The organism is Lentzea rhizosphaerae (assembly GCF_042649515.1).
Lineage (GTDB): Bacteria > Actinomycetota > Actinomycetes > Mycobacteriales > Pseudonocardiaceae > Lentzea > Lentzea aerocolonigenes.
Genome location: NZ_JBHRZI010000017.1, coordinates 114,336 through 227,544, shown reverse-complemented (window position 1 = coordinate 227,544; position 113,209 = coordinate 114,336). Strand labels below are relative to the sequence as shown.

The following is a 113,209-nucleotide window of genomic DNA, read 5'->3' as shown; positions in this document are numbered from 1 at the left end:
GCCGCGCTCGGGGTCGACGAGCGTCGCGAACTCGCCGAGCACCTCGCCGCCGCGCACCTTCACCGCGCCGATCTCGGTGATGGCGTCCTCCTCGTTGCTGCCACCCGTCGTCTCCAGGTCGAAGACGACGAAAGTGGTGTCGCGCAGAGGCGTCCCGAGCTCGTCGAAGGACAGTTGTCCGGTCACGCGGCTGACGTTAGCGACGGGGTCTGACAATTTTCGGTGGTGATCTCCGCGACCCTGCTGACCTGCGGTTGCTCCATTGGAGTGGTGGACGGGTGATCTTTTCCAGATCGTTGTTCCGGAGGGCGGAGATGTCCGTGCGCTGCTCAGGTGCGGGGGCTCTAGCCTGTGGGGGTGCCAGACCCGATGCCCGAGCCCGAGTTCGACCAGCCTGCCGAGGAGGCAGGCGAGTCCGCTGTGGACTGGTCGGCCCTGCCGGAGCCGTTGCGGGTGAGACTGGCCGAGCTGGGCGCGGACGCGCTGGGCGAGATGGCGAAGGTCGACGTGCCCCAGCACCTGCGCCCGGTGGCGAAGTTCGCGCCGACCAAACGCGCCCGGCTGGGCGGCCCCCAGGTCGTGGCTGGTCTGCGTGACTCGGCGAACTTCCGCACCGCCGTCGTCGAGTGGCTGCGCAAGAACCGGCCTTCCACGCTGGAGGTGACCTCGCCGGACCCGGTGACGGCGGCCGCCGCGGCGGTGCTGACCGGTGACGAGGTCGCCCCGCACTACGTGGAGCTGGTGTCGCGGCGGGTAGGTGACGCGACGCTGCGGGCCGAGCGGGACGCCGCGGTGGTGCGTGCGGAGCGGCTGGAGAGCGAGCTGGAGCGGCTGCGGTCCGAGCGCAGGCAGCTCGACGGTGCCGCCGAACGCGTCCGCGCGGACGCCGAGATCGAGCTGGAGCGCCTGCGCAAGCGGTTGCGCGAGCAGGGCGTGAAGCTGCGCGAGGCCAAGGACGCCGCGGAGGCCGCGGCCGCAGCGGCGGACAAGATCCAGGAACGCGCCGCGGACGAGGTCAAGCGCCTCACCGCCGAGCGCGACCGGGAGCGGGAACGGGCTGAGACCGAGCGGGGCAAGGCGCAGCGGGCGATCGCGGACGCCGAGGTGGCCCGGCAGTCGGCGCGGGAGGCCCGGCAGGCGGACGAGGTGCGGCTCGCGCTGCTCGTGGACACGCTCGACGGCGCCGTCACGGGCCTGCGCCGGGAGCTCGCCCTCGGCGGGACAGGGCCGCGTCCGGCAGACCTCGTGCGGGGCGCCAGCGCGTCGCAGGGGGCCGTGGGCCGCGTGGAGGACCCGGCGGCACTGGACCGGCTGCTGGCGTTGCCGGCGGTGCACCTGGTGGTGGACGGCTACAACGTCACGAAGACCGGCTATCCGGAACTGTCGTTGTCGGACCAGCGCGACCGGCTCGTGCATCAGCTGGCGGTGCTGGCCGCACGCACGGGTGCCGAGGTGACGTTGGTGTTCGACGGCGCGGGGGTGGTGGCTGTGCCCGCAGCGGCCCCTCGTGGCGTGCGTGTGCTTTTCAGCGACCCCGGTGTTCTGGCCGATGACGTGATTCGCGCGCTGGTCACCGCAGAGCCCGAGGGGCGTCCTGTGGTGGTGGTGACGTCAGACCGCGCCGTTGCGGACTCGGTGCGTCGTCGTGGTGCGCACCCGGTGCCGTCCGCCGTGTTGCTGGCCCGTCTCGGGCGCGTTTGATCACCCGGTAGCCTGACGCCGTCGATCTTGACGGTCTTGTTCTGGCGAAGGGGATCGGCGGCTCATGTCGCGCAAGCTCACCCGTGGTGTCGTCGTTGTCGTGCTGCTCTTCTCGGCCATGCCGGCCGTCTCTTTAGCCGCGCAACCGGCTGATCCGGCGCGCGCGTACGCCGAGCTGACGGCGCAGGCGACGAAGCTCAACGAGGAAGTCCTGCGCGCGCAGGAGGATCTGGTCCAGCGACGCGCCGAGCTCGAACGCGCGAACGTCACCGTCGGGGCCGCGCAGCAGATCGAACGGCAGGCCAAGGCCGACGAGTTCGAGTTCCGCGGCCAGGTCGACCTCATCACCCAGGCGTCGTTCGAGGGCGCGCGGTTCAACCAGCTGTCGGCGCTGCTCGTGGCGGACTCGCAGCAGGACTTCCTGATCCGCCTGGAGATGATGCGGATGCTGGCCGCCGACAGGGCCGAGTCGCTGGCCCGGCTCTCCGGTGCGGTGGAGAAGGCCCGTCAGGCGCACCAGGTGGCGGAGACCGCGCGCGCCCGTGCCGCCGAGGCCACCACGGCGGCCGAGAAGCTCAAGGCCGACCTGGACGGACGCAACCAGGCGTTGCAGGCGCAGATCGCCGACGTGCGGACGGCCTTGGCGCGCCTGCCCGCCCCCGTCGTGACGAAGCTGCGCGATCCGGGCGACCGCTCGCCGGTCAGCGTGCCCGCCGGTACCGCGGGGCTGGCACTGGCGTTCGCGCTGGCGCACCGCGGCGACGAGTACAAGTACGGCGCCACCGGCCCCGACCAGTGGGACTGCGCCGGCTTGACGATGAAGGCCTACGCGGCGGCCGGTGTCACGATTCCCCGCACGTCCGGCGGACAGGCCGGCGTCGGACGCGCGGTGTCGCGCGGCGAAGTCCGTGCAGGCGATCTGATCATCTACTACTCGAGCCGGTCACACGTCGCCATGGCGGTCGACAACGCGAGGGCGGTGCACGCCTCGACGGAGGGCCAACCGGTGAAGATCGCCCCGATCGACGCCATCGGGCCCATCGCGGTGATTCGGCGCATCGAGGGCTAGCGTTGCGCCGGTGAAGCACCTCCGGACGTTGCTGGCGGTCACGGTCGCCATGACGTTCCTGCTGGGTCTGACCGTTGCAATGCGACCTGTTGAGTTGCAGCCGACGGAAACTCGCCATTGCAAAGAGGCTGTTCAGACGGTTGCGGCGGGCACGGTGACCAGCAGCACCTGCGACGGCGAGCTCGCGGCGCGGGTGTCGCGACTGCTCGACGGATCGGTGCACGACGTCGCCGATATATTGGATATCAGCTGGGCGAAACGGGTCGACGTCGTCGTTCCGGCGTCGGACGCCGAGCTCGTGTCGCTCGTCGGACCGGCGTTCGCGGACATGGCCGGGATCGCGATCCGCGACGGTGCAGGGCAGCGCGTGGTCCTCAACCGGACGCGTGCGGCGCCGTTGTCGGAGATCGAGCTGCGGCTGCTGCTGCGGCACGAGATCACGCACGTCGCGACGCGGGACCTGACTTCGGACTCTGCCCCGCTGTGGCTCGTGGAGGGGTTCGCGGACTGGGTGGCGTTCCACGGGCTCGGGCTGTCGTTGCGCCAGGCCGCGCCGTTGCTCACCGCCGACGTCTCCGCGCTGCCCGCGGACTTCGGCGGTCCCGGCCGCGACCTGGCCTACCAGCAGGCGTACTCGATCATGGTCTACCTCGAGTCGGGGCTGGGGGAGCGCGGTGTCGTGGACTTCTTCCTCAAGCACGCGTCGATGTCCGTTGTGGAGCCCGGCACCGTCGACGTCACCGGCTGGCGCGAGTTCCTGCGATCGAGCATCGGATAGCGTTGGGTTCGTGCGCCGAACCTTGCTGGTGACCAACGACTTCCCGCCCCGCCCCGGCGGCATCCAGTCCTACCTGCACGCGTTGGCCACACGGCTGCCCGCGGAGTCCCTCGTCGTGTACGCGCCGAAGTGGAAGGGCGCCGAGGAGTTCGACGCCGCGCAGCCGTTCCCCGTCGTGCGGCATCCCACGTCGCTGATGCTGCCGACGCCCGACGTCCTCGCGCGCGCCCGCGACATCGCGCGGGCCGAGTCGTGTGAGGCCGCGTGGTTCGGGGCCGCGGCGCCCCTCGCGTTGCTGGCACCGTCGCTCGGGCTCAGCCGCGCGGTGGCGTGCACGCACGGGCACGAGGTCGGCTGGTCGATGCTGCCGGTCGCGCGGCAGGCGTTGCGGGCCATCGGGTCCGGTGTGGACGTTGTGACGTACGTGAGCCGCTACACCCGCTCGCGGTTCGCGGCGGCGTTCGGGCCGATGGCGGCGCTGGAGCACCTTCCGTCCGGTGTGGACACAGACCTGTACCGCCCGGATCCCGCCGCGCGTGCCGAGATCCGGCGGAGGTACGGGCTCGGCGACCGGCCGGTGGTCGTGTGCGTGTCACGGCTGGTGCCGCGCAAGGGCCAGGACGTCCTGATCCGCGCGTTGCCACTGATCCAGCGGTCGGTGCCGGACGCCGTGCTGCTGATCGTCGGCGGCGGGCCGTACCGGAAGACGCTGGAGAAGCTGGCCTCCGGCAACCGCGACGTCGTGCTGACCGGCTCGGTGCCGTGGGAGGAGCTGCCCGCGCACTACAACGCCGGCGACGTCTTCGCGATGCCGTGCCGCACCCGCGGTCGCGGTCTCGACGTCGAAGGCCTCGGCATCGTCTACCTGGAGGCCTCGGCGACGGGGCTGCCCGTGGTCGCGGGACGGTCCGGCGGCGCGCCGGAGACCGTGCTGACCGGCGTCACGGGCAACGTTGTCGACGGCCGTGAGGTCAGCGAGGTCGCAGACAGGGTCGCCGCCTTGCTCTCCGATCCCGAGATGGCCGCCAAGATGGGGCGCGCCGGCCGGGAGTGGGTGAGCGAGAACTGGCGGTGGGACCAGCTCGCGCACCGCCTCGAAGGCCTCATCGCCTGATTGATATCCGATACTGATTGATATCCGATATCCGATATATCAGTTGAGGTCGCGGGCCCGGTTCTCCAACGCGCGCAAGCCCAGCTCGGCGCTGCGCCGCACGGCCTCGTCCGCGGCGGCCCGGGCTTTGACTTCACAGGCGTCGGCGTCACGCGAGAGGTCACGCCACACCACTGCCAGACCGATCAACGCCCTGACCTCGCCGGAGCCGTAGCCGATCCGGCGTGCCGTCGTGAGCGCCTGGTCGAACAACGCGACGGCGTCGTCGAACTCCGACCGGGCGCACCGGATCTCGCCGAGCGTGATCCGCACCGACGTCGCCACCTGCTGGTCCCCGCCGTCGCCGACCAGCGACAGCGCCCGTGACGCCAGCGACACCGCCGCCTCGGTGTCCCCGGAAGCGAGCTCCAGCGCGGCGAGGTTCTCCAGGGCCTCGGCCTCGCCCGCGGGGACGTTGCCGATCTCCAGCGCACGGTCGAGGTGCGCCCGCGCCTCGTCCACCCGTCCCCGCAGGCGCAGCGCCATGCCGAGGTACGTGTGGCTGTCGGCGTTCGGCGCGAGAGCCAGCGCCTGGGCGAAGTGGTCGACGGCGGCGTCGATCTCGCCGAGCTCGACGGCGAGCTGGCCGAGGTTGTACAGGCCGGTGCTGATGCTGTCCGCCGACCGCAGCATCTCCAGACAGCGGACCAGCGCGTCCTTCGCGGCACCCAGCTCTCCGGACCGGCGGTGCACGAGGCTGAGGTTGTTCAGCACGCTCGCCTCGGCGTCCTTGTCACCCAGCTCCCGGTACAGCTCGATCGCGTGGTCGTGGTGCTCCACCGACCGCGCGTACTCGCCGAGCCGCAGGTAGAGGGTGCCGAGGTTCGCGTGCATCGCGGCCTCGGCCGGGCGGTGCGCGGACGCCTGGGCGGCCAGGAGCCCGTGGTGCGCCGTCGCGAGCCATTCACCGACGTGCTGGCCGATCCACAGGTACCCGCGCAACGCGTCGGCCAGCTGCCACGCCATCGGTGCCGGGCCGTGCTCGGCCGCGGCCCGGATGGCGGCGATGAGGTTCGGCCGTTCCGCGTCGAGCCACGCCAGGGCCTCGGCAGGCGTCGAGATCCGCGGCGCTGGGCCGGACGCGGACGTCGGCAGCCGCACGATCCCGGGGTACAGCAGTTCGGCGCAGCGTTCGACGCCGCGCAGGTAGTGGTTCAGCAGCGCCGTCCACGCCACCTCCTGCTCGGCCGGGCTGTCCCACTCCTCGCGCAACGCGGCGGCGTAGCGCACCAGTTCGTCGTGGAACCGGTAGCGCCCCGGCCCGGCGGCGACGACCAGCTTGGCGATCGCGAGCACGGTCAGCAGGCCCTCGGCGTCCACGTCCGCCAGCGCGGAGGCGGCCTCCGGCGTGAAGTCGGGCCCCGGCACCAGGGACAACAGCCGGAACAACCGCTGCGGCGCGGGCGGCAACGCGGCGTGGGCGAGCTCGATCGGCGACCCGGAGATCGTCACGTCCCCGCGTCCGGCCAGGTACGCCGCCGCCACCCGCAACGCGAGCGGCAGGTGCCCGCACCGCTGCGCGAGCTCCGCGTGGTCACCGGGTCCGAGCAGCTTCTCCAGCAACGCGGCCGACTCCGCGGGACCGAACACGTCCACCGGCACCGTGCGGGCGCCGTTCATCGCGATCAGGCCCCGCAGGTCGTCCCGCGACGTCACGATCACCCGGCACGACGCCGTGCCCGGCAGCAGCGGCCGCACCTGGTCCGGTGCGGAGGCGTTGTCGAGCACCAGCAGCATCCGCCGGCCCGACAGCAACGACCGCAGCATCGTGCTCTGCTCGTCCGCGTCCGGCGGGATCTCGTCCGGCGGCACCCCCAGCGCCCGCAGGAACCGCGACAGCACGTCGATCTCGTCGGCGGGCGGCCCCAGGGCGTACCCGCGCAGGTCGACGTAGAGCTGACCGTCCGGGAACCGGTCCTTCAACAGGTGCGCCGCATGCACCGCGAGCGTCGTCTTGCCCACTCCCGGCTGCCCCGCCAGCGTCACGATCGGCACCGCACCGCCGGTGATCAGGCCGGAGATCCGTTCCACGTGCCAGGCGCGCCCGGTGAAGTCCGCGATGTCGTCCGGCAGCCGCATCGGCGACACCTGCGCGCGTTCCGGCTCACGGGAGACCACCGGCGCGGCGAGCTCCGGCGCCCCCACGAGGATCGCCTGGTGCAGCGACCGCAGCTCCTCCGACGGATCGATGCCGAGCTGCTCGTCCAGCGTCCGGTCGAGCTGCCGGAACGCCTCCAGCGCCTCCGCCTGCCTGCTGCTGCGGTACAGCGCGAGCATCAGCTGCGCCCAGAACCGCTCGCGCAACGGGTGGTCCCGCGTCAGCGCGAACAGCTCCGGCACCAGGTCCGCGTGGTTGCCCAGCGCCAGTTCGACGTCGATCCGCTGCTCGTGCACGGTCATCAGCAGCTCGGTCAGCCGGGGCGCGTGCTCGGAGTGCAGCGTCTCCGACGGCACGTCCGACAGCACCGGGCCGCGCCACAGCTCCAACGCCTCGGCAAACGCTTTCCGCGCCGTGACCAGGTCGTCCGCGGTGGCGGCGAGACGTCCGCGAGCAGCCGCGTCGGCGAACCGGTGCGCGTCCACGCTCAGGGGGTCGACGCGCATGCGGTAGCCGTCGGCGGCGGTCTGGATCAGCGACGGATCACCCAGCGCCGCCCGCAGCCGCATCACGTACGTCTGCAACGTGCCACGTGTGCGGGCAGGCGGCGCGTGACCCCACACGTGCTCGACCAGTTCCGTCACGGGAACGACGCGGTTCGGCCTCAGCAGCAACGCCGCGAGCAGCGCCCGGTGCTTGCCGGCGCGCAGCACCACCGCCGAACCGTCCAAGCGCACTTCCATCGGGCCGAGCAGCCGGAACTGCGGACCCGAAGCCATTGCCGTCCCCTCGCGCGCACCTGATGATCCCCGTCTACCGGACAGCCTATTAGCGCGCTGTCGCCGAGTGACATCGGCGCGTCAGCGATACGTCAGCGACGTACGGCAATCTTCTTCATGTCCCGGTCGGGGGGCCGGGGCAACAAACTTCTCGGGTTCCGCGGAATCTCTGCGGATCACGATCGCTGGGGGTCGAAAGGCCCAGGAGCTCTCTCTCTCAGCTCCTGGGCCTTTCGCGCATTGGACCCTCTTACTTCGCGTAGATGGCGTCGATGTCCGTCGCGTACGTCGTCGCCACGACCGAACGCTTCAGCTTCAGCGACGGCGTCATCTCGCCACCGGCCTCGGTGAAGTCCACGGGCAGCACCCGGAACTTGCGGATCGCCTCCGCCTTCGACACCGACTTGTTCGCCTCGTCCACCACGGCCTGGATCTCGGCCAGCAGGTCGGCGTCCTCGATCAGGTCGGGCACCTCAGCCGACGCGGGCTTGCCGTGCGACTCCTTCCACGACGGGAAGAACTCCGGGTCGATCGTGATCAGCGCGCCGATGAACGGCTGCTTGTCGCCCACGACCATGCACTGCGAGATCAGCGGGTGCGCCCGGATGCGGTCCTCGAGCTGCGCGGGGGAGACGTTCTTGCCACCGGCGGTGACGATGATCTCCTTCTTGCGGCCCGTGATCTTCAGGAAGCCGTCGCCGTCGAGCTCGCCGATGTCACCGGTGTGGAACCAGCCGTCCTCGAGCGCCTCCTTGGTGGCGGCCTCGTTGTTCCAGTAGCCGGTGAACACGATGTCACCCTTGATGAGGATCTCGCCGTCCTCGGCGATCCGCACCGACGTGCCGGGCACCGGCAGGCCGACCGTGCCGACCTTCTCCTGGCCCTTGAACGTCACGCACGCCGCCGCGGAGGTCTCGGTGAGGCCGTAGCCCTCGTACACCGGGATGCCCGCGCCGCGGAAGAAGTGCGACAGCCGGTCGCCCAGCGGCGCGCCACCGGAGACCGCCGCGATCGCGCGACCGCCCAGTGCGCCGCGCAGCTTCGCGAACACCAGCTTGTCGAACACCGCGTGCTTGATCCGCAGGCCGAGGCCGGGACCGCCGTTGTCGAGCGCCGTGCTGTACGCGACCGACGTGGCCTCGGCGGCGTCGAAGATCTTGCCCTTGCCGCCGGCGTGCGCCTTCTGCTTGGCGCCGTTGTAGACCTTCTCGAACACGCGCGGCACCGCGACGACGAACGTCGGCCGGAACTGGCCGAGGTCCTCGACGAGGTTCTTCACGTCCGCCGTGTGGCCCAGCGTCGCCCGCGAGTACACACATGCGAGGTAAAGCGCGCGCGCCAGGATGTGCGCGAGCGGCAGGAACAGCAGCAGCGAGTTGCCCGCCGTCAGGATCTCGGGGAACCGCGACAGCGCCGACCGCACCTCGGACAGCAGGTTGCGGTGCGTCAGCGTGCAGCCCTTCGGGCGGCCCGTGGTGCCGGACGTGTAGACCAGCGTGGCCGTCTGGTCGGCCTTCACCTGCGCGCGGCGCTCGTGCACCTGCTCGTCGGTGATCTCGGCGCCCAGCGCGGTGAGCTCGTCGACCGCGGCCGCCGAACCCTCGATCTGCCACACGTGGCGCAGCTCCGGCAGCTTGCCGACGACCTCGTCGACCAGCGCCCGGTGCGACGACGCCTCGACGAAGACCGCCTTGGCGCCGGAGTCGGACAGGATCCACTCGATCTGGTCCGCCGACGACGTCTCGTAGATCGGCACCACGACGCCGCCCGCCGCCCAGATGGCGAAGTCGAGCAACGACCACTCGTAGCGCGTCTTGGAGACCAAACCGACCCGGTCGCCCAGCTCGAGACCAGCCGCGACCAGGCCCTTGGCGACAGCCATGACCTGCGCGGCGAAATCACGCGCCGTGATGTCCACCCAGGTGCCGTCCACCTGCCTGCGGAAGCTGACGGCGTTGCCGAAGCGTTCCGCGTTGGCCCACACCATGTCGGTGAGGTTCTCCTCCGGAGCCACTGCGGCGGTGGCGGGGACGCTGAACTCGCGCACGTCAACCTCCGTACGGTGATTTGTTACTGGTGGGGAAACTTAGCGTGTGATTCCGGCGATACAAAGGCTGGTACGCCCTTCCGTTACCTTTTGAGCCCATGGCCAGCGTGGACGTCGTAGACGAGACTTTTCTGGCGGTGCCGCCCAGCGTGGTCGCCGCAGCCTTCGCCGCGCCCTCGTCGTGGCGCGCGTTCTGGCCCGATCTGGAGCTCGACGTCTACGCCGACCGCGGTGAAGAGGGGCTGAGGTGGACCGTCGGCGGCGCGCTCGTCGGCACGATGGAGATCTGGCTCGAGCCGATGCTCGACGGCACTGTGCTGCACTACTTCCTCCGCGCTGATCCGCCCGCCGGCTCGCTCACGCCGCGCAACGCCCGCCGTGAGGTGCAACGCCGTCAGCTCGACGCGAAGTCCGTCGCCCTGGGTCTCAAGCTGACTCTGGAGGACGGTCGTCCGCCTGGCTGCCCGCCGCACGGGTGATCTTGCCGATTCGTGAACTAGGTTGGAAGCGTGCGGGTTCACGTGGTCTCGGATGTGCACGGCAACGCGGAGGCGCTCGCGCGTGCCGGCGACGGGGCGGACGCGCTCGTCGTGCTCGGCGACCTGATCGACTTCGTCGACTACCACGACCATTCCAAGGGGATCCTCGGGCGCGTCTTCGGGCCCGAGAAGGTCGGGATCTTCGCCGAGCTGCGACGCGGCACCAGGCGCGCGGACACGGCGAGCTTCATCCGGTCTCTGTGGGACGGTCTCGCGAACGCCCGTTCCGTCGTGGAAGAAGCGGTGCTGGAGCAGTACCACGCGTTGTTCGCCGCGATGTCCGCGCCGACGTACGCGACACCGGGCAATGTGGACAGTCCGCACCTGTGGCCGCAGTTCGCCGGCGACGGCGTGCACGTGCTCGACGGCGAGGCGACGGAGATCGGCGGGCTGAAGTTCGGGTTCGCGGGCGGCGGGCTGATGCTGCCCGGTCTCGTCCGCAACCCCAACGCGCCGTGGTTCCCGTACCTGCGCACGGAGGAGGACATGGCGGCCGCGCTGGACCGGATGGGGCAGGTCGACGTGCTGTGCACGCACATCCCGCCGATGGTCGCGGAACTGACGTACGACGTCGTGGCGCGCCGTCCCGAGTGGGGTTCCCGGTCGGCGCTGGACAAGATCGTGCGCGAACGCCCGCGCTGGTCGGTGTTCGGGCACGTGCACCAGCCGTTGGCCCGACGGGTGCGCGTCGGCTACACCGAGTGCGTCAACGTCGGGCACTTCCAGCGCAGCGGCAAGCCTCACGTCCTCAACTGGTAAAGACGCGAGTAACCTGCCCGTCATGGCCGACGAGTCCACTCAGTCCATCGTCATCGACGCTCCGCCTGAGAAGATCATGGCGATCATCGCGGACTTCCCGTCGTACCCGGACTGGGCGAACGGGATGAAAGAGGTCGAGGTCCTCGACACCCGCGACGACGGCCGTGCCGAGCAGGTGCGGTTCGCGATCGACCAGGGTCCCGTGAAGGACGAGTACACCCTGAAGTACGACTGGGCCCCCGACGGTCTGTCCGTGAAGTGGGAGCTCGTCAAGGGCACCATGCAGAAGGCGCAGCACGGCAGCTACGTGCTGGCGCCGTCCGGCACCGGCACCAAGGTCACCTACACGCTGTCGGTGCAGCTGGTGATCCCGATGATCGGCCTGTTCCGCCGCAAGGCCGAGAAGCTGATCCTCGACACCGCGCTCAAGGAGCTCAAGAAGCGCGCGGAGAAGGCGGCTTGAGCCGGGTCCTGCTCTTCACCGGCAAGGGCGGGGTCGGAAAGACGACGCTGTCGGCCGCCACGGCCGCCTCGCTGGCCGCGCACGGCCGCAAGGCGCTCGTGGTGTCCACCGATCCCGCGCACTCGCTGGGAGACGCGCTCGACGTGCGTCTGTCCGCCGAACCGTCCGAAGTGGATGGATCAGGCGGCTTGTTCGCGTGCCAGATCGATCCCCGGGGCCTCGTCGACGAGGCCTGGGGCGACCTGCGCGGCCACCTGCGGACCGTGCTGGCGGGCGCGGGCGTCGACGAGCTCGACGCCGAGGAGCTGACCGTGCTGCCGGGCGTCGAGGAGCTCCTCGCGCTCGCGGAGGTGCGGCGGCTCGCGTCGTCCGGACCGTGGGAGGTCGTGGTCGTCGACTGCGGGCCGACCGCGGAGACGTTGCGGCTGCTGTCGTTGCCGGAGGCGTTCGCGGGGTACCTCGAACGGCTCTTCCCGACGCACCGGCGCGTGGTGCGCGGGTTGCTGGCGGGGGTCGCGGGCACCGGGACCGTCGAGAAGTGGGACGCGACGGCGGACGCGTTGAGCAGGCTCGCCGAGCGGCTGGACGCGTTGCGCACGATGCTCGCCGACCCGTCCGGGTGCTCGGTGCGGCTCGTGCTGACGCCGGAACGCGTGGTCGCCGCCGAGACGCGGCGGACGCTGACCGCGTTGGCGTTGCAGGGAATCCGCGTCGACAGCGTGATCGCGAACCGGCTGGTGCCGTCGCCCGGTGCCGCGCGTGGTGCCGCCGCCACGTGGCTGCGCACCCGCCGGCAGGAGCAGGACGCGGTGCTGGCGGAGCTGACCGGGATCGGTGAGATCCGCACGGTCGACCACCGCGCGTCGGAGCCCGTGGGCGTGTCGGCGCTGCTGGAGGTCGCCGCGCAGCTGTACGGCGACGAGGACCCGTTGCCGGGTGCCGCGGTTCCTGCTGCTGAGGTTGCGGGGTCGTTGCTGGAGGTGTCGGGAAGCGGGCGCGGACTCGACGCCCGATACTCGCTGCGGATCGCGTTGCCGCTGGCAGACGACACGGAGCTGGACCTCGCACGCGTGGGCGACGACCTCGCGTTGACCGTCGACGGCAGGCGTCGGCTCGTGGCGCTGCCGTCGTTGTTGAGGCGCTGCATCGTGACCGGCGCCGAGATGGACTCGGGAGGCGTCACGGTGGGGTTCCGCCCGGACCCCTCGCTGTGGCGTTGATGCGGGGCGTTGATCAGGAGCTTGTGATGACCCAGGACAACACCGGCAAGCTCGCCGAGGAGCTGCGGCTGCTCATCGACACCGCCGCCGAGCGCATGCAGCCGTGGTTGCAGCGCGTCGCCGAGGCGGGCGACGGCTCGCACACGCCCGAGACGTGCGGCTGGTGCCCGTTGTGCAACGGCGTCGCGCTGCTGCGCGGTGACCGCTCGGAACTCGCCGCCAAGGCCGCCGAACACGCGGCGGGCCTGGTGGCGGTGCTGCGCGCGGCTCTGCGGGAGCCCGGTGCCCCGCCGCCACCGCCGTCGGCGGGCCCTGCTGAGTCCGGCGACGTTCCGGACGCGGGCCAGCGGGTGCAGCACATCAAGGTAGTCAGGAAGACCGACTAGTGCTCACCGTCGGAGTGGACATCGGTGGCACCAGCGTCCGCGCTGGTGTCGTGGACGCGCGCGGCTCGGTGCTCGACACCTCGCGCGCGCCGACCCCGGCGGGCGAGCGCGCGCTGGAAGACGCGATCGTGGCCGCGGTGGAGGAGGTTGCGACCCGGCACGCCGTGAACGCCGTCGGTCTCGCCGTGGCGGGCTTCATCGCCTCAGACCGACGCACGGTCCGTTTCGCACCCCACCTGGCGTGGCGGCAGGCCGACGTGGCCGACCGCATGAGCGACCGCCTGGGCATGCCCGTCGTCCTGGAGCACGACGCGAACGCCGCAGCCCTCGCCGAACACCGCTTCGGTGCCGCACGGGGCGCACGCACGGCCGTGCTGGTCGCCATCGGCACGGGCATCGGTGCGGCGCTTCTGCTGAACGGCGAGGTCTTCCGCGGGGCTCACGGCGTCGCTCCCGAGCTGGGTCACCTGCGCGTCGTGCCCGACGGCCGTCCCTGCCCGTGCGGCAAGAACGGCTGCTGGGAGCGCTACTGCAGCGGCACGGCCCTGTCGGCCACCGCGGTGGAACTGCTGGCCAAGCACCCCGGGGTGTCGACGGTCCTGGCCCGCGAGGCCGCCGGTGACTCCCGCGCGGTGACCGGACGCCGGGTGGCCGGCGCGGCCCGCGACGGAGATCCGCTGGCCAAGCGTGCGATGGCCGACCTGGCCCGGTGGCTGGGAGAGGGCCTGGCACTGGTCGCCGACGTCTACGACCCCGAGGTGATCGTCATCGGGGGAGGGGTGTCGGAGTCGGCGCCGTTGTTCCTCGACGACGCCCGCGAGCGCTACGCCTCCGTCGTGACCGGTGCCGGGCACCGGCCGTTGGCGAGGATCCGCACCGCGCAGCTCGGCGACGACGCCGGCATCGTGGGCGCGGCGACCCTGGCCCGCGAGATGGCCGCGTCCCTGACGAAGAACAACGCGCGCCGCTCCTGATCGCTCACGCCACCTCGCCGAGTTGACGCTTCTCAGCGGGGTATCCCGCGACCATGACGAAGCGTTCCTACAAACCCGGCGACGAGGTCGAGTGGTCCAGCCACGGCTCGCGCACGCACGGCGAGGTCGTCGAGGAGATCACCAGTGAGACGCACGCCGCCGGTCGCAAGGTGACGGCCTCGGAGGAGGAGCCGCAGTACCGCGTGCGCAGCGCGAAGAGCGGCCGGGCCGCCGTCCACAAGCCCGAGGCCCTGCGCCGTCACCGCCCTTCATCCACCGACTGACCCGCCGCGCTGCCCACCCCTTTGCAACGACTCTTTTGCGGACGAAGTCCAAAGTCCCATTGCTAAGGCGCAGGTCAGCGGTTGCCAGAAACTGATATATCGGTTCTGCGGGCAATCTGGGGAGCGTGGCTCAGGCTGCGGTTCGCAGCTTTCCGCGACTGCGGAACAGCGCGTTGAACGGCCAGCCGACGAACCAGACGACGGCGAGCCCGATCCAGCTGGCGGCCGTCGCGTCGTCCTTGGCGGCCATGCCCGCCGTGGCGAGAAGCGCGAACACGAACCAGCTGGTGAACAACGTCCAGGCGATCACGCGGGCCGTGGTCCTCAGCCAGCCGCGTCCCCGCCGCGGCTCGGCCGTCGGCGTCTCAGCCACTGTGTCCACGGCCTCGGCCGTCGCCTCTGGCAGTGGTGGCCGCCAGACCACCACCGATGCGGGCACGCCGGCGTCGATCACCGCGATCGCCCGCGGGTCGACTTCGAAGCGTCTGGTGTTGACGGGAACGACCCAGCCGTCGGCGCCGACCAGCCTGCGCGCGCCATGCGGCCACGCCTCCATCACGACGCACTCGTCGTATCGGACCGTGAACGCCCCGTCGGGGAAGATCAGGCTGACGCCGGCGTTGCCGATGACGAGGCCCAGTTCGGAGGGCTCGTAGGTGGAGTACCGGCGTCCAGCTACCACGACCGGCGAGTACATCGAGATGTGCGCGAACCCGGCCTCGTCCGCCTCGTACCCCGACGGCAGCTGCAGCAGTGCCGACCCCATCGCCTCGACCATGACCTCGTGGACGTCCGAGGGGGTCACGGCGTCAGCCTCGGCGAGCAGCTCCTCCACGGTCGAGCACCGCCCGCGGTTGAGGAGATCGGTGGCCGTGGCGACCATCGAGTCAGCCTCGAAGTCGGGATCGGAGAGAGTCGTCCTCAGCTGAGCCCTGGCCGCGTTGACGTCGGTCGCGGGAACGTCGCCCGCCTTCAACGCCATCAGCACCTCGATGAAGCCGTCGACCACCACGTCCTGCTTCTCCGGCAGGGTGTCGGCGAGTGCGGTGATGGTCGCGTGGTCGGCGTCGCGCGGCTGGTACGCGGCTGTGGCCAGGTACGACCCGCCGCGCTCCTGCCGCAGCGTCTGGAACAACCGGCGTTCGACGACGGTCGACAGGACGGTGGCCGCGGTGGATCTCGGCACGACGGCGTCCATCGACACCTGCCCGTCGTCGCTGTGGAAGTAGGCGGGCAGCAGTGGCGGTAGCGATGTTGCGCGCGGCGCGGGGCGGCGGACACCGCCGGGAAGGCGCAGGCGCAGTCCCCTGGGCACGTCGTCACCGGCGATCCACAGCACCGCGTTCTCGCGCGTGAACCAGTCCGCGGCCCACTCGACGACTTCCCGCGCCTGCAGCAAGCCGACTCCGAAGTCGTCGCCGTTCGCCAGCCCGTAGCCCTGCGCGCCGTAGCGCTTGACCACGTGCTCCCAGTTGGCGGCGTTGCCCCGGCGCGCGGCCTCGGTGCGCACGATCGTCTTCTCGGTCTCGAGCCGGTTGAGCGGGAGGGAGGTCAGCGCATCGCACGTGCCCGTCAGGAACGTGCTGACCTCGTCGGCCGACCCCTTCACGTAGAAGTGGGTGTTGACCATCTCGGTTCTGCCGTTGGCGTGGTAGTCCGGCAGCGCGAGCCCGCTGAGCGCCAGGTGTTCGACGAGATGGGTGATGCCCGAGGTGAAGAGAGTTTCGTCGGCCATGCCGACGCGGAAGACCAGGCCTGCCCTCATCGGGCCGCGGGCCGGTGCGATCACGGTGGGCACGCCGTCCACCTCGGTGTGTCGGATCATGGTCCCTGCCCCAGGTCAGCGCGGTTGATGCGTCCAACGTGACCGGCGTCGTGATAGACCGCCATCCCCGCGGGTCAGTAATGGCCGATCGGCCGACAACAACCTGTCTCGTCGGGGGACAAGGAGCCCTGAACGCACCGAAGCCCGCCGCACCTGGGGTGCGGCGGGCTTGCGTGGGGGTGAGGCGTCGCGGCGGGCGTGTCGGGGTCCGTTCGCCGGCCACGAACACCCGGCTCGAACGGCCGGGAACTAGCGGCCGAGCAGGCGCAGGATGCGCGGGCGGCGACGCTTGGCGCGCTCCGCGTCCTTCTTGCCCAGGGTCGCCATGGCGCGGGCCATCATCAGGTGCTGCATCTGGTCCATGCCGACACCGTAGGCATGACCGAATCGTTATCTGAAGGTTTGAGTGGCCGTTATCACGCCGTTACCAACCGGGACGTGACGTGTCACACCTGGGCGCCGTCGTCCCATCCGGAGTCCGGCGGAGGGGTGTTGCGCATGCGCAGGATCAGCCAGCCGACGCCCGCGCACAGCGCCACGAGGGACAGCGGGGTGCCGATGCGCGGCTGCAGTCCGAAGAGGCCCGGAGCGACCAGCAGGACGATGCCCAGCACGAACAGGCCGAGCGCGGCGAGGGTGGACGCGCGCAGCACCGGGAACGGCGGCGGCTCCGGCGGAACGTAGTGGTCCTCGTCGTCCCGATCTCGGCGTTCGGGCTCTTCGTCGAGTTCCTGGGCCGTGTCGTCGGGAATCTGGTCGCGTGCGTCGGAGTCGTCGTGCAGGCTGCTGTGCACACCTTGTGGGCCCGCCTCGTCGAGGTCGAGCCAGTCCTTGCCGACCCCGTCCCGTTCGAGACCCGCGACGATCTCGGCAAAGAGCTCGTCGACGTTCTCGGGGCCGTCGGTCGAGTCGCGCCGGGCGTTCATCCAGAGCCTCTCCATGTGCCGCAACCCTCTGACCCCTCATCGTTGCACGGGCCGGATGTGTTGCGGGTTACGGCAGTCGGCTCAGTCTGGCCGTGACGCACCAACCAGGGATTCGTTGTGTGAGATGCGGTCGGCTCCGTAGGCTGGTTGCCGGGATCAAGGTTCGGTGTCTAGGGAGGCGCTTCCCGCTGTGCTGTACTGGATCATGAAGCACGTCCTCCTGGGACCGATTCTCCGGCTGTTCTTCCAGCCGAAGATCATCGAGGGCGCCGAGAACATCCCCAAGGAGGGCGGCGCGATCCTGGCGAGCAACCACCTCGCCGTCTCCGACTCGTTCTTCCTGCCGCTGATGCTGTCGCGGCGGGTCACCTTCCCCGCCAAGATCGAGTACTTCACCGGCACGGGGCTCAAGGGCAGGCTGCAGAAGTGGTTCTTCTCCGGCGTCGGCCAGGTGCCGATCGACCGGTCCAGCGCGTCTGCCGCGCAGGGTGCGCTCGACACCGGCGTGCGGATCGTGCGCGAGGGCAAGCTGCTCGGCATCTACCCGGAGGGCACGCGTTCGCCTGACGGCCGCCTGTACAAGGGCAAGGTCGGTGTCGCGTGGATCGCGCTGGAGTCCGGCGCGCCCGTGATCCCGGTGGCGATGTTCGGCACGGACAAGGCGAACCCCATCGGCTCGAAGATGTGGAAGCCGTACCCGATCCGCATCAAGATCGGCAAGCCGCTCGACTTCTCCCGCTACGAGGGCCTGTCCGGCGACAGGTTCGTGCTCCGGTCGATCACCGACGAGATCATGTACGCGTTGATGGAGCTGTCAGACCAGGAGTACGTCGACGTCTACGCGGCCAAGGCGAAGGAACAGCCCACGAGCGTGCCCGAGCAGGGCAAGGCCGCCGACCGGGTGCCCGAGACGAAGGCGGGCTGACCGCACCCCCTAGGGTGTCGCGGTGCGGTTCTTCTACGACTGTGAGTTCATCGAGGACGGGGTGACGATCGACCTCGTGTCGATCGGTGTGGTCGACGAGGAAGGCCGCGAGTTCTACGCCGTGTCCACCGAGTTCGATCCCGAGCGCGCGGGACCGTGGGTGCGGCAGAACGTCCTCAACCAGCTGCCCTCGCCGTCCGACAAGGCGTGGCGCAGCCGGGCGCGCATCCGCGAGGACCTGCTCGACTTCCTCGGCGCCCGCAACGCCGCCCGCGACGAGGTGGAGCTGTGGGCGTGGTTCGCCGCCTACGACCACGTCGCGCTGGCGCAGCTGTGGGGCGCGATGCCCGCGTTGCCGCGCGCCCTGCCGCGGTTCACCCGGGACCTGCGCCAACGCTGGGACGACGTCGGCCGCCCCAAGCTCCCGGCCCCGCCGGTAGACGCGCACGACGCCCTCGCCGACGCGCGCCACAACCTCGCGCGGTGGAAGGTGATCGAGGAACACCGCCGGAAAACCGGTTTTCCCGTCCGGTGAGTGAGACCCGCGTTGCTGCACCGATACAGCTCGTGAAAGTCTGAGTGACACAGAACACGAGAGATTGGGCAAGCAGATGCGCATCGGTGTGCTCACTGGCGGTGGTGACTGCCCCGGTCTGAACGCCGTGATCCGGGCCGTGGTCCGCAAGGGCATCAAGGCACACGGCTGGGAGATCGTCGGGTTCCGCAACGGGTGGCAGGGACCGATCGAGAACCTCACCAAGTCGATCGATCTCGCGGACGTCGAGGAGATCCTCACCCGCGGTGGCACGATCCTGGGCTCGTCGCGCACGAACCCGTACAAGGTCGACGGCGGTGTCGACCGCATCCGCGAGACGATCGCGGAGAACCAGATCGACGCCATCATCGCGATCGGCGGCGAGGACACCCTCGGTGTCGCCAAGCGACTCACCGATGACGGCATCGGTGTCGTGGGTGTGCCGAAGACGATCGACAACGACCTCGGCGCCACGGACTACACGTTCGGCTTCGACACGGCCGTGCACATCGCGACCGAGGCCATCGACCGCCTGCGCACCACGGCCGAGTCGCACCACCGTGCGCTCGTCGTCGAGGTCATGGGCCGGCACGCGGGCTGGATCGCGCTGCACTCCGGTCTCGCCGGTGGCGCGAACGTCATCCTCGTGCCCGAGCGTCCCTTCAGTGTCGACAAGGTCGTCGAGTGGGTCGAGCGCCGCTTCGAGAGCGAGTTCGCGCCGATCATCGTCGTCGCCGAGGGCGCGATGCCCGAGGGCGGCGCCGAGGTGCTGCACTCCGGCGAGCGCGACGCCTTCGGGCACGTGCGCCTCGGTGGCGTCGGCCAGTGGCTCGCGGAGGAGATCGCTGACCGGACGGGCAAGGAGTCCCGTGCGGCGATCCTCGGTCACATCCAGCGCGGTGGTACGCCGACCGCGTACGACCGCGTGCTCGCGACCCGCTTCGGCCTCCACGCCGTCGACGCCGTCGCCGATGGCGACTTCGGTGTGATGGTCGCGCTGCGCGGCACCGAGATCGTGCGGGTGAAGCTGTCCGAGGCGACGGCCGAGCTCAAGACGGTTCCGACCGAGCGTTACGAAGAGGCCGAGGTCTTCTTCGGCGCCTGATACATCGGATACTGGATATCGCCGAATGCCGGGTGTCGCACGGTCGACACCCGGCATTTTGCTTGTGCGCAGATCTTGAGTCCGCTGGCCGCCAGCAGGCTCTCCACGGCCGCTGCGGCGTCGTCAACGTCGCCGCGCACGACCACCGAGCCGCCTCGATCGCGCCGTGCAACATGCACCGATATATCAGTTATGCAAAAGACGTTTGCGGACGTCCGCAAACGTCTTTTGCATAAGGGTTGATCAGTGCAGGTCAGAAGGCTTTGACGTCGAGGTACGCGCCGAACGTGCCGAGCCAGTGGTCGGCCATGTACCCGTGCCCGCCGAACACGTACGTCCACCCGGCCTCGCGATGCGCCGCGGAAGCCGTCCGCGCCAGTCCGGTGTACCGGTGCCCCGCTGGGAGCGAGTCCGCGATCGCCTCCCAGTTCCAGGCACGCGACAACGCGAGCCCCGCCAGGTGTGAGCCGTAGGGGTCGCTCGGGTCGTCGACCGGAAACGGCTCGCGCAGCACGCGCCACCGTTCCGACTCGAGGTCCGGCAGGTACGCGTCGAGCCAGTCACCGAACTCCGCGGTGCCCAGCGCGCGCCGCATCAGGTCGGCCGTCGTCAGCGCCGGGGAGAGGAAGTCCGCGGCGTCCGGTTCGAAGCCGCCGTACGCGGCCTCGTCCCGGTGCCACCGCAGTGCCGCGGCGGCACAGGCCTCGACCAGTTCGGTGTCCCCGTTCGCCTGGGCCGCGTCGAACACCAGTCCGGTCGCGAACGCCGTGTTGCTGTGCGTGCCCGTCCGGATCGGCAGCCGCGCCGCCGAGATCCACTCCAGCCACCGGTCGCGCAGCACGTCCGCGATCGGTGCCACCGACCACGGCAGGCCCGAGCTCCTCAGTTCCGCGTCGAGCAGCAGCAGCCACGCCCACCCGTACGGCCGTTCCCAGTACCGCCCGGCGGGTGAGGCGAAGAAGGCGGCTTCGGTGGCGCAGTTGTCGTGCGTGATGAGCTTGTCCAGCGCGTCACGGGCCGCGTCGGCTCCCGAGAGCGCAGGCCGCAGCCGCAGCAGCCGCACGGCCAGCCACGTCTGGTGCACGCACGAGTGCCAGTCGAACGACCCGGCGAACACCGGGTGCAGCACCCGCTGGGGCACGAGCCGGTGATCGCCGTCGATCACGTGCGTCCAGTGCACCGGGTGGTCGCGTTGGATGTTGTCGATCGCGATGGCCAGCAGCCGGGTCGCGGTGCTGTCATCCAATCGGGTGGCGTTCATGGCCCACATCATGCAGGGCCGCGTCTCAATAGGGCAGAGGCGGATAGTTGACAAGTAACAGACTTCACGCGTGCCGGACTAGGCGCAGGCCAACGCCCCGTTAACAGCTGACAGGCCCGGCCGGGTCTCTCAGTGTGGAACAACTAAGCTGAGCAGCGTGAACTGGACCGTGGACGTGCCCATCGACACGCTTCCCGAGCTTCCGCCGCTGCCTCCCGAGATGCGCAAGCGCCTGGACGACGCCCTGTCGCGCCCGGCTGCCCAGCAGCCCGAATGGCCCGACGCCGAACAGGTGCGTCGCGTGCGGACCGTGCTCGAGAGCGTGCCGCCGATCACCGTGCCCGCCGAGATCGACCGGCTGCACACGCAACTGGCGCAGGTCGCGAACGGGCAGGCGTTTCTTCTGCAGGGCGGTGACTGCGCCGAGACGTTCGCGGACAACACCGAGCCGCACATCCGCGCGAACATCCGGACCCTGCTGCAAATGGCCGTGGTGCTGACCTACGGCGCGAGCCTGCCGGTGGTGAAGGTCGGCCGCATCGCCGGCCAGTACGCCAAGCCGCGTTCGTCGAACATCGACGCCCTCGGCCTGCCGTCCTACCGCGGCGACATCATCAACTCCCTGGTCGCCACGCCCGAGGCCAGGATCCCCGACCCCGGCCGCATGATCCGCGCCTACGCCAACGCCGGCGCGGCCATGAACCTGCTGCGGGCGCTCACCGGCGCGGGTCTCGCCGACCTGCACCGCGTGCACGACTGGAACAGGGACTTCGTGCGCACCTCGCCCGCCGGCGAGCGCTACGAGGCCCTGGCCGGCGAGATCGACCGCGGCCTGCGGTTCATGTCGGCGTGCGGCGTCAACGACCAGTCGCTGCACGGCACGGAGATCTTCGCCTCGCACGAGGCGCTGCTGCTGGACTACGAGCGCGCGCTGCTCCGCCTGGACACCACCGGTGACCAGCCGAAGCTGTACGACCTGTCGTCGCACTTCGTGTGGATCGGTGAGCGCACCCGTCAGCTCGACGGCGCGCACATCGCGTTCGCGGAGATGCTCGCGAACCCGATCGGCCTCAAGATCGGCCCGACGACGTCGCCGGAGATGGCCGTCGAGTACGTCGAGCGCCTCGACCCGCGCAACGAGCCGGGCCGTCTGACGCTCATCTCGCGCATGGGCAACCAGAAGGTGCGCGACGTGCTCCCCGCGATCGTCGAGAAGGTCGAGGCGAGCGGTCACAAGGTCATCTGGCAGTGCGACCCGATGCACGGCAACACGCACGAGTCGAGCACCGGCTACAAGACCCGGCACTTCGACCGGATCGTCGACGAGGTCCAGGGCTTCTTCGAGGTGCACCGGCGCCTGGGCACGCACCCCGGCGGCATCCACATCGAGCTCACGGGTGAGGACGTCACCGAGTGCCTCGGCGGCGCCCAGGAGATCTCCGACGACGACCTCGCCGGCCGCTACGAGACGGCGTGCGACCCGCGCCTGAACACGCAGCAGTCGCTCGAGCTCGCGTTCCTCGTCGCCGAGATGCTGCGGTCCTGACGGTTTCCTGAAGACGAGCTGAAGAACGAAGGGCCCCGCGTCGAGAACGCGGGGCCCTTCGCTTCACCTGGTCAGAGACCGACGATCGTGATCTCGGTACCGCGCTTCACTCGAGTGCGCGGCGGGATCGACTGGTTCACGACGGTCGCGTTGTTGCTCTTGTTGAACTCGACCTTCACCCTCAGGCCGGCCCGTTCGAGCTCCTCCTTGGCCTCGCGCACCTTCTGCCGGGTCACGTCGGGAACCTCGACCTCGCGGTTGTTCTGGAAGAACACGGTGACGCGCTTGTTGCCCGCCCCCTCCAGCACCGTGCCCGCGGGCGGATCCGTCCGCGCCACACGCGACTGGTCGTTCTCGGCGGCGTCGTCACCGGTGGCCTCGACCGGCTCCAGGCCGGCGCGCTGCAGCTCCGCGAACGCCTCGTCCTTCGTCTTGCCCGCGACGTTCGGCACCGGCGTGCGCGGCGACGGCCCCTTGCTGAGCACGAGGATCACCGGGCTGTCGATGTTGAGTGCCGTACCGGCGCGCGGTTCCAGAGCCACGACCTTGCCGATCGGCACCGTGTCGTGGAACGCGTCCTTCGAGGGGTCCTTGGCCGCCTTCAGGCCCGCTGCCTCGATGTCCTTGGTGGCGACGTCCACCTCGGTGCCGACGTTGACGAACGGCACCACCGGCTTGCCTCGCGAGACGACGAGTTTCACGGGCTCGCCCTTGCGCAGCTCGGAACCCTCACCGGGTTCGGTGCGCAGGACCTGACCGTTCGGCACGTCGTTCGACGGCACCTTCTCGTACAGCGTCGTGAGACCGGCGTTGCGCACCAGCTGCGCCGCGTTCTGCTCGGTCTGCCCGACCACCGCGGGCACCGCCGTCCAGCGGCCCGCGCCGAGGTACCAGGAGAACAGGCCGACGATCAACGCCAGCACCGCGACGACGGAACCCCAGATGATGAAGAGCTTCTTGCGGCGCTTGCGCTCCGCCTCGACCGGGTCGACCTTCGGCTTCCTCTGCGCCGGACGGCGTCGGGGCTGCTCCGGCCGTTGCATCGCCCGCGTGCCGGCGATGCCCGGCGGCGGCGTCGGCGGGCCGGTCTGCACCGTGGTCATGGCTCCCGACATCGGTGAGGACATCGGCGGCGGCACGACGGGCCTGGTCGCCTCCGCGACCGACGGGGGCGTGGCGCCGACCGACACGGGAACCGGCCGCATGACGACCGTCCTGTCGTTCTCGGGCGCCGAACCGGGAACGGGCACCGGCTGCGGCGTCAGCCCCAGCTCCGAGCCCACGCGCTCCAGCTCGATGAGGAACGCCTCGGCGTTCGCCGGCCGCAGCGACGGGTCGCGCCGCGTCGCCTTGCGCACCAGCGTGTCGAGCGCCAGCGGGATCTCCGGGATCGACGGGACGTCCGAGTTCACGTGCTGGTACGCCACGGAGATGGGCGTCTCGCCGCGATAGGGCGCCTGACCCGCCAGCATCTCGTAGAGCACGATCCCGGCCGAATAGACGTCACTGCGCGCGTCCGCCGCCCCTGTCTCCACCTGTTCGGGTGACAAGTAGGCGACGGTGCCCAGGATCTCGCTGTCGCTCGTGACGCCGTTCTCGGCGATCGCACGGGCGAGTCCGAAGTCCGCGACCTTCACCTGGCCACCGGGCCCGATCAGCACGTTCTCCGGCTTCACGTCGCGGTGCACCAGCCCGGCCCGGTGCGCGGCGCCCAACGCCGACAGCACTGGGCCGAGGACGCTCAACGCGACGGCAGGAGGGAGCTTGCCGCGCTGGTTCAGCAGGTCACGGAGGTTGCCGCCGTCGATCAGCTCCATCACCAGGTACACCTGGTCACCGTCGACGCCCTGGTCGTGCACGGACACCACGGCCGGGTGATGCAACTGCGCGGCCGCGCGTGCTTCCCGTTCGAAGCGCGCGACGAAAGCGGGGTCGGCGGTCAGGTGCGGATCCATCACCTTGACGGCCACATCGCGATCGAGGCGAGTGTCGCGACCTCGATAGACGGTGGACATGCCACCGCGCGCGAGCACAGCGTCCACCCGGTACCGCTGCTCGAGCAGTCCACCCATCACGTTCGAAACCGACCTCTCCACAGTGCGAGATGGTAAAGCTCAGGATGACCCGGTTGGCGGAAGGGCGTTCCCAGTTCGGTTATGGCATCGTGACCCCCGTGAGTGCGATTCCTGCCGCTGCGGATGTACTGGCTGCCGACCTGGAGGTTCTTCCTCTCCCGGAGGTGGCGGCCCGAATGGGACTGCCGGTCACCCGGGTCCACCAACTGCTGCGCGACGGGCAACTGCTCGCCGAGCGGCGGGACGGCGTTCTCGTCGTTCCCGAAGCGTTTCTCGCCGCCGGAGGTGTGGTGAAGGGTCTGCCCGGCACCATCACGGTGCTGCGCGACCAGGGCTTCTCCACGGACGAGATTCTGCGCTGGCTCTTCACGGAGGACGAGAGCCTCCCTGGCACTCCGATCGAAGCATTGCGCGGAGACCGTGGGCGTGAGGTAAAGCGACGCGCGCAAGCCATGGGCTTCTAGTTCACCCGATACAGCGGTTCCAGGCGTCTCCGCAGGCGAGAGACGCCTGGAACCCCTGAACTGGTGGGCATGATCATCAAGACTCTGCTCGCCGGCGTCACCGCCGTCGGGCTGCTCCTCTCGCCGGTCGCCGCCACTGCCGCGCCGGCCGTGCACGCCAAGCCGACGACGCTGGAGCTCGACGCGGGCGGCGCCAAGGTCAAGGTCAAGAAGGGCAACCAGCTCCAGATCAAGGGCAAGCTCGGCGCCCAGGGCGGCGAGCGTCAGCTCACGCTGGGTCTCGACGTGTTCGCCCAGGTCCGGGTGGGTGTCTCGACGTGGACGAACATCTACACCAGGTCGTGCGCCCCGAACTCGACGTTCACCGCGAAGCTGACCATCGACGCGTCCGCTGACCTGCGCCTGTACTTCCCGGGCACGAGCGTCTACGCCTCCGCGACGTCCAACATCGTCGGAGTTGTCGTGATCTAAGGCGGGGCTCATCTCGCCATCGCACGCGCGAGCAGTGCCCGGCCCGCGCCGGGCACTGCCACCGCGAGACGTCGTGAACCCGGCACCGCCACCCGCCGCCACAGCACCTCCGGACCGATGAGCCCGAGGATGTCGCGATACAGGGTGAACGCGGTCTGTACACAAGCCCTCGACGACGGCGACAGCATCGCAATCCCCGGCTCGGCTGACTGATATATCGCATACGAGTGCGCGACGAGGTCGTCGAGCGCCCTTTGCAACCGCACGTTTGCGCGCCGATGGTGACGACACCATTGCAAAAGGTCGAGGTCGACGCCGTGTGCGCCGAGGACGTCCTGCGGCAGGTAGACCCGGCCGCGGTCGAGGTCCTCGCCGACGTCGCGCAGGAAGTTCGTCAGCTGGAACGCCACCCCGAGCCGTGCCGCGTACGGTTCGGCCTCGTCGCGGGGGACGACGGTGCCGAGCACCGGCAGCATCTGCAGGCCGATGACCTCCGCCGAGCCGTGCATGTAGACGCCGAGCGCGTCGAGGTCGGCGTACTCGGTGACGTCGAGGTCCATCCGCATCGACGCGAGGAAGTCCGTGAACAGCGACCGGTCGATGTCGTAGCGCCGCATCGTGTCCGCCAGCGCGTGCAGGACCGGGTTCGACGGGGCCTTCTCGAGGAGCCGCTCCAGCCGGTCGAGCTCGCCCGCCCTGTCGGCGACCCCGGCCGCGTCGACGATCTCGTCGGCCCAGCGGGCGAACGCGTACAGCGCGTGCACCGCCGGCCGCTGCTCGGGGCGCAGCAGCGTCGTCGCCAGGAAGAACGTCTTGCCGTACCGGGCGTTCACCCGGCGGCAGATGGCATAGGCCTCGCCCAGTTTCACGGGGTCGAGCCTCACTCGTAGCGGCTGGACAGGCCGAACGGGTCCGGCTTCACCAGCGACCGCGCCGCGAGCGCCGACACCACCAGCGCGAAGAACAGGTAGCCCCACGAGTACAGCGCCGTGTCGCCGTTCGGGAACGTGACCAGCAGCAGGAACACCGACGCGACCGTCATCGCGACGAGCGCTCCCGTGCTCCACGCGAACCCGGCGGCGAGCGCCAGCGGCCAGCTGAAGTACCACGGCAGCGTCGCCGGGGACAGCAGCGCCACGGCCAGCATCGTCAGCGCGCCGCGCTTGATGGTGTCGCGCACCTCACCGTCGCGGGCCGCCCACCACTGCGTGTACGCGATCCAGATCAGCACCACCGAGCCGAGCGCCCGCGCGACGCCGATGAAGATGCCGCCGTCGACGTAGACGAACCAGTTCACGACCATGCGCACGAAGTCGCCGACCGCGCTCGGGATCGACAGCCAGTTGATGATCATCGACGAGCTGCGCAGCGCGGGGATCCAGCCGAGGGTCACCCCGGCGATCAGCGTGCACACGACGAACGTCCCGAGGAACGCCGCCAGGCCGGGCAGCAGCGCCTTGCGGAACTGGGTGCGCTTGTCGCCCTCGAGCCGGGCCGCCCAGATCCAGACGAGGAACGGCACGATCACGACCGCCGTCGCCTTCACCGAGAACGCCAGGGCGAGCAGCACGAAGCCGAGCACGTGCCTGTGGTCGAGGACGAGCAGCACACCGGCAGCCATCAGCCCGATCATCAGCAGGTCGTTGTGCGCTCCGCCGACCAGGTGGATCAGCAGCAGCGGGTTCGCCGCCACGAGCCACAGCGCGACCGCGGACTTGCCGCCCAGGTGCCGGCTGAGACCTGGCAGCGCCCAGCACAGCAGCACCAGCCCGCCCGCGAGCGAGAGCCGCATGGCGACGACGCCGAGGATGACGCTCGCGTCCGTCGCCCACACGATCGCCTTGGCGATGAGGATGAAGAGCGGTCCGTACGGCGCGGGCGTGTGCTGCCAGACCCAGCTGACGTTCTCGCTGAGCGTGCTCTGCAGCACGGCGGGCCCGACCGTGTAGGGGTCGTAGCCGCTCAGTGCGAGCTGGCCCTGCGCCAGGTAGCTGTAGATGTCCTTGCTGAACAACGGCGGCGCGAAGAGCAGTGGCAACGTCCACACCGTCACCGCGACCAGCACCGCGAAGTCGCCGATCTCACCCCACCGCACGAGCCTGCCCAGGCGCACCCACGCCCAGATCACGAGGCCCAGGCCGAGGTACAGGACCATGCTCGCGAGGTCGCGGCCGTGGCCGTAGCGCAGCCAGCTCAGGCCGACCTGGATGAGCAACGGGTCGCGCTCGAGGATCGCGCCCGCCCCCATGCCGCCGAGCGCGACCAGTGCGACGCCGAGAAGGCCGAGCATGGTCGTGCGGATGGGGATGGCGTAGGTGTTCGTGCGCACGACTGGTTGAAGCTCCTGTGGAGTGACCTCGGAGCTCGTGCGGGGGAGGGACGGAGTTGCTGCCATCGCCCGAACATCGTTGCACAAGGCGCGGAAGCGTCAGCAGGCAACGGCCCCACTGGTCACGAGGAGTTAATCAACTCTCAGAAACTGTGCCGCCGGCCCTGGGACATCCCTGGGTCATGATCGACTTCAGAAGGTCCGCTTCGTGGAGGTGATCGCGAGGTCGGCCAGCTTGGTGGCGGCCGGCTCGGCCACTGGGGCCGCGTCGAGGGCGGCCAGCGCGCTCTTCGTCAGCTCCTCGATGCGCTCCTCGACGGCGTCGACGGCGCCGACCTTCACGAGCGTGCGGCGGACCTCCTCGACCGTGTCGAGGTCGAGGTCCGGCTTGCCGAGAGCGATATCCAATATATCGGCGCCGAACTGCATGCCGAGTGCCACGAGCAGCGTGCGCTTGCCCTCGGCGAGGTCGTCGCCCGCGGGCTTGCCGGTGACCTCGGGGTCGCCGAACACGCCGAGCAGGTCGTCGCGCAGCTGGAACGCGACGCCGATGTCGGCGCCGAACGCCCGCAGCCCGTCGATCAGCTCGGGCGAGCCGCCCGCCATCGCCGCACCCATGTGCAACGGCCGTTCGACTGTGTACGCGGCGGTCTTGAGCCGGTCGATCCGCAGCGCAGCGTCCGGGGAGGAGTCACCCCTCGCCTGCGTCAGCACGTCGAGGTACTGGCCCGCCAGCATCTCGGTGCGCATGTCCCGCCACGGCTCGCTCATCCGGCGCAGCACCTCGGACGGCAGCCCGGCGGCGAAGAGCATGTCGTCCGCCCACGCCAGCGCGATGTCGCCGATCAGGACGGCCGCCGACATGCCGAACCGCTCCGACGAACCGAGCCAGCCCTGCTCGCGGTGCCGCGCACCGAACGCGATGTGCACGGTCGGCTTGCCCCGGCGCACCGAGGAGGCGTCCATCAGGTCGTCGTGGATGAGCGCGCACGCCTGGATCAGCTCCAGCGAGCTGACTGCCGTGAGCACCTCGTCCGCGAGCTCGCCGTCGGGATCACCGCCCGCGGCGCGCCAGCCCCACCACGCGTAGGTCGGGCGGACGCGCTTGCCACCGCCCAGCACGAAACCGGAGAGCGCGTCCACCGCGCTCGCGAAGCTCGGGTCCATCGCCTCGCCGGACGCGCGCCGGGAGGCCAGGTACGTGGTCAACGCTTCTTCGACGTGCTGGGGCAGGGCAACATCGATGGGGTGGTGGGACACACCCCCATGGTCCGCTGTGTCCCGGACCACCCGCATGGCGGGGCCCGCGTACCACATCGTGAACGGAGGTCTCACCTACCGGAAATACCACTAGGGTTGGTCGCATGACGTCGGTGGTCGAGCGGCTCCAAGGGGAGTCACCCAAGTTCTCGGTGGAGTTCCTGCCACCGCGGGACGCCGAGGACGAGAAGATCCTCTGGAAGGCGGTCCGCGAACTGGAGGGCCTCGACCCGGCGTTCGTGTCGATCACCTACGGCGCCGGCGGGTCGCGGCGGGACCGCACGATCCGCGCCACCGGCCGCATCGCGCAGGAGACGACGCTGCTGCCGGTCGCGCACCTCACCGCCGTCGACCACTCGGTGGCCGAGCTGCGCAACGTGATCGGCTGGTACGCGGCGATCGGCGTGCGCAACGTCCTCGCGCTGCGCGGCGACCCTCCCGGCGACCCGATGGGCGAGTGGGTCGCGCACCCGGAAGGCCTCAACTACGCCGACGAGCTGGTGCGGCTGGTCCGCGAGCTCGGTGACTTCTGCGTGGGCGTGGCGGCGTTCCCGTACGGGCACCCGCGGTCGGGCGATCTCGACACCGACCTGAAGTTCCTGCTGCGCAAGCTCAACGCCGGTGCCGACTACGCGGTGGCGCAGCTGTTCCACGAGCCGGAGCCGTTCCTGCGGATGCGCGACCGGGTGGCGGCCGCGGGCTGCTCCGCGGCGATCCTGCCGGGGATCATGCCGATGCTGTCCCCGCGCGGCCTGTCCAAGATCGTGGAGTTGTCCGGCGCCGACCTGCCGGTGGAGATATCGCGCAGGCTGGAGCCGTACGCCGACGACGTCGCGGGGTTCCGCGCGACCGGCATCGACATCGCGACCGAGATGTGCCAGCGGTTGCTCGACGAGGGCGTGCCCGCGCTGCACTTCTACACGATGAACAGGGCGAAGGCGACGCGGGAAGTACTGGGGCGCCTGGGTTTGGTGGCTCGCGCCTAGACGTTCACGTTCCGCTTGTGGGCGATGAGCGCGAGGACGACCACGATCAGCGCGGCACCGCCGGTGAGCCCGGCGACGAGCAGCGCCCAGCCCAGGAACGAACTGGAGTTCTCGCCCGCGTACTGCACGGTGGCCTGGAGCATCGACGCCTGACCGGGTTTCGGAGACCACGCGATGGTGTTGTTCTCCTCCTCGCGGCCGTTGGTGTTCACGATCTTGCCGGGGAAGCTCACCTTCACCTGGATGTCCGCGCGTTCCACGGGCACCTGCGTCAGGTCGACCGACCCCGAGAGCGTGACAAGATCACCCGACCGGCGGAAGTTCATGCTGTACCGGCTGTTCGACGAGCTCGTCGCCATCGAGAGCGTGCGCATCTCGTCAAACGACAGACCGTTGAAGAACAACTGCGTGCCCGCGTACGACTCCACGCGGTACGGCTTGGTGGTGACACGGCTCGCGAGCTCCGCCGGAACCTTGAGCTGGGGGCCGGGATCGTTGTCCTGCGTGGGCGGCGTGGCCGCGACGATCTCACCCGAGATGCGGTCGTCGTCCGACACGGCCATGGCCGCGTACACGCGAACGCACCCGCTCAGCGAAAACAGGGTGAGCAGCAGGAAGACCGGCACCAGCAGTGCCCGGGATCGACGCACGGCGGACATCCTGCCAGCACGACCCAAACGACGCAGTTCCCCTCCGTTGGTCGTGAGCTTGACTAACTACCTTTTGGCGTCGAGGGGCGCGAGGTAGCGTCTCGGCACATGCCATCCGTGCACGACATCAGCAACAAGTTCGTCAGCGACTACGTGGCGCTGGACCCGATCACCGCCACCAGCCTGGGCTTCGCGGGGTCCGATGACCAGCTGACGGACCTCTCGCCGGAAGGGCACGCGGCGCGCGACGAACTCGCCGTCCGTGCGCTCGCCGACATCGCGGCGGCCCACCCGGCGGATGCCTCGGAAGAAGCGGCACGAGCCGTTTTCCTGGAACGAACGGGTCTCGAGCACGAGCTCTACGAGGCCGGCGTCACCGAGTCCTCGCTCAACGTCATCGCGAGCCCGATCCAGTCGGTGCGCGACATCTTCGACCAGATGCCGGCCGACACGCCTGAACAGTGGGCCACGATCGGACGTCGTCTCTCGGCCGTGCCCGCCGCTCTGGACGGACTGCGCGCCTCTCTCTCGCACGCCGCTTCCCGCGGACAGGTCTCGGCGCTGCGCCAGGTGACCAAGGTGGCCGAGCAGTGCGACGTGTGGGCGTCGACGTTCTTCACCTCGTTCGTCGCGTCGGCCGATGTCGACGGCTCGGTGCGGTCGACGCTCGACGCCGGTGCCGCCGCCGCTTCGTCCGCCTACGCCGACTTCGCTTCGTTCCTGCGCACGTCACTGGCCCCGAAGGCGCCGGAGAAGGACGCCGTCGGCGAGGAGCGGTACCGCCTGGGTTCGCGCTACTTCACCGGGTCGCGGCTCGACCTGGCCGAGGCCTACGCGTGGGGCTGGGAGGAGTTCCTCGGCATCGAGGCCGAGATGAAGGAGGTCGCGGCGCGGCTGAAGCCCGGCGCGTCCCTGGCGGAGACCGCGGCGTACCTCGACGAGCACCCGCGCTACCAGGTCCACGGCCAGGACGGCCTGCGGGCGTGGATGCAGGAACTGTCCGACAAGGCCCTGCTCGACCTGCGCGACGTGCACTTCGACCTGCCCGACGCGCTGATGAACCTCGAGTGCAGGATCGCACCGCCCGGCGGCGGTGTCGGCGCCTACTACACGCCGCCGACGGCCGACTTCTCCCGTCCCGGCCGCATGTGGTGGTCGATCGCCGAGGGCAAGACGGTGTTCCCGACGTGGCGCGAGACGTCGACCGTCTACCACGAGGGAGTGCCGGGCCATCACCTCCAGTGCGCGACGGCGGTGTATCAGTCGGCGACGCTGAACGACTTCCAGCGCCTCATGTGCTGGGTGTCGGGCCACGGCGAGGGCTGGGCGCTCTACTCGGAACGTCTCATGCGCGAACTCGGCTACCTCGACGACGACGGCGACCTGCTCGGCATGCTGGACGCGCACCTGTTCCGCGCGGCCCGAGTGATCATCGACATCGGCATGCACCTGGAGCTCGAGATCCCCGCCGGCACCGGTTTCCACCCCGGTGAGCGATGGACCCCCGAGCTGGGCCTGGAGTTCATGCTGACCCGGACGCTGTCGGAGCCCGCCCACGTCCGCGACGAGATCGACCGCTACCTCGGCTGGCCGGGCCAGGCACCGGCGTACAAGATCGGCGAGCGCCTGTGGCTGGCCGCCCGTGAGGACGCACGGGCCCGCAAGGGCGCCGACTTCGACCTCAAGCGGTTCCACAAGGACGCCCTCGAAATGGGCTCGATGGGTCTCGACACGCTGCGGGACCGTCTCGCCGCACTCTGACGCAACGCTCTGACCTGCGATAACCCGCCCTCATGCAAAAGACGTTTGCGGTCGTCCGCAAACGTCTTTTGCATAAGCGATATATCGGATATTGGTTAGAGGGTGCGGTGCCCAGAATCCCAGGTGGAGCGTTGCCCCAGGGCCAAGACGTCCGTCCACGTCGCGATGCCGAACAGCCAGGCCGGCAGCGCTACTACGAGGACCGGCCACTTGGTGTTCTCCGGCAGGAAGTAAGCGGAGAAGAGCATGCGACGGCCAGACCGAAGTAGATGACGGTGATCGCGCCCCACTTCAACGAAGACGTCACCCTCCACCGCACCGGCGACGACCCGTTACAGGTGAGGATCTTCGGACGACTGATATATCGGATATCAGCTCGGGTCGGCCCACCGCACGCGCACGCGGTTCGTGATCGGCTCCGGGTCGTCCGTCTGCACGAACTCGAGCCACGGTCCCGGCTCCGGCCGCACCGACGCGAACCCGTCGCCGCTGCGCACCACCGGGTGCCCGGTCGCCTGAGCCGACGCCAGCGGATCACGGGAGTCGACGACCACGGCGGCGATCGCGCCGGTGTACTCGGGCCGCGGTTCCAGGACGCAGAACTCGTTGCCCTGCGGATCGCGCAGCACCACCCACGGCACGTCTCGCTGCCCGACGTCGGCGTGCTCGGCGCCGAGCTTCAGCGCCCTCGCCACGATGTCCGCCTGGTGTTCCGGTGACGTCGACGCCAGGTCGATGTGCACCCGGTTCTTCTCGATCTTCGGGGCGTCGCTCCACACGAACGTCAGCTCGATCTCGTCACCGGCGAACTCGGACCAGAACGCGGCCAGGGCGGAGGGATCGGCTGCGTCGAACGTGATTTCCACGCGTGCGAGGGTACTGTCTCGCGGGTGGCGAAGCTGGTGCTCGGACCGCTCCTCAGACATGTCAACGACTCGTCGGCGACCGTGTGGGTCGAGACGGACGCCCCGTGCGACGTCACGATCGCCGGGCACACAGCGCGAACGTTCCAGGTCGGCGCCCAGCACTTCGCGCTCGTCCTGCTGGAGAACCTCGGTTCCCGCACCGAGTACGACGTCCGGCTGGACGGGGAGACCGTCTGGCCGCGACCAGGCAGCGACTTCCCCAAGCCGGTCATCCGCACCGGCGACGTGCGCCGGATCGCGTTCGGGTCCTGCCGCGCCGCACCTCACCAGCCCGTTGGCCCCGACGCTCTCGACGCGTTCGCCCAACGGCTCATGAGCACACCCGAACAGGAATGGCCGCAGGCGCTGATCCTGTTGGGAGACCAGGTCTACGCCGACGAACCCACCGAGGCCACCAAGCAGTGGCTGTCAGATCACCGGCACGGCACCGGGGAACCCGACGGCGAGGTCGTGCACTTCGCCGAGTACGCCCGCCTCTACCACGAGACCTGGGGGGACCCGGAGATCCGCTGGCTGCTGTCGGTCGTGCCCACGTCGATGATCTTCGACGACCACGACGTGCGCGATGACTGGAACACGTCCGCCGTGTGGCGCAAGGAGATGGCGGGCAAACCCTGGTGGCGCGACAGGATCCGCGGCGCCATCTCCTCGTACTGGGTGTACCAGCACCTCGGCAACCTCGGACCGGACGAGCTCGCCAAGGATCCCTTGTACGCCAAGGTGAAGACACATGGCGCGGACGTGCTGCCGCTGCTGGAGGAGTTCGCCGAGGAGGCGGACAAGGAGGCGGCGGGCCGCAAGTCGACGTGGTGGAGCTACCGCCGCGACTTCGGGCGCGCCCGGCTGCTGATGGTCGACACGCGCAGCGGCCGCATCCTCGAGGACGACAAGCGGCAGATGGTCAGCGACGAGGAGTTCGACTGGATCGAGCGCAACTCCGAAGGGGACTTCGACCACCTGCTGATCGGCTCGTCGCTGCCATGGCTGATGCCGCACGCGCTCAGCCACTTCCAGTCCCTCAACGAGATCGGCGCGCGCAAGCCCGGCTGGCAGGGCCGGGCCGCAGAGAAGATCAGGCAGGCGCTCGACCTCGAGCACTGGCCGGCGTTCCGCGAGTCGTTCGACCGGCTCTCCCGCATGATCGAGAAGGCCGCGAACAACGGCTCCGCCACGGTGTGCGTGCTCTCCGGCGACGTCCACCACAGTTACGTCGCCGAGGCCGAGTTCCCCAATCCCACCAAGGCCTTGGTGACGCAGCTGGTGTGCTCGCCCGTGCACAACGAGCCGCCCAAGGTGTTCGAGCCGGCGTTCCGGCTGTCGTGGTCCCGCGCCGCCGCGTGGGTCTTCCGCCGCCTCGCGACGCTGGCAGGGGTGCCGGACGACCTGATGCGCTGGCGCAAGACCAGCGGCCCGCACTTCGGGAACTCCGTGGCGTTGCTGGACCTCGACGGCCGCCGCGCCCGCTACCGCCTGTTGTCGGCGACAGGCGCGGAAACCGCCTCGGTGCTACTTGGTCGCGAGCCGCAGTAACGCCCACAGCTGCGCGATGGCGTCGTGATCGCCGACCACCTCGACCATCCGGTCGGGCAGCCGTCCCCACAACCAGCGGTACATGGTCATCGGACCGGCGGTCACCTGCGCGTCGGCGACGTGGGCGTCCTCCGGGTCGACGACGCGCCACGCCGACGCCCCGCGCGGGCCGCAACGCGTGAGCCACACGTGGTCCTCGACCTGGACGGCGACGAAGCTCTCGCGCGAACCCCGGACCCCGAGCACGTCCAGCTTGTGCCCCAGCCACAATGCGAGCACCTCGTCGACGCCGTCGATCGCGACCTCGTCGGCGACCGTGCCGACCTCGATGCCCGCCGCGCCCTGGACGTCCATGCGGTGCACCGTGGTCTCGTGCGCGAGCCGCCGCCGCCAGAACCCGTAGTTCTGCTGGTCGGGCCACCACGTCGCGCACGGTTCGTTCTCGTCGTGCGCGCTGAGCACCTCGAGTGCGGCCTCCGCGCCCGAGCGCATGAACTCCAGCGGGTCTTCTCCCTCTACCGGGTGGTCCTGCCATTCCCCGGCCTGGGGTTCGCGGCCGAGCCTGATCCACTCCAGCGCCCTGCGGTAGCCGCTGCCGACGTGCCGCACGGTCTCCCCGAGGTTGAGCCCCGGACAGGCGGGCACGCCCTTGTGCAGCGGCTGACCGAACGCGGACATGGCGAGCTTTTCCGCCTCACGACGCAGGATGTCGAGCGAGTTCACCGCCTCGCCTCATCCATCGTGCGGCCGACGAGCGTGACGAACTGATCGGTCTGACGCACCAGATCGTCTGCCGTGCGCGCGTTGACGTGTCTGGTGATGCCGGCGAGCACGGCGGCGCGCGTGGACGACCACGACGCGAAGAACGTGGCCCACTCGCTCATCTCCGGCGCGATCGAAGCGAGCAGCACCCAGGCGCTGGTCGGTTTCGAACGTCCGCGATGGGGCCGTCCGCGCAACGCGAGCACCGCGGCGGCAGCACGCAACGCGGCGAGGTAGGCGGTGGCGAACCGCTCCGGCGGCTCCGGCGTGCGTTCGGACTCGGCGAGCGAGTCGCGAGCCTGCTGCAGCAGCGCGAGCGCGGATGCGGGTGGCAACGGGATGGGGAAGTCGATGGCAGTCATCTCGGCCTCCTCGTGGCGTCGGTGAACGACGTCTCCGCCGAGGGGAAGCCGGCGGCTCTCGGAGGTGGGGTGCTTCCCCCACCCCACCTCCGAGGCATGGTGCGACTCGAACACATGTTCGAGTCACTCTCAGCGTAGCTCCCTGCCGATGGATTCCTCAACCCGCCCCACCACGTGGGCGCCAGTCGTGGTCTGATGGTGATGTGAGTGCGCTCGAACACCCCGGAATCCGCAAAGTCGCGGACGCCCTGCCACCCGCCACTGCCGAACGCATCGTCGTGCTGCCGGACGCCGTGCGGACCGCGGCGGCCGCTGCGGAAGCCGTGGGAGTGCAGGTCGGCGCGATCGCGAACAGCCTGCTCTTCGCGGCGGTGCGCGACGGTGTGGCGGCGCCGCTGCTGGTGCTGACCTCGGGTGCGCACCGGGCGGACACGTCACTGGTCGCCGAGCTCGTGGGCGCGGACGCGGTGAAGCGCGCCGACCCTGAGTTCGTCCGCGAGCACACGGGCCAGGTGATCGGCGGTGTGTCGCCGGTCGGGCACCCCGCGCCGATCGAGACCGTGGTGGACGAGGCGCTGTCCGGCTACCCGGAGATCTGGGCGGCCGCGGGACATCCGCACGCCGTGTACCCCACGACCTTCGCGGACCTGGTGGCACTGACGGGCGGACGCGTGGCGGTGGTGTCGTCGTGACCGCCTCGCCGCGCCTGGAGCGCATCGTCGAGATGTCCGCCGCGGAGCTCAACGTGCGACTGGGCGAGGCGCTCGCGCTGTACGTGACCGCGATGAACTACCCGCCCGGCACCGTCGAGCAGCGCGCCCCGATGTGGCTCGCGCACATGATGCGCGAGGACTGGCGTTGCGTGGTCGCACTGGGAGAGCAGGATGAGCTCGTCGGCATCGGCTACGGCTACCGCGGCGCCGCCGGTCAGTGGTGGCACGAGCAGGTGCGGCGCGGGCTGATGGCCGTCGCGCCGCCCACCGTCGTCGAGGACTGGCTCACCGACTACTTCGAGCTCACCGAACTGCACGTGTTGCCGCGAGCCCAAGGCCGCGGCCTCGGTGAGGACCTCTTGCGCCGGCTGATGGAAGGCGTGTCGTCGTCGCGCGTGCTGCTGTCCACGCCCGAAGGCCCCAGCAAGGCGTGGAAGCTGTACCGCCGCGTCGGCTTCGTCGACGTGCTGCGGCACTACCAGTTCACCGGCGATCCGCGGCCGTTCGCCGTGCTCGGCCGCACGCTCCCCGTCTGACGCCCAGAACCTCTAACACTCAGAACCCTCTTCGACTCCCAGGTCGCGACGCGGCCTGGGAGTCCTTGTTGCGCTCGTCGGAGTCCGGCCCTACCCTCGCCAATATGCAATATATTGGATATGGGTCACTGAAGGAGCGGGCGGCGGCCGAGATCCGATCGGCGATCGTGCGCGGCGACCTGGAGCCGGGCACCGCCATCAAGGACGTCGAACTGGCCGAGAAGCTCGGTCTGTCCCGCACCCCGGTGCGCGAGGCGCTCGCGACGCTGACCGACGAGGGCCTCGTCGAGACCAAGCCGCACGCCTACACCCGTGTCACCGCGCTGGAGTCGGAGCCCGTGCGCGACGCTCTCGTCGTCGTGCAGTCGATGCACTCCCTCGCCACCGGCACGGTCGTCCAGCGGAAGTCGTTGACGGCCGAGGACTTCGCCGCGATGCGCGCCGCGAACAAAGCCTTCAAGAAGGCGCTCGACGCCAACGACGCCGAAGCCGCGCTGGCCGCCGACGACGAGTTCCACGCGGTCGCCGTCCACCGCTGCGACAACTTCGCGATCACCGCCACCATCGACCGCTTCACCCCGCTGATCCGCAGGGCGGAGCACAGCCGCTTCTCCTCGCCCAATGCCCGCCACTCCGTCACCCAGCACCAGCAGATCATCGAGGCGTGCGAGCAGGGTGACCACGCTCTGGCCATGACGTTGGTCGACGAGAACTGGAGCACCCTGGAGGACGAACTGTGAACAGATTCCCGCTTCTCTTCGGCCCCTCGCCGGTCCACCGCCTGGACCGCCTGACGACCCACCTCGGCGGCGCCGCGGTCTGGGCGAAGCGCGAGGACTGCAACTCCGGTCTCGCCTACGGCGGCAACAAGACCCGCAAGCTCGAGTACCTCGTCGCCGACGCGCTGGCCACCGGCTGCGACACGCTGGTGTCGATCGGCGGCATCCAGTCCAACCACACCCGCCAGGTCGCGGCGGCCGCGGCACGTGCGGGCCTGAAAGCCGTGCTGGTGCAGGAGAGCTGGGTCGACTGGACCGACGTCGGCAGCGACCGGGTCGGCAACATCCTGCTCAGCCGCATGATGGGAGCCGACGTCCGCCTGGTGAACGCCGAGTTCGGCATCGGCGTCAAACCCGCCTGGGAACAGGCGATCGAGGAGGTCCGCGCCGGCGGCGGCAAGCCCTACCCGATCCCCGCCGGCGCTTCCGACCACCCGCTGGGCGGCATGGGCTTCGCGACGTGGGCCGACGAGGTCCGCCAGCAGGAGGCCCAGCTCGGCGTCTTCTTCGACACCATCATCGTCTGCTCGGTCACCGGCAGCACCCAGGCGGGCATGGTCGCCGGTTTCGCAGGCGACCCCAACCGCCGCGTGCTCGGCATCGACGCCTCGGCCAAGCCCGCCGAGACCCGCGACCAGATCACCCGCATCGCGCACAACACGGCGAAGCTGCGCGAGGTCACGGTGTCCGAAGAGGACATCCTCCTCGACGACCGCTTCCACGCCGGCACCTACGGCATCGCCGACGAGTCCACGGTGGACGCCATGCGTCTCGGCGCCAGTCTCGAAGGCATGATCACCGACCCGGTCTACGAGGGGAAGTCCCTCGCAGGCCTCATCCACCTGGTGTCGTCCGGCGAGATCGACCGCGACTCCACGGTCCTCTACGCCCACCTCGGTGGCCAGCCCGCGCTGAACGCCTACAGCTCCCTGTTTCCCGCCTAGCCTCGGCGACCCAGGCCGAGGCGGTCGACCTGCTGCCCGTCGAGTGACTGGAGTTCGGCGGCGGGCTGGTAGAGCGTGCGTGCTCAGGCCGGATACCCGGCACGGCACAGGGCCGTCGTTGCGGGGTGCGCTTCAGCGGTCGGCCAAGGCACTCGCGTCCGTGCAGGTGGCGGCGAGGCCGTGGACAGGTTCGGGGATCAGGCCCGCAGGCGCAGACCCTTTGGCGTGGCGCGGAATCCCGCTTCCTGGAGCACTGTCGCGAGGTGTGAGGTCAGCGCGACCTCGCCGTCGGCTCGCTGGACCGCGAGCTGGCCCAGCCAGCCGTCGCGGACTGCGCGGCTCAGGGCGTTCGCGGCGGTGCGCAGGGTCGGGTCGGCGTCGGTGAACGACAGCAGCGATTTGCCTCCTCTCTCCACGTAGAGCGCCGGGACGCCGTCGACCAGCACCGCCAGCGCGCCGGCTTTGCGGGCCGGGCGGTGTTTGCCCTCACCCAACGGGTCCGGCCACGCCAGCGCGGCTCCGTACGGCTGGGCGGGATCGGCGGCGGCGAGGACCACGGCGTCCTGGTCGGACTGCGAGGGCTGACCGGGTGGGCGCGACAACGCCCGCAGGCGGTCCACCGCACCCCGTGCCGCGAACTGGGCGGCACCCAGGCCCTCGACGACGTAGCCGCGGATGACCTGGCCCGACTCCTCCATCGCCCGCAACACCTTGTAGACGCCGCTGAACCCGCCGGTCACGCGTTCGGTGTCGAGAGCGCCTCGGGTCAGCACGCCGTGGCGTTCCAGGAAGGCTTCGGCGCGGGCGTGCGCGCGGCGGGTCGGGTCCTCCGCCGGGCGCACCGCCAGCGACCAGCGACCCGCCGCGGTCGGCGGGCCCGTGCGGGAAGGCATGTCCGGACGAGCCGCGCGCAGACGGGCGTAACGGCCCCGTGGCGCACTGCGGCGAGGTTTGTGCGCCGCACCGCCGCCGGACACCAGCGCGCGCAACGGCCCCAACGTGTCGTTCGTGATCAGACCCGCCCACACCAGATCCCACAGCGTGCCGACCACCTCGGCGTCCGTGCACTCCACGGACAGCGAGACCCGGTCGACCACCTGGCGGAAGAACAGCGCCCCGCCGGACAGGGCCTCCAGGACCGCGGTGTGCAGCGGTGACTCCGGGATCGACTCCGGCACCAGGTCGGGCAGCAGCAGATCGGCCACGTCGGTCGGGGCGAGCGCGATCCAGCCGTCGCCGCCGGCCAGCGCGCCGCATCCCGTCCAGGTCACCTCGCCGGACGCGGTCAGCTCGTCCAGCAGCGCCGGGTAGTACCCCGGCAGCCTCGACGGGAACAGCAGGGATTCGAGCGCACTGGCCGGAAGTGGTGCCCCCGCGAGCTGTTCCACCACCGAGAACACGTCGTCGACCGTGGGAGCCGACCGCAGCCGGCGGCCCAGCCCGTGCCATTGCGGCAGGAAACGACCCAGCGCCGCGGGTTCGACCGGCTCCACCTCGGACCGCAGCCGGGCCAGCGACGCCCGGCGCAGGCGGCGCAGCACGTCCGCGTCGCAGTACTCGGTGTGCGTGCCACCGGGACGGAGCTCGCCGCGTACCAGACGACCTGTGGCGGCCATGCGTTCCAGGACACCCGTCACCACGGCCACGCCCAGGCCGAAGCGGGCCGACGGCTCGGAAGCGGCGAACGGGCCGTGGGTGCGGGCGTAGCGGCTCAGCAGGTCACCCAGCGGATCCGCCACCGGTTCGGTGAAAGCCTCCGGCACGCCCACGGGGAGGGCGACACCGAGCGCGTCACGGACCCGGCCCGCGTCCTCGATCGCGATCGTGCGTTCCTCACCGGCGATCCGGACGCGGATCGCCCGGCGCTGAGCCACCAGCTCGTCCAGCCACTCGCGAGGCACGCCGCGTTCGAGCGCCTCCGCGTCGGAGAGATCTCCCAGGAACCGCAACAGGTCCGCGGTGTCCTCGGCGTGCCGCGGCCGGCGGTCCTCCGACAGGCGTTGCAGGCTGCGTTCGACCTCGGCCACGACCTCCGGGTCGAGCAGTTCGCGGATCGCCTCGGACCCGAGCAGCTCCGCGAGCAGCGTCGAGTCCAGCGACAGCGCGGCCGCACGGCGTTCCGCCAGGGGAGCGTCCAGCTCGTAGAGGAACATGCCCACGTACCCGAAGAGCAGGCTGCGGGCGAACGGCGACGGCGACGGCGTCTCCACCTCGACCACGCGGACCCGGCGCGCGCGGACGTCCGACATCAGCTCGCGCAGGCCCGGCACGTCGTAGACGTCCTGCAGGCACTCGCGCATCGCTTCCAGCACCACCGGGAAGCGCTCGTACTTCGAGGCCACCGACAGCAGCTGCGCCGAGCGTTGCCGCTGCTGCCACAACGGCGTGCGCCGTTTCGGATCACGGCGGGGGAGCAGCAGCGAACGGGCGGCGCACTCGCGGAACCGGGCCGCGAACAACGCCGAGCCACCCACCTCGGCCACCACGATCTGCTCGACCTCGTCGGGATCGAGCAGCACGTCCTCGGCGCCGGCCGTCACCTCCAGACCCTCGTGGTCCAGCGCGTCCGGCAGCCGCAGGACGATGCCGTCGTCGGAGTGCGCCGCCTGCACCTCCACGCCACGGCGTTCCCGCAGCCGTGCGGCGATCGCCAACGCCCACGGCGCGTTGACCTGGGCACCGAACGGGGAGTGCACGACGAGCCGCCAGTCGCCGAGCTCGTCGCGGAACCGTTCCACCAGAACGGTTCTGTCGTTCGGGACGTGCCGCGTCGCCTCCCGCTGCTCGCCCAGGTACGCGAGCAGGTTGTCCGTCGCCCACTCGTCCAGCCCCGCCGACGCCGCCCGTTCCCGAGCAGCGGAATCCTCCATAGTGGACACTTCGCGCAGGAACTTGCCCATCGCACGGCCGAGTTCGAGCGGACGGCCCGGCGCGTCGCCCTTCCAGAACGGCATCCGCGCGGGCTGACCCGGCGCCGGCACCACGATCACTCGATCGTGCGTGATGTCCTCGACCCGCCACGACGAGGTGCCCAGCAGGAACGTGTCGCCGACCCGCGACTCGTACACCATCTCCTCGTCGAGCTCGCCGACCCGGGAACCGGGGCCGTTCTCCGACGGCGGTGTCATCACGGCGAACAACCCCCGGTCGGGGATCGTGCCGCCGGACGTGACCGCCAGCCGTTGCGACCCCGGACGGCCGCGCAGCTCGGAGTTCACCCGGTCCCACGTGATCCGCGGCCGCAGCTCGCCGAACTCCTCCGACGGGTACCGGCCCGACAACATGTCCAGCACCGCGTGCAGCGCCGAGTCCGGCAGGCCCGCGAACGGCGCCGCCCGCCGCACCAGCGCCGTCAGCTCCTCGACCGTCCACGTCTCCATCGCCACCATCGCGACGACGTGCTGAGCCAGCACGTCCAGCGGGTTGCGCGGGAACCTCACGGCCTCGATCGCGCCGTTCTGCATCCGTTCCGCGACCACCGCGCACGACACCAGATCGCCGCGGAACTTCGGGAACATCACGCCCCGCGACACCGCGCCCACCTGGTGCCCGGCGCGGCCGACGCGCTGCAGGCCCGAGGCGACCGACGGCGGCGCCTCCACCTGCACCACCAGGTCGACCGAGCCCATGTCGATGCCGAGCTCCAACGACGATGTCGCCACCACGCACGGCAGCCGCCCGGACTTCAGGTCTTCCTCCACCGCCGTGCGTTGCTCCCGCGACATCGACCCGTGGTGCGCACGGGCCACGGAGGCGGACTTCTGAACCGTGAGACCCGACTGACCGATCGCCTCGGCCGGGAAGGACTCCAGTTCCACAGCTTCTTCCGCGAGCTCGTTCAGGCGCGCGGTCAGCCGTTCCGCGAGCCGCCGCGAGTTCGCGAAGACGATCGTCGACCGGTGCGCTCTCACGAGCTCCAGCACCCGTGCCTCGACCGACGGCCAGATCGAGGTGCGTTGCTCGGCTCCAGCAGCCGAACCCGACACCTCACCCGTCGGCTGGCCGAGCAGCGCCATGTCCTCGACCGGCACCTCCACCTCGACCTGGATGGTCTTGGGGGTCTTCGGCTGCACCACCGACACCGGGCGGCCGCCGGAGAGGAACGTGCTGATCTCCTCGACCGGCCGCACCGTCGCCGACAGCCCGATCCGCTGCGCCGGCCGTTCCAGCAGCGCGTCCAGCCGTTCGAGCGACAACGCCATGTGCGCGCCGCGCTTGGTGCCCGCCACCGCGTGCACCTCGTCGACGATCACCGTCTCCACGCCGCGCAACGACTCGCGCGCCGACGACGTGAGCAGCAGGAACAACGACTCCGGTGTCGTCACCAGCACGTCGGGAGGTGTGCGGCCGAACGCCCGCCGCTCCTCGGGAGAGGTGTCGCCGGTGCGCATGCCGACGGTGATCGACGGCTCGGTGAGACCCAGCCGGTGTGCCGCCTGCCGAATTCCTGCGAGCGGCGCGCGAAGATTTCGTTCGACGTCCACCGCCAGCGCTTTCAACGGCGAGACGTAAAGCACTCTGCACCGTCGTTTCGGCTCTGACGGCACCGGAGAAGAAGCCAGCCGGTCGAGCGCCCACAGGAACGCGGCCAGCGTCTTGCCCGAGCCCGTCGGGGCGATGACCAGCGCGTGTTCGCCCGCCGCCGCGGCCGCCCACGCACCTGTCTGCGCCTGGGTGGGCGCGGCGAAGGCCCCGGCGAACCACTGCTTGGTCGCCGGTGAGAATGCCTTCATCACGTCCATGGCGACCATCATGACAAGCGGGTCTGACAATTTCTGATTGCGCAGGTCCGAGCACCCGCCGAAGCCCGCTGTGGCACGATCACCCGAGTACGTCCTGCGAGGGGAGCACGGTGCGCGTCCTGTCCGTCGACCTGGGCACCGCCAACACGGTTGCGGTGCTGTCCGACCACGGTGTGGTGGATGTGGACGGAGGGCCGACCATGCCCTCCTCCGTCTACCTCGACGAGGACGGCACCCTGCGCGTCGGCAGGGAGGCGGAGCGGCGGTCGCGCCAGGACCCGTCGCGCTACGAGGCGAACCCCAAGCGCCACATCGACAAGGCGACGATCAAACTCGGCGAGCAGAACCTGCCGGTCAACGACGCCCTCGCGGCGATCTACGCGCGCGTGATGGAAGCCGTCACGCCGTTGTTGCAGGGTGCGCAGCTCGACGAGATCCGCCTGACGCACCCCGCGGAGTGGGGTCCGAGCAGGCGCAACAAGCTGCTGTCCTCGGCGAGGCTCGCGGGCATGACCGGTGACCTGGTGCCCGTGCCGGAGGCCATCGCGGTGGCCTCGCTCGGCGGCGGCCGCCCGCTCGCGGTCTACGACTTCGGCGCCGACACGTTCGACGTCTCCGTGCTCGACGCCGAGCACCGCATCCTCGCCGACGGCAGCCTCAGCGACGTCGGCGGACTCGACATCGACCAGGCGCTGCTGGAACACATCGGCCGCAGCGTCTCGCACAAGGACCCGGCCGGCTGGCAGCGGTTGCTGCGCCCGGCCACCATCGACGACCACCGCGCCCGCCTCGGCCTGCGCGAGGAGCTGCGGCTCGCGAAGGAGGACCTCTCCGAGCTGCCCCAGGTCGAGGTGCTGATGCCGGAGCCGTTCGAGAAGGTCGTCGTCACGCGCGGCGAGCTGGAGGCGTTGATCCGGCCGAGCCTGATCCGCAGCGCCGAGCTCCTCATCTCCACCGTTCGCAAGGCCGGCGTCACGCCCGAGCACGTCTACCTCGTCGGCGGCTCCTGCCGGATGCCGCTGGTCGCGCAGGTCATCGCGGAGAAGGTCGGCATCGTCCCGACCAACCCCGACCACCCGGAGACGATCGTCGCGTCCGGCGCGCAGGTCGTGGACCGGGCGACGATCACGCTCAAGGCCGAGGACGACAAGCCCAAGTTCGTCGAGCCGCCCACGGTCGTCACCGCGCCGGTCAGCCCCGCCGTGACCGGGCCGCACCCGGTGAACCCGAACGTCAGCGGTCCGAACCCCGTGATCAGCGGCCCGTACCCGAACCCGAACGTGAGCGGGTCGTACTCCGCGAGCGGCACCTACCCGGTGTCCGGGCCGTTCGCGGTGAACCCGAACGTCAGCGGCAGCTACCCGATGAACTTCCCGCAGCAGCAGGCGCCGAAGAAGGACAACAAGAAGGTCCTCCTCGGCATCGGCGGCGCGGTCGTGGCGGTGGCCGTGGTCGTCGGCGCGGTGTTCGCGCTGTCCGGACCCGATCTGCCCAGTGCGGACGAGTGCAAGAACGACACCTCGCAGGACGGTCAGGGCTTCACGAAGTGCCTGCGCCAGCTCGCGGGCCACGTGCCGGACGGCGGTGGCTGCGAGAAGGCCGACTCCGCGCAGATCACCGGCATGGAGGAGATCAAGGGCACGGTCGTGAGCTGCACGATCCGCGACGGCTACGCGGTCCAGTACATCCTCACCGACAGCGTCACCGGCGCCGAGAACAACGCCGAGGCCATCGCGAAGTCGTTCCAGACCGACCGCGTCGAAGCCGACTGGACCGGCAACGGCCTGGAGGGCAACTACCGCGCGGCCACGTCCAGCGGTACCGGCGTGCTGGTGTTCACGGCCAAGGGACGCCCCATGTTCGGCATCCTCACCAAGACCGCCGAGGAGAACGCCGACGAGCTCAAGCCGGACGAAATGGCCGATTTCTTCGAGAAGTCCGTTCAACCGGGTGAGTAACCACCCCTGATGGACCTGTCGGCGCGCCTTCGAAGCGTGCCACCATCGCGATCATGGTGACCGTCGCGCCGCAGGTCGAACGCGTGCAGCGCAAGGTCGTTCGCGTGCTGACCGGTACCCAGGTCCTGGGGGCCGCGTCGGTGACGATCGGCCTCGCGATCAGCACGTTGATCGCCGCGTCGCTGTCCGGCTCCGACGCCGTGGGAGGCCTCGCGCAGACCGCGGCCGTCGCCGGTGCCGCGCTGCTCGCCCTGCCCGGAGCCCGTCTCGCGCAACGGCGTGGGCGTCGTCCCGCGCTCATCCTCGGCTACGGCATGGGCGCGTTCGGCGCGTTAGTCGCCGCTGTCGCCGTGGGACTGGGTTCGTGGCAGTTGTTGTTGGTGGGGCTCCTTCTGTTCGGAGGGGCTTCCAGTGCGAACTATGCGGCTCGTTATGCCGCAACGGATCTGGCGGATCCACAACGCCGTGCGCGCGAACTCTCCCGTGTGGTGTGGGCGGCCATGATCGGCGCGATCATCGGTCCGAACCTCGCCGATCCCGCCGGACAGGTGGCCGCCTCGCTGGGCCTGCCGGTGGGCGTGGGGCCGTTCCTGCTGGCGGCCGCGGTGCTCGGGGTCGCCGTGCTGGTGATCCAGCTGGGACTGCGGCCGGACCCGCTGGTCGTCGTGAAAAGCACCCGACCGGTTGAATCTCCGCACTGTTCCGGTGGGGGTGCTCCCGGTGGTCTGCGGATCTGGGGGTCGCTCGGGCCGATGGCACGACTTGCACTCGTTGGAGTGATGTTGTGCCACACCGCGATGGTCGGGCTGATGTCGATGACACCGGTGCACATGAACCACGCGGGGTCGTCGTTGCGCGTGGTCGGCGTCGTGATCAGCCTGCACGTCGCCGCGATGTACGCCGCGAGCCCGTTGTTCGGGTGGATGGCGGACCGGCTGGGCCGCGTGCCGGTGCTCGCGATCGGCGCGTCGCTGGTGGTGGCGGCGGCCGGGGTCGCGGGGATGGCGCCGTCGCACGACGCCCCGCAGCTCGCCGCGGGACTGACGCTGCTCGGGTTCGGCTGGTCGGCGGGACTGGTGTCGGGGTCGGCGCTGCTGACGGAGTCCGTGCGGGTGGAGGACAGGCCGGCCGCGCAGGGACTGTCCGACCTGGTGATGAACGTCGGCGGCGCCGTGGGTGGCGCTGTGTCCGGGATCGTCGTGACGGCGTGGTCGTACGCGGCCCTCGGTCTGATCGTCGGGTTCACCGCGCTGCCGCTGCTGGTCGTGTGCCTCTTCGCGTCGCTGCGCAGGACCGTTGGTTAGGGTCTGCGGGTGCGCATCACCATGTTCCGCAAACTCATGGCAGGGGAGTTCGGCCAGGTCAGGGCCGAGATGATCGCCCACGACCACGTGCTGTCGTCGCTGGGAGGACGCACCGCCGACCAGGCGCTGGAGGCCGGAATCGGCGCCAAAGAAGTCTGGCTGGCGGTCTGCGACGCGTTCGAAGTTCCTGAAAATCGTCGCTGAGCTGGCCGTTCGGAGTGTCGCGTGTGCTCGAACACGTGTTCGGCTAGAGTGGCTCCGACCCCGGCTTCGCAAAATTGTCAGACCCCGCCAGTAGCGTCAGGTCCAACATGACGAAGCAACGGCAGACGACAAAAGGTGGACCCAAGATGGCACCCGCAGCACCCGACCGGGACAAGGCGCTCGAGCTGGCCCTGGCGCAGATCGACAAGCAGTTCGGCAAGGGCTCCGTGATGCGCCTCGGCGAAGAGGGCCGCGCCCCGATCGAGGTCATCCCGACCGGTGCGATCGCGCTGGACGTGGCTCTCGGCATCGGTGGTCTGCCCAAGGGTCGTGTCGTCGAGATCTACGGTCCGGAGTCGTCCGGTAAGACCACCGTCGCGCTGCACGCGGTCGCGAACGCGCAGCGCAACGGGGGCATCGCCGCGTTCATCGACGCGGAGCACGCGCTCGACCCCGAGTACGCGAAGAAGCTGGGCGTCGACACCGACGCGCTGCTGGTGTCGCAGCCCGACACCGGTGAGCAGGCGCTGGAGATCGCGGACATGCTGGTCCGCTCCGGCGCGCTCGACATCCTGGTCATCGACTCGGTCGCCGCCCTCGTGCCGCGCGCCGAGATCGAGGGCGAGATGGGCGACAACCACGTCGGTCTGCAGGCCCGCCTGATGAGCCAGGCGCTGCGCAAGATCACCGGTGCGCTCAACGCGTCCAACACCACCGCGATCTTCATCAACCAGCTGCGCGAGAAGATCGGCGTGATGTTCGGCTCCCCGGAGACCACGACCGGTGGTAAGGCGCTGAAGTTCTACGCCTCCGTGCGTCTGGACGTGCGCCGCATCGAGACCCTGAAGGACGGCGGCGAGCCCGTCGGCAACCGCACCAGGGTCAAGGTCGTGAAGAACAAGGTCGCGCCGCCGTTCAAGCAGGCCGAGTTCGACATCCTCTACGGCAAGGGCATCAGCCGCGAGGGCTCGCTCATCGACATGGGCGTCGACCAGGGCATCCTGCGCAAGTCCGGTGCCTGGTACACCTACGAGGGCGACCAGTTGGGTCAGGGCAAGGAGAACGCCCGCAAGTTCCTGCTGGACAACCCGGACATCGCGAACGAGGTCGAGAAGCGCATCAAGGACAAGCTCGGCATCGGCGCCACGCTCGACGCCGACGAGACGGCTCCCGCCGCGCCCGTCGAGTTCTAAGAGGTCGTGAGGTTTGGACGAGGCTGAGGAGCAGCGCAAAGCACGGGACATCTGTTACGCGCTGCTCACCGCCCGCGCCCGTTCCCGGCACGAGCTGAACGAGGCGTTGCTGCGCAAGGGAATCAGTCCCGGCGTGGCGGAGTCCGTGCTCGGCAAGTTCGACCGCGCCGGCCTGATCGACGACGCCCAGTTCGCCGAGATGTGGGTGCAGTCGCGGCACAACTACAACGGCCTGGGCCGCCGCGCCCTGGCCATGGAGCTGCGCCGCAAGGGCGTCGCGGACGAGCTGGTGGCCGAGGCGGTCGCCGCGGTCGACGGCGAGGCCGAGGAGGAGAAGGCGCGCGAGCTGGTCCGCAAACGGCTGCGCACGATGTCCGGTGTGGACGAGACGGCGAAGATCCGTCGTCTCGTGGGGGCGTTGGCGCGCAAGGGTTACGCGGAAGGGCTCGCGTACCGCGTGGTCCGCGACGAGTTGCGCGCGGCCGGTGACGAGGCTTCGGCTCTGGATGAGCCCTGGTCGTAGAGCCGGTGTCGGGCATGCGGTTCGGCCGGCTCTTGAGGGATGAACAGGTCGGCGTGTTGCGGTCAGCGCGTGGTCGCGAGGTCCTGTGCGTGGCTGGTGGTGGGGCTTGGGTTGTCGATGGGCTTCGGTCGTGAAACCGTTGTTGCCCATGTTGTTCGGCCGCCTCCCGCTGGACGAGCAGGCCGCAGCGTTCTGGGTGATCCTCGCGCGCGACGAGTTGCGCGCGGCCGGTGACGAGGCTTCGGCTCTGGATGAGCCCTGGTCGTGGAGCCGGTGTCGGGCATGCGGTTCGGCCGGCTCTTGAGGGGTGAACAGGTCGGCGTGTTGCGGGTGGCGCGTGGTCGCGGCGTACTGCGTGTGGCTGGTGGTGGGGCTTGGGTTGTCGATGGGCTTCGGTCGTGAAACCGTTGTTGCCCATGTTGTTCGGCCGCCTCCCGCTGGACGAGCAGATCGCCGCGTTCCGGGCGACCCTCGCGCGCAATGAGCTGCTGATGGAGGTCTTGGCGCGTGCTGTGAAGCTCGACCTTCCCGGCTGGTACCTGACCGCCGGGTGCGTGTTCCAGACCGTGTGGAACGTGGTGACCGGTCGACCTCCGACCGAGGGCATCAGGGACTACGACCTGTTCTACTTCGACGACTCCAACCTCGGCTGGGACGCGGAGAACGCGGTCATCCAGGCAGGCGAGCGCGCCTTCCACGGCCTGCCCGCGGCCGTCGAGATCCGCAACGAGGCCCGCGTTCACCTCTGGTACGAGGACCACTTCGGCGTTCCCTGCGCGCCGTACACCTCGACCGAAGCGGCCATCGACTCGTTCGCGGCCACCACCTGTTGTCTCGGCATCCGCGTCGACGACGACGACCGGTGGCGCATCTACGCACCGCACGGCCTGGCCGACGTGTTCAATCTCGTCGTCCGCCCCAATCCCGTGCTCGCTCCGCGCGGCGTCTACGAGGCGAAGACTCAACGATGGTGCGAACAGTGGCCCGGACTCACCGTGCTTCCGTGGCCCGGCGACGCCCCGTGACGGATCATCACCACTTGGGCGGTTCGCCCCGAGTAGCCTGAAAGTCGTGAGCACCACTCCCGACGCGCCGTCCGCCGGTACTCCCACGGTCGCCGACCTGCTGTGCTTCGACCTCTACACGACGTCGCGGGCGGTCACCGGCTTCTACCGCCCGATCCTGGACAAGGCGGGCATCACCTACCCGCAGTTCCTGGTGATGTTGCTGCTCTGGGAGCGGGACTCGAGGCCGATCCGGGAGCTCGTCCGCGAACTCGACCTCGAGTACAGCACCCTGTCGCCGTTGATCAAACGGCTGGAGAAGAGCGGGCTCCTGGTGCGCGTCACGCACCCCGACGACGAGCGTTCCGTGCTCGTCCAGCTCACCGACAAGGGCCGTGACCTGCAGTGGATCGGCGCCGAGATGACCAACCAGCTCGGCACGGCACTCGGCATGACCAACGACGAGATCGCCGTCCTGCGCAAGGCACTCCACCGCGTGAAGCACGGCGCCGAGCGCTAGTGGCCTGAAACACATCGCGTGCGAGGTATCTCGTCGGGTAACTTGCATCGTGCACGACCTAATCGAGCGCGATGCACCAGTCGGTGCCTGACGAGAGAGTGAGAGAGCAATGCGAGTTCGTAAGGTGTTCGCCCTTTTTGGAACCCTGCTGGCGCTGGCTGCTGTTGTTCCGTCTGGTGCCGGCGCCTCGGACGACAAGCACGGTGCGAAGAAGCCGACGATCGTGCTGGTGCACGGCGCGTTCGCGGACGCATCGAGCTGGAACGGTGTCGTAGAACGCCTACAGCGCAAGGGATTCCCGGTCGTCGCGGTGGCGAACCCGCTGCGGTCGCTCACAGGTGACGCGAGCTACCTGCGCAAGGTCCTCGCCTCGATCGACGGGCCGATCGTCCTCGCCGGGCACTCCTACGGCGGCATGGTCCAGTCCGAGGCCGCCCTCGGGAACCCGAACGTGAAGTCGCTCGTCTACGTTGCGGCGTTCGCGCCGGAGAAGGGCGAGAGCGCGCTCGACCTGTCGAACAAGTTCGCGGGCAGCACCCTCGGCGACACCCTGTCGACCATCGACATCGATGACGGCAGCAAGGACCTCGTGATCCAGCAGGACAAGTACTGGCAGCAGTTCGCGGCCGACGTCTCCCGCAAGGACGCGACGCTGGCGGCGGCCACCCAGCGGCCGGTCAACGACACCGCGCTGACCGAGAAGGCCGGCGACCCCGCGTGGCACGCCATCCCGTCGTACTTCGTGGTGGCGGGCAAGGACAAGAACATCCCGATCGCTGCGCAGAAGTGGATGGCCGAGCGCGCCAACGCCCGTGCGGTCGTCGAAGCGCCGGACGCCTCGCACTCGGTGGCGGTGTCCCAGCCGGAGATCGTGGCCGACCTGATCGTGCGCGCCGCGAGGTAGTGGAAGACGAGGAAGCCGGGACGCGGGCAGGGGCGTCCCGGCTTCCTTCACGTCGTCAGGGCTTCGCGACCTTGCAGCCCGGCAGCGACAGGTTCAGCGTCGTGCCGGAACCGAAGCAGGAGACGAAGTCGAACGTCTGCTGGCCGTAGTTGATGCCCTTGCGGACCGTGACGTTGCCGGCGGCGTCGACCTCGCACGGGTTGTTCATCGTGCAGCGGCCGCCGCTTTCGTTGCCGGTGTTGTTGACGCCGACGACCTTGCCGCTCACGCTGTCGATGATCGGCGAACCCGAGGTCCCGCCGATGGTGTTGCACGACGACGTGTAGCGCAGCGAGTCGCGCCAGGTCCAGTCGGCTTCCTTGAGAGTGTTGACGAAGCCGTCGATCTGGCACGAGTAGATCCGCTTCCAGTAGCCGGAGACGACGCGGATCTCCGTCCTGGCCACGGGATGCGAAGCCGACAGCTCCAGTGCGCGGCTTCCGTGCTGCTGCTGGATCTCGCCGTAGGTCTTGTTGAGCTGGTAGAGCGCGGCGTCGGTGCCGGTCATCGTCGCGTAGACGAGCTTGGTGCCGGTCAGGGTCGCGATCTTCGAGCCGGAGCCGTTGAGCAGGCTGAAGCTGCGCGTCACCGACCGGTTGACGATCACCTGGCCGGGCTTCATGAGTTCGACGCAGTGCCCGTTCGTGAGCACGAGCGCTTTGTCCGCGGGTGCCGAGCTCGGCAAGCGAACCAGTGAGCCCGAGCAGTTGTTGAGCGCCACGATGCCGGTGTAGTCGACGGCGGCCTGTGCGGGTGCCGTCGTCACACCGAGTGCGGCGATCGCCGCGAGCAGGGTTCCGACGAGTCGTCGTGCCATGTGCAGGGTTCCTTTCAGGGATGGCATCCAACGCCAAGCCTGTACGGATCGTAGCCGTCTCGCTACCTTCGGAAGTCGGCTGACAGGTCGGTGGTAGCTCGATCGAGTGACGGCCGGGGTGCAGCGCTAACGGGTGAAGCGGACCAATCGACGTCGTGGTCACACATCGCAACCCGCCAGGAGCCCTGATGACCTACCCGACGCAACCCGCCTACGCCCCTCCTCCGATCGCACCGCAGAAGCCCGCGCGGTTCGGTGCGCTCGCCTGGACCGCGTTGATCCTCGGGATCGTCGGTGTCGTCGGCTCGCCGGTCATCATCTTCAACAACCTCACCGCCATCGCGGCGTTCGTCGGTCTCGTGCTCGGCGTCATAGCGCTGTTCGGCACGCGCAAGATCCTGGCGCTCGTCGGCGTCGCGCTTTGTGTCGCGGCGATCGCCTTCACGGTGCTGGCGCAGCAGTCCGCCGTCGCGGAGCTCGACAAGATCGTCGACGGCAGCGCGGGCACCAGCGAGGTTCGGAAGCCCGCCGGGGAAACCTCGACTTGGGGCAAGCGCTACACGTGGGCCAATGGTCTCTCGGTCGACGTCGCCGAGCCCGTCGCGTGCACGCCCGGCCAGCATGCGGCACCGTCGGGCATCGTGCGCGCGGTGAAGTTCAAGGTCACCATCACCAACGGCACGAGCGCCGCGTTCGAGACTGCGCTGCTGTCGCTCGGCAACGACGCGCAGTTCAACGGGCAGAAGGCCTCGAAGGTGTTCGACGGCGTCGGTGGTGGCTGCGGCAGCACGGTCGACAACACGACCGTGCTGCCGGGCAAGACCTACACCTACGAGGTCGTGTACTCGGTCGGCGCGCAACCCGGTGAGATGCAGCTGGTGTTCGAGCCGAGCTTCAACTCCGACAAGGCGGCGTTCGTCGGTCAGGCGTAAACCGTTCGCGAGCGGGCGCTCGGACGGGTTACAAATCGGGGCATGTTGCGCAAGTACCCGCGAACGCCCCACCTCGAGGGCTCGCGCCTGCAGCCGGGCGACGAGGACCTCGACCAGGTGCCGTTCCGCGCGATCGCGGGACGGCACCTCGTCGTCGAGGAGAAGCTCGACGGTGCCAACGCGGGCATCAGCTTCGACTCCGGCGGCGTGCTGAAGTTGCAGTCACGCGGCCATTTCCTCACCGGCGGACCTCGCGAGCGGCAGTTCGCGCTCTTGAAGGCGTGGGCCGCGACGCATCAGGGTGTGCTGTGGGAGAGGCTCGGCACGCGGTACGTCCTCTACGGGGAATGGCTCTACGCCAAGCACACCGTGTTCTACGACGCGCTGCCACACCACTTCTGCGAGTTCGATCTGCTCGACCGCGAGACCGGCGAGTTCCTGTCCACACCGGAACGCCGCCGGATGCTGTCCGGCACGCCGGTGGTGTCCGTGCCGGTGCTGCACGAAGGACCGTTGCGGAGGGTGAAGGACCTGACCGCGCTGATCGGCCCGTCCACGTGCCGCACACCGGAGTGGCGAGACGTGTTGGTGGAAGCGGCTCGCGCGGCAGGGCAGGACCCGGAGGCCGTTGTCGCGGAAACGGATTCGGACGACGACATGGAAGGCCTCTACATCAAGGTGGAGGAGGACGGGTGCACGGTCGAGCGCTACAAGTGGGTGCGACCGACGTTCGTCACCGCAGTGCTGGACTCGGGCAGCCACTGGCAGGACCGCCCGATCCTGCCGAACCGGGTGGTGGTTCCCGGTGTTTGAGTCGCTCTGCCCAACTGGTCCTCAGTGGACGCTTGACTGGGACGCCGTGCGCTCGGCGTTCCCGTGGATCCGTGCACTGGAAGGCGTGCCGCAGGATCCGGTGCACCACGCGGAGGGCGACGTCGCCACGCACACGCGGATGGCCTGCGAGGCCCTCGTGTCACTGCCGGAGTGGCGGACCAGGCCGGAAGCGGACCGGGTGCAGCTGTTCGCGACGGTGCTGCTGCACGACGTGGCGAAGCCGTTCCGCACGCAGATCGAAGACGGCCGCATCACCGCGCACGGCCATTCACGCGCGGGAGACCTTCTAACGCGCAAGGTGCTGTGGGAGATGGGACGCCCGATCGCCTGGCGCGAGCACGTCGCCGCGCTGGTACGGCACCACCAGGTGCCGTTCTGGGCGCTGGAGCGGCCGGACCTCGACCGCATCGCGTTCCGGGTGAGCCTTCTCGCGCGCAACGACGACCTCGCGACCCTGGCGCGCGCCGACATCCTCGGCCGGATCTGCGGCGACACCGAGTCGGTGCTGGAGAACATCGCGTTGTTCGAGGAGTACTGCCGCGAACGCGACTGCCTGGACCGGCCACGTGAGTTCCCGTCCAGCCACGCGCGGTTCCAGTACTTCCGCACACCCGGTCGCGACCCCGGCTACGCGGCCTACGACGACACGCGCCTCGACGTGACGGTGTTGTCGGGCCTGCCCGGCGTCGGCAAGGACCACTGGATCGCCACGCACCGTCCGGGCTGGCCGGTGGTGAGCCTGGACGCGGTGCGCTCGCGCCTCGGCATCGCGCCCGACGGTGATCAACGTGCGGTGGCGGCCGCGGCCTTCGAGGAGGCGCGGACGTTGCTGAGGGCGGGGGAGCGGTTCGTCTGGAACGCGACCAACATCTCCCGGCAGCTGCGCGAGCGGTGCATCGGGCTCGCCGCGGACTACCGCGCACGGGTCACCCTGGTCGGGCTCGAGGCACCGAAGAACGTGATCCACGCTCGCAACAGCGCGCGCCCGGAACCGGTGCCGGCCGCCGTGATCGACCGGCTCGTCGACAAGTGGGAGGCGGTCGACCCGACCGAGGCGCACGTCGTCGAGCTGGTGGACACAGCCCTGAACTTGCCTCGTACGTGATCTCAGCGGTTCAACCCCAAGATCTATATATCAGCTCGAACGTCGGCGTCACGCCGCCGCACCGCCGCCGTTCACCTTAGTTATGTCAACCCGGTACTGCGCTGACCTGCCCCTTAGCAATGACTCTTTGGACTTCGTCGTCAAAAGAGTCATTGCTAAGGGGTGAGCAGGGGCCCGGCTGGCTGGCGGAGGGCCTGCCGGGCGGTGATACATCGGTCGGCGAGGGCGGCAGCCGATATATCAGTGGGGCGCTGCTAGCGGCGGTGTTCGCCTCGGTGGCCGACTGCTCGGACGAGCCACAGCGTGCCCGCGCCGGCGACCACCAGGACGGCGATGCCGGTGAGGAAGCCGATGCTCATCGGCGAGTCGTCGGGTTGGGTGGACGGGCTGCTGTTGGGCTTCTGCTGGGTGATCGCCGGGATGTCGGTCATCTGCAGCGAGTTCGACTTCACCAGGCCGGTGCCCTCCAGCAGCAGCATGTGCTTGAGCATGAGGGTCAGGCCGGTTTGCGCGGCGACGCGGGCAGGGGCGCTCTTGGTCGTCGCGCGGGCCTGGGCGACCTGGACGATGAGTGAGCCGTCAGCGGCGCGGGACAGGTTCGCGTACATCCGGTCGAGCTCGTCGCCCGAGCTCGATGAGATCGCGTTCGCCCACGACTTCTGCTCGGTCGTCGGTTCGGCCGGGAGATCCACGCCGAGCTGCTTCGCCGCGTCGGCTACCGCCTGCGCCAGCTGAGTCTGCTCGGCGGCTAGCTGGCCGGCGACCTTGCGGACCTTCGCGTCGCGTGCCCGGTCGGAGCTTTCGCGGCTGGCCGGTTTCTGCCAAAGCGAATGCTGAGCGAGCAGAACGAGCAATTCCCGGTCCGACGGCTCGACTTTCTGACCGATGATGCGGACGGCGTTCACCTGTGCCTTGGCGGTCACCAATTCGAGCGCCGAAGGGTCGACGAGTCCGGTGTTCTCGAGAAGCGTCATCGTGCGGACCAGCATTTGCACCGTTTGGTGGGCGACTGTGCGAATTGCGGTGTTCTGCGTTGTCGCGCGTGTTTGCGTGGCCATCACGAGGAGCCCGCCCTGCGCCTGCCGGACGATCGTCGCGTAGGCGCGGTCGTGGTTGTCTCCGGTGCGTGCGGCCATCTCGTTGATGAGTGACTGGTGTTCACTGCTCACGTCGTTCGGCAGTACCACTCCGAGATCGCTGGCGGATTTGAGCAGATCGACGTCGAGCCTGGTGTGTCCTTCGAGAATGTCCCGTCCCGCGTTGTTGATCGCTGCATTCGTGGTGCGTGCCGGGACTTCTTTGCTCACCGGAACGAGCCATGAGTTCGCCTGGCGCAGAGAAACCATGAAAGAGCGATCGGATGGTTGTACTTCGGTGGACTGCGCATTTGCGGGGATCGCTCCGATGACGACCCCAAGAAATGCGACAGACAGGGCGGTAAACAGCGCTGCGTGCTGCCCCAGCGTGCCCAACCGGTGACGCATAGTGCCCGTTCCTCCCCGCGATCGAGCTGCCTTCAAAGGTGATACGCGCAGGTGAGGTCAGGGTTCACCCGCATGCGCACATATGGATGTGACGTGCATCACACAACAACATGCGAACCATTTGGACTTGATTTACGTACCCGAGAGGATTTCGTGTTCACGATGTAGGATGCGATAGATTCCACGCTCGGCCACCGAGTCGCTAGGCCTGCCGCCCGAAGCGAACACGTCGCCGATATCTGGGGAGGTCGCAAGCTTCATGGGTGATCAGGGCAAGGTCGCGGAAGTCCAGCAGGACGAGGAATTGCTCACTCTCCTCTACGGGCAGTTCCAGCGGATGTTGTTCTCGCAAGTTCTGTGCCTGACCAACTACGACCGCCAGTGGACTGAAGATGTCGTTCAGGAGACGTTGATCAGGGCTTGGCAGAACTCCGCACATCTTGTTCGTGAACCGGGGATGTTGCGCGGATGGCTTTGTACTGTGGCTCGTCGCATTGTGATCGACGGATGGCGCAGCCGTCAGGCGCGCCCGCAGGAAGTGGAATTGCTGCGACCGGACATCGCCGAATCTCCGGACGACACGGAACAGACACTTTCGGTGATGGTCATTACCGATGTAGTACGCCAATTGAGTGACGAGCACAGGTCGGCCATTTACGAAACGTATGTCATGGGACGAACGGTGAAGGAGGCCGCGATCGTTCTCGGAGTCCCGGAAGGAACCGTCAAGTCCCGGCTGTACAAGGCGATGCACACGATCCGTCGGGCGCTGCAGGACAGGAGCTAGCGTGATGGTGACTCGTCAACCACATCACGAGTACGAGCAGGAGTGGACAAACGGCGAAAACCGCACGAGCCCGGATGGGCCGTGCGGTGATGTCGCGGCGTATGCGCTCGGGGTCCTGGAGCCTGCGGAGCACGTGATCTTCTCCCGGCACCTAACCGGGTGCGAGGGCTGCCGCAGAGACGCGGCCGACTTCGGTCTGTTCGCGCCGGCCTTGCGGCCGGTGCTCAGCGAGAGTCCACCGGGTACTGCGCGTCAGCCGTGTGGCGTCACTCGCAGCATCCTGCTGGTGGCGGCGGGCGTCGTGGTGGCCGTCGCCGCGGTGCTGTCGGTCGTGGACTCGCTCTCCTCGCACGTCGAGGACCCGATCGAGGTCGGCATCCTCACGCGCGCCGAGTCTGCTCAGCTCGAGAGGTTTCCGCTGCTCCAGCGCGTGTAACTCCCGACGGGAGCGCGTGAGCAGGCAGGCGAGGCGCAACCAGCCGCGCACCAGCCTGGCGAAGATCATCGCTTGCTCCCGCTCACCACTGCGAACAGCTCACAGTTCCGTTAACCGTTACCTGTGGGTAAGTTTGCCCGACGACGAAGCGCAGGTCTTTACGGTCGACACCGAAGGAACACCGGAACGTTCGACCTGCGGTCCTCTCGGTACCGAAGGCAGGGGTAGACAGAGGTGACATCTCCACTACTCGGCCGAGACGCGGAACTCGCTGCTCTCGGACGCTTGCTGGACGACGCCCTGCGCGGAACGGGCTCGTGCGTGGTCGTCACCGGTGGCTTCGGCATCGGCAAGACGGCGCTGCTCGACGCGTTCACCGCCGAGGCCCGTGAGCGCGGCTTCACGGTCCGTCTGGCCAAGAGCGCCCGCCTGGAGAGCCACCTGCCCGGCGCGGTGGTGCGCCAGCTCGCGCCGTGCCTCGCGAACGAACACGACCTCGAAGAGCTCTACGCCCGTGCCGTGAACTCCGCGCGCAAGGCACCGATCCTCATGGTCGTCGACGACGTGCACGTCGCCGACACCTTCTCCAAGCGCGCGCTCGCGTACCTGCGGACACGGCTGCAGAACATGCCGGTCGTCATGGCATTCGGTGCTTCGCAGGGCTACCTGTCCACGGACGAGGTGACGCTGCCCGAGATCGCCGGCGCCCACCCCCACCGCATCGACCTCGAAGGTCTCGACGTCGCGGCCGTCGAGCGCCTCACCGAAGGGTTCCCCGGCAAGGACCCGCAGCGGTGCCACGAGCTCACCGGCGGCAACCCGTACCTGCTCCAGGCCTTGCTGCGCGAGGAAGGCGAGGGCTCGGCCGCGGTCGGCGAGATGATCGGCATGAGGCTGCGCGAGTACACCGGTGCCGCGGAGGTCGCCCGCTCCGCCGCCGTGCTGGATGGTGACGCCGGCCTCGAACTGCTGTCCGCCCTCACCGGTTTCGACGCGCTGCCTGCCGTCGACACGCTCGTCCGGCTCGGCGTGCTGGCCGACACGGACCCGCTGACGTTCCGGCATCCGTTCGTGCGCAACAGCATCCTCGCCGACATGCCGGTCGCCGTCCGCTCCGCCGCGCACGCCCGCGCGGCCTGGCTGCTGTTCGAATCGGACGCTCCCGACGACCGCGTCGCCGAGCACGTGCTGAAGGCCAGGTCCGTCCGCTTGCCGTGGTCGGTCGACCTGCTGCGGGAGGTCGGCGGCGTCGAGCACCTGGAACGGGCGCTCGAGGAGCACCTCTCCGACTCCGACCGGCTGTCGATCGAGGCCGAGCTCGGCCACGCGGAACACCTGAAGGACAACGCACTCGGGCGCGACCGCGTGCGCGACGCACTGATCCAGTGCGAGGACCCGCACCTCGCTGCCAGCGTCGCGTTGTCGTTGATCCAGCGCATGTGCACGGGCTCGGACGCCCACTTCGCGGTCTCCCTGGCGATCATGGTCATCGCCCGGCTGCTGCCCGAGGACCGTGACATGGTGTGGAACCTCGTCTGCACCACCTACCTGCTCGCCGCCAACCGCGACGCCCGCATGGCCAACTGCGCCGGCAAGTACTTCGACGACCTCATCGGCGAGATCCCGCAGGACCCGAACCTCAAGCGCGCGCGGTCCGCACTGCTCGCCGTCGGCAACGCCCGCAGCGGCGACTCGTCCGCGGAAGCCGTCGAGCACGCGCTGGAAGCCCTCGACGGCGAGTGGGTCGACGTCTTCGGCGCGCCCTACCTCTTCACGTTCCTGGTGCCGGTGCTCGGCGACGATCCCCAGCACATCAACAAGTTGTGGCTCTCGCACAGCACCGCGCCTGTCTCGCACGACCCGCACCTGCGCCGCGGAATGCTCAGCATGATCGCGCGCGCCACCGCCTTCCACAACAGCGGTGACCTCGCCCGCGCGTACACGTTCCTGACACCACCGGTCTCGACCGGCAACCTCGACTGCCCCGCTGTTCTGCTGGCCACCGCGAAGCTGGCCGAGGTCTGCATCGAGATGGGGCAGTTCGACGAGGCCGCCCAGCTCGTCACCGAAGACGGCGACCTGTTGCAGCACATCAACGTCGTCTACGCCCGCGGCCGGCTCAAGCTCGCGTCCTGCCACGCGGAGGGCGCACTGGAAGACCTGCTCGAGGTCGGCCGGCGGCTCGCCTCGCGCGAGATGCCCAACCCGGCGCTGGTCGCGTGGCGTCACCACGCCGTCCGCGCGTACCTGGCGCTGGGCAACCGCGACGACGCTGCCAGGCTCGCGCACGAGGAGCTCGACCTCGCCAAGCGGTGGGGTTCCACGAGGGTGGTCGGGACCGCGTTGATGAGCGTCGGCATCAGCACCGACGACATCGATGTTCTCGTCGAGGCCGAACAGCTTCTCGCCTCGTCACCGCACCGGCTGCTGCACGCCCAGTCGTTGTACTGGCTCGGCCACCACCTGCGCCGCAAGGGCCGCACCGACGCGGCCGCCCCGCACCTGCGGCAGGCGTTCGAACTGGCCCGCCACCTCAGCGCGCACCCGTTGGCCAAGCTCGCGGGTGACGAGGTCCGCGACGGCGACGACCAGGTGCAGGGTCTGACCAGGCAGGAGAACCGCGTCGCGCGGATGGCGGCGCAGGGCCTGACGAACCGGCAGATCGCCGAGACCCTGCACCTCACCCGCCGCACGGTCGAGCTGCACCTGTCGAGCGCCTACCGCAAGCTCGGCATCACGGGACGGGCTGAGCTCGTCGCCGCCTTGTGGTCCTGACGGCGATCAGCAGGCCCGCCAGCAACGCCATCAGGATCACCGTGACGACGGACGACAGCACCAGGAACTCGTTGAGCTGCCCGCCCGCGAGATAGGCGCCGAGTGCGATAGCGACCACCGCACACACGGCACGGTCCATGATGGACTCCATCGAAAGAAGCGTTGCGCGGTAACGGGAATCCGGGATCGCGTCGTTGAGCAGCTTCTTCTGGACGGGGAAGCTCATGCCCGCGGTCACCGAGAACAGGCACAGCAACACGATCGTCACGGCCCCGCCGAATGGGACGATGAAGCCGATCGACAGCGCCATCACGACCGTCAGCACGAACACCGACCGCGCCGGCCCGATTTTCTTCGACAGCCGGTGCGGGCGTGCGGCCGCGACGGCCTCGAAGATCGTCATCGCCGCGAGGACCGAGCCGTACCAGGTGACCGGGACGTTCTTCGACTCCAGCACCGGCTGGAACAGGTTGACCTGCAGGATCCTGACCAGCGTGAACATCGCGATGCCCTGGATCATCAACAGCAGCAGCCACCGAGACTTCCTCAGCGCCCCGAACGCTCCGCCGACACCGGCCAGCAGCTTGGACGTCTTGCCCTCCGGTCGTTCCCAGCCGGGGATCGGTGGCAGCTTCAGCGCGAGGACCACCGCGATCGCCGCGTTGATCGCGGTGAGCCAGTACGGCGACGGAGTGTTCCACTGCATCAGCAGACCGATCACCGGCCAGTACACGATCTTGCCGACCAGGCTGTACGACCGTCCGACGCCCTCTACCTTGAGATAGAGGTGGCCCGCGTCGTGCGCGTGGAGGTACTCGTACAGGTACGCGCTCTGCGCGCCCGAGATCAACGACCTGGCCAGCGCGATCAGCAGGAAGTGGACCAGGAACCCGGTGTAGCTGCCGGCGAACACCGGCACGACGTTCGCCACCACCAGAACGCTTGCCCCGAGCCACAACGACGTGCGGTAGTCGAACCGGTCCGCGACCATGCCTGTCGGGATCTCCATGAGGCAGAACGCGATGTAGTAGATCGACTGGATGCCGAAGATCTCTGCGTCGCTCAGCCCGAGCTGCTTCTGGTACTCGTAGAAGATCGGGATCCACAGCAGCAGTCCGAAGAAGAACTGGAAGCCGTACGTCAGGCGGACGGCACGCGCCACTTCCGGAGTCGCCGGTACGCGAAGACCCAGCATCAGATCGCGTACGGCCGCAGCTGCAGGACGTACAGGACCTCGTCGGTCGCGAGCCACTCGATGTCGACCGGCGAGTCGAACGTGTAGTCCGGCGAGAAGTGCGACTGCAGCAACCGGCCCACGATCGCGAGCCGCTGCAGCTGCGCGTGGCCGTTGACGTCCAGGTCCTTCGTGGCGTCGCCCAAAGAGACCGTGCGTCCGCCACCCTCCACAGTGGAGTAGAGGAACTGCATCGGTTGCCTCGAACCCTCGACGACGTCGGTGACGTTCGGCGAGACGTTGATGTAGACGTTGCGGAAGTCGTTGCGGTTCATCGGGTTCGTGGTCACCATGACGCCGCCGAAGTCCGCCTTGACCTGCTCCTGGATCACCACGCCCATGAAGCAGTCGTCCAGTGAGATGCCGGCCTGCTGCCGCAGCCGCACGCTGCGCGCGGAGACGAGCGAGGCCCACACGTCCTTGACCGACTCCACGATCTTCTCGGCGCTGGTGACGTGGTTGTAGGACTCGTAGATGCCCGCGGCGGAGAACCCGGCGAGGTCCTCGGCGTTCGACGAGCTGCGCACCACGAACGTCCGCACGCCAGCGAGGTTCTCGACGAGCGCGGTGTCCAGTTCGGACAGCAGGTAGTCCGGCACACGGGTTTTGCGGATCAGCTGCTGCAGCTCGACGCACAACGGCTCGATCTCGCGGGCGTTGAGCTCCAGCGCCATCTTGAGCTTGCCGATGGCCTGCTGGATCTTCGGCGACGACTCGAGGAAGCCCTGGTGCATCGAGAACGGCAACGCGATGCCGCGCGGCACCCGGACCCGTTGCGCGAGCAGCTGCTGGGCGGCGGCGAGCAGGTCTTCGTCCTTGCCGAGGAGTTTCGCCAGGTAGGGCAGGAGGTTGTCCCGCGGCGGGCGCGGCACGGAGAAGAACCCGAGCAGGCGGCGCGGCGACTCGCTCCCCAGCACGTGGTGCAGCTCGCCGAGGTTCGCGGCCTTGGTGCCGTAGCGGTGGCTGTCGTTGTAGCGGATCCTGCCGAGGTCGACGATCGGGTTGTAGGTGTCCTCGGGCTCCTCCAGCGTGACGCGCTGCGCGTACCAGGCAGGGCGCCGGCCGACGTCGTCCGGTTCGTCGATCAGCCGCAGCCCGACTTCGGCGCCCTTCGCCGACACCTCGTACTCGACCCACTGGCCGTCGAGGTTCTCCCGGTCGATCAGGTCGAACGCACCGATCTGGATGGCGTTCGGAATGGACCAACCGGTCGCCAGGACGTTCGTGTGCGACAGGGGAGTGGTGTGGCTCGCGTTGATGATGCCGGCCAGCCGCGGAATGTCGTCCGGAACACGATGCATCACGACGATGTCGAACCACTCCAGCGTGTTCTCCCGGTACTCCTGCTCGGTCCGGAATGCGCGCAGCCGCCCCTTCGTCGTACCGGGGTTCAACGCCACGAACTCGGCAGTGGAGAACAATTCGTGCGCCAGGATGCGTGGAAGCCTTTCCACCGGCAGCTCCGCTACCGCCTGTTCCTGGAGGTGGTTCGCGGGCTTGAAGAACAACGGCACGGCCGCGTCGACGTTCTTGCGCACCTCGGCGTAGAAGAACTCGATCATATCGGCGGACATCGTGTCGACTTCGACCGTCTCCAGCGAGAACATGCGCTTGTCCTCGCGCTGGTGCAGCGACAGGATGCCGAGGAAGAACCGCCGGTCAGAGGCGTGGTAGAAGCCCTGGTTGAGCTCGTCGATCCGCGCGCGCACCTCGTCCTCGCCGATGCCGAGGATCTCGGTTCCGATGTAGAGCGCGTGGAACTCGTGACGCGCGTTGTTCAGGAAGTGAATCGTCACGTTGTGCCGATCGACGACCACTTTGACGAACGAATAACCACCCAGACTGCCGGACAGCTGGTTGAACGCCGACATCGTCAGCGGTTCTCCGACCAACCCCGCCACGTCGGCTTCCTGGACAGCCACACCTGCTCCTCTCGTGCGTCATTGCAGCGAGGAAGTGTGACAGCCACGGGCAGTGGCCTTATCTCTGTTGAAATCTCAATTGGCCGCCATCTGGTTCATGTTTCCTCAAACTTCCGTTAATAGGAGACCGGCGTCACCTCCCGTTGGGTGAATGTTCCAACGTGGTGGGACGCCGGTCTCGTGGTGTGAGCCGAATTTCCGGTTCGTGACCTGGGTTACGCGAGCTGCGAAGCCTCACGGGCGAGCGTCTCGATGCGGTCCCAGTCGCCGGCGTTGAGGGCGTCCTTCGGGGCGAGCCACGAGCCGCCGACGCAGCCGACGTTCGGCAGCGCGAGGTAGTTCGGCGCGGTCTGCGGAGTGATGCCGCCGGTCGGGCAGAACCGGACGTGCGGGATCGGCCCGCCGATCGACTTCAGGTAGTCGACTCCGCCTGCGGCCTCGGCGGGGAAGAACTTCAGCGCGTTCAGCCCGCGCTCGGCCAGCCGCATGACCTCGGACACCGTGGCCGCGCCCGGCAGGTACGGCAGGCCCGTGGCGTCGGCGGCATCGAGAACGCGGTCGGTCGTGCCAGGCGTGACGAGGAACGCGGCCCCGGCCTTCGCCGCCTGCTCGGCGTGCTCCGGCGCTGTGACGGTGCCCGCGCCGATCACGATCTCCGGCACCTCGCGCGCGACGTTCTCGATCGCGGCGAGCGCGGCCGGGGTGCGCAGCGTGAGCTCGATGACGCGGACCCCACCGCGCAGCAGTGCCTGGGCGAGCGGCACCGCGTGGTCGGCGTCGTCGACCACGACGACGGGGATGACGGGCGAGAGCGCGAGCAGGTCCGCTCCAGTGGTCGCCCGAAGATTGTCACCGCTGGTCACGAGTGCACTCCTTGCCGGATCTGGGATCGAAAACCGATATATCGCATGCTGCCACACGCCCTCCGCGCCCCACCCGGATGCAAAAAACGTTTGCGGACGAAGTCAAAAGACTCATTGCAAAGGTCCGTGGGCGGGGCGGTGAAGGGCGGGTTTGGTCGGGCGTCGCCGACCCCTTTGCAACAGGTCTTTTGACGACGAAGTCAAAAGTCTCATTGCTAAGGGGCAGGTCAGCGGGGTGGGGAACCAATATATTGGTGGTACGCGGTGGGTCAGAAGTGCGTGACCGGTGCGAAGTGGTCAGCCGTGATCGGGCCGAACACCGTGGCCCCGCGGTCGGCAGGCCCGACCGTGCGGCGCAACGCGGCGAACAGTTCGCGTCCCGTGCCGGTCCACTCGCGGCCCGTCGGCGGGAAGTCGACGAGGGGGCGTGACGCCAGCTCCTCCGCAGGCACCTGGACCTCCAGCGTTCCGGCCGTGGCGTCCAGCCGGACGACGTCGCCGTCGCGGATCCGGCCGAGCGGGCCTCCGACTGCGGCCTCCGGGGTCAGCTGGATGGCGGCCGGGATCTTGCCCGAGGCGCCGGACATGCGGCCGTCGGTCACCAGGGCGACCTTGTAGCCGCGGTCCATCAGCACGCCGAGAGGGGGCGTCAGCTTGTGCAGTTCGGGCATGCCGTTGGCCTGGGGGCCCTGCTGGCGGACGACGACGACCACGTCGCGGTCGAGCTCGCCTGCCTTGAAGGCCTCCTGGAACGCCTCCTGCGTGGTGAACACGCGGGCGGGTGCTTCGACGACGTGGTTCTCGGAGGCCACGGCCGAGACCTTGATGACCGCGCGGCCCAGGTTGCCCGAGAGCATGCGCAGGCCGCCGTCCGAGGCGAACGGGTCCGAGGCCGGGCGCAGGACGTCGAGGTCCAGCGAGCGGTCGGGGGCGTCGACCCAGACCAGGGTGCCGTCGGCCAGTTTCGGTTCCTGGCGGTAGCGGTCCAGGCCGAAACCGGCCACCGTGTGGACGTCGTTGTGCAGCAGGCCGGCGTCCAGCAGGGTGCCGACGACGAACTGGACGCCGCCCGCGGCCTGGAAGTGGTTGATGTCGGCGCTGCCGTTCGGGTAGACCCGCGCGATCAGCGGCACGATGGCGGACAGGTCCGAGAAGTCGTCCCAGCTCAGCTCGATGCCCGCGGCGGCGGCGATGGCGACCAGGTGCATCGTGTGGTTGGTGGAACCGCCGGTCGCCAGCAGGGCGACGACGCCGTTGACCACGGCCTTCTCGTCGACGATGTGCGCGATCGGGGTGTAGCCGTCGCCGCGGGCCATCTCGACGGCGCGGCGGCCGGCGTGCTCGGTCAGGGCGCGGCGCAGCGAGGTGCCCGGCGGCACGAACGAGGCGCCCGGCAGGTGCAGGCCCATGACCTCGACGACCATCTGGTTCGAGTTCGCGGTGCCGTAGAACGTGCAGGTGCCGGGGGAGTGGTACGAGGCGGCCTCGGCCTCCAGCAGGTCGTCGCGGGTGGCCTTGCCCTCCGCGTAGAGCTGCCGGACGCGGGCCTTCTCCTTGTTGGACAGGCCCGTCGACATCGGGCCCGCGGGCACCAGGATCGACGGCAGGTGGCCGAACGACAGCGCGCCGATCAGCAGGCCCGGCACGATCTTGTCGCACACGCCGAGCAGCACGGCCGCGTCGAACATCTCGTGCGACAGGGCGACACCGGTCGACATCGCGATGACGTCGCGGCTGAACAGCGACAGTTCCATGCCGTCACGGCCCTGGGTGACACCGTCGCACATCGCGGGCACACCGCCCGCGAACTGGGACACGCCACCGGCCGTGCGGACGGCGTCCTTGATCCAGGCCGGGTACTCCTGCAACGGCTGGTGCGCCGACAGCATGTCGTTGTAGGACGACACGATCGCGACGTTCGACTTGCGCAGCGCCCGCAGCGCCGCCTTGTCGCCGCCGGTGATGCCGGCGAAGCCGTGCGCCAGGTTGCTGCAGGCGAAGCCGGACCGCGAGGTGCCGTCCTGCGCCGCCGCGGCCACACGTTCGAGGTACACGCGTCGGGAGTCGGCGCTGCGGGCGGCGATTCGGCGTGTGACCTCTGTCAGTACGGGATGCAGTTGGCTCATGGGTCTCTCCGGGTCATCACGGGCCGTGGTGGGGCCCTCACGAGACGACAACAGTGGCGTCCCACGGACGGGCGTGACGCCACACACAGTAAGTCATCGCTGGTCGTAGACACAAAAACGATTCAGTAACTGGGAAGGAACCAGTTTTGAATCTTGGCGTGTGGTGCTTGTCACATGGCTTGAGATTGGGCAGAGTGCGGGGCACGACCTTGGAACGGAGGTGTCCCATGACGTCCACGGAGATCGTCGAACTGCGCCGGGTCATCGGTCAGATGCGGCACTGCGTCAGCTCGTTGCGCGCCAGGTACGGCGACGTGGCGGCCGTTCAACGCCTTGCCAACGACGTAGAACGCATGGACATCGACGCCACCGAACTCGTCGATCTCGGTACCACCCCGAGGCAGCGCGAAGCTCCTCAAGTGGAACGCGAGGTCGTGGTCGTGCCCGACACGCCCTACGACGAGTCGTTGTGGAAGGACGCAGACGACGAAGGACTCGGTGGCTACCGCAACCGGACCTGAGCCGACCTGATCAGACGGCCCCCGCGAGACGCGGGGGCCGTTCGGCGTTTTCCCACAACGGCGTGGACCCCCAGAAAGGTGAGTAATGGCGAGGGCAGAGATCGCCGCCAGGACTCTGCGCACGGACCGATGGTGGTTGCCGCCGCTGACGACATTCGTCGGCCTGCTGCTCATCTCGATCTACGCGGCGTTCCGCACGTTCCAGGGGGACTTCTACTGGGTCGACCAGTACCACTACCTCACACCGATGTACTCGCCGTGCCTCACCGAGGAGTGCATCCCGGCGGCATCGCACTTCGGGCAGTGGTTCCCGGCGCTACCGGGCTTCCTGACGCCGCCCGTGATCATCATCCCGTTCCTGCTGGGGTTCCGGATCACCTGCTACTACTACCGCAAGGCCTACTACCGGGCCGCCTGGGCGTCGCCGCCCGCGTGCGCTGTGGCCGAGCCGCACAGCAAGTACACCGGTGAGACGCGCTTCCCGCTGATCGCGCAGAACCTGCACCGCTACTTCTTCTACGCGGCCTCGCTCCTGCTGCTGATCAACATCTACGACGCGGTCCTCGCGTTCGGCACCGGCGTCGGTCTGGGCAACATCATCCTGCTCGCCAACGTCGCGCTGCTCGGCGCGTACACGCTGTCGTGCCACTCGTGCCGCCACATCGCGGGCGGGCGGCTCAAGCACTTCTCCAAGCACCCGGTCCGGTACTGGATGTGGACGCAGATCTCGAAGCTGAACAACCGGCACATGCAGCTGGCGTGGGCTTCGCTGATCTTCGTCTGTCTCACCGACCTCTACGTCGCGCTGGTCGCCTCGGAAACGATCTCCGACCTCCGCTTCATCAACTAGGAGTGGTTTTGCCCGAGCTGGAAAGGCATTCGTTCGACGTTCTCGTGATCGGCGCGGGTGGTGCCGGTCTGCGTGCCGCGATCGAGGCCCGTGAGCACGGCATGCGCACCGCCGTTCTCTGCAAGTCGTTGTTCGGCAAGGCCCACACGGTGATGGCCGAGGGTGGCATCGCTGCCGCGATGGGCAACGTGAACTCGAGCGACAGCTGGCAGGTGCACTTCCGCGACACCATGCGCGGCGGCAAGTTCCTCAACAACTGGCGGATGGCCGAACTGCACGCTCAGGAGGCACCGCAACGGGTCTGGGAGCTCGAGACCTACGGCGCGCTGTTCGACCGCACCAAGGACGGCCGTATCTCGCAGCGCAACTTCGGCGGCCACGAGTACCCGCGCCTCGCGCACGTCGGCGACCGCACCGGCCTCGAACTGATCCGCACGCTGCAGCAGAAGATCGTGTCGTTGCAGCAGGAGGACTTCAAGGAGTTCGGGAACTACGAGGAACGCCTGCGGGTGTTCCAGGAGTTCACCGTCACCGACCTCGTCAAGGACGGCGCCGAGAATGGTGGCAGTATCGCCGGCGCGTTCGGCTACTGGCGCGAGTCCGGCCGGTTCGTGCTGTTCGAGGCACCCGCGGTGATCCTCGCGACCGGCGGCATCGGCAAGTCGTTCAAGGTCACCTCGAACTCGTGGGAGTACACGGGTGACGGCCACGCGCTCGCACTGCGCGCGGGCGCCTCGCTGATCAACATGGAGTTCATCCAGTTCCACCCCACCGGGATGGTCTGGCCGCCGTCCGTCAAGGGCATCCTCGTCACCGAGTCCGTCCGCGGTGACGGTGGCGTGCTGCGCAACTCCGACGGCAAGCGCTTCATGTTCGACTACATCCCCGAGGTGTTCAAGGACAAGTACGCCGACAACGAAGAAGAAGGCGACCGCTGGTACACCGACCAGGCGAACAACCGGCGCCCACCGGAGCTGCTGCCCCGCGACGAGGTCGCGCGGGCGATCAACTCCGAGGTCAAAGCCGGGCGCGGGTCACCCCACGGCGGCGTTTTCCTCGACGTGTCAACGCGTCTGCCCGCCGAGGAGATCCGCAAGCGCCTGCCGTCCATGCACCACCAGTTCAAGGAACTGGCCGACGTGGACATCACGGCCCAGCCGATGGAGGTCGGCCCGACCTGTCACTACGTGATGGGCGGCGTCGAGGTCGACCCGGACACCGGATCCTCTTCCGTGGCAGGGCTTTACGCCGCCGGAGAGGTGTCCGGCGGCATGCACGGCTCGAACCGCCTGGGTGGAAATTCGTTGTCGGACCTGCTCGTGTTCGGCCGCCGTGCCGGTGCGGGTGCGGCGGAGTACGTGCGGGCACTCGAATCCAGGCCCGCCGTCTCGGAGGACACCGTCACCGAGGCACGGGCCACGGCGCTCAAGCCGTTCCAGCAGGAGGGCGGCGAGAACCCGTACACGCTGCACATGGAACTGCAGCAGTCCATGAACGACCTCGTCGGCATCATCCGCCGTCAGGCCGAGATGGAAGAAGCGTTGCAGCGGCTGGAGAAGCTCAAGGAACGCGCCCAGTCGCTGACGGTCGAGGGACACCAGCAGTTCAACCCCGGCTGGCACCTCGCACTCGACTTGCGCAACATGCTGCTGGTGTCCGAGTGCGTGGCGAAGGCGGCACTGCTGCGCACGGAGTCCCGCGGCGGCCACACCCGTGACGACCACCCGTCGATGGACGCGGAGTGGCGGCGCAAGCTGCTGGTGTGCAACGTCGACGAGAACGGGGTGCGCGTCGAGGAGAAACCGCAGATCCCGATCCGCAGCGACCTGCTGGACCTGTTCGACCGCACCGAACTGGAGAAGTACCTCACCTCCGAGGAGTTGTCATGAGCTACCAGGGGAAGTTCCGGGTGTGGCGCGGTGACGACTCCGGTGGAGGGCTGGAGGACTTCACCGTCGAGGTCAACGAGGGTGAGGTCGTCCTCGACATCATCCACCGGCTGCAGGCCACGCAGGCACCGGACCTCGCCGTGCGGTGGAACTGCAAGGCGGGCAAGTGCGGCTCGTGCTCGGCGGAGATCAACGGACGCCCGCGGCTGCTGTGCATGACCCGGATGTCGGTCTTCGACGAGTCGGAGACGATCACGGTCACGCCGATGCGGACGTTCCCGATCATCCGCGACCTGGTGACCGACGTGTCCTTCAACTACACCAAGGCGCGCGAGGTCCCCTCGTTCGCGCCGCCGAAGGACCTGGCCCCCGGCGAGTACCGGATGCAGCAGGTCGACGTCGAACGCTCGCAGGAGTTCCGCAAGTGCATCGAGTGCTTCCTGTGCCAGAACACCTGCCACGTGGTGCGTGACCACGAGGAGAACAAGGAGGCGTTCTCGGGGCCGCGGTTCCTGATGCGCGTCGCCGAACTCGAGATGCACCCGCTCGACACGGCCGACCGCGTCGACCAGGCGCAGGACGACCACGGGCTCGGCTACTGCAACATCACCAAGTGCTGCAGCGAGGTCTGTCCCGAGCACATCCACATCACCGACAACGCGCTCATCCCCATGAAGGAGCGCGTGGCGGACCGCAAGTACGACCCGATCGTCTGGCTCGGCAACAAGCTGTTCAAGCGGTCCTAGCGACCGTCGCCGTGGGCCGGGGATCGTACAACCGGCCCACGGCGACGGCGGGGTGCTTCGCCCTCTTTCCCACGTTCGTGTGCTTTCCCCTTCCTCCGCTGCACGCAGAGGCCGATGCCGGGCGTTCTGCTCGTGTCGGAGCGCAGAGAGATTTCCGGGGGAAGAGATGAAGATTCCTGTGGTGGTGGTCGCGTTCGTGGCAGCCGTGCTGCCGGTGACCGGAGTCGCCAACGCCGCGACGTCGACCGGCACACGCGGAACGTGCGGGCCGATTCCGTCGCAGAGCTACTGCGCCATCGGGACCGACCAGTTCCCGGGCGGTCGGATCTCCGTCGACGTGGACCTCGTCAAGAGCTCGCCGTCCGGCGACTACCAGGTCACCTGGGAGGTGTGGGACAGCCGCGGGCCGACGGGCTGCGAGCAGAAGATCTGGGCGAACGCCCCGGCCGGTTCGTGGACCTGTGACAACATCCGCCCGGGAATCGTCTCCCTCACCACCGCCAAGCACAGCCCGGACCACGCCCACCTCGGTCTGCGCTGGTAGTCACCCGGCCAGCTGCGGCGTGACCAGTCCGGACTCGTAAGCCGTCACGACGGCCTGAGCCCGGCTGGTCAGCCGCAGCTTGGTCATCACGCGGTTCAGGTGCGTCTTCACCGTGCCCTCGGTGACGCTCAGCTTGCTCGCGATCGCCGCGTTGGTCTGCCCCGTGGCCACCAGCCTGAGCACCTCGCGTTCGCGGTCGGTGAGGTCGCCCAGACCCACCGGCACCCACGGCGCGTCCGCCACGTCACCGCGCAGGTACGCCGCCACGAGCCGGCGCATCACCGTCGGGCTGAACTGCATCTCGCCGGACGCCACCGCGGTGATCGCGGCCAGCAGCCTCGCCGGCTCCGACTCCTTCAGCACGAACCCCGCGGCACCCAGCCGCAACGCCTCGTGGACGTGCTCGTCGAGGTCGAACGCGGTCAGCACGAGAACCCTCGTGGACGCCAGGACACGTTCCAGCGCCGCGAGACCAGGCACGCGGATGTCCAGGAGCACGACGTCCGGGCGCACCGACTCGGCGAGCGGCACAGCCGTCTCGCCATCAGATGCTTCTCCGACAACGGTCATTCCCGGTGTCGCCGTCAGCAACGCGACCAAGCCCGCCCTGAACAACGGCTGGTCGTCGACCACAAGCACGCGCGTCACAACGCCCCTCAGCCAGGTGACGTCACCGCCGTAAATCCCCAGATTCCCCAACTCCGAGCGTACCGCGAAAGTTGACGAGAGATCCACTGTTCGTCAGACGACCCGGATCCTCCGGCGTCGATACGTTCCGCGCCATGCGAACCGCATCGGCAGACCTGCTCGCCGTCCGCACGATCACCGCCGACGGCTCGGACATCTACCTGCGGATCACCTCCAGTCCGGTGGACCTGGAGATCCGCTGGTTCCGCGACGACGACCACCGGGTGTCGGGCAGCCCTGTCCTGTTCCCGGCGGGGGACAGCGCACGACGGCGCATCGGTTCGAACTTCCGTGCCGGCACGACGTTCTGCCTGGACGTCGTCGGTGGGACGGGGACTGAGGACGTCTGGTGCGGCGTCGTCGACTGGAACGTCTACTCGTGAGGAGATTTCCGATGAAACGTGCTCTTGCAGGCCTTCTCGCCGTGGGCTTCGCGATGGTGTCCGCGTTGCCCGCCCACGCGGCGTCGACCACGATCACGGTGCCGTTCAAGCACAACCAGATCACCTGGTTCACGACCGCGCGCACCATCACCGTGGCCGGGTCGAACATCGACGCCAGGGTCGCTCTGGGCGGCGTCATGCAGCTCGCCTGGTACAAGTGCGGCGACCGCAACACGCGCGGTGCGTTCGTACGAATGGAGGAGGAGCGCAAGCACGTCGGCACGAACTTCAAGAAGGGCACCAAGTTCTGCCTCGCCTCGAACAGCCCCTACACCGAGGGCACGGTCGGAGGAACGCTGTGGTGGAGCGGTACCTGATCGCTGCGGTGATCCTGGTGGCCGGATGCGCGGCGCCGCAACCGGCCGCACCCGCAGTGGTGGACCAGCAGCAGTACACCCAGGCCATGCAAGACGGCGTCGCCAGGTACACCTGGCCCGACGGTCGCAAGCCGGATCTCACCGTGCTCGCGGAGAAGTCGGGGCCGGGACCGGACAGGGCACCGGCCGGAAGCGAGCGGATCGTCCTGGAGATGACCAACGCCTGCGCCTGGTACCTCGGTTGGGAGGACGCGCGGCAACGCGGCGACCAGGCGGCGGTCTCGCGGGCGCTGAAGGTGATGGACGAGGTGCTGCCGACGTTCTCGCCGGAGGACCCGGACGGGCAGCGCTACGCCCGTGAGACGGCGGCGAAGGCCAGGGCGGGCGACGGCACACAGGCAGCCGACTACGTGACGGCCAACTGCGATTCCGTGCTGTGGCGCTAAAACAGGGGAAACAAGAACGGGGCGTGTCCGATGTGGACACGCCCCCGTTCACTCAAGCCGTTCTCAGAGAACGGCACCACCGGCGGGAGTCGCCGTCGAGGCTTCGCCGAGCTGGATCTGCTTGGCCTTGTCCTCGTCGAGGTGGATGACCTTCTTGTTGCGGCGGTTGCGCTTCTCCAGGTAGTTCGCGAACCACGTGAGGAGCAGGCACAGTCCGATGTAGATGGACGCCACCACGATCATCGTCGGGATGAGCGGACGGCCGAACTGCAGCTGACCACCGATCTGGCGGCCCCAGTACAGCAGCTCCTCGAACGTGATGAGGAAGCCGAGCGCGGTGTCCTTCAACAGCACGACGAGCTGGCTGATGATGGTCGGCAGCATCGCCCGCAACGCCTGCGGCAGCAGCACGAGCACCATCACCTGCGTCTTGCGCATGCCCAGCGCGTACGCGGCCTCGCTCTGCCCCTTGGGCAACGAGTTGATGCCCGCACGGAACACCTCGGCGAGCACCGAGCCGTTGTACAGCATCAGGCTGAGCACGACCGACGTGAACGCCGTGAGCTTGATGCCCGTCGACGGCAGGCCGTAGTAGAAGAAGAACATCATGATGACGAGCGGGATCGCGCGGAACAGCTCCACGACCACCGCCGCCGGCGTGCTGATCCACTTGTGGTCCGACAGCCGCGCCGCCGCGAACACGGCACCGAACAGCAGCGCCAGCACCGCGCCGACCGCGAACGCGCTGAGCGTGCGGCCGAGCGCCTCGACCAGCGAGATCTGGATCTGCTTGTACTCGAACCAGCTCCACTTGCGGCCCTCGAACTGGCCGGTGTCGACGAAGCGCCACACCACGTAGCCGAGGAACGCGGCGATCGCGACGATGCCGACGACCGCGTACGCGCGGTACCGGATCCTGGCCCGCGGACCGGGAACGTCGAACAGGACGGTGCTGCTCATCGGGCCACGCTCCAGCGCTTCTCGAGAACCCGCTGCAGGTAGGTCAGCGGCATGACCAGCAGGACGAAGATGCCGGCGACCCACAGCATGCCGGTCAGGGTGTCCTCACCGAGCTCGGAGAGCGCGTCGCGGATGGCGCCGGCTTCCCGGACCGAGAAGCCCGCCGCGACGGTGGTGTTCTTCAGCAGAGCGATGAACGTGCTCACCATGGGCGGGACGACGGATCGCAGCGCCTGCGGCAGCACGATGCTGCCGAGCATCTGGGTGAACGTCAGGCCCAGAGCCCGCGACGCCTCGGCCTGGCCGATCGGCACGGTGTTGATGCCCGAGCGGACCACCTCGCAGACGAACGCCGACGTGTAGAGCGTCAGCGCCACGACGGCGGCGGTGAAGAACTCGAACTTGATGATCTCCAGGTAGGGGTACGCGAACACGAAGAACACGAACACCAGGGTGAGCGGCGTGTTGCGCACGACCGTCACGTACAGCGTGCCGACCCCGCGGAACACGGGAACCGGGCTGACGCGCAGCATCGCGAGGAAGATGCCCAGCAGCAGCGACGCGATCCCGGAGACCGCGAACAGCTTGAGCGTGTTCGCGAAGTGGTGCACGAACAGGTCGAGGTTACGGGTGAGGACGCCCATCGAATTCCTTGCCGTCGTCCGTCGTCAATGGAACGGCCGGTGGACCCGCCGTGCGAGTCCACCGGCCACAAAGGAACGTCAGTACTTCTCGAGGGTCGGGTGCTTGCCTTCCGAACCCGACTTGCCCAGCGTGTTCTTGTAGATCTGGTCCCACTTGCCGTCGGACAGCGACTTCTCCAGGATCTCGTTGACCTTGTCGCGGAAGGCCTTGTCGTCCTTGGGGAGACCGATGCCGTACTTCTCCGTCGAGAAGGTCTTGCCGACGACCTTCATCTTCTCCGGCTCGGCGGCCGCGTAACCCTTGAGGATCGCGTCGTCGGTGGTGACCGCGTCGACCTCACCGTCGAGCATCTTCGTCACGCACAGCGAGTAGCTCTGGAGCTCGACGACGTTGGAGGCCGGCTCGACCAGCTTGTCGTCGCGCACCTTCTTGGCGGGCGTGGAGCCCGTCACGGAGCAGACCTTCTTGTTCTTGATGGTGTCCGGACCGGTGATGTCGGTGTTGTCCTTCTTCACCAGCAGGTCCTGGCCCGCGATGTAGTACGGGCCGGCGAAGGACACCTTCTCCTTGCGGGCGGCGGTGATGGAGTACGTGCCGACGTAGTAGTCGACGTCACCGTTGATGATCGCCTGCTCGCGGGCGGCGGACTGGATCGTCTTGAACTGGATCTTGTCCTCGGCGAAGCCCAGCTGCGCCGCGATCAGCTTCGCCATGTCGATGTCGAAGCCGGTGTACTTGTTCGTCGTCGGGTCCTTGAAGCCCAGACCCGGCTGGTCCTCCTTGACACCGACGACCAGCGAGCCGCGGGCCTTGATCTTCTCGAACGTCGGCGAACCGTCGACCTTGACGTCCTTGGCGACGTCGAAGACACCGGCGGGTGCTCCCGTGTCGGTGCCGGTGCCTTCCTTGCCACACGCGGTCAGGGCGAGACCACCCGCCAGCAGCACCGCCGCAAGGGTGCGAACCCTCATCGTCCTTCTCCTGCCATTCGTTCGAAAGTGGGCTGACTACTAGTGAGTCAGGATCTTGCCAAGGAAGTCCTTCGCGCGGTTGGACTTCGGGGCCGAGAAGAACTCTTCCGGGGTGGAATCCTCGACGACCTCGCCGTCGGACATGAAGATCACCCGGTCCGCGGCCTTGCGGGCGAAGCCCATCTCGTGCGTGACGACCAGCATCGTCATGCCGTCCTTCGCGAGGCCCGTCATGACGTCCAGGACCTCCTGGACCATCTCGGGGTCGAGCGCGGACGTGGGCTCGTCGAACAGCATCACCTTGGGCTTCATCGCGAGCGCGCGGGCGATCGCCGCACGCTGCTGCTGCCCACCTGAGAGCTGAGCCGGGAACTTTTCCGCCTGGTTGGCGATCCCGACGCGCTCCAGCAGTTCCATCGCGGTCTTGCGGGCCTCGGCGGCCGGCGTCTTGCGCACCTTCGTCGGAGCGAGCATCACGTTCTCGACGATGGTTTTGTGCGCGAAAAGGTTGAAGGACTGGAACACCATGCCGACATCGGCGCGCAGGCGTGCCAGTTCCTTTCCTTCTGCCGGAAGAGGCTGCCCGTCGACCTCGATGACTCCGGAATCAATCGGCTCGAGGCGGTTGATGGTCCGGCACAGGGTCGACTTACCGGAACCCGACGGCCCCAGCACGACCACGACCTGCCCCTTCGGCACTTCCAGCTGCACGTTCTTGAGCACGTGCAACGGGCCGAAGAACTTGTCCACACCCGCCACACGAATCATCGGCGGGGCAGAGGCGGCAGTCATCCAGTCCTCCATTTGGGGTCGTCGGCGTTGGCGGAAACCTAGGTGTCCGCCACCACACCAGTCCAGGACATTGAGCAAGACTTAGGGTCTCAACTCTGTCACAGGCAGACATCGGTTGCCCGGGAGGTAGCGAAAGTGCGCGTGCTGCTCGTCGAGGACGACGACAGGGTCGCCGAGGCATTGGTCCCCGCCCTGACCAGACGGGGTTTCCACGTCGACAGGCAGGCCACCGGCCGCGGCACGCTCGACCGCCTCACGGGCGTCGACGTGGTGTTGCTGGACCTCGGCCTGCCCGACATGGACGGCGTGACGCTGTGCCGTGCGATCAGGGCCGCGTCGGACGTCGCGATCATCGTGGTGTCGGCGCGGGGGGAGATCGACGACCGCATCCTCGGCCTGCACGCCGGGGCCGACGACTACCTGGTCAAGCCCTATGACGTGGGCGAACTCGTCGCGCGCGTGCACGCCGTCCGCCGCCGTCGCGGTGCGGACCCGGTCGGCGTGGGCGCGGTGTCGACGGAGGTGTTCGAGACCGGCGACGTGCGGGTCGACCTGGGGCGCCACGAAGTCACCGTGGCGGGTGAATCAGTCGCCCTCTCGCGCAAGGAGTTCCAGGTCCTCGCGCTGGTCATGGCCGCGGGCGGCGCTGTGTGCACGCGCGAGCGGATCCTGGCCGAGGTGTGGGGACGCACGTGGTCCGGCGCCAACCGCACGCTCGACGTGCACGTCGCCACGCTGCGCACGAAGCTCGGCAGGCCGGCGTTGCTGGAGACCGTGCGCGGTGTCGGATACCGGCTGGGGCAGGTGTGATCACGAATGGGTGATCTTTGCTCACCGGCGTGTCGCGACGGGGCGGGGTGACGGGTCGTGAGGTCCCGACTGCTGGGCGTGGTGCTCGCCCTCATCGTGCTGGTCCTGGTGGGTCTGGGCGTGCCGCTGGGCCGCGGTGTGGCGGCCTCGGAACAGCAGGAGATGTTCCTGGACCGGCTCACCGACACCAGCCGGTTCGCCTCGCTCGCGCAGCGGCCGTTGATCGACAACCGGCCGCACCTGCTGCGGCCTGAGCTCGAGCGCTACGACGAGCTCTACGACATCGGCGTGGCCGTGGTGACCCGCGACGCGCCGACGGTCCCGGTCGTCGCGTCCCGCAACAACCTCGCGCTCGGCGACAGCGCCGTGCAGGACCTCGTCAGCAAGGCGCTCGCGGGCCGGCTGCCGGTCGCGCCGCCGTTGTTCATGCCGTGGAGCGACACGCAGGTGGTGCTCGCCGAACCGGTCCTCGTCGACGGCGAGGTGCGCGGCGCGGTGATCACGTTCTCGCCGACGTCCAAGACCCGGTTCGAGGTGCTGGCCTGGTGGGGCCTGCTGCTCGCGGCGAGCCTGCTGGTGCTGGCGCTCGCGGTGCTGCTGGCGTTGCCGGTCGTGCGCTGGACGCTGCGGCCGGTGCAGGCGCTGGACGACGCGACGGGCAAGCTGCTGGCGGCCGTGGTGTCCGGACGGCCGGTGCCGCCGGTGGGCGCGGAGAGCGGGCCGCCGGAACTGCGGCAGCTCTCGCGATCGTTCGACCAGATGGCCGCCAGCATGAGCGATGTGCTTGCCGCGCAACGGGCGTTCGTCGCGGACGCCTCGCACCAGCTGCGGAACCCGTTGACGGCGTTGAAACTCCGTCTGTCCAATCTGGAGGGTCACGTCGACGCCGAGGCTGAGGTGCACCAGGTCGAGGCGCTGAGCGAGACCGACCGGCTGAACCGGATCCTCGACGAGCTGCTCGCCATGGCGCGCGCCGAGTCGAGCTCGGTCGACCCGGTGCCGGTCGACGTCGACAAGTCCGTGGCGGCCCGGCTGTCGGCGTGGCAGGCGGCCGCGGCGGCCAAAGAGGTGCACCTCGTGCTCGACGGGCAACGCGTCGGCATGGCGCTCGCACCGCCGCGCGGGGTCGAGACGGTTCTCGACGCACTGCTCGACAACGCGCTGAAGTTCACCCCCGAGGGCACGCTGATCGTGGTCGACGTGCGCAAGTCCGACGGCGTCGTCCGGCTCTCGGTCTCCGACCACGGGCCGGGTCTGCAGCCGGAGGAGCTCGAACGCGCCACCGACCGGTTCTGGCGCAGTCCTGCCCACCAGAACGTGCCGGGTTCCGGGCTCGGTCTCTCGATCGTGCGGCTCGTGGTCGAACGGGTCGACGGGGCCGTGCGCCTCGAGTCTCCGGAGGACGGCGGGCTCAAGGTCGTGGTCGAGCTGCCGGCCGCCTGATTTTTGATGTATCTGATATCCGATATATCAGATCTTGGTTTCGCGGTAGTAGCGCATGGCGCCGTTGTGCAGCGGGACCGGTGACGTCTCGATCGCCGACCGCTGCTCTATCGTCCGCGCCGCCGAGTGGGCCTTCACCAGGTCGGGCTGGCCTTCGAACAGCTGCCGCACGAGCGCCTCGGCGACGTCGTCCGGCATCGACTCGGTGACGAGCAGGAAGTTGCGGGTGACGAGCGTGATGACCGGCCCGGACTGCAGGTTGTACGTCGAGGCCGGCAGGGTCGCGGAACCGTACACAGGATACTGCTGACGGAATTTCGGCAGCTCGTCCTTCAGGTCGAGCATCCGCACGCCGAGGCCCTTGGTCAGGTCGGTGATCCTCTTCGTCGGCAGGCCGCCGGACCAGAAGAACGCGTCGAGCTTGCCTTCCTGCATCGCCTGGGCGGAGTCGTCGAGGCCGAGGTTCAGCGCCTGCGGCGTGACGTTCTCCGACCGCAGCAGCTTGTTGGCGATGATCTCGACGCCGGACTCCTTCGCGCCGATCGACACGCGCAGTCCCGACAGGTCGCCGAGCTTCTTCACCGGCAGGTCGGCGCGGACGATGACCTGCAGGTAGTCGTCGTGCATGCGGGCCAGCGCGCGCAACCGCGTGGAGCCTTCGACGTCTGCTATCGCGTCCGCCTGCGAGAACCCCACCTGGGCCTGGTTGTTGACCAGCCGGGTGACGTTGTCCTTGGACCCGGCCGTCTGGACGACCTGGGGTCGCGCGATGCCGAGCCGGCCGCTCCAGATGTCCGCGAGACCCTTGCCGAGCGAGTAGTAGACGCCGCCCTCGCTGCCTGTCGCCATCGTGATCTTGACGTCCTCGACCGTGCTGCCGCAGCCCGTCAGGACCGTTGCGGCGGTCAACAGGCTCACGGCGGCATGCACTCGTCCCAGCACCTGCGCATCGTGCCACGGGGGCGTTCTACGCTTGCACCCGACGAAAGGTTGGTTGCAGTGACCCGCAGTTACCAGATCCGCACGTTCGGTTGTCAGATGAACGTGCACGACTCCGAGCGGCTCGCCGGTCTACTGGAGGACGCTGGCTACGCGCGGGCCGCCGAGGACGAGCAGGCCGACGTCGTCGTCTTCAACACCTGCGCGGTCCGCGAGAACGCCGACAACAAGCTCTACGGCACGCTCGGCCACCTCGCCCCGCAGAAGGCGGCGAAGCCCGGCATGCAGATCGCGGTCGGCGGCTGCCTCGCGCAGAAGGACCGCGGCGAGATCGTCCGGCGCGCCCCGTGGGTGGACGTCGTGTTCGGCACGCACAACATCGGCTCGCTGCCGGTGCTGCTCGAACGCGCCCGGCACAACTCCGAGGCGCAGGTCGAGATCCTCGACGCGCTGGAGACGTTCCCGTCGTCGCTGCCGGCCTCCCGCGACTCCGCCTACTCGGGCTGGGTGTCGATCTCGGTGGGCTGCAACAACACCTGCACGTTCTGCATCGTGCCGTCCCTGCGCGGCAAGGAGAAGGACCGCCGCCCCGGCGACGTGCTCGCCGAGGTGCAGACGCTCGTGGACGAGGGCGTGCTGGAGGTGACGCTGCTGGGGCAGAACGTCAACTCCTACGGCGTCGAGTTCGGCGACAGGTTCGCGTTCGGCAAGCTGCTGCGCGCCTGCGGTGAGATCGACGGCCTCGAGCGCGTGCGGTTCACCTCGCCGCACCCCAAGGACTTCACCGACGACGTCATCGCGGCCATGGCCGAGACGCCGAACGTGTGCCACCAGCTGCACATGCCGCTGCAGTCCGGTTCGGACCGCCTGCTCAAGGCGATGCGCCGGTCGTACCGCACGGAGAAGTACCTGGGCATCATCGACAAGGTCCGCGCCGCCATGCCGGACGCCGCGATCACCACGGACATCATCGTGGGCTTCCCCGGTGAGACCGAGGAGGACTTCCAGGGCACGCTCGACGTGGTGCGCCAGGCCAGGTTCTCGTCGGCGTTCACGTTCCAGTACTCCAAGCGTCCCGGCACGCCCGCCGCGGACCTGCCGGACCAGCTGCCCAAGGCCGTCGTCCAGGAGCGCTTCGACCGGCTCGTGGCGTTGCAGAACGAGATGACGCACTCGCTGAACATCGAGCAGGTCGGCCGCACGGTCGAGGTTCTCGTCGCCACGGGTGAGGGCAAGCGTGATGCGGAGACGCACCGCATGAGCGGCCGCGCGCGCGACGGACGTCTTGTGCACTTCACGCCGGGTGGGACCGTCCCGCGTCCCGGTGACGTCGTCGAGACGGTCGTGACCTACGCGGCCCCGCACTACCTCGTCGCGGACGGCGAACCGCTGTCGTGGCGCCGCACCAAGGCCGGTGACCGGTCGGAGGCGGGGATCAAGCCCAAGACCGCGGGCGTGGGCCTCGGCCTGCCGTCGTTCGGTGCGCCCGCGCCGCTGCCCGCCGTGTCGGGGTGCTCGGCCCAGTGAGCGAGGAGGAGTACCTGCGCAAGGAGATCGACGCGGTGGAACAGCAGGCGGCCAAGCGCATCGACCCCGGCACCGGCGCCCTCACGATCTCTGTCGCCGTGCTGGCGTTGCTGGTGTCGCTGGTGCTGCCGTGGGTCGGTGACGACACGGGCCTGAACGTGGTGCTCGGCGAGTCGGCGAGCTTCGTGCCGAGGCTGTTCTCGTTCTTCGCGCTCGGCGTCGGCGTGCTCGGCTCCGGCCTCACGCTCGCGGTGCGGCGCTGGGGGCTCGCGTGGGTCTGCTCCCTGGGCCTGTTCGCGGGCTCGGTGACGGGCGTGCTGTCGATCTGGACGCAGCAGACGACCACGAGCAACAAGGCGATCGGGCCCGGCCCCGGCGTCGGCCTGATCATCGCGGTGATCGCGGTGATCGTCCTGCTGGTGAAGTGGGTGAAGATCGCGGCTTCGCGCCCGCCCCAGCTGTGATGAACGGGCGCACCTCCCCGACTCCTTTCCCGTCAAACGGTGAACGCGAGTCGAGGTGCGCTGGCGATGACGGACGCTGATCAGACCGCGAACACCGTCGGCGACGTCACCATCACCCAGTACGGGACGCCGAAACGCCCGCCGATGCTGCTTCTCGTCGTCGTGGCCTGGTATGCCGCGGTGGTGGGTCTTCTCGTCGTGGTGGTGAATCTGGGCCCCCGCACGGGGCCCGCGAGCGAGAGCACGGCGCCGTCGCCGCGGCAGAAGCCCGCGAACGACGGACCGGGCTACCTGGTGCCCGTCAGCGACGACCTGAGGGCCGCCGACTTCTACCAGAACGACTGGAACGACTCGTACGCCGATGGCACCTGGCTGGTCGTGTCGCTGTGCTCTGGCCGTGACGACCAGAAGTGGCGCATTGCGCGCTGAAGGGCCCCTCCCGCGCAGGGAGGAGCCCTTCAATCGTCCGAACTAGCGGGTGGCCAGCGCCTGCTCAGCGGCGGCGAGCCACTCGCGCCACTGCGCGGCCTGAGCCTCGGCCTGCTCGGTGCGACGCTTGTCGCCCGCGGCACGGGCCTTCGCGGCCTGCGCCTCGAACTGCTCCACGCGCTCGCGGAACTGCGCCACGCGGGCCTCGGCCTCGGGGTCGGAACGACGCCACTGGGCGTCCACCGCACCGCGGACCCGCTCCTCGATCGTGCGGAGCTTGCCCTCGAGCTCGCGGATGCGCTCGCGCGGCACCTTGCCGATCGCGTCCCAGCGCTCCTGGATCTTGTAGAGGTGCTGGCGCGCCGCCTCGAGATCGGCCGACGGGTCGATCGTCTCGGCCTCGGCGAGCAGCTCCTCCTTCAGCTTCGCGTTCGCCGAGAACTCGGCGTCCCGCTCGCTGAACGCCTCGGAGCGCTTCTGGAAGAACGCGTCCTGCGCGGCGCGGAACCGCTGCCACAGCGCGTCGTCGGCCTCCTTGGGCGCACGCCCGGCGGCCTTCCACTCGACCATGAGCTCCTTGTAGCGACCGGCCGTGGGGCCCCAGTCGTCGGAGTCGATCAGCTTCTCGGCCTCTTCGACGAGCGCCTGCTTGGACGCCTTCGCCACCGAACGCTGGCGGTCGAGGTCCGCGAAGTGCGAGCCGCGGCGGCGGTTGAACGCGTCACGGGCCTTCGAGAACCGGCGCCACAGCTGCTCGTCGGTCTTGCGGTCGACGCCCCGGATGGTCTTCCACTCGTCGAGGATCTGACGCAGCCGGTCGCCGGCGACCTTCCACTGGGTCGACTCGTTCGCGATCGACTCGGCCTCGTCGACCAGCGCCTGCTTGCGCGCCACGGACTGGGCGCGGGCGGCCTCCTTGGCCTCCTTCGCCTTCTCCATGCCGGCCTCGGCCCGCTCCAGCACGTGCTCGACGCGGGCGGCCAGCGCCTTGAGGTCACCGACGACGGCGGCCTCGGCGAGCTGCTCCTTGACGTGCTTCGCGCTGGTGAGGGCGTGCTTCGGGTCGCCGGCGCCGGACGCGAGCCGCGTCACCAGCAGCTCGACCTCGGTGCGCAGGTCGTCGAACCGGCGCGCGAAGTGCGCGAGGCCCTCGACCGGCTCGCCGGCCTGCCACGACCCGACGGCGCGCTCGCCGTCCTCGGTCTTCACGTACACGGTGCCGTCGGCGTCAACGCGCCCCCAGCGGTCAGGGTGGTCCGACGCCACGGGGACGGCCGGAGGCGTCGCCTGCACGGTCTCCTTCGGCGTTTCCTCGACTCCACCCTCAGCTGGGACGGTCTCCGTCACGGCCTCCGGTGTGCTGTCCTGCTCCGACATCGCCGGTTCCTCCCATCTGACGCCCGTGCCTGCCACGGGCGCCCCGCCGTTGGCGGGGCCGATGCAATACGGGCGCTGGAGGGTCTCCCGTCCCCAGTTCCCCGCGCGCATTCAAACAGGTCAGAGCTCGACTCGGTACTGGGAGTCCACGATAGGTAGCCTCGTTCGTCGTGATCACCCGTGCCGCGGTGGTGCCGCACCCACCCCTTCTGGTGCCAGAACTGGTCGCGGGAGCCGCCGCCGAAACCGAGCCCGTGCGGGCCGCAACCCTTGCCGCAGCAGGAAAACTGCCCGGTCCGTGGGTTGCGGTCGCGGTGGACGACAGCGGTCCGGCGACCTTCGTGCCACCGCTTTCGGGAACTTTCCTCGGTTATGGAGTCGATGTGCCCGTGTCACTCGGCGGTGACTCGGTCCCGGACCCCCGCATTCCGTTGCCTGTGCTAATCACCGCCTGGCTGCGGGAACACTGCGCAGTCGAGGTGTCACGCGTCGAACTCGTCCCGCGCGACCTGTCCCCTTCCGACTGTGTCTCGTTTGGACAACGACTCGCTTCGGAAGACTGCGGCCTGTTGGTTCTCGGTGACGGATCCACACGACACGGCCTGCGTTCGCCAGGTTCCCACGACGAGCGTTCGGGACCTTTCGACTCGCACGTGCACGACCTGCTGGCCGCCGCCGATGTGGACGGCCTGCTCGACCTCGACCCCGAACTCGCCAGCGAGCTGGGCGCGCAGGGCCGTGCCGCGTGGCAGGTCCTCGCCGGCGTGCCCGGACCGTGGCGCAGTCTGGGAGCCGAGTTCTTCGCACCGTTCGGCGTGGGCTACCACGTCGCCGTCTGGGAGCGCCCGTGATAGTTCCAATCGCAGTTGTCGGACCCACCGCGACCGGAAAGTCGGATCTGGCCGTCGCGCTCGCCGAACGGTTCGGGGGAGAGGTCGTCAACGCCGACGCCATGCAGCTCTACCGCGGCATGGACATCGGCACGGCGAAGATGACGGTGGAGGAACGCCGCGGCGTGCCACACCACCTCCTCGACGTCCTCGACGTGACCGAGACCGCGTCCGTCGCCGCCTACCAGCGGGAGACGCGGGCTGTCGTCGAACGCCTGCTCGCCGCGGGTCGTCCGCCGATCCTCGTCGGCGGGTCCGGGCTCTACGTGCAGGCCGTGCTCGACGACCTGAAGTTTCCCGGTACCGACGACGCGGTGCGCGAGCGTTTCGAGGCGGAGCTCGCTTCCGTTGGCCCGGAGGCGTTGCACCGGCGCCTGCAGGAGCTCGACCCGGCCGCGGCGATCGCGATCCTGCCGTCCAACGGCCGCCGCATCGTGCGCGCGCTCGAGGTCATCGAGCTGACCGGGGAACCGTTCTCCGCGAATCTGCCCAAGCCCGGTCCCGCACGCTACGGCACCGTCCAGATCGGTGTGGACCGCGAGGTGTCCGAACTGGACGCGCGCGTCGACCTGCGGGTGGACGTCATGTTCGCCTCGGGTCTGGAGGACGAGGTGCGCGCCCTGGTCCGGGCCGGTCTGCGCGATGGGAAGACCGCGTCGCGCGCGCTGGGGTACCAGCAGGTGTTGTCCGCAATGGACGGAGCGTGCACGATCGACTTCGCCGCGGAGGAGACCAAACGCGCCACCCGCCGGTTCGTGCGCCGGCAGCGGTCGTGGTTCCGACGTGACCAGCGCATCACCTGGTTGGACGGTGCGCGGCCGGATCTCGTCGAAGCCGCCGGTAACCTTGTCCCGTGGAGTTCGTGAAGGGGCACGGCACGGAGAACGACTTCGTCGTCCTGCCCGACCTCGATGACCAGCTGGACCTGACGGTGGCGCGCGTGCAGGCGCTGTGCGACCGGCAGCGCGGCCTGGGCGCCGACGGCGTGCTGCGCGTCGTGCGTGCTGACGGCAAGTGGTTCATGGACTACCGCAACGCCGACGGCTCCATCGCCGAGATGTGCGGCAACGGCCTGCGCGTCTTCGCCCGCTACCTCGTCGACGCGGGCCACCAGCCGCAGGGCTCGTTCGTCGTCGCCACGCGCGCGGGGGACAAGACGGTCACCACGCACCCGGACGGCTCCGTCACGAACGACATGGGCCCAGCACGGCTCACCGGCACGTCCATCGCGGCGGTCGACGGCCAGGGCATCGGAGGCTTCGCGGTCGACGTCGGCAACCCGCACCTCGCGTGCGTCACCGAGGTCCCGGTCGAGAGCTTCGATCTCACCGTGCCGCCCGGCTTCGATCCCGTGATGTTCCCGCACGGCGTGAACGTTGAGCTGATCAACACCATCGGCGACAACGCGCTGCGCATGCGCGTCTACGAACGCGGCGTGGGCGAGACCCGCTCGTGCGGCACCGGCACCGTCGCGTCCGTCGCGTCCTGGCTCGCCGGCCAGGGCAAGACCACCGGTTCGGCCACCGTCGACGTGCTCGGCGGCCAGGTGTTCGTGACGATCGAGCCGACGACGTCGACGCTCACCGGACCCGCCGTGCTCGTCGCGCGCGGCGAGCTCGACAAGTCCTGGTGGGACGCCCTGCAGTAACCCGCTCAGCTGATATATCGGATATCAGCTGAGCTCGTACACCTCGATCTTCCCGAGCCGCTCGGGCTTGACCACGTTCGGATGCGAGTCCGGCGCTGTCAGGCAGACGAGGTGGTCGTCGACGACGGCGACGGCGAAACACGTCTGCGTCGTCTCCACCCGATGCGTGATCTTGCCGCCTTCGGTCACCCGGAACGCCGCCGCCTGCAACGCGGGCGCCACCCACACGCCGTCGCCGCCTGCGCTCGACGTGCCTTTGCTGGACGTGTCTGCCGCGATCCCGTCCGGCGCGATCCCGAACTCCTTCACGTCGGCCCACACCCTGCGGTTTTGCAACGATCCGTTTCGGTCGACCGAAAACGAAGTGAGTTGGAATGCAATGGTCTCGGCGACGACCAAGATGTTGCCGCTCTCGGACTCGCCGGAGGGATCGGGCAGCAGGGCCATGCCGTTCGGGAACTTGAGGTCGTCGGCGACGGCACTCGTGGAGCCGTCGGGCTGGACGAGTGCGAGCGTGGCGCCCTGCGGTTCGAAGTCGGGTTCGAGCAGTCGCGGGATGCCGACCTCGTCGATCAGGCCGTGCAGGTCGAAGCCGAAGTTGCCGACGTACGCGCGGCCCTCGGCGTCGACGAGCATGTCGTTTGCGTGGAAGGTCGCGATATCCGATATATCGGCGTGAACGACCAGGTCACCACCCTCGAGGCGGCGCACCGTGCGGTCGAGCATCGACACGACGAGCAGGCGTCCGTCGGGCAGCCAGCCGAGGCCGGAGGGCTGGCCGTCGAAGGCGACGACGACCTCGTCGGCACCCGTCGTGAGGTCGAGGGCGTGCACCTCGCCCGCGTAGAAGTCGGAGTAGTAGAGGCGACCGTCGGGGCCGCGCCGCGGTCCCTCGCCGAAGTGGAGACCTTCGCGAACGACCTTCGTGTCAGCCATGGGCCTCGACGCTAACGTCGACCGGCAGGTCACGCATCGTCCGCAACGGTGAGAGCAGGACCCACACCGCCCCGAGCACCGAGCCGAGGAGCGCGACCCACAGCGTCGGCACGATCCCGATCCACGAACCGAGCCCGCCGCCCAGCAACGCGCCCAGCGGCATCGTGCCCCACACCACCCAGCGGATCGAGGCGTTCATCCGGCCCAGCAGGTGGTCGGGGCAGATCGTCTGCCGGTAGCTCACCTGGCCGATGTTGTAGACGACGACCCCGAACATGCTCACCGCCTGCCCGACCATCGGGAGCACCAGGCCCAAGCCGTCCGAGGTGAACGGAAGCGCCAGGCAGAAAGGCCAGGTCACCAGCGGAATGAGCCAGATCATCCTGGCCTGCCCGACCATCAGCCCGATCTTGTACGCGAGTGCCGCGCCGAGCACACCGCCGATGCCGCCCGCGCTGAGCACCAGACCCGCCGTTCCCTCGCTCAGGCCCACCGTCCTGAGCAGGAACAGCACCATCACGGCCTGCTGGATGCCGTGGAAGAAGTTCGACGTGCCGGTGCAGGCCACGATCTTGCGCAGCGTGTGGTTGCTGAAGACGAACCGCAGTCCCTCTGCGATCTCGCGCCGCAGGTGGGGCTCGGGGTGGCGTTCCGGCGCCGGCTCCACCGTCTTGATCCGCAGCAGGAAGTACGCCGAGCTCAGGTAGCCCAGGCCGGTGGCGAGAACGCCGTTGGCCGCGCCGAGGAACTGTGCCGCGTAGCCACCGATGGCAGGTCCCGACGCCTCCGCCACCTGCAGGCTGGCCTGCAGTTTCGAGTTGCCCTCGACGAGCTGGCCGCGTCCGACGAGTGACGGCAGGTACGACTGGTAGGCGACGTCGAAGAAGACGGTGCACACACCCACAGCGAGGCTCACGACGATCAGCTGCGGCAGGTCGAGCAGGCCGATCCACCACGCGACGGGCACGCTCACCATCAGCGCGGCCCTGGCGACGTCCATCGCGATCATCAACGGCTTGCGCCGCATCCTGTCCACCCACACGCCCGCAGGCAGGCCGATCAACAGGAAGGCGATCATGCTCGCCGCGGCCAGCAGGCCCATCTCGAACGGTGTCGCGTTCAGCACACTCGCCGCGAGCAGCGGGATGACCGTCATCCCGACGTTCGCGCCGAACTGGCTGATCGTGTCGCCCATCCAGAGCCTGCGGAAGTCGGGGTGCCCCCAAAGCGCCATGCCGAGGAGTCTGCTCGAAGTGATTGGAAACTGTCAATCACTTAGACTGGACCCGTGCCACTCTCCCGCAAGCGCCGTCCCGCGACGAACGAGGAAGCCGCAGCTCTGAGCTCCGACCTGCGGCTGCGGATGATCCGCATGACGTTCGACCGCCCGCTCACCAACAAGGAGCTGGCGCAGCGGCTCGGCAAGGACCCGGCCACGACGCTGCACCACGTGCGCAAACTCGTCGCCGCCGGGTTCCTCGAGGCGATGCCTCCGCGCGCGGGCAACCGGGGTGCGAAAGAGATCCCCTATCGGTCGACAGGGCTGTCGTGGCAGCTCGACAACAGCGAAAATGCAGTCGCCGTCGGTGAGGCGATGCTGCACGCTTTCCTCGGCGAGGTTGCCGACATCGGGCTCGAGGACGTGGATCAGAGCCGCCTGGTCGTCACCGTCGACCCGGAGGAACTAAAGCAGCGGCTCGCGTCGTTGATGGATGAGCTGGCCGCGCAACCGGTCAGACCGGACGTTCCCCGTGTGGCGATCTACCTCGCGGTGTATCCGGGGGACTGAAGGTCCATGGGACGATGAAGGGCAAATGACGGAAAACATCCAGAGCACAGAGTTCGACACCGCGTGGGAAGAGGAAGACTTCTCGACGGGTGACTACGAACTCGCCGAACGCGCCGCATTGCGCCGTGTCGCGGGGTTGTCCACCGAGCTCGAGGACATCACCGAGGTCGAGTACCGGCAGCTTCGCCTGGAGCGGGTCGTGCTCGTCGGGGTGTGGACCGAGGGCACGGCCGCGGACTCCGACGCCTCGATGGCAGAACTCGCCCGCCTCGCCGAAACCGCAGGTTCCGAGGTGCTCGAAGGGGTCGTGCAGCGGCGCGACAAGCCGGACGCCGCGACGTACATCGGTTCCGGCAAGGTGGCCGAGCTGCGCGACGTGGTGCAGTCGACCGGCGCCGACACCGTGATCTGCGACGGCGAGCTCTCTCCCGGCCAGCTGCGTCAGCTGGAGGAGAAGCTCAAGGTCAAGGTCATCGACCGCACCGCGCTCATCCTGGACATCTTCGCGCAGCACGCGCGGTCCAAGGAGGGCAAGGCGCAGGTCGAGCTGGCCCAGCTGCAGTACCTGATGCCGCGCCTGCGCGGCTGGGGTGAGACGTTGTCGCGGCAGGCCGGTGGTCGTGCCGGCGGCGGCAACGGCGGTGTTGGTCTGCGCGGTCCCGGTGAGACGAAGATCGAGACCGACCGCCGCCGGATCCGCGCGCGCATCGCCAAGCTGCGCCGCGAGATCGCCGCGATCGGCGTCATCCGCGAGACCAAGCGGGGCCGCCGCACGGCGAACGAGATCCCGAGCGTCGCCATCGCGGGCTACACGAACGCGGGCAAGTCCTCGCTGCTCAACGCGCTGACGGGCGCCGGTGTCCTGGTGGAGGACGCGCTGTTCGCCACCCTCGACCCGACGACGCGCCGCGCGGTGACGCCGGAGGGCCTGCCGTACACGCTGACGGACACGGTCGGCTTCGTCCGGCACCTGCCGCACCAGCTGGTCGAGGCGTTCCGCTCGACGCTCGAGGAGGTCGGCCAGTCCGACCTGCTCGTGCACGTGGTCGACGGCTCCGACGGCATGCCGGAGAAGCAGGTCAGCGCCGTGCGCGAGGTCATCGCCGAGATCAACGAGGAGACCGGCACGCCGATGCCGCGCGAGCTGCTCGTCGTGAACAAGATCGACGCGGTGGGCGACCTGGGCCTGGCCCGGCTGCGGCACCTGTTCCCGGACGCGTCGTTCGTGTCGGCGCACTCGGGCCTCGGCATCGAGGAGCTGCGGGTCCGCATCGCCGAGCTGATGCCACGTCCCGAGGTCGTGGTCGAGGCACTCGTGCCGTACGCGCGCGGCGAGGTCGTCGCCCGCGTGCACCGCGACGGCGAGGTGCTGTCCGAGAAGCACACGGAGTCGGGCACGCTGCTCAGCGCCCGCGTGCGTCCGGACCTCGCGGGCGTGCTCGAGGAGTTCGCGACGAACGGAACGCCTGCTTGATCCCGCCTCCACCGGTGGACGTGTGCCCGGTAGCCATGCAGGAGCTCTCCGGGCTCACGTCCGACGGCAAGCAGCTCTTCGCCGTCAGTGACAGCGACAACGGCACGCTGCGCATCCAGGTCATGGGCCGCGACTGCGTCATCAATCGCACGATCACCGCACCCGTCGACCCCTTCGACGTCGAAGATCTCGCGATGACGCCGGACGGCACCCTCTGGGCGTCCGACACCGGCGACAACAACAAGTCCCGCTCCACGGTCGCCTTGCACAAGGTCTCGCCTTCGGGCGCCGTGGAGCGGTTCCGCGTCACCTACCCGGACGGCAAGCACGACGCCGAGGCCCTGCTCATCGACAAGGCCGGTATCCCGTACATCGTCACCAAGGAACCCATCGGTTCCGCACTGGTATATCGCCCGACGGCCCCGCTCCAAACTGATATATCGGTGCCGTTGGAGCAGGTCGCGCGCGTGACGTTGTCCACCACGGACACCCCGGGCGGCCCGCTCGAAGGCACCCTCGACTCGCGCCTGGTGACCGGCGCCGCCTCCACGGCGGACGGCTCCGTCATCGCCCTGCGCACCTACACGGACGCCTACCTCTTCCCGGTCCCGGACGGCGATCTCGCGAAGGCGTTGTCCGGTGATCCGGTCCGCGTCCCGTTGCCGAACGAATCCCAGGGCGAAGCCATCGCCTTCGACCCGGACGGCACCCTGCTCTCCGCCTCGGAAGGCGTCGGCACACCGATCCGCGCCGTCGCGGGCGCCGCGGCCCTGGCCCAGCCACCCGCGCCGACGACCACGACACCTCCACCGGTCGCGGACCAGCCACAGACATCGCCCCAGGAGTCCTCGGACCGGGCCTCGTCCTGGCAGAACTGGCCACTGGCGCTGACGCTGGGCGGCCTCGTCCTCGTCGCCGCCCTCGTCATCGGCCTCCGCCTCCGCCGCCGCGCCTAGTCCCAGGCGACGGGCATCCGTTCGAGCCCGCCGATCACCAGGCTCGCCCGCCGCGGCAACTCGTCCTCCGGCACGGCCAGACGCAGCTTCGGGAACCGCGTGAAGAGGCCGGGAAAGGCGATCTTCAGTTCGATCCGCGCCAGGTGCTGACCGATGCACTGGTGGACGCCGTGCCCGAACGCCAGGTGCCCGGCCGCACCACGAGCCAGGTCGAGGACGTCCGGATCCGCGTAGCGCGCCGGGTCGCGGTTCGCCGAGCCGAGCTCGACGAGCACGGTGTCGCCCTTGCGCACGACGACGCCGTCGACCTCGACGTCCTCCAACGCCGTGCGCACCGTCGCGGGCGTCAAACTGATATATCGCAGCAGCTCCTCGACGGCGGCGTCGGGATTCGCGAGCATCGCCTCCACCCGTGCCCGGTCGCGCAGCAGTTCGAGCGTGCCGAGGGACAGCATGTTCGTCGTCGTGTCGAGACCGCCCCCGAGCAACGCCATGCCCATGGCCGCCATCTCGTCGTCAGTCAGCGCATCGCCCGAACCGGTGACCTCGGAGTTGACGAGGTCGCTGAGCACGTCGTCGCTCGGCCGCGCCCGCTTCGCCGCGACCATCTCGAGCATGAACCGCTGAAGCCTCTCGAACGCCGCGAACATGGCCTCGGCCTCACCGGCCTCCGCGCCGCTTCCGCCCGTGAGAGTCATGGCGTCCTGCTGGAACTCGGCCCGCCGCTCGTACGGCACGCCCAGCAGCTCGCAGATCATCAGCCCCGGCACCGGTACCGCGAAGTGCTCCACCAGATCCGCCGGCGACCCCTGCGCCGCCAGCTCGTCCAGGTGCTCGGCCGTGATCACTTCGAGCCGCTCGGCGAGCAGCCGCATCCGTCGAACGGTGAACTGACCAGTCAGCCTGCTGCGGTAGCGAGTGTGGTCCGGAGGGTCGTGGTCGGTGAACGCGCCGGGCGGCGACGGCGGCGCGTCACCGGGGCTGCCCGGCCCGAACGGGTTGTGCATCAGATCCGGCCGGATGCTGAAGCCGTTGTTCGCGAGCACCGCCCGCACCGTCGCGTGGTCGTGCGCTCGCCAGCCGACGTGGCCGTCCGGGAACGTCATCGGGCTGAGTGGCATTGCCTCCCCTTGCAATGAGCTTGTTTCCCCTCCTTGCAAGCTAAAAACGTTTGCGGACGAAGTCAAAAGACTCATTGCAATGGCTTGAAGCGCAAGGCACGATGGGGTTGTGCCTGGTAAGCGGCTAGACGCGGAAGAACGGCAGCTCATCGCCCAGTGGCTGTGGGACGGGCTGGGCTACTCCGAAATCGGGAGGCGGTTGCAAAGGCCGGCCTCGACGGTGCAGCGGGAGGTGGCCCGCAACGGGGGCCACAACAACTACCGGCCGGGTGCGGCGCACCGGGCGGCGAGTGAGCGGGCCATGCGGCGGATGCCCGCGGTGGACGACCTCGACGTCGACGACGAGGCGTACTCGTTCGGGCGGAGTCCCGGCGAGGTGCAGGAGTTCCACCTGAGGCTCGTCGCGTCGTTCGTGCAGACCGGCATACCGAAGACGGCGGCGCGGATCCTGGCCGAGATCTTCATGGTCGACAAGGGCAGCCTGTCGGCGACCGAGCTGGTGCTGCGGTTGTCGGTGAGTCCGGGCACGGTGTCGCGGTCGACGAGCTACCTGCAGGACCTCGGGTTGTTGCGCGGCGAGCGGGACGGCAAGCGCATGCGCTACTTCCTGGACGACGACATCTGGTACCGGGCGTGGCTGAGCAGCGCCGAACGCAACTCCGTGTGGGCGCACACCGCGTTGGAGGGTGCCGAGATCTTCGGTCTCGACACCCCCGTCGGCGCACGCCTAAAGGACATGGGGCAGTTCTTCGCGTTCGTCGTGGTGGACATGGAGTCCACCAGGAAGAAGTGGCTCGACTTCTTCGAGAAGAAGAAGGCCGCGCGCGAGAAAGCCCGGAAAACTACGGGAGACGCCTCAGCACCGTGACGACCTTGCCGAGGATGGTGGCCTCGTCGCCGTTGATCGGCTGGTAGGCCGGGTTGTGCGGCATCAGCCACACGTGGCCGTCCTTGCGCTTGAACGTCTTCACGGTCGCCTCGCCGTCGATCATGGCGGCGACGATCTCGCCCTGGTCGGCGGTCGGCTGCTTGCGGATCACGACCCAGTCGCCGTCGGTGATCGCGGCGTCGATCATCGAGTCACCGACGACGCGCAGCAGGAACAGCTCGCCCTCGCCGACGATCTCGCGCGGCAGCGGGAACACGTCCTCGATCGACTCCTCCGCCAGGATCGGGCCACCGGCGGCGATCCGGCCGACCATCGGCACGTACGCGGGCGTCGGCTTGGACATCGGGTCGAGACCGGGGTCGATCTCGGCGGGCAGCATTCCCACCGCGCGCGGGCGGTTCGGGTCGCGGCGCAGGAAGCCCTTCCGCTCCAGCGCGCGCAGCTGGTACGCGACCGACGAGGTCGACGTCAGGCCCACGGCCTCGCCGATCTCGCGCACGCTCGGCGGGTAGCCGAAGCGGTCGACCCAGTCACGGATCACGTCGAGCACCTTGCGCTGGCGCAAAGTCAGGCCGGCGTTTCCCGCGATCTCGCTTACCTCTGTCTCCACAAGAGCGGGGTCCGGGTCGATCGTCTTGCCTGCCACGGTCGCTGTCCTCCTCGCCGCCCCCAGTTCGAATGGGATTCCGGCCTCCGTCGATCTTCGTGGTCGACGGTAGTCGTGTTTGCTGCACAGATCAAACACCTGTTCGAGGTATTTGTCGGCGTGTTGTGGCATTCGGCGGGTCGGTCTGGTAGAAATTCGCACGGACGTTCGATCGAACCCTTGTTCGATCATGGTGCTTGACCTGCGATGGAGGGCGTCATGGCGGTACTCGTCGAGAAGCGGTTGCCGGGTGTCGAGGGCAGTGACGTTGCTGCCGTCGCAGCGGGACGTCCACTCCGTTCGGGTCCCCGCGTCATGCCGCGGCGCCCGGCGACCAAACCGCGACCCGTCGCGATGCCGAGCTCGCGCGAGTCGAGCTCGTGCGAGGTCCGTCCCCAGCGTGAATCCGCGCTCGAACTCCTCGCCGTCGGTGTGCTCAGCGCCTTGACGATCATCGCTCTCGGAGTGCTCTACCTGCAGCAGGTCGGCGTCACCCCGTAAGACCGAAGCGAAACCGAAGCCTCACGGAAGCGGTCCTGTCCACCATTCGGTGCGACAGACGAGACCACCCGCGGAGGCACCATGGCGAGACAGATCCACCACCCCGGTGACCAGCTGACGTCTCGGTGAGACGCGCGATCATCGGCGTGGTTCTCGCGGCGAGTGCCACCAGTGCCGTTCCCGCGCACGCCGCGACCATCACCGGCGACCAGCCCGCGACGGGCACCGCGGTCGCCGTCATCACGCACGATCCCCGTGAGGACGAGGCGCCGCTGCCGGACTCCACGCGCGCCGCCCTCGACGTCGCGATGGATCGCGCACTGGCCGCTCCGGCCGAGTTCTCGGTGCCCTACGCCGAGTTCGACACCGTCGTCGCTCCAGTGAGGACGACGGCGTCCCAGCAGGTCGTCGACGCCGCGCGTGCGGCCATGACCGTCGCGGCGAGCCCTCTGGGGTTGGGCTCGGACGACGGCAGCATCCCCGACGACGGTGTCGCCGGGAAACCGGCCGCAGAAACGAACACAGAGGCCAACACCTTCTCCGCACAGCAAGCCGGGCCGACGCTGACGGTGCGTCCGCACGTGCCGAAGGTGCGGTACGGCCTCGCCGAGCTCGACCAGGTGCAGCAGGAGGTGCTGGAAACCTCCCTGCCCGGCGGCGACAAGCTGCGCACCGCGTACGTCGACGCGCCCAACAACCGTGTGCTCGTCAAGGCTTCAGCGGTCACGCAGGAACTGCGGGAAGCTCTGGCCGCGCGGTACGGGGCGGACCGGGTGGCGCTCTACCTGGTTCCCGGCATGCCCGAACCGGCGCTCAAGGACAACCGGCAGGACGACTCCAGCCCGTACTACGGCGGTGCCTACTTCGATTACTGCACAACGGCTTTCGGTTGGGTGCACGAAGGCAAGTCGTACATGTTGACCGCCGGCCATTGCACGTCGTTGAACAAGCCCGCGGGCAACAACAACGGCACGATGGGCACGGTCACCGCGGACAACTGGAACAACAACACCGGCTCCGTGAAGTGGAACGGCCAGAGTTATTACTCGGGTGACGTCTCCACGATCAAGATGTCGTCCGGCAAAGCGTCGAGCCACCGCGTCTACCGCGGCGGCCCGAACTCCGGCCAGTCCCGCGCGGTCACCGACAAGTGGCGCAACAGGTCCGGCAACGGCGACCGCTACTGCGTGAGCGGCCAGAAGACCGGCGAGATGTGCGGCTGGAAGGTCACCTCCACGCACGTCACCGTCCGCTTCGGCAGCAAGGTCCTGCGCAACGCCACCGAAGGGCACCGCGACGGCGCGTGCACCAGGGGCGGTGACTCCGGCGCGCCGATCTACACGATCCGCAGCGACGGCGGCATCGCGGCCAAGGGCGTGCTCAGCGGCGGCAGCACCAACACCAGCGGCAGCTGCTGGGACTACTTCACCGACACCTCGCTCGCGGAGAAGGCACTCGCCGGAGTGCTCCGCGTGCAGGCTCCACGATAGAAAACGAACAGGGGAAACCAGAATGAGAATGGGACAAATCGTCGCGGCCGCGGCGATCGCGGTGGGCACCGTGATGTCCATGGCGCCGGCCGCCAGTGCCGCGGCCTCCCGGGACGTCGACGTCTACAGCGACGACCCGGACCCCAAGGGCGGCATGGCCTGGTTCAAGGCCTACGGCGAGCACTTCGGGATCTGCGACCGCGACTACGACGACCTCGGCGTCCGCGGCCGCCTCACCTACACGCACAACGGCTTCCAGTACGAGTACAAGCTGTGGCACCACACGGGCCACCACCAGGACCCGCGGCTGAACTGCACCAAGTACCCGGACGACATCAACATCCCCGAGGGCACCAAGGTCTACCTGCAGGTGTGTCTGCAGAAGGAGAAGGGCGCGACGCTGAAGTACTGCGACACCGACACGGGCGTGGCCTGAGTTCCACGGTCGTGAGCGGGTGCGGACCCCCGCTCACGACCGCGCGGTGAGGCCTTCCAGGGCGCGCGTCGCGCGTGCGGCACCGGTGACGTGTCCGGTGTCGCGCCAGATGCGCAGGGCCTCCCGCACCGCGTGTCCGGCCTGCGCGCCTCCGCTGGAGGCGGACTCCGCGGCGGCGACGGCGAGCAGCGCCTCCGCTTCCAGGAGCCGCAACCCGCCCGCTCGTGCCACGTCGAGGGCAGCGGTCGCGTGCGACCGCGCCGCCACCGGATCGGTGGCGGCGAGGACGTGAGCGAGCACGGCGGACGCCTCCGCCTCCACTCCGCGCAGGCCGGACCGCGCCGCGATCTCCAACGCCCGCACCAGGTGTTGCTCCTCGGACGTGGCGCGGCCCAGTCCGATCAACGCCACCGCCTCGGCCTGCTGGTCGCCGTCCTGACGGGCGCACTCCAGCGCCTCGGCGGCGGTCCGGCGGGCGGTGTCGTGGTCGTCGCGGGCCAGGTGCACCGCGCTCAGTCCGCTGAGTGCGGTGGCTTCACCGAAGCGGGATCCTTGTTCGCGGAACGACTCCAGCGCGAGCAGGAGCGTGTGCTCGGCGTCCGCGACGTCACCGAGCGCCAGCAGCACCGAACCCAGGTCCGCGAGGTTGGCGGCCTCCCAGAAAGCGAGAGAGTTCTTGCGGCACAACCGAACCGACTCGTCGAGGCACTTCCTCGCCTCGGCCAGCTCACCGAGCTGCCGGTAGTGACAGCTCAATGAGTTCAGTGCGTGACTCTCCCCGGACGGGTTGTCCAGCTCCCGGAACAGCTCGATCGCGCGAAGACTGTGCTCGACCGCCTCGGCGAGCCTGCCCGTCCAGTCGAGCATCGACCCGAGGTTCGACACGGCCGTCGCCTCGCACTCGCGCCAGCCGCACGTGCGGCTCGCCCGCGCCGCCTCCTCGGTGTGCGCGACACCGTCGGTGTGCCGTCCTTCGCGGAAGGCCGCGCCGCCCATCGTCAGGCGCAGCAACGCTTCCGCGGCGTGTGCACCGTGCCGCCGGGCCGCAGGCAACAGCACCGACGCGAGCTCCAGCCACTCGGCACGCCTGCCGTGGTCGTGGAAGAACCGCCGCACCGCGTCGGCCAGGTACCAGACCTGCGGGCGAGGGCCGGTCACCGCGGCCCGGCGCAACGCGGCGACCAGGTTGGGCGCCTCGACGTCCAGCCACGCCACGGCTTCCGCGCTGTCCGCGAACCGCACGGGGCCTTCTGTCACACTCTCTGGCGGGTCGTCGTCGCGGGGGAGTGTCACGACCCGCTTGCCCAGCTTCGTCACGGCCGCGTCGGCGGACGCGAGGTAGCCGGCGAACAACCTCTCCCACGCGGGCGTGGTCTCCTCTGTTCCCGACCGTTCCTCGGCGTAGCGACGCACCAGGTCGTGGAACCGGTAACGGCCCGGCGCATGCGCCTCGACCAGGTTCGCGGCACTCAGACCGCGCAGCAACCGGGTCGCCACACCGGCGTTCGTGCCGAGCAGCGCGGCCGCGTCGTGCGGCGTGAAGTCCGGTCCCGGCACGACCCCGAGCAGCAGGAACAACCGCTGCTGGTCGGCGGGAAGTGCTTGGTACGACACGGAGAACGCCGTGGCTACCGCGCTCTGCTCCGCCCCGTCGAAGGCGAGCAACGGGTCCGCGCGCAACTCCGCGACCGTTGACCCGATGCTCGTGCACACGCCGGCGGCGGCGATCCGCAACGCCAGCGGATGGTGCCCGCACACCTCGGCCAGCTCGGCTGCGGCAGCGGGTTCGGCCGCCACGCGGTCCGCGCCGAGCGCCGCGACGAGCAGCGCGTGCGAGTCCCGCACCGGCAGCTGCGTCAGGGTGATCGTGCGGGCACCGGTGCGGGCGACCAGGTCACCCAGCCGGTGCCTGCTGGTCACCAGCACGCGGCCGGACGACGGCAGCAGCGGCAGCACCTGGGCGGCGTCACGCGCGTTGTCCAGCACCACCAACGCCTTGCGGTCCGCGAGCAGTGACCGGAAAAGTCCACTTTGGTCGTCCGATTCGGACGGTGTGGCGCCGAGTGCACGTAGCAGCTGCGCCAGCGCGGCGGTCGGGGTGAGCGGTTCGTCGTCGGCGTCGAACCCGCGCAGGTTCACGTACAGCTGCCCGTCGGGGTAGCGGTCGCGGGCCGCGTGCGCCCACCGCACGGCGAGCGCGGTCTTGCCGACACCGGCCGTGCCGGTGATCAGCCACACGCCGTCGTCGCCGTCCTCCAGCGCGGCCAGCTCGGCGGCGCGTCCCGCGAAACCCCGTGCGGCCAGGGGGAGTTCGGCGGGCCGCACCTCGGTGATCGCCGGGGTGGGAGCCTGGTCCTCGCCGCGCAGGACACGCAGCTGTGCGTCGCGCAACGCCTGTCCCGGTTCGATGCCGAGCTCGGACACCAGCAGGTCGTGTCCCCGGGAGTAGACCTCCAGCGCCTCGGCGGCACGTCCGCACCGGTGCAGCGCCAGCATCAGCGCGGCGCGCAACCGTTCGCGGTACGGGTGTTCGTCGACGAGCTTGCGCAGGCCACCCACCGCTTCCGCGTGGTGACCGGCGGCGATCTGGAGCTCGTGCAGCTCCTCGACGATCGCGAGCCGTCGTTCGACCAGCGCCGGGCGTTCCAGCTCGGCGAGTTCGTCGCTCACGCCGTCGAGCGGCGTGCCCGTCCACAACGCGAGTGCCTCGCGCAGCCGTGCGATGGCGGCCTCACCGGTCAGCGTCCTGGCGTGGGCGACGGCGGCGTCGACCAGGTCGAGGTCGCGGTCGCCGGGCTCGACCTCGATCGAGTAGCCGGACGCGCCGCGCGTGATCACGTCGGCGCCGATCAGCTTGCGCAGGTCGGACACGTGCACCTGCAGCCGCCCGCGGGCGCTGCGGGGCGCCTGCTCACCCCACGTCAGGTCGATCAGCCGGTCCTCCGGCACGACCTGGCCGGGGCTGAGCAGCAGCGCCGCCAGCACCGACGCCTGCTTCGGACCGGCCGGGCGCACTGGCCCGGCCGGTCCGAGGACCGTGACCGGCCCGAGCAGCAGATACCTCAGCGCAGGTCCGCCCTGGCAGTGCACTTCTCACCGCTGCGGTCGGCGAACTTCACCTCGACCCAGGCACGCCCCGTGCGCGGCACCACCGAACGGTTGGTGGGCACCTCGGCGACCTCGTTCGATCTCAAGCCGGTCCTCGACTTGGTGAGCAGCGTGGTCTGCGACGTGCCCACGCGGTGGTGCACCTGGACGTGCATCGAACCGGTGTCGGCGATGTACGGACCCGCCGCACCCCTGCCCTTCCTCAGCTGGTACTCCGTGCCGATGTCGTAGGTCAGCGTGAACTTGCCGCTGAAGCTTCCTTCGACGCACCTCGCGGTCACCGACCCGGTGGCGGCGTGTGCCGCCGGTGCCAGCAGGCCGCTCGCGGCCACCAGCAGGGCCAGCACGCCGGCCCTCTTCACCCCAGACCCCAAGACGATCTCCCTCATCTCGTTGCGCCACCCGAGTGACGTGTCACAGGAATATCACGCGGCCGGGGGTCGCTGAGGTTGCTCGTTGGTCACGCCGCGATGTCGGTGGGTAGTAGCCGCAGTTCATCCCGGATTCCTCCATCCGAGTGTCGCCCGACACGCCGTGTCGAGTTGCAACCTCTTGCGTTGCGATCTAGGTTCTACCCCTACATCTAGTGGTTACACCGTTGTAAGTAGTCCACAGGTTGTGGGTAACTCCAACCTCGTGCGGCTGCTGCGACGGGTGCTGCGCCGGGGAGGGGTGAACAGACGTGCGGTGTCCGTTTTGCCGTCATTCGGACTCACGGGTGGTCGATTCCCGTGAGGTCGACGAGGGTCAGGTGATCCGTCGTCGTCGCTCCTGCAACAGCTGCAGCCGCAGGTTCACCACGGTCGAAGAAGCGGTTCTCGCCGTGGTCAAGCGCTCCGGGGTGACGGAGCCCTTCAGCCGCGACAAGGTGGTCGTCGGCGTGCGCAGGGCGTGCCAGGGCCGCCCGGTCGACGAGGACGCGTTCCAGCAGCTCGCCCAGCGAGTGGAAGAGTCGATCCGGTCGACGGGATGCGCGGAAATCGCCAGTCACGAGGTAGGCCTCGCCATCCTCGGCCCGTTGAGGGAGCTCGACGAAGTTGCGTACCTCCGCTTCGCGAGCGTGTACAGGTCCTTCTCGTCCGTCGAGGACTTCGAGAAGGAAATTCTTGATCTTCGCACTGCTCGCGCCGAGGACGTTCCGGCCGAGCAGTGATCCGCGCGCTCCACAGCGCGTGCGTACACCATCTTTCTAAGCACCAGTACGAGGGAGATCCACCGTGACCGAGACGGTCGGCGGTTCAGCCAAGAAGACTGCCGCACGGGCGGCTGCCAAGCCTGCCGCGCTGAAGGTCCAGCGCGTCTACACCACCGAAGGCCGCCACCCCTACGACGAGGTCACCTGGGAGCGCCGCGACGTCGTCATGACGAACTGGCGCGACGGCTCGGTGAACTTCGAGCAGCGCGGTGTCGAGTTCCCCGAGTTCTGGTCGGTGAACGCCACCAACATCGTCACCAGCAAGTACTTCCGCGGTGCCGTCGGCAGCGACAAGCGCGAGCAGTCGCTGCGCCAGCTGATCGACCGCGTCGTGAAGACGTACGTGGGCGCGGGCAAGGAGCACGGCTACTTCGGCTCCGAGCAGGACGCGGAGATCTTCGAGCACGAGCTCACCTACATGCTTCTGCACCAGGTGTTCAGCTTCAACTCACCGGTGTGGTTCAACGTCGGCACCAGCTCTCCGCAGCAGGTCAGCGCGTGCTTCATCCTCGCGGTCGACGACACCATGGAGTCGATCCTGAACTGGTACCGCGAGGAGGGCCTGATCTTCAAGGGCGGCTCCGGTGCCGGCCTGAACCTCTCGCGCATCCGCTCGTCGAAGGAGCTGCTGTCCTCCGGCGGCACCGCGTCCGGCCCGGTGTCGTTCATGCGCGGCGCCGACGCGTCCGCGGGCACCATCAAGTCCGGTGGCGCCACCCGCCGCGCGGCCAAGATGGTCGTCCTCGACGTCGACCACCCGGACGTCGTCGAGTTCATCGAGACCAAGGCACGCGAAGAGGACAAGATCCGTGCCCTGCGCGACGCCGGGTTCGACATGGACCTCGGTGGCGCGGACATCGTGTCGGTGCAGTACCAGAACGCGAACAACTCGATCCGCGTGTCGGACGAGTTCATGCACGCCTACGAGGGCGGCGGCGACTTCGGCCTGCGCGCGCGCCAGACCGGTGAGGTCATCGAGCGCGTCGACGCCAAGGAGCTGTTCGGCAAGCTCGCCAAGGCCGCGTGGGAGTGCGCCGACCCCGGCATCCAGTACGACGACACGATCAACGACTGGCACACCTGCCCCGAGTCCGGCCGCATCACCGCGTCCAACCCGTGCTCGGAGTACATGCACCTCGACAACTCGAGCTGCAACCTCGCGTCGCTGAACCTGATGAAGTTCCTCGGTGACGACGGCCGCTTCGACGCCGTCACGTTCGCCAAGGCCGTCGAGCTGATCATCACCGCGATGGACATCTCGATCTGCTTCGCGGACTTCCCGACCGAGCCGATCGCGGACACCACCCGCAAGTTCCGCCAGCTCGGCATCGGCTACGCCAACCTCGGCGCGCTGCTCATGGCGACCGGCCACGCGTACGACTCCGAGGGCGGCCGCGCACTCGCCGCGACCATCACCTCGCTGATGACCGGTGTCTCGTACCGCCGTTCCGCGGAGCTCGCGGGCATCGTCGGCGCGTACGACGGTTACAAGCGCAACGCCACGGCGCACCAGCGCGTCATGCGCAAGCACGCCGCCGCCAACGACCTCATCCGCACGTACCACGCGAACGACGCGGCGGTGCACAAGGTCTCGACCGAGGCGTGGCAGCAGGCCCTGGAGATCGGCGCGAAGAACGGCTGGCGCAACGCCCAGGCGTCCGTGCTGGCCCCCACCGGCACCATCGGCCTGATGATGGACTGCGACACCACCGGTATCGAGCCGGACCTGGCCCTGGTCAAGTTCAAGAAGCTCGTCGGCGGCGGCTCGATGCAGATCGTCAACCAGACGGTGCCGCGCGCGCTGAAGGCGTTGGGCTACCAGGAAGAGCAGATCGAGGCGATCGTCGAGTTCATCGGCGAGCACGGCCACGTCGTCGACGCGCCGGGCCTGCGCCGCGAGCACTACGAGGTCTTCGACTGCGCGATGGGCGAGCGTTCCATCGCGCCCATGGGTCACGTGCGGATGATGGCGGCCACGCAGCCGTTCCTGTCCGGCGCGATCTCCAAGACGGTCAACATGCCGGAGACGGCGACCGTCGAGGACGTCGAGGAGATCTACTACCAGGGCTGGAAGCTCGGCCTGAAGGCGCTCGCGATCTACCGCGACAACTGCAAGGTCGGCCAGCCGCTGTCGGCGGGCAAGTCCGCGAAGGCCGAGGAGAAGAAGACCGCGGAGACGGTCGTCGAGTACCGCCCGGTCCGCAAGCGCCTGCCGAAGAAGCGCCCGTCGCAGACCGTGTCGTTCACGGTCGGTGGCGCGGAGGGCTACCTGCACGCCGGTTCCTACCCGGACAACGGCCTCGGCGAGATCTTCGTCAAGCTGGGCAAGCAGGGCTCGACGCTGGCCGGCGTGATGGACGCGTTCTCGATGTCCATCTCCGTGGGTCTGCAGTACGGCATCCCGCTCGAGTTCTACGTCTCGAAGTTCCAGAACCTGCGCTTCGAGCCGGCGGGCATGACCGACGACCCGGACGTGCGCATCGCGACGTCGGTGCTGGACTACCTGTTCCGTCGTCTGGCGCTCGACTACCTGCCGTACGACAAGCGCGCGCAGCTCGGCATCTTCACCGCCGACGAGCGTTCCGCGCAGGTGGCGGGCGAGTACGGCGCGCCTTCGTCCGATGTGGACCTGGAGGGCCTGCGCGGCTCGGTCGAGGCCGCCCCGGCGGTGGAGGCCGCGGTCGAGACCGCTGCTCCGAAGCAGGTCGGCAGCTCGACCGAGCTGCTCGAGCTGCACCTGGGCAAGGCCGCTGACGCGCCGCTGTGCATGACCTGCGGCACGAAGATGCGTCCGGCCGGCTCGTGCTACCTGTGCGAGGGCTGCGGCAGCACGTCCGGCTGCAGCTGAGCTGAAGTGATGTGACGGATGGGCGGCTCCGCACGGGGCCGCCCATCCGGCGTTATACCGGCAGCGCCACAACTGATAGAACAACGGGAATGCGCTCGTTCGACGATTTACGCGGTTACCTGCTCGGCCAGCTCAACGCGGCTGTCCGGCGCCCCGGCATGTACGGCGGCGAGCCGGTGATCCTCACCCTGCTCGACGCGCTCGCGTTCGCCGACGACCGCACCGACCGGTGGCAGGCCGAGCTCGACGCGCTGGTGAAGCGCGGAGCGGCGAACGCGGCGATGGTGAGCGGCGCCGTCCACGAGGCGCTCGGTCACCGCGCCGAGGACGTCATGGCGTCGGTGTACGCGGATCTCGCGCACCGGCAGGGCTGGCTGTCGCTCGACGCGGACAGCCGGATCCCCGGTGTGCTGGGCGAACAGGACTGCCTGCTCGACGACGTGATCGCGGAGTACGGCGAGCCGCCGCTGTGGCTGGGTGGCACCAACCCGAAGTACTCGAAGACGCTCGGCTACCCGGACCGGTCGGGTTCGCTGGTTTTCTTCCACTTCATGCCCGAGCTGCGGCTGATGGCGACCCGGCGTGGTGACGGCGGGTTCCGCGACAGCTTCGTCTTCACCCCTGCCGGGCAATCTCGCTGACCACTGCTGCGAATTCGGTGATCAACGGCGTCTGCCGGTGTTCCGCCCACGCCAGCGCGACCTCGTTCGGCGCGATGTCCTCGATCGGGACGTGCACCAGGTCCTTGTGCGAGTAGAACAGCGCCGTCGACAACGGCAGGACGGCCACGCCGCCGTGCAGCGCGACGTGCTCCAGCTTCTCCTCGACCGACCGGAACCCCGGCGGGGTCGAGTGCTGGACCTGCCGTTCACCGGCGAGGTCCGCCTCCAGCACGCTTTCCTTGCCCGCCAGCCGATGCGTCGTCGGCACGACCAGCACCCGAGGCTCGGTGAACACCGGCAGGAGGCGCAGTCCGGCCTCGGGAACCGGTAGCCGCACGTAGCTCACGTCCACGCGCCCGTCGTGGATCACCTCGACCTGGTCGTCCCACGTCGTCCGCAGCACGTCCACCCGCAGCCCGGGGTGCCGCGACGCCAGCAGGCGCACGGCGGGCGTGATGATCAAGCCCGGCATGAACCCGACCGTGAACGTGTCCGCCACACCCACGCGCCGCAGCAACGCCGACGCCTGCGCCAGCAACGGCCGTGCGTCCGCCAGCAGCTGCTCACCGGCCGGGGTCAGCCGGGTGCCCTTCGACGACCGGTCGAACAGCTGCACCTTCAGCTCGGACTCCAGCGCGCGGATCTGCCGGGACAGCACGGGCTGCGCGATGTGCAGCGCCTCGGCGGCACGCCCGAAGCCGAGGTGCTCCGCGACCGCCACGAAGTAGCGCAGCTTCCGCAGGTCCAGGTCCATACCTCCAGGGTATGGCAGACGACGGAGCAGGTCTTGGACCGCCGGCGCCTTCGCGGAGCACGCTGGGAACCATGAAATCCACACTGGACGGACAGCGGGTCGCGATCCTCGGCGGCTCCTCGGGAATCGGCCTGGCAACGGCGCACGCGGCACGGGACGCGGGCGCTCAGGTCACGATCGTCTCGCGCAAACCAGGACCGCAGCACGGCATCGCCACCCACCCGGCCGATCTGACCGATCCCGCCGCCGTCGCGGACGCGTTCACGGCGATCGGCCAGATCGACCACCTCGTCTACACGGCGGGGGAGCCGCTCGAACTGATGACGCTCACCGACTTCGACCGGGACCGCGCGAGGTCCTTCTTCGGCCTCAGGTACTTCAGCGTGCTCGACGCGGTCAAAGCCGCTGATGTCACCACGTCCATCACGCTCACCACCGGCATCGCGAAGGACCGGCCGGGACCGGGCTGGGCGGTCGCGGCGAGCATCTGCGGCGCGGTCGAGGCGCTGACCAAGGCGCTGGCCGTGGAGCTCGCGCCGGTGCGGGTCAACGCGGTCAGCCCCGGCGTGGTGCGCAGCCCGTTGTGGGGGCCGGACGCCTCGCAGCTGTACGCGGACGTCGCGGCCACGTTGCCGCTCCAGCGTGTCGGTGAGGTCGAGGAGATCGCGCACGCGTACCTCTACCTGATGACGCAGCCGTGGGCGACCGGCACGATCCTCACCGTCGACGGCGGTACCGTGATCGCCTGAAATCCGTTGCGGGGCAAGGTAAAATGACAGGCGATGCGCACAGTTCTTCATGGTCGGCCGCTCGCTGCCCGACCTCGTCGCCAGCTCCGTGATCACGGTGACGTCCACCAGGACCGGCTCGCGGCGACCTTCGCCGATCGCTGCGAGCCCTATCGCGGTTACGGCGCCGGAGCTTTCACCATCCTGCGCAAGATCCGCCAGGGCACGCCGTGGAAGGAGGCGGCCGGAAGCGCGTTCAACGGTCAGGGTTCGTGCGGCAACGGCGCCGCGATGCGGATCGCGCCACTCGGCGCGTACTTCGCCGACGACCCGAAAACCGTGACCACGCAGGCGATCCGGGCCAGCGAGGTCACGCACCAGCACCCGGAGGGCGTCATGGGCGGCCTCGCCGTGGCGCACGCGGCGGCCGTCGCGGCGAAGGCCAGGCTGACCGGCACACCACCGCCGGACCTGCTCGGAAGCGTCCTCGACCACCTCGAAGACTCCTTCGTGCGCAAGGGGATCGAGAAAGCGCGCCGGATCCAGACCGCCGAGGAAGCCGCATACGTTCTCGGCAACGGTTCACGCGTGACGGCGCAGGACACCGTGCCGTTCACGCTCTGGGTCGCCGCCCGCCACCTCGGCGACTACCGCGCCGCCATCACGACGTGCGTCCAGGCGGGCGGCGACGTCGACACCACCGCCGCGATCGTCGGCGGCATCATCGCGACGCCGCCGCGCGAATGGCGTGACGAACGCGAACCCCTCCCGGACTGGGTGCGCCGCTAGTCCTTGTGCCGCTGGTAGTACCGCGCCACCCGCACCCGGTTCCCGCACGTCGCGGGATCGCACCACCGGCGTCGCGGGTGCGCGGGCACGAACAGCAACCGGCACCCCGGCCCCTCGCACGTCTTCACCTTCAGCACGGCCGGTGACGTCAGCAGGTCCGCCGCCGCACCCGCCAGCACGGCGAGCGCCCGCGAGACCTCGTCGCCCTGTCGCTCCTGCGTCCGCACGACGGACCCGGACCACGACAGCACCTCGTACGCCGGGGCGCCGCGCAGTGCCGCGTTCACCGGCGCGAGGTCCGGCTCGTCGCCGTCCCGTGCCGCGAGCACGGCGGCCTCGACGTGGCCGCGCAGCTCCAGAACGGCCTCCGACCAGGGAAGACCCTGCTCGGCCAGCCACTGGGGCAGGCGATCCTCCTCGGCCGTCAGCGTGTTGACGAAGTCCAGTGCGAGCACGTTCTAATTGTACAACATGGCGACTTACCATTAGTCTAATGCGTCATGACGGCAAAGATGCATGTGACCAGGCACCGGTTCGCTGACGTCGGCGGCATCAAGATCTTCTACCGGGAGGCCGGCGACCCGGACGCACCCAAACTCCTGCTCCTGCACGGCTTTCCGTCCGCGTCGCACCAGTACGCGCGGCTGATCGAGGAGCTCAAGGACGACTTCCACGTCATCGCGCCCGACAACCCCGGCTCCGGCCACAGCGACGCGCCAGAGCAGCGGTACAGCTTCGACTTCCTCGCCGACACCATCGAGAAGTTCCTGGAAACCGTCGGGTTCACGGGCTTCCGGATGTACGTGTTCGACTTCGGCGCCCCGGTCGGCTTCCGCATCGCCAGCCGTCACCCGGAGTGGATCAAGGGCCTGATCGTGCAGAACGGCAACGCCTACGAGGACGGCCTCTCCGAACTGGCCAAGAACTTCATCGCCAACCGCGACCCGCGGGCCGCCCGCGACATGCTCGCGCTGGAGTACACGAGGTTCGGCTACCTCGAAGGCGCGCGCGACCCCGAGACGATCTCGCCCGACACGTGGACGCTCGACCAGCACTACCTCGACCTGCGCCCGGAACCCCAGGTCGACCTCGTCCTCGACTACCACTCCAACGTCGCCAAGTACCCGGAGTGGCAGGCCTACCTGCGTGAGCACCAGCCCTCGACGTTGATCACGTGGGGCAGGGGCGACCCGTTCTTCATCGAGCCCGGCGCCAAGGCCTACCTGCGTGACCTGCCCGGTGCGCAGCTGCACCTGTTCGACACCGGGCACTTCGCCCTGGAGGAGAACCTCGCGGAGATCGCCGCCCTGATCAGGGGTTTCACTCCAACGGTGTGATTTATTCATCACGTGTTGAGTTTTTGGCCGGACGCTCGTAACCTCCTCTCCAGACGGACCCTGGAGGGGAACCATGTCGCTCGTCATCGACTTCAGCTCCATCGACGGCACCATGCTGGCCGTTGTCGGCGGCAAGGCCGCGAACCTCGGCGAGCTCACCGGCGCGGGCCTGCCGGTGCCGCAGAGCTTCTGCGTCACCACGGACGCCTATCGCGCCGTCGCCGAGGCGGATGCCCTGGCGAGCACCACGCCGGAGAACGCCCGCAGGACGTTGCTGGAAACCGCTGTGCCGCAGGAGATCCGCGACGCGATCGTCGACGCGTACCGCGAGCTCGGCGACAGTGGTGACTCTCGGGTGCCGGTCGCCGTGCGGTCCAGCGCGACGGCCGAGGACCTGCCGTTCGCGAGCTTCGCCGGCCAGCAGGACACGTTCCTCAACGTCGTCGGCGAGGACGCGGTCGTCGACGCGGTGCGCCGGTGCTGGGCCTCTCTGTGGACCGACCGCGCGGTCAGCTACCGCGAGACCAACGGCATCGACCACACCACCACCTACCTCGCCGTTGTCGTGCAACGGATGGTGCAGTCCGCGATCTCCGGCGTGATGTTCACCGCGAACCCGGTCACCGGCAAGCGCGACCAGATCGTCATCGACGCGAGCCCCGGCCTCGGCGAGGCCGTCGTGTCCGGTGCGGTCAACCCCGACCACTTCGTCGTCGACGGCAGCGAGATCGTCGAGAAGCGTGTGGGGGACAAGAAGTTCGTCATCCGGTCGCTGCCGGGAGGCGGCACCGAGCACGTCGAGGTGGACGAGAACGAGGAACCCTGCCTGACCGACGGGCAGATCCACGCGCTAGCCGTCCTCGGCCGCAAGGTGCAGCAGCACTACGGCGCGCCGCAGGACACCGAGTGGGCGATCGACGCCGACGGCGAGCTGCACCTCACCCAGTCGAGGCCGATCACGACGCTGTTCCCGTTGCCGGACAACCCCGACGGCGGGGACCACGTCTACTTCTGCTTCAGCCTCGCGCAGGGCCTGGAACGGCCGATCACCCCGATGGGGCGGGCTGCGTTCGGCGAGGTCGCCAAGACGGCCTTCGAGATCATCATCGGGGATCCGGCGAGCCGGTCCTACGTGGAGAACGGCGAGCGGATCTTCTTCGACGTCACCAAGGTGCTGCGGAGCAAGGTGGGCCGCGAGTTCATCACGCGGCTGCTCGGCGTGATGGAGGCACGCTCGTCGGAGGTGCTGCGCGGCCTGTTCGACGACCCGCGGTTCGCGATCACGAACTCCTCACCGGGGCCCGCGATCAAGCGCGTGCTGCGGCTCGCGCGCCGGTTCCGCGTGCCGGTGACCATTTGGAAGGCGGTGGTGAACCCGCAGAAGGCCGTGCGGAACGCGTTGCTGATGGAACGCGAAATCCTGGAAATGTCCGCGAACCTCTCGATCGAGCAGGCACTGCGGCAGTGCGTCGTCCCGGTGATGCCGCGACTCGCGCCGACCGCGCTCGTCGGGTTCGCGATGCTCGGCCTCGTCAGCAAGATCGTGAAGACGCAGCCGGGCGAGCTGCAGACCGTTCTGCGCGGCCTGCCGAACAACATCACCACCGAGATGGACATGGCGATGTGGGACCTCGCACAGGAGATCCGGCGCGATCCCGTTGCGCTGCGGCAGTTCCAGGACGGTGAGCGACCCGCAGCGCTCGATCGCTTCCTGGCGAGGTGGGGTCACCGCGCCGTCGCGGAGATCGACCTGGGCCTGCCGCGGTGGTCCGACGACTCGACGTACGTCACCGGCGTGGTGCGGAACTTCCTGCGGCTCGAAGACGACAACGCCGCCCCTGACGCGGTCTTCGCGCGCGGTGCCGCCGAAGCCGAGGCGATGATCGAAATGCTGGCCCGCCGTGCGTGGGGCCGCGGCTGGTTCGTGCGCTTCGCGTTGCGCCGCACCAGGTTGCTCGCCGGCCTGCGGGAGTACCCGAAGTACCTGATCATCACCCTGTTCGGCGCGCTGCGGAAGCGGATCTCGGACGTCGGCGCCGAACTGGTGGCCCAGGGCAGGCTCACGCAGACCGACGACGTGTACTTCCTCTCCTTCGAGGAAATGCGCTCCGCGGAAAGAGATCTGCGCTCGATCGTGGCCGCGCGTCGCGAGGTGTACGACCGCGAGATGCGGCGCCGGCACATCCCGCGCGTGCTGTTGTCGGACGGCACCGACGCCGAAGCCGTGCACCACGGCGGCCCTGTGGAAGGCGATCTGGCAGGAACCCCGGCGTCGGCGGGCACGATCACCGGTATCGCGCGCGTCGTGATGGACCCGGTCGGCGCGCACCTCGAACCGGGCGAGATCCTCGTCGCCCCGTCGACCGACCCGGGCTGGACGCCGTTGTTCCTGACGGCCGGCGGCCTCGTGATGGAGATGGGCGGCGCGAACTCGCACGGCGCGGTCGTCGCCCGCGAGTACGGAATCCCCGCGGTGGTAGGGGTTCGGGAGGCTGTGACGCGGATCAAGACCGGCGAGCGGATCACTGTGGACGGCAGCACGGGAGCGGTCACTACACTTGAGAACTGATGACGAACCTCATGCGTGGAACCGAGCTCGCGCGCGACATCGTTGCGCGAGCGTCCGAAAAGGCCGCCGACTACACCTTGCGCACAGGCCGCAAACCGTGCCTGGCCACCGTGATCGTCGGCGACGACCCCGCGTCTGTCACGTACGTGCGGATGAAGCAGAACCGGTGCCACAAGGCGGGACTCGAGTCCCGCCACGTGGCGCTGCCGCACGAAACGACGACCGAGGAGCTCGTGGCGAAGATCCGTGAGCTGTCGGACGACCCGGCCGTGCACGGCATCCTGCTGCAGCACCCGGTGCCACATCACGTCGACGAGCGTGCGGCGTTCGAGGCGATCGTGCCGCACAAGGACGTCGACGGCGTGACGATGCACTCGTTCGCCGGAATGTCCTTCGGCCACAACGAGTTCGTGTCCTGCACGCCCGGTGGGATCATGCGCCTGCTGGACGCCTACGACGTCGACGTCGCGGGCAAGCACGCGGTCGTGATCGGCCGGAGCCCGATCCTCGGCAAGCCCGCGGCGATGCTGCTGCTGGCCCGCGACGCCACGGTCACGATCTGCCACTCGAAGACCGTTGGCCTCGCTGACATCGTGCGCACCGCGGACGTCGTGGTCGCGGCGGTGGGCAAGCCGCGGTTCGTCCAAGGCGACTGGATCAAGCCCGGCGCAGTGGTGATCGACGCAGGCTACAACGAGGGCAACGTCGGCGACGTCGACTTCGACGCGGTGAAGGACGCCCTGATCACGCCCGTGCCCGGTGGAGTCGGTCCCACCACGATTGCGGTTCTGCTGGAACAGACAGTTGACGCCGCGTGGCGCGAGCTGGACGCGTAATCTCGGGTTTGTGGCTGAGTCCAAGGGTGAGCTGAACAAGGTCCAGCAGGGCATCGCCGACTACCTGCTGCGTGCGGGCGTGGACGGGTTCGGCCCGTTCAAGAGTGCCCGCGAGGCCGCGTCCGACGCGCTCGTCAAGAAGGGCGACGAGACCGACGCGATCAAGCACCTCATCCGGACCCACGTCGCGCTGGCCGGCGCGCAGGGCTTCATCACGAACCTCGGCGGCCTGATCACGTTGCCGATCTCGCTGCCGTCGAACGTCGCGGCCGCCTACGTGATCCAGACGCACCTCATCGCGTCCATCGCGTCGTTGCGCGGCCACGACGTCGACAGCGAAGAGGTGCAGACGGCCATCCTGCTGTGCCTGCTCGGCAATGCCGGGACCGAGCTGTTCAAAAAGGTCGGTATCAAGCAGTTCACCAAGAAGGCCGCGTCGGCACTCATCACAAAATACGGTACAAAAAAGCTCGGCAGTATCGCGGTGAAGGGTGTGCCGGTGCTGGGCGGCGTCATCGGTGGTGGTGTCGACGCCGCCTCGACCAGAGCGGTCGGCGCATTCGCGAATCGCTACTTCAGCCGCACCGACGTGTTGCCGAAGGTCATCGACGGCGAAGTGCTCTCCGTCGAGATCGAAGAAGCGGACGGAATGACCGATTCGCGTTAGCTCAGCCGGTCCAGTGCGGCGCTGAACGCGTCCGGCGGGATGTGCACGCCGCCGCTGAACGGGTTCTGCATCTGGTAGATCGCGAACAGCAGCAGAACCAGCGTCGAGCTCAGCGTGATGGTGATCAGCAGCTGCGAGATCAGGTTCGGGCCGCCGAACAGGTACGGGAACAGCAGCGACAGTCCGGTGCCGATCAGCAGCGCGAGCCACACGACCGGGTTGACGCCGTTGCCCGCCGCGTCCAGCCGTTCCTGCCTGGCCTGGTAGACCTGCCACAGCTGGTTCGCGGCCTCGGCCTTGCGGTCCTGCTGCCAGTCACCGTCCGGCGCCGCGGTCGCGATCGTGTCCCTGAGCTGGTTCAACGTGGTCCAGCCCGTGTTGCCGACGTCCTCGCCCTCACGCATGCGGGGCCATTCGTCGTCGACGACGGTCGAGACGTAGTCGCGCACCAGCTGGTCCACTGTGGACTTCGCGGGTTCCGGGAGCGAGCCGGACGCCCAGGTCACCGCGACGAGTGCGTTGGCCTCCTTCTGCACCTGTTCCTCCGCGCCGTTGGAGGCGTCGAACAGCGAGATCAGGATGAAGGCGACCAGGACGGCGTGCAGGCCGGCGACGATGCTGAACACCGAACCGCCCGCGCCCAGGTTCTTCTCCGCCACCTCGTCCGAGCCGAACCGGCGGGTGATGACGACGAGGACGGCCGAGATGACCGCGGCACCGAGAACCCAGAGCGTGCCGTTGAGGTAAATGCTCAATTCGGCTCCTTTCTGGTGTGGGATTAGACCACGGTCTACTGTGGCCGGTACAGCACGGTCTGGTTAACGAGTAATGGTCAGGTGGGAATGCGCGGCAACAGCAACAATACCCGGTTGTCGTATTGGGCTACTCCATTCCGGTTGCGGCGGAATAGTCTCGCATTGGGTGCCGTCTCGTCGTTTTTGGTGCTTTCCGTGCCGTTCACCAGCGCTGTTGCTCATGCCGCATCTCCGGGCTGTGAGGCGTTCGGAGTCCGTTCACTCCACCGAGGCGAGCTGTCGACGTTCACGAAGGTGGATGTGTCATCCGGTGGGGTGACAGAGGTGGCCCGTCTCGGCTACGCGGTGAACGCGCTGGGGTACTCGACGGCGCTGCGCCGCCTGGTCGGTCTCACGTCGAAAGGGCACGCATGGTGGAAGAACCCGTCGCACGTGGTGCTGATCGACACCAACGGGGTGGTCAACGACCTCGGACCTGTTGACGCGCACTGGTTCCGCACAGACGACGTGTCCGCGGGCGCGGTCGTCGGCACCACGTTCTACGTGCGCGACAACGCCCGTCTGCACGCCATCGACATCGACCCTGCCAGCCCGTCGTACCTCAAGATCGTGCGGACCGTGGTTCTGGGCTGGCCCGCCCTCACTCTCGACGACTTCGCGGCGGGCCCGAACGGCAGGCTGACCGGTGTGTCGGCGGCGGGTGGGGGACCGGGCGAGGTCGTGACGTTCGACCCGGTGTCCGGCCGAGTGCTGGGCAG

At 69.0% G+C, this 113,209-nt stretch carries 110 protein-coding genes (2 of these 110 only partly in view); 71 read left to right on the top strand and 39 right to left on the bottom strand.

From position 1 onward, the window contains the following. On the bottom strand, positions 1-186 hold the beginning of the coding sequence (locus ACFOWZ_RS22620) for a DEDD exonuclease domain-containing protein (RefSeq protein WP_382375541.1). Its footprint begins 1,515 nt before the window's first position; only the first 186 of its 1,701 coding nucleotides appear in the window; it begins with the start codon at positions 184-186; its stop codon lies beyond the left edge, outside the window. Between the two features lie 183 nt (positions 187-369). On the opposite strand from ACFOWZ_RS22620, the gene ACFOWZ_RS22615 reads away from it, so the two are divergent. The 4 genes from ACFOWZ_RS22615 to ACFOWZ_RS22600 all read left to right on the top strand — a co-directional run bounded on the left by ACFOWZ_RS22615 (position 370) and on the right by ACFOWZ_RS22600 (position 4,662). Next, the gene (locus ACFOWZ_RS22615) at positions 370-1,701 is read left to right on the top strand and encodes an NYN domain-containing protein (protein ID WP_382375844.1); all 1,332 of its coding nucleotides are present in this window, start codon (positions 370-372) and stop codon (positions 1,699-1,701) included. Between the two features lie 64 nt (positions 1,702-1,765). Beyond that, positions 1,766-2,770 (top strand): C40 family peptidase, encoded by a 1,005-nt coding sequence (locus ACFOWZ_RS22610; protein ID WP_382375539.1) that lies wholly within the window; start codon positions 1,766-1,768, stop codon positions 2,768-2,770. Positions 2,771-2,780: 10 nt separating this feature from the next. Continuing rightward, the gene (locus tag ACFOWZ_RS22605) at positions 2,781-3,548 is read left to right on the top strand and encodes a hypothetical protein (protein ID WP_382375537.1); all 768 of its coding nucleotides are present in this window, start codon (positions 2,781-2,783) and stop codon (positions 3,546-3,548) included. Between the two features lie 10 nt (positions 3,549-3,558). Further along, positions 3,559-4,662 (top strand): glycosyltransferase family 4 protein, encoded by a 1,104-nt coding sequence (locus ACFOWZ_RS22600; protein WP_382375535.1) that lies wholly within the window; start codon positions 3,559-3,561, stop codon positions 4,660-4,662. 39 nt (positions 4,663-4,701) lie between these two features. Here the strand turns inward: ACFOWZ_RS22600 and ACFOWZ_RS22595 are convergent, their stop codons facing one another. Both ACFOWZ_RS22595 and ACFOWZ_RS22590 read right to left on the bottom strand, forming a co-directional pair. Continuing rightward, on the bottom strand, positions 4,702-7,578 hold the full coding sequence (locus tag ACFOWZ_RS22595; protein ID WP_382375533.1) for an AfsR/SARP family transcriptional regulator: 2,877 nt from the start codon (positions 7,576-7,578) through the stop codon (positions 4,702-4,704). Positions 7,579-7,828: 250 nt separating this feature from the next. Continuing rightward, the gene (locus tag ACFOWZ_RS22590) at positions 7,829-9,625 is read right to left on the bottom strand and encodes an AMP-dependent synthetase/ligase (RefSeq protein WP_382375531.1); all 1,797 of its coding nucleotides are present in this window, start codon (positions 9,623-9,625) and stop codon (positions 7,829-7,831) included. A gap of 98 nt (positions 9,626-9,723) precedes the next feature. Between ACFOWZ_RS22590 and ACFOWZ_RS22585 the strand changes: the two genes are divergently transcribed. Genes ACFOWZ_RS22585 through ACFOWZ_RS22555 form a run of 7 tightly spaced genes read left to right on the top strand, consistent with a single transcriptional unit; the run spans position 9,724 to position 14,250 of the window. Then, a complete protein-coding gene (locus tag ACFOWZ_RS22585; protein WP_382375529.1) occupies positions 9,724-10,104 on the top strand; it encodes a polyketide cyclase / dehydrase and lipid transport in 381 nt (126 codons plus the stop codon). A 30-nt stretch (positions 10,105-10,134) separates the two neighbouring features. Beyond that, entirely contained in the window at positions 10,135-10,923 is a 789-nt protein-coding gene (locus tag ACFOWZ_RS22580; RefSeq protein ID WP_382375527.1) for a metallophosphoesterase family protein, read from the top strand. A gap of 22 nt (positions 10,924-10,945) precedes the next feature. After that, positions 10,946-11,386 (top strand): SRPBCC family protein, encoded by a 441-nt coding sequence (locus ACFOWZ_RS22575; protein ID WP_030465001.1) that lies wholly within the window; start codon positions 10,946-10,948, stop codon positions 11,384-11,386. Beyond that, positions 11,383-12,606, top strand: coding sequence for an ArsA family ATPase (locus ACFOWZ_RS22570; protein WP_382375525.1), 1,224 nt, complete (start codon positions 11,383-11,385; stop codon positions 12,604-12,606). The genes ACFOWZ_RS22575 and ACFOWZ_RS22570 overlap by 4 nt, the downstream gene beginning before the upstream one ends. A gap of 26 nt (positions 12,607-12,632) precedes the next feature. Then, a complete protein-coding gene (locus ACFOWZ_RS22565) occupies positions 12,633-12,992 on the top strand; it encodes a hypothetical protein (RefSeq protein ID WP_382375523.1) in 360 nt (119 codons plus the stop codon). Next, positions 12,992-13,966: an ROK family glucokinase gene (locus ACFOWZ_RS22560; RefSeq protein ID WP_382375521.1), complete on the top strand. Its 975-nt coding sequence runs from the start codon at positions 12,992-12,994 to the stop codon at positions 13,964-13,966. Before ACFOWZ_RS22565 ends, ACFOWZ_RS22560 begins: the two co-directional genes overlap by 1 nt. A gap of 53 nt (positions 13,967-14,019) precedes the next feature. Next, the gene (locus tag ACFOWZ_RS22555) at positions 14,020-14,250 is read left to right on the top strand and encodes a hypervirulence associated TUDOR domain-containing protein (RefSeq protein WP_382375519.1); all 231 of its coding nucleotides are present in this window, start codon (positions 14,020-14,022) and stop codon (positions 14,248-14,250) included. A gap of 130 nt (positions 14,251-14,380) precedes the next feature. Here the strand turns inward: ACFOWZ_RS22555 and ACFOWZ_RS22550 are convergent, their stop codons facing one another. Further along, positions 14,381-16,075 carry a M16 family metallopeptidase gene (locus ACFOWZ_RS22550; RefSeq protein WP_382375518.1) on the bottom strand — a complete coding sequence of 565 codons (1,695 nt, stop codon included), beginning with the start codon at positions 16,073-16,075 and terminating at the stop codon, positions 14,381-14,383. A gap of 446 nt (positions 16,076-16,521) precedes the next feature. Further along, complete coding sequence (locus tag ACFOWZ_RS22545; RefSeq protein ID WP_382375516.1) at positions 16,522-17,016, bottom strand: hypothetical protein; 495 nt, start codon at positions 17,014-17,016, stop codon at positions 16,522-16,524. Positions 17,017-17,191: 175 nt separating this feature from the next. Here ACFOWZ_RS22545 and ACFOWZ_RS22540 point away from each other — a divergent pair, with 175 nt between their 5' ends. From ACFOWZ_RS22540 to ACFOWZ_RS22530, 3 genes are all read left to right on the top strand, one after another. Continuing rightward, positions 17,192-17,926 carry a lysophospholipid acyltransferase family protein gene (locus ACFOWZ_RS22540; RefSeq protein WP_382375842.1) on the top strand — a complete coding sequence of 245 codons (735 nt, stop codon included), beginning with the start codon at positions 17,192-17,194 and terminating at the stop codon, positions 17,924-17,926. 22 nt (positions 17,927-17,948) lie between these two features. After that, on the top strand, positions 17,949-18,461 hold the full coding sequence (locus ACFOWZ_RS22535) for a polyadenylate-specific 3'-exoribonuclease AS (protein WP_382375514.1): 513 nt from the start codon (positions 17,949-17,951) through the stop codon (positions 18,459-18,461). Between the two features lie 76 nt (positions 18,462-18,537). Then, positions 18,538-19,566 carry a 6-phosphofructokinase gene (locus tag ACFOWZ_RS22530; protein WP_382375512.1) on the top strand — a complete coding sequence of 343 codons (1,029 nt, stop codon included), beginning with the start codon at positions 18,538-18,540 and terminating at the stop codon, positions 19,564-19,566. On the opposite strand, the gene ACFOWZ_RS22525 is transcribed toward ACFOWZ_RS22530, so the two are convergent. Beyond that, positions 19,533-19,712 (bottom strand): hypothetical protein, encoded by a 180-nt coding sequence (locus tag ACFOWZ_RS22525; protein WP_382375510.1) that lies wholly within the window; start codon positions 19,710-19,712, stop codon positions 19,533-19,535. The two genes, ACFOWZ_RS22530 and ACFOWZ_RS22525, sit on opposite strands and share 34 nt — an antisense overlap. 107 nt (positions 19,713-19,819) lie before the next feature. Then, complete coding sequence (locus ACFOWZ_RS22520; protein ID WP_382375508.1) at positions 19,820-20,827, bottom strand: DUF2891 domain-containing protein; 1,008 nt, start codon at positions 20,825-20,827, stop codon at positions 19,820-19,822. A gap of 157 nt (positions 20,828-20,984) precedes the next feature. On the opposite strand from ACFOWZ_RS22520, the gene ACFOWZ_RS22515 reads away from it, so the two are divergent. After that, on the top strand, positions 20,985-22,373 hold the full coding sequence (locus ACFOWZ_RS22515; protein WP_030464990.1) for a class II 3-deoxy-7-phosphoheptulonate synthase: 1,389 nt from the start codon (positions 20,985-20,987) through the stop codon (positions 22,371-22,373). Between the two features lie 71 nt (positions 22,374-22,444). Here ACFOWZ_RS22515 and pknB read toward each other — a convergent pair whose 3' ends face one another. Continuing rightward, positions 22,445-24,469, bottom strand: coding sequence for a Stk1 family PASTA domain-containing Ser/Thr kinase (gene pknB, locus ACFOWZ_RS22510; protein ID WP_382375506.1), 2,025 nt, complete (start codon positions 24,467-24,469; stop codon positions 22,445-22,447). 77 nt (positions 24,470-24,546) lie between these two features. Between pknB and ACFOWZ_RS22505 the strand changes: the two genes are divergently transcribed. Together ACFOWZ_RS22505 and ACFOWZ_RS22500 are read left to right on the top strand one after the other, a co-directional pair. Further along, complete coding sequence (locus tag ACFOWZ_RS22505) at positions 24,547-24,912, top strand: Rv2175c family DNA-binding protein (protein WP_030464988.1); 366 nt, start codon at positions 24,547-24,549, stop codon at positions 24,910-24,912. A gap of 69 nt (positions 24,913-24,981) precedes the next feature. Next, positions 24,982-25,383, top strand: a complete 402-nt coding sequence (locus ACFOWZ_RS22500; protein ID WP_382375504.1) for a hypothetical protein — start codon at positions 24,982-24,984, stop codon at positions 25,381-25,383. Between the two features lie 8 nt (positions 25,384-25,391). Here ACFOWZ_RS22500 and ACFOWZ_RS22495 read toward each other — a convergent pair whose 3' ends face one another. From ACFOWZ_RS22495 to ACFOWZ_RS22485, 3 genes are all read right to left on the bottom strand, one after another. Then, complete coding sequence (locus ACFOWZ_RS22495; protein WP_382375502.1) at positions 25,392-26,252, bottom strand: phytoene/squalene synthase family protein; 861 nt, start codon at positions 26,250-26,252, stop codon at positions 25,392-25,394. Positions 26,253-26,263: 11 nt separating this feature from the next. Further along, a complete protein-coding gene (gene mptB, locus ACFOWZ_RS22490) occupies positions 26,264-27,712 on the bottom strand; it encodes a polyprenol phosphomannose-dependent alpha 1,6 mannosyltransferase MptB (protein ID WP_382375501.1) in 1,449 nt (482 codons plus the stop codon). Between the two features lie 192 nt (positions 27,713-27,904). Continuing rightward, on the bottom strand, positions 27,905-29,008 hold the full coding sequence (locus ACFOWZ_RS22485; protein WP_382375840.1) for a polyprenyl synthetase family protein: 1,104 nt from the start codon (positions 29,006-29,008) through the stop codon (positions 27,905-27,907). A 68-nt stretch (positions 29,009-29,076) separates the two neighbouring features. On the opposite strand from ACFOWZ_RS22485, the gene metF reads away from it, so the two are divergent. Beyond that, complete coding sequence (metF, locus tag ACFOWZ_RS22480; RefSeq protein WP_030464983.1) at positions 29,077-29,958, top strand: methylenetetrahydrofolate reductase [NAD(P)H]; 882 nt, start codon at positions 29,077-29,079, stop codon at positions 29,956-29,958. Here metF and ACFOWZ_RS22475 read toward each other — a convergent pair. Beyond that, complete coding sequence (locus ACFOWZ_RS22475; RefSeq protein WP_081901814.1) at positions 29,955-30,608, bottom strand: DUF3153 domain-containing protein; 654 nt, start codon at positions 30,606-30,608, stop codon at positions 29,955-29,957. The two genes, metF and ACFOWZ_RS22475, sit on opposite strands and share 4 nt — an antisense overlap. Positions 30,609-30,716: 108 nt before the next feature. Between ACFOWZ_RS22475 and ACFOWZ_RS22470 the strand changes: the two genes are divergently transcribed. Continuing rightward, positions 30,717-32,369 (top strand): DUF885 domain-containing protein, encoded by a 1,653-nt coding sequence (locus tag ACFOWZ_RS22470; protein WP_382375498.1) that lies wholly within the window; start codon positions 30,717-30,719, stop codon positions 32,367-32,369. A 95-nt stretch (positions 32,370-32,464) separates the two neighbouring features. Here the strand turns inward: ACFOWZ_RS22470 and ACFOWZ_RS22465 are convergent, their stop codons facing one another. Further along, a complete protein-coding gene (locus tag ACFOWZ_RS22465; protein ID WP_382375496.1) occupies positions 32,465-32,617 on the bottom strand; it encodes a hypothetical protein in 153 nt (50 codons plus the stop codon). 123 nt (positions 32,618-32,740) lie between these two features. Further along, positions 32,741-33,235 carry a VOC family protein gene (locus tag ACFOWZ_RS22460; protein WP_382375494.1) on the bottom strand — a complete coding sequence of 165 codons (495 nt, stop codon included), beginning with the start codon at positions 33,233-33,235 and terminating at the stop codon, positions 32,741-32,743. A gap of 24 nt (positions 33,236-33,259) precedes the next feature. Between ACFOWZ_RS22460 and ACFOWZ_RS22455 the strand changes: the two genes are divergently transcribed. Further along, positions 33,260-34,825: an alkaline phosphatase D family protein gene (locus tag ACFOWZ_RS22455; RefSeq protein ID WP_382375492.1), complete on the top strand. Its 1,566-nt coding sequence runs from the start codon at positions 33,260-33,262 to the stop codon at positions 34,823-34,825. Here ACFOWZ_RS22455 and ACFOWZ_RS22450 read toward each other — a convergent pair. Together ACFOWZ_RS22450 and ACFOWZ_RS22445 are read right to left on the bottom strand one after the other, a co-directional pair. Continuing rightward, complete coding sequence (locus ACFOWZ_RS22450; protein ID WP_382375490.1) at positions 34,802-35,548, bottom strand: maleylpyruvate isomerase N-terminal domain-containing protein; 747 nt, start codon at positions 35,546-35,548, stop codon at positions 34,802-34,804. The genes ACFOWZ_RS22455 and ACFOWZ_RS22450 overlap by 24 nt on opposite strands. After that, positions 35,545-35,949, bottom strand: coding sequence for an SAV_6107 family HEPN domain-containing protein (locus ACFOWZ_RS22445; protein WP_035908895.1), 405 nt, complete (start codon positions 35,947-35,949; stop codon positions 35,545-35,547). Before ACFOWZ_RS22445 ends, ACFOWZ_RS22450 begins: the two co-directional genes overlap by 4 nt. A gap of 203 nt (positions 35,950-36,152) precedes the next feature. Between ACFOWZ_RS22445 and ACFOWZ_RS22440 the strand changes: the two genes are divergently transcribed. The 4 genes from ACFOWZ_RS22440 (at position 36,153) to ACFOWZ_RS22425 (ending at position 38,921) form a co-directional block, all read left to right on the top strand. Next, on the top strand, positions 36,153-36,641 hold the full coding sequence (locus ACFOWZ_RS22440) for a YbaK/EbsC family protein (RefSeq protein WP_382375486.1): 489 nt from the start codon (positions 36,153-36,155) through the stop codon (positions 36,639-36,641). Between the two features lie 32 nt (positions 36,642-36,673). Next, positions 36,674-37,198, top strand: a complete 525-nt coding sequence (locus tag ACFOWZ_RS22435; RefSeq protein WP_382375838.1) for a GNAT family N-acetyltransferase — start codon at positions 36,674-36,676, stop codon at positions 37,196-37,198. A gap of 104 nt (positions 37,199-37,302) precedes the next feature. Further along, positions 37,303-37,938 carry a GntR family transcriptional regulator gene (locus ACFOWZ_RS22430; RefSeq protein ID WP_030464974.1) on the top strand — a complete coding sequence of 212 codons (636 nt, stop codon included), beginning with the start codon at positions 37,303-37,305 and terminating at the stop codon, positions 37,936-37,938. Beyond that, on the top strand, positions 37,935-38,921 hold the full coding sequence (locus tag ACFOWZ_RS22425) for a 1-aminocyclopropane-1-carboxylate deaminase (protein WP_382375483.1): 987 nt from the start codon (positions 37,935-37,937) through the stop codon (positions 38,919-38,921). The genes ACFOWZ_RS22430 and ACFOWZ_RS22425 overlap by 4 nt, the downstream gene beginning before the upstream one ends. A 197-nt stretch (positions 38,922-39,118) precedes the next feature. On the opposite strand, the gene ACFOWZ_RS22420 is transcribed toward ACFOWZ_RS22425, so the two are convergent. Then, entirely contained in the window at positions 39,119-43,663 is a 4,545-nt protein-coding gene (locus ACFOWZ_RS22420; protein WP_382375481.1) for an ATP-dependent helicase, read from the bottom strand. 110 nt (positions 43,664-43,773) lie between these two features. On the opposite strand from ACFOWZ_RS22420, the gene ACFOWZ_RS22415 reads away from it, so the two are divergent. The 8 genes from ACFOWZ_RS22415 to ACFOWZ_RS22380 all read left to right on the top strand — a co-directional run bounded on the left by ACFOWZ_RS22415 (position 43,774) and on the right by ACFOWZ_RS22380 (position 51,273). Next, on the top strand, positions 43,774-45,621 hold the full coding sequence (locus ACFOWZ_RS22415) for an Hsp70 family protein (RefSeq protein ID WP_382375479.1): 1,848 nt from the start codon (positions 43,774-43,776) through the stop codon (positions 45,619-45,621). A 53-nt stretch (positions 45,622-45,674) separates the two neighbouring features. Then, a complete protein-coding gene (locus ACFOWZ_RS22410; RefSeq protein WP_382375477.1) occupies positions 45,675-46,925 on the top strand; it encodes an MFS transporter in 1,251 nt (416 codons plus the stop codon). Between the two features lie 9 nt (positions 46,926-46,934). Further along, positions 46,935-47,129: a DUF3046 domain-containing protein gene (locus ACFOWZ_RS22405; protein WP_030464969.1), complete on the top strand. Its 195-nt coding sequence runs from the start codon at positions 46,935-46,937 to the stop codon at positions 47,127-47,129. Between the two features lie 146 nt (positions 47,130-47,275). After that, positions 47,276-48,322: a recombinase RecA gene (recA, locus tag ACFOWZ_RS22400; RefSeq protein ID WP_030464968.1), complete on the top strand. Its 1,047-nt coding sequence runs from the start codon at positions 47,276-47,278 to the stop codon at positions 48,320-48,322. Between the two features lie 13 nt (positions 48,323-48,335). Beyond that, a complete protein-coding gene (locus tag ACFOWZ_RS22395) occupies positions 48,336-48,845 on the top strand; it encodes a regulatory protein RecX (protein ID WP_030464967.1) in 510 nt (169 codons plus the stop codon). Positions 48,846-49,243: 398 nt separating this feature from the next. Beyond that, positions 49,244-49,870, top strand: coding sequence for a nucleotidyltransferase family protein (locus ACFOWZ_RS22390; protein ID WP_382375474.1), 627 nt, complete (start codon positions 49,244-49,246; stop codon positions 49,868-49,870). Between the two features lie 46 nt (positions 49,871-49,916). Further along, positions 49,917-50,369, top strand: coding sequence for a MarR family winged helix-turn-helix transcriptional regulator (locus ACFOWZ_RS22385; protein ID WP_382375472.1), 453 nt, complete (start codon positions 49,917-49,919; stop codon positions 50,367-50,369). A 109-nt stretch (positions 50,370-50,478) separates the two neighbouring features. Continuing rightward, positions 50,479-51,273, top strand: a complete 795-nt coding sequence (locus tag ACFOWZ_RS22380) for an alpha/beta fold hydrolase (protein ID WP_382375470.1) — start codon at positions 50,479-50,481, stop codon at positions 51,271-51,273. A 55-nt stretch (positions 51,274-51,328) separates the two neighbouring features. Here the strand turns inward: ACFOWZ_RS22380 and ACFOWZ_RS22375 are convergent, their stop codons facing one another. Continuing rightward, the gene (locus ACFOWZ_RS22375) at positions 51,329-52,129 is read right to left on the bottom strand and encodes a S1 family peptidase (RefSeq protein WP_382375468.1); all 801 of its coding nucleotides are present in this window, start codon (positions 52,127-52,129) and stop codon (positions 51,329-51,331) included. Between the two features lie 188 nt (positions 52,130-52,317). Between ACFOWZ_RS22375 and ACFOWZ_RS22370 the strand changes: the two genes are divergently transcribed. From ACFOWZ_RS22370 to ACFOWZ_RS22360, 3 genes are read left to right on the top strand one after another with little or no spacing between them, the layout of a single operon-like run. After that, positions 52,318-53,061: a hypothetical protein gene (locus ACFOWZ_RS22370; protein WP_382375466.1), complete on the top strand. Its 744-nt coding sequence runs from the start codon at positions 52,318-52,320 to the stop codon at positions 53,059-53,061. Between the two features lie 42 nt (positions 53,062-53,103). Beyond that, positions 53,104-53,874 (top strand): RNA ligase family protein, encoded by a 771-nt coding sequence (locus ACFOWZ_RS22365; protein WP_382375464.1) that lies wholly within the window; start codon positions 53,104-53,106, stop codon positions 53,872-53,874. A 46-nt stretch (positions 53,875-53,920) separates the two neighbouring features. Beyond that, complete coding sequence (locus tag ACFOWZ_RS22360; RefSeq protein ID WP_382375463.1) at positions 53,921-55,000, top strand: AAA family ATPase; 1,080 nt, start codon at positions 53,921-53,923, stop codon at positions 54,998-55,000. A gap of 254 nt (positions 55,001-55,254) precedes the next feature. Here ACFOWZ_RS22360 and ACFOWZ_RS22355 read toward each other — a convergent pair whose 3' ends face one another. Beyond that, positions 55,255-56,484, bottom strand: a complete 1,230-nt coding sequence (locus ACFOWZ_RS22355; RefSeq protein ID WP_382375461.1) for a DUF4142 domain-containing protein — start codon at positions 56,482-56,484, stop codon at positions 55,255-55,257. Positions 56,485-56,743: 259 nt separating this feature from the next. Here ACFOWZ_RS22355 and ACFOWZ_RS22350 point away from each other — a divergent pair, with 259 nt between their 5' ends. From ACFOWZ_RS22350 to ACFOWZ_RS22340, 3 genes are all read left to right on the top strand, one after another. Next, on the top strand, positions 56,744-57,271 hold the full coding sequence (locus ACFOWZ_RS22350) for a sigma-70 family RNA polymerase sigma factor (protein WP_382375459.1): 528 nt from the start codon (positions 56,744-56,746) through the stop codon (positions 57,269-57,271). Between the two features lie 4 nt (positions 57,272-57,275). Next, positions 57,276-57,707 (top strand): zf-HC2 domain-containing protein, encoded by a 432-nt coding sequence (locus tag ACFOWZ_RS22345; RefSeq protein ID WP_382375836.1) that lies wholly within the window; start codon positions 57,276-57,278, stop codon positions 57,705-57,707. A gap of 234 nt (positions 57,708-57,941) precedes the next feature. After that, the gene (locus ACFOWZ_RS22340) at positions 57,942-60,482 is read left to right on the top strand and encodes a BREX system ATP-binding domain-containing protein (protein ID WP_382375458.1); all 2,541 of its coding nucleotides are present in this window, start codon (positions 57,942-57,944) and stop codon (positions 60,480-60,482) included. On the opposite strand, the gene ACFOWZ_RS22335 is transcribed toward ACFOWZ_RS22340, so the two are convergent. The 4 genes from ACFOWZ_RS22335 to edd all read right to left on the bottom strand — a co-directional run bounded on the left by ACFOWZ_RS22335 (position 60,442) and on the right by edd (position 66,627). Further along, complete coding sequence (locus tag ACFOWZ_RS22335) at positions 60,442-61,644, bottom strand: MFS transporter (RefSeq protein WP_382375456.1); 1,203 nt, start codon at positions 61,642-61,644, stop codon at positions 60,442-60,444. The genes ACFOWZ_RS22340 and ACFOWZ_RS22335 overlap by 41 nt on opposite strands. A gap of 32 nt (positions 61,645-61,676) precedes the next feature. After that, positions 61,677-63,638 (bottom strand): PEP/pyruvate-binding domain-containing protein, encoded by a 1,962-nt coding sequence (locus ACFOWZ_RS22330; protein WP_382375454.1) that lies wholly within the window; start codon positions 63,636-63,638, stop codon positions 61,677-61,679. Positions 63,639-63,853: 215 nt separating this feature from the next. Then, positions 63,854-64,501, bottom strand: a complete 648-nt coding sequence (gene eda / locus ACFOWZ_RS22325; protein ID WP_382375452.1) for a bifunctional 4-hydroxy-2-oxoglutarate aldolase/2-dehydro-3-deoxy-phosphogluconate aldolase — start codon at positions 64,499-64,501, stop codon at positions 63,854-63,856. A gap of 269 nt (positions 64,502-64,770) precedes the next feature. Next, positions 64,771-66,627, bottom strand: coding sequence for a phosphogluconate dehydratase (gene edd, locus ACFOWZ_RS22320; protein WP_382375450.1), 1,857 nt, complete (start codon positions 66,625-66,627; stop codon positions 64,771-64,773). Between the two features lie 227 nt (positions 66,628-66,854). On the opposite strand from edd, the gene ACFOWZ_RS22315 reads away from it, so the two are divergent. The 5 genes from ACFOWZ_RS22315 to ACFOWZ_RS22295 all read left to right on the top strand — a co-directional run bounded on the left by ACFOWZ_RS22315 (position 66,855) and on the right by ACFOWZ_RS22295 (position 71,177). After that, complete coding sequence (locus ACFOWZ_RS22315) at positions 66,855-67,148, top strand: hypothetical protein (protein WP_030464951.1); 294 nt, start codon at positions 66,855-66,857, stop codon at positions 67,146-67,148. An 85-nt stretch (positions 67,149-67,233) separates the two neighbouring features. Then, on the top strand, positions 67,234-67,998 hold the full coding sequence (locus ACFOWZ_RS22310; protein ID WP_382375448.1) for a hypothetical protein: 765 nt from the start codon (positions 67,234-67,236) through the stop codon (positions 67,996-67,998). Between the two features lie 8 nt (positions 67,999-68,006). Next, positions 68,007-69,887: a fumarate reductase/succinate dehydrogenase flavoprotein subunit gene (locus ACFOWZ_RS22305; RefSeq protein WP_382375446.1), complete on the top strand. Its 1,881-nt coding sequence runs from the start codon at positions 68,007-68,009 to the stop codon at positions 69,885-69,887. Continuing rightward, a complete protein-coding gene (locus ACFOWZ_RS22300; protein ID WP_030464948.1) occupies positions 69,884-70,633 on the top strand; it encodes a succinate dehydrogenase/fumarate reductase iron-sulfur subunit in 750 nt (249 codons plus the stop codon). The genes ACFOWZ_RS22305 and ACFOWZ_RS22300 overlap by 4 nt, the downstream gene beginning before the upstream one ends. A 166-nt stretch (positions 70,634-70,799) precedes the next feature. Continuing rightward, positions 70,800-71,177 carry a hypothetical protein gene (locus ACFOWZ_RS22295; RefSeq protein WP_382375443.1) on the top strand — a complete coding sequence of 126 codons (378 nt, stop codon included), beginning with the start codon at positions 70,800-70,802 and terminating at the stop codon, positions 71,175-71,177. On the opposite strand, the gene ACFOWZ_RS22290 is transcribed toward ACFOWZ_RS22295, so the two are convergent. Continuing rightward, positions 71,178-71,825: a response regulator gene (locus tag ACFOWZ_RS22290; RefSeq protein ID WP_382375441.1), complete on the bottom strand. Its 648-nt coding sequence runs from the start codon at positions 71,823-71,825 to the stop codon at positions 71,178-71,180. Positions 71,826-71,959: 134 nt separating this feature from the next. Between ACFOWZ_RS22290 and ACFOWZ_RS22285 the strand changes: the two genes are divergently transcribed. Genes ACFOWZ_RS22285 through ACFOWZ_RS22275 form a run of 3 tightly spaced genes read left to right on the top strand, consistent with a single transcriptional unit; the run spans position 71,960 to position 73,070 of the window. After that, positions 71,960-72,247, top strand: a complete 288-nt coding sequence (locus tag ACFOWZ_RS22285; RefSeq protein ID WP_382375439.1) for a hypothetical protein — start codon at positions 71,960-71,962, stop codon at positions 72,245-72,247. Between the two features lie 11 nt (positions 72,248-72,258). Then, positions 72,259-72,624 (top strand): hypothetical protein, encoded by a 366-nt coding sequence (locus ACFOWZ_RS22280; protein WP_382375437.1) that lies wholly within the window; start codon positions 72,259-72,261, stop codon positions 72,622-72,624. Beyond that, positions 72,609-73,070, top strand: coding sequence for a hypothetical protein (locus tag ACFOWZ_RS22275; RefSeq protein ID WP_382375435.1), 462 nt, complete (start codon positions 72,609-72,611; stop codon positions 73,068-73,070). Before ACFOWZ_RS22280 ends, ACFOWZ_RS22275 begins: the two co-directional genes overlap by 16 nt. A 63-nt stretch (positions 73,071-73,133) precedes the next feature. Here ACFOWZ_RS22275 and ACFOWZ_RS22270 read toward each other — a convergent pair whose 3' ends face one another. The 4 genes from ACFOWZ_RS22270 to ACFOWZ_RS22255 form a co-directional block, all read right to left on the bottom strand. After that, positions 73,134-74,030: an amino acid ABC transporter permease gene (locus tag ACFOWZ_RS22270; protein ID WP_382375433.1), complete on the bottom strand. Its 897-nt coding sequence runs from the start codon at positions 74,028-74,030 to the stop codon at positions 73,134-73,136. Next, positions 74,027-74,674: an amino acid ABC transporter permease gene (locus ACFOWZ_RS22265; RefSeq protein ID WP_382375431.1), complete on the bottom strand. Its 648-nt coding sequence runs from the start codon at positions 74,672-74,674 to the stop codon at positions 74,027-74,029. The genes ACFOWZ_RS22270 and ACFOWZ_RS22265 overlap by 4 nt, the downstream gene beginning before the upstream one ends. A 78-nt stretch (positions 74,675-74,752) precedes the next feature. Beyond that, positions 74,753-75,646, bottom strand: coding sequence for a glutamate ABC transporter substrate-binding protein (locus ACFOWZ_RS22260; protein ID WP_382375429.1), 894 nt, complete (start codon positions 75,644-75,646; stop codon positions 74,753-74,755). 39 nt (positions 75,647-75,685) lie between these two features. Further along, the gene (locus tag ACFOWZ_RS22255) at positions 75,686-76,414 is read right to left on the bottom strand and encodes an amino acid ABC transporter ATP-binding protein (RefSeq protein WP_382375834.1); all 729 of its coding nucleotides are present in this window, start codon (positions 76,412-76,414) and stop codon (positions 75,686-75,688) included. 159 nt (positions 76,415-76,573) lie between these two features. Between ACFOWZ_RS22255 and ACFOWZ_RS22250 the strand changes: the two genes are divergently transcribed. Next, positions 76,574-77,248, top strand: coding sequence for a response regulator transcription factor (locus tag ACFOWZ_RS22250; protein ID WP_030464939.1), 675 nt, complete (start codon positions 76,574-76,576; stop codon positions 77,246-77,248). A 57-nt stretch (positions 77,249-77,305) separates the two neighbouring features. Further along, a complete protein-coding gene (locus tag ACFOWZ_RS22245; protein ID WP_382375427.1) occupies positions 77,306-78,691 on the top strand; it encodes an ATP-binding protein in 1,386 nt (461 codons plus the stop codon). Positions 78,692-78,718: 27 nt separating this feature from the next. Here ACFOWZ_RS22245 and ACFOWZ_RS22240 read toward each other — a convergent pair whose 3' ends face one another. Then, the gene (locus ACFOWZ_RS22240) at positions 78,719-79,609 is read right to left on the bottom strand and encodes a TAXI family TRAP transporter solute-binding subunit (protein WP_382375425.1); all 891 of its coding nucleotides are present in this window, start codon (positions 79,607-79,609) and stop codon (positions 78,719-78,721) included. Positions 79,610-79,690: 81 nt separating this feature from the next. On the opposite strand from ACFOWZ_RS22240, the gene miaB reads away from it, so the two are divergent. From miaB to ACFOWZ_RS22225, 3 genes are all read left to right on the top strand, one after another. Next, positions 79,691-81,157 (top strand): tRNA (N6-isopentenyl adenosine(37)-C2)-methylthiotransferase MiaB, encoded by a 1,467-nt coding sequence (miaB, locus tag ACFOWZ_RS22235; RefSeq protein WP_382375423.1) that lies wholly within the window; start codon positions 79,691-79,693, stop codon positions 81,155-81,157. Next, a complete protein-coding gene (locus ACFOWZ_RS22230) occupies positions 81,154-81,621 on the top strand; it encodes an Rv2732c family membrane protein (RefSeq protein WP_382375421.1) in 468 nt (155 codons plus the stop codon). Before miaB ends, ACFOWZ_RS22230 begins: the two co-directional genes overlap by 4 nt. A 66-nt stretch (positions 81,622-81,687) precedes the next feature. After that, a complete protein-coding gene (locus ACFOWZ_RS22225) occupies positions 81,688-82,050 on the top strand; it encodes a hypothetical protein (protein ID WP_382375419.1) in 363 nt (120 codons plus the stop codon). Between the two features lie 42 nt (positions 82,051-82,092). On the opposite strand, the gene ACFOWZ_RS22220 is transcribed toward ACFOWZ_RS22225, so the two are convergent. Next, the gene (locus ACFOWZ_RS22220) at positions 82,093-83,427 is read right to left on the bottom strand and encodes a DUF349 domain-containing protein (RefSeq protein WP_382375417.1); all 1,335 of its coding nucleotides are present in this window, start codon (positions 83,425-83,427) and stop codon (positions 82,093-82,095) included. A gap of 653 nt (positions 83,428-84,080) precedes the next feature. Between ACFOWZ_RS22220 and ACFOWZ_RS22215 the strand changes: the two genes are divergently transcribed. The 3 genes from ACFOWZ_RS22215 to dapF are packed head-to-tail and all read left to right on the top strand — an operon-like array spanning position 84,081 to position 85,965. Further along, positions 84,081-84,278, top strand: coding sequence for a hypothetical protein (locus ACFOWZ_RS22215; protein WP_382375415.1), 198 nt, complete (start codon positions 84,081-84,083; stop codon positions 84,276-84,278). Then, positions 84,275-85,183: a tRNA (adenosine(37)-N6)-dimethylallyltransferase MiaA gene (gene miaA, locus ACFOWZ_RS22210; protein WP_382375413.1), complete on the top strand. Its 909-nt coding sequence runs from the start codon at positions 84,275-84,277 to the stop codon at positions 85,181-85,183. Before ACFOWZ_RS22215 ends, miaA begins: the two co-directional genes overlap by 4 nt. Beyond that, a complete protein-coding gene (gene dapF, locus ACFOWZ_RS22205; RefSeq protein ID WP_382375411.1) occupies positions 85,171-85,965 on the top strand; it encodes a diaminopimelate epimerase in 795 nt (264 codons plus the stop codon). The genes miaA and dapF overlap by 13 nt, the downstream gene beginning before the upstream one ends. Before the next feature lie 24 nt (positions 85,966-85,989). Here the strand turns inward: dapF and ACFOWZ_RS22200 are convergent, their stop codons facing one another. Beyond that, the gene (locus ACFOWZ_RS22200) at positions 85,990-86,901 is read right to left on the bottom strand and encodes an SMP-30/gluconolactonase/LRE family protein (protein WP_382375409.1); all 912 of its coding nucleotides are present in this window, start codon (positions 86,899-86,901) and stop codon (positions 85,990-85,992) included. Next, a complete protein-coding gene (locus tag ACFOWZ_RS22195; protein ID WP_382375407.1) occupies positions 86,894-88,135 on the bottom strand; it encodes an MFS transporter in 1,242 nt (413 codons plus the stop codon). The genes ACFOWZ_RS22200 and ACFOWZ_RS22195 overlap by 8 nt, the downstream gene beginning before the upstream one ends. A gap of 54 nt (positions 88,136-88,189) precedes the next feature. Between ACFOWZ_RS22195 and ACFOWZ_RS22190 the strand changes: the two genes are divergently transcribed. Genes ACFOWZ_RS22190 through ACFOWZ_RS22180 form a run of 3 tightly spaced genes read left to right on the top strand, consistent with a single transcriptional unit; the run spans position 88,190 to position 91,120 of the window. Next, positions 88,190-88,690 (top strand): ArsR/SmtB family transcription factor, encoded by a 501-nt coding sequence (locus ACFOWZ_RS22190; RefSeq protein WP_382375405.1) that lies wholly within the window; start codon positions 88,190-88,192, stop codon positions 88,688-88,690. A 25-nt stretch (positions 88,691-88,715) separates the two neighbouring features. Beyond that, complete coding sequence (gene hflX, locus ACFOWZ_RS22185; RefSeq protein ID WP_382375403.1) at positions 88,716-90,164, top strand: GTPase HflX; 1,449 nt, start codon at positions 88,716-88,718, stop codon at positions 90,162-90,164. Continuing rightward, entirely contained in the window at positions 90,161-91,120 is a 960-nt protein-coding gene (locus tag ACFOWZ_RS22180; protein ID WP_382375401.1) for a hypothetical protein, read from the top strand. Before hflX ends, ACFOWZ_RS22180 begins: the two co-directional genes overlap by 4 nt. Here the strand turns inward: ACFOWZ_RS22180 and ACFOWZ_RS22175 are convergent. Beyond that, positions 91,117-92,241, bottom strand: a complete 1,125-nt coding sequence (locus ACFOWZ_RS22175) for a cytochrome P450 (RefSeq protein WP_382375399.1) — start codon at positions 92,239-92,241, stop codon at positions 91,117-91,119. The genes ACFOWZ_RS22180 and ACFOWZ_RS22175 overlap by 4 nt on opposite strands. A 109-nt stretch (positions 92,242-92,350) precedes the next feature. On the opposite strand from ACFOWZ_RS22175, the gene ACFOWZ_RS22170 reads away from it, so the two are divergent. After that, positions 92,351-93,109, top strand: a complete 759-nt coding sequence (locus ACFOWZ_RS22170; protein ID WP_382375397.1) for a GbsR/MarR family transcriptional regulator — start codon at positions 92,351-92,353, stop codon at positions 93,107-93,109. Here ACFOWZ_RS22170 and lexA read toward each other — a convergent pair. Beyond that, entirely contained in the window at positions 93,084-93,761 is a 678-nt protein-coding gene (gene lexA / locus ACFOWZ_RS22165) for a transcriptional repressor LexA (RefSeq protein ID WP_030464922.1), read from the bottom strand. The genes ACFOWZ_RS22170 and lexA overlap by 26 nt on opposite strands. A 234-nt stretch (positions 93,762-93,995) precedes the next feature. Here lexA and ACFOWZ_RS22160 point away from each other — a divergent pair, with 234 nt between their 5' ends. From ACFOWZ_RS22160 to ACFOWZ_RS22150, 3 genes are all read left to right on the top strand, one after another. Beyond that, positions 93,996-94,277, top strand: coding sequence for a hypothetical protein (locus tag ACFOWZ_RS22160; protein WP_382375395.1), 282 nt, complete (start codon positions 93,996-93,998; stop codon positions 94,275-94,277). Positions 94,278-94,402: 125 nt separating this feature from the next. After that, positions 94,403-95,767 carry a S1 family peptidase gene (locus ACFOWZ_RS22155; RefSeq protein ID WP_382375393.1) on the top strand — a complete coding sequence of 455 codons (1,365 nt, stop codon included), beginning with the start codon at positions 94,403-94,405 and terminating at the stop codon, positions 95,765-95,767. Between the two features lie 22 nt (positions 95,768-95,789). Beyond that, positions 95,790-96,203 (top strand): hypothetical protein, encoded by a 414-nt coding sequence (locus tag ACFOWZ_RS22150; RefSeq protein ID WP_382375391.1) that lies wholly within the window; start codon positions 95,790-95,792, stop codon positions 96,201-96,203. A gap of 33 nt (positions 96,204-96,236) precedes the next feature. Here ACFOWZ_RS22150 and ACFOWZ_RS22145 read toward each other — a convergent pair whose 3' ends face one another. Together ACFOWZ_RS22145 and ACFOWZ_RS22140 are read right to left on the bottom strand one after the other, a co-directional pair. Continuing rightward, positions 96,237-99,293 (bottom strand): AfsR/SARP family transcriptional regulator, encoded by a 3,057-nt coding sequence (locus ACFOWZ_RS22145; RefSeq protein ID WP_382375389.1) that lies wholly within the window; start codon positions 99,291-99,293, stop codon positions 96,237-96,239. After that, a complete protein-coding gene (locus ACFOWZ_RS22140; RefSeq protein ID WP_382375387.1) occupies positions 99,266-99,700 on the bottom strand; it encodes a hypothetical protein in 435 nt (144 codons plus the stop codon). The genes ACFOWZ_RS22145 and ACFOWZ_RS22140 overlap by 28 nt, the downstream gene beginning before the upstream one ends. Before the next feature lie 293 nt (positions 99,701-99,993). Between ACFOWZ_RS22140 and nrdR the strand changes: the two genes are divergently transcribed. The 3 genes from nrdR (at position 99,994) to ACFOWZ_RS22125 (ending at position 103,995) form a co-directional block, all read left to right on the top strand. Then, a complete protein-coding gene (gene nrdR, locus ACFOWZ_RS22135; protein WP_086666468.1) occupies positions 99,994-100,464 on the top strand; it encodes a transcriptional regulator NrdR in 471 nt (156 codons plus the stop codon). A 64-nt stretch (positions 100,465-100,528) separates the two neighbouring features. Beyond that, a complete protein-coding gene (locus tag ACFOWZ_RS22130; RefSeq protein ID WP_382375385.1) occupies positions 100,529-103,354 on the top strand; it encodes a vitamin B12-dependent ribonucleotide reductase in 2,826 nt (941 codons plus the stop codon). Positions 103,355-103,443: 89 nt separating this feature from the next. Continuing rightward, entirely contained in the window at positions 103,444-103,995 is a 552-nt protein-coding gene (locus ACFOWZ_RS22125) for a hypothetical protein (protein ID WP_382375383.1), read from the top strand. On the opposite strand, the gene ACFOWZ_RS22120 is transcribed toward ACFOWZ_RS22125, so the two are convergent. Further along, a complete protein-coding gene (locus ACFOWZ_RS22120) occupies positions 103,970-104,770 on the bottom strand; it encodes a LysR family transcriptional regulator (protein ID WP_382375381.1) in 801 nt (266 codons plus the stop codon). The two genes, ACFOWZ_RS22125 and ACFOWZ_RS22120, sit on opposite strands and share 26 nt — an antisense overlap. A 71-nt stretch (positions 104,771-104,841) precedes the next feature. Between ACFOWZ_RS22120 and ACFOWZ_RS22115 the strand changes: the two genes are divergently transcribed. Next, positions 104,842-105,519 carry an SDR family oxidoreductase gene (locus ACFOWZ_RS22115; RefSeq protein WP_382375379.1) on the top strand — a complete coding sequence of 226 codons (678 nt, stop codon included), beginning with the start codon at positions 104,842-104,844 and terminating at the stop codon, positions 105,517-105,519. A gap of 33 nt (positions 105,520-105,552) precedes the next feature. Beyond that, a complete protein-coding gene (locus ACFOWZ_RS22110) occupies positions 105,553-106,287 on the top strand; it encodes an ADP-ribosylglycohydrolase family protein (RefSeq protein WP_382375377.1) in 735 nt (244 codons plus the stop codon). Here the strand turns inward: ACFOWZ_RS22110 and ACFOWZ_RS22105 are convergent. After that, complete coding sequence (locus tag ACFOWZ_RS22105) at positions 106,284-106,742, bottom strand: CGNR zinc finger domain-containing protein (RefSeq protein WP_382375375.1); 459 nt, start codon at positions 106,740-106,742, stop codon at positions 106,284-106,286. The genes ACFOWZ_RS22110 and ACFOWZ_RS22105 overlap by 4 nt on opposite strands. 45 nt (positions 106,743-106,787) lie before the next feature. Between ACFOWZ_RS22105 and ACFOWZ_RS22100 the strand changes: the two genes are divergently transcribed. The 4 genes from ACFOWZ_RS22100 (at position 106,788) to ACFOWZ_RS22085 (ending at position 111,696) form a co-directional block, all read left to right on the top strand. Beyond that, positions 106,788-107,624, top strand: a complete 837-nt coding sequence (locus ACFOWZ_RS22100; protein WP_382375373.1) for an alpha/beta fold hydrolase — start codon at positions 106,788-106,790, stop codon at positions 107,622-107,624. A 73-nt stretch (positions 107,625-107,697) separates the two neighbouring features. After that, positions 107,698-110,193: a PEP/pyruvate-binding domain-containing protein gene (locus tag ACFOWZ_RS22095; RefSeq protein WP_382375371.1), complete on the top strand. Its 2,496-nt coding sequence runs from the start codon at positions 107,698-107,700 to the stop codon at positions 110,191-110,193. Continuing rightward, the gene (locus ACFOWZ_RS22090) at positions 110,190-111,029 is read left to right on the top strand and encodes a bifunctional 5,10-methylenetetrahydrofolate dehydrogenase/5,10-methenyltetrahydrofolate cyclohydrolase (protein WP_382375831.1); all 840 of its coding nucleotides are present in this window, start codon (positions 110,190-110,192) and stop codon (positions 111,027-111,029) included. The genes ACFOWZ_RS22095 and ACFOWZ_RS22090 overlap by 4 nt, the downstream gene beginning before the upstream one ends. Beyond that, on the top strand, positions 110,998-111,696 hold the full coding sequence (locus ACFOWZ_RS22085; RefSeq protein WP_382375369.1) for an EcsC family protein: 699 nt from the start codon (positions 110,998-111,000) through the stop codon (positions 111,694-111,696). Before ACFOWZ_RS22090 ends, ACFOWZ_RS22085 begins: the two co-directional genes overlap by 32 nt. Here ACFOWZ_RS22085 and ACFOWZ_RS22080 read toward each other — a convergent pair. Beyond that, entirely contained in the window at positions 111,693-112,451 is a 759-nt protein-coding gene (locus tag ACFOWZ_RS22080; protein ID WP_382375367.1) for a bestrophin-like domain, read from the bottom strand. The genes ACFOWZ_RS22085 and ACFOWZ_RS22080 overlap by 4 nt on opposite strands. Positions 112,452-112,538: 87 nt before the next feature. Here ACFOWZ_RS22080 and ACFOWZ_RS22075 point away from each other — a divergent pair, with 87 nt between their 5' ends. Further along, positions 112,539-113,209, top strand: the 5' portion of a protein-coding gene (locus ACFOWZ_RS22075; RefSeq protein ID WP_382375365.1) for a DUF6923 family protein. It continues 520 nt past the right edge of the window; only the first 671 of its 1,191 coding nucleotides appear in the window; it begins with the start codon at positions 112,539-112,541; its stop codon lies beyond the right edge, outside the window.

What these genes read in the sequence shown, in the direction of transcription:
- ACFOWZ_RS22615 (WP_382375844.1), top strand. Translation starts at nt 370, where the DNA reads ATGCCCGAGCCCGAGTTCGACCAGCCTGCCGAGGAGGCAGGCGAGTCC.
- ACFOWZ_RS22610 (WP_382375539.1), top strand. Translation starts at nt 1,766, where the DNA reads ATGTCGCGCAAGCTCACCCGTGGTGTCGTCGTTGTCGTGCTGCTCTTC.
- ACFOWZ_RS22595 (WP_382375533.1), bottom strand. Translation starts at nt 7,578, where the DNA reads ATGGCTTCGGGTCCGCAGTTCCGGCTGCTCGGCCCGATGGAAGTGCGC.
- ACFOWZ_RS22585 (WP_382375529.1), top strand. Translation starts at nt 9,724, where the DNA reads ATGGCCAGCGTGGACGTCGTAGACGAGACTTTTCTGGCGGTGCCGCCC.
- ACFOWZ_RS22575 (WP_030465001.1), top strand. Translation starts at nt 10,946, where the DNA reads ATGGCCGACGAGTCCACTCAGTCCATCGTCATCGACGCTCCGCCTGAG.
- ACFOWZ_RS22565 (WP_382375523.1), top strand. Translation starts at nt 12,633, where the DNA reads ATGACCCAGGACAACACCGGCAAGCTCGCCGAGGAGCTGCGGCTGCTC.
- ACFOWZ_RS22555 (WP_382375519.1), top strand. Translation starts at nt 14,020, where the DNA reads ATGACGAAGCGTTCCTACAAACCCGGCGACGAGGTCGAGTGGTCCAGC.
- ACFOWZ_RS22550 (WP_382375518.1), bottom strand. Translation starts at nt 16,075, where the DNA reads ATGATCCGACACACCGAGGTGGACGGCGTGCCCACCGTGATCGCACCG.
- ACFOWZ_RS22545 (WP_382375516.1), bottom strand. Translation starts at nt 17,016, where the DNA reads ATGGAGAGGCTCTGGATGAACGCCCGGCGCGACTCGACCGACGGCCCC.
- ACFOWZ_RS22530 (WP_382375512.1), top strand. Translation starts at nt 18,538, where the DNA reads ATGCGCATCGGTGTGCTCACTGGCGGTGGTGACTGCCCCGGTCTGAAC.
- ACFOWZ_RS22520 (WP_382375508.1), bottom strand. Translation starts at nt 20,827, where the DNA reads ATGAACGCCACCCGATTGGATGACAGCACCGCGACCCGGCTGCTGGCC.
- ACFOWZ_RS22500 (WP_382375504.1), top strand. Translation starts at nt 24,982, where the DNA reads ATGATCATCAAGACTCTGCTCGCCGGCGTCACCGCCGTCGGGCTGCTC.
- ACFOWZ_RS22485 (WP_382375840.1), bottom strand. Translation starts at nt 29,008, where the DNA reads ATGCGGGTGGTCCGGGACACAGCGGACCATGGGGGTGTGTCCCACCAC.
- metF (WP_030464983.1), top strand. Translation starts at nt 29,077, where the DNA reads ATGACGTCGGTGGTCGAGCGGCTCCAAGGGGAGTCACCCAAGTTCTCG.
- ACFOWZ_RS22470 (WP_382375498.1), top strand. Translation starts at nt 30,717, where the DNA reads ATGCCATCCGTGCACGACATCAGCAACAAGTTCGTCAGCGACTACGTG.
- ACFOWZ_RS22465 (WP_382375496.1), bottom strand. Translation starts at nt 32,617, where the DNA reads ATGCTCTTCTCCGCTTACTTCCTGCCGGAGAACACCAAGTGGCCGGTC.
- ACFOWZ_RS22445 (WP_035908895.1), bottom strand. Translation starts at nt 35,949, where the DNA reads ATGACTGCCATCGACTTCCCCATCCCGTTGCCACCCGCATCCGCGCTC.
- ACFOWZ_RS22435 (WP_382375838.1), top strand. Translation starts at nt 36,674, where the DNA reads ATGTCCGCCGCGGAGCTCAACGTGCGACTGGGCGAGGCGCTCGCGCTG.
- ACFOWZ_RS22430 (WP_030464974.1), top strand. Translation starts at nt 37,303, where the DNA reads ATGCAATATATTGGATATGGGTCACTGAAGGAGCGGGCGGCGGCCGAG.
- ACFOWZ_RS22420 (WP_382375481.1), bottom strand. Translation starts at nt 43,663, where the DNA reads ATGGACGTGATGAAGGCATTCTCACCGGCGACCAAGCAGTGGTTCGCC.
- ACFOWZ_RS22410 (WP_382375477.1), top strand. Translation starts at nt 45,675, where the DNA reads ATGGTGACCGTCGCGCCGCAGGTCGAACGCGTGCAGCGCAAGGTCGTT.
- recA (WP_030464968.1), top strand. Translation starts at nt 47,276, where the DNA reads ATGGCACCCGCAGCACCCGACCGGGACAAGGCGCTCGAGCTGGCCCTG.
- ACFOWZ_RS22380 (WP_382375470.1), top strand. Translation starts at nt 50,479, where the DNA reads ATGCGAGTTCGTAAGGTGTTCGCCCTTTTTGGAACCCTGCTGGCGCTG.
- ACFOWZ_RS22375 (WP_382375468.1), bottom strand. Translation starts at nt 52,129, where the DNA reads ATGGCACGACGACTCGTCGGAACCCTGCTCGCGGCGATCGCCGCACTC.
- ACFOWZ_RS22370 (WP_382375466.1), top strand. Translation starts at nt 52,318, where the DNA reads ATGACCTACCCGACGCAACCCGCCTACGCCCCTCCTCCGATCGCACCG.
- ACFOWZ_RS22365 (WP_382375464.1), top strand. Translation starts at nt 53,104, where the DNA reads ATGTTGCGCAAGTACCCGCGAACGCCCCACCTCGAGGGCTCGCGCCTG.
- ACFOWZ_RS22355 (WP_382375461.1), bottom strand. Translation starts at nt 56,484, where the DNA reads ATGCGTCACCGGTTGGGCACGCTGGGGCAGCACGCAGCGCTGTTTACC.
- ACFOWZ_RS22350 (WP_382375459.1), top strand. Translation starts at nt 56,744, where the DNA reads ATGGGTGATCAGGGCAAGGTCGCGGAAGTCCAGCAGGACGAGGAATTG.
- ACFOWZ_RS22345 (WP_382375836.1), top strand. Translation starts at nt 57,276, where the DNA reads ATGGTGACTCGTCAACCACATCACGAGTACGAGCAGGAGTGGACAAAC.
- edd (WP_382375450.1), bottom strand. Translation starts at nt 66,627, where the DNA reads ATGAGCCAACTGCATCCCGTACTGACAGAGGTCACACGCCGAATCGCC.
- ACFOWZ_RS22315 (WP_030464951.1), top strand. Translation starts at nt 66,855, where the DNA reads ATGACGTCCACGGAGATCGTCGAACTGCGCCGGGTCATCGGTCAGATG.
- ACFOWZ_RS22310 (WP_382375448.1), top strand. Translation starts at nt 67,234, where the DNA reads ATGGCGAGGGCAGAGATCGCCGCCAGGACTCTGCGCACGGACCGATGG.
- ACFOWZ_RS22300 (WP_030464948.1), top strand. Translation starts at nt 69,884, where the DNA reads ATGAGCTACCAGGGGAAGTTCCGGGTGTGGCGCGGTGACGACTCCGGT.
- ACFOWZ_RS22295 (WP_382375443.1), top strand. Translation starts at nt 70,800, where the DNA reads ATGAAGATTCCTGTGGTGGTGGTCGCGTTCGTGGCAGCCGTGCTGCCG.
- ACFOWZ_RS22285 (WP_382375439.1), top strand. Translation starts at nt 71,960, where the DNA reads ATGCGAACCGCATCGGCAGACCTGCTCGCCGTCCGCACGATCACCGCC.
- ACFOWZ_RS22280 (WP_382375437.1), top strand. Translation starts at nt 72,259, where the DNA reads ATGAAACGTGCTCTTGCAGGCCTTCTCGCCGTGGGCTTCGCGATGGTG.
- ACFOWZ_RS22270 (WP_382375433.1), bottom strand. Translation starts at nt 74,030, where the DNA reads ATGAGCAGCACCGTCCTGTTCGACGTTCCCGGTCCGCGGGCCAGGATC.
- ACFOWZ_RS22265 (WP_382375431.1), bottom strand. Translation starts at nt 74,674, where the DNA reads ATGGGCGTCCTCACCCGTAACCTCGACCTGTTCGTGCACCACTTCGCG.
- ACFOWZ_RS22260 (WP_382375429.1), bottom strand. Translation starts at nt 75,646, where the DNA reads ATGAGGGTTCGCACCCTTGCGGCGGTGCTGCTGGCGGGTGGTCTCGCC.
- ACFOWZ_RS22255 (WP_382375834.1), bottom strand. Translation starts at nt 76,414, where the DNA reads ATGATTCGTGTGGCGGGTGTGGACAAGTTCTTCGGCCCGTTGCACGTG.
- ACFOWZ_RS22225 (WP_382375419.1), top strand. Translation starts at nt 81,688, where the DNA reads ATGACGGACGCTGATCAGACCGCGAACACCGTCGGCGACGTCACCATC.
- ACFOWZ_RS22220 (WP_382375417.1), bottom strand. Translation starts at nt 83,427, where the DNA reads ATGTCGGAGCAGGACAGCACACCGGAGGCCGTGACGGAGACCGTCCCA.
- ACFOWZ_RS22200 (WP_382375409.1), bottom strand. Translation starts at nt 86,901, where the DNA reads ATGGCTGACACGAAGGTCGTTCGCGAAGGTCTCCACTTCGGCGAGGGA.
- ACFOWZ_RS22195 (WP_382375407.1), bottom strand. Translation starts at nt 88,135, where the DNA reads ATGGCGCTTTGGGGGCACCCCGACTTCCGCAGGCTCTGGATGGGCGAC.
- hflX (WP_382375403.1), top strand. Translation starts at nt 88,716, where the DNA reads ATGACGGAAAACATCCAGAGCACAGAGTTCGACACCGCGTGGGAAGAG.
- ACFOWZ_RS22175 (WP_382375399.1), bottom strand. Translation starts at nt 92,241, where the DNA reads ATGCCACTCAGCCCGATGACGTTCCCGGACGGCCACGTCGGCTGGCGA.
- ACFOWZ_RS22160 (WP_382375395.1), top strand. Translation starts at nt 93,996, where the DNA reads ATGGCGGTACTCGTCGAGAAGCGGTTGCCGGGTGTCGAGGGCAGTGAC.
- ACFOWZ_RS22150 (WP_382375391.1), top strand. Translation starts at nt 95,790, where the DNA reads ATGAGAATGGGACAAATCGTCGCGGCCGCGGCGATCGCGGTGGGCACC.
- ACFOWZ_RS22140 (WP_382375387.1), bottom strand. Translation starts at nt 99,700, where the DNA reads ATGAGGGAGATCGTCTTGGGGTCTGGGGTGAAGAGGGCCGGCGTGCTG.
- ACFOWZ_RS22125 (WP_382375383.1), top strand. Translation starts at nt 103,444, where the DNA reads ATGCGCTCGTTCGACGATTTACGCGGTTACCTGCTCGGCCAGCTCAAC.
- ACFOWZ_RS22120 (WP_382375381.1), bottom strand. Translation starts at nt 104,770, where the DNA reads ATGGACCTGGACCTGCGGAAGCTGCGCTACTTCGTGGCGGTCGCGGAG.
- ACFOWZ_RS22115 (WP_382375379.1), top strand. Translation starts at nt 104,842, where the DNA reads ATGAAATCCACACTGGACGGACAGCGGGTCGCGATCCTCGGCGGCTCC.
- ACFOWZ_RS22110 (WP_382375377.1), top strand. Translation starts at nt 105,553, where the DNA reads ATGCGCACAGTTCTTCATGGTCGGCCGCTCGCTGCCCGACCTCGTCGC.
- ACFOWZ_RS22100 (WP_382375373.1), top strand. Translation starts at nt 106,788, where the DNA reads ATGACGGCAAAGATGCATGTGACCAGGCACCGGTTCGCTGACGTCGGC.
- ACFOWZ_RS22095 (WP_382375371.1), top strand. Translation starts at nt 107,698, where the DNA reads ATGTCGCTCGTCATCGACTTCAGCTCCATCGACGGCACCATGCTGGCC.